The organism is Streptomyces sp. NBC_00568 (assembly GCF_026341855.1).
Classification (GTDB): Bacteria; Actinomycetota; Actinomycetes; order Streptomycetales; family Streptomycetaceae; genus Streptomyces.
Map to the genome: position 1 here is coordinate 4,430,770 of NZ_JAPENW010000001.1, position 115,343 is coordinate 4,546,112.

Here is a 115,343-nt window from a genome sequence, read left to right on the forward strand (position 1 = left end):
GCTGGATGTCCCGCTTCCACAGCGACGAGCGCCAGGCGCCCGCCTATCGCGTGGGCCGCGTCTTCCTCGCGGGCGACGCCGCGCATGTGCACACCCCGGCCGGCGGTCAGGGCATGAACACCGGGCTCCAGGACGCGGCGAACCTCGGCTGGAAGCTGGCGGCCGTCTTCAACGGGCAGGCGGACCCGGCCCTGTTGGACACCTATCAGGCCGAACGCCACCCCGTCGGCGCGTCCGTGGTGCGCAGCAGCGGCGGCATCGTGCGGCTCGCGATGGCCAAGCGCCCCTGGACGCGGGCGCTGCGCGCGGGAATCACCGCGGTCCTCGGCCGTGTCGGCCCCGTGCGCCGCAGGGCGGTCGGCCGGATCACGGGCATCGGGTACGCGTACGGGGCGCCCCGCGGCGCGCACCCGATGGTCGGAACCCGCGCCCCCGACATCGCCCTGAGGAGCGGCCGGCTCTACGAGGCCCTGCGGGGCGGGAGGTTCGTCCTGATCGCCCCGCGGCCGTACGAGGCCGGGGAGATCGGGCGGGCCGCCGGGGAGGCCGGGGAACGCGCCGGCCGTCTCGCCGTGGAGCGCTGGGCGGGTGGGTCGCGTACGACGGTGCTGGTGCGGCCCGACGGATACGTGGCCTGGGCCGCCGGGTCCCCGGACGCCGCCTCGGTCGAGGCCGCCCTTGTCGCCGCTCTGGGTGCGCCGGACAGGTCCTAGGGGGCGGTCGCGGCCAGCAACGGGCGCAGCAGGCCGGCCAGTTGGGTGGCCTGCTCGTTGTCGAGGACCGAGAGCGCGGCCGTCTGGACCTCGAGCCCCGCTCCGACGGCCTCGTCGATCAGCCGCAGGCCCTCGTCCGTCAGGGTGACCTGGAGGCCGCGCCGGTCGTGCGGGTCGGGGGAGCGGCGGAGCAGTCCGGCGCGCTCCAGCTTGTCCAGGCGCCCGGTCATGCCGCCGGTGGTCAGCATGAGCGTGGCCGAGAGCTCGCGCGGCGAGAGCGTGTAGGGGGCGTCGGAGCGGCGCAGGGTCGCCAGAACGTCGAACTCCCCGCGTGAGATCCCGTACCGCGCGTACGCCTTCTCCATCCGGTCGCCCATGGCGCGCGAGAGCCGGAAGACGCGCCCGAAGACCTCCATCGCGGCGGTGTCGAGGTCCGGCCGGACAGCGGCCCACTGCTCGATGATCGCGTCGACGGGGTCCTTGGGGGTGCTCATGGGGGCGAGTATCCGCCGCGTCGCAGGTCGGCCGCAAGAAAGTAGCTCGGAAGGGAGTGGGTCGGGAGGAAGCGGCTCGACAGGAACTGGATCACCGGGAAGCAGGTCACCGATAAGCGGCTTGATTCTAAGTAGATTAGAGCTAAGCTACTTAGTGCCGGCCTGCTTCTGCCGGCCCTGCTCCTGCCGGCCCTGCTCCTGCCGTCTCCTCCGGTGACTGCTTCCGCCGTGTTCCTGCCGCCGACCCTCTCCCTCCGGCCCTCATCCGCCGGGTCTCCTCGAAACCGGGTGTCCCGTGGACGCGAACCGCTCCGCCCTCATAGCCCTCACCGCGCTCGCCCCCGTCTCCTGGGGCAGCACCTATGCCGTCACCACCGAGTTCCTCCCGCCCGACCGGCCGCTGTTCACGGCCGTGCTGCGCGCCCTGCCCGCGGGGCTGCTGCTCCTCGCGCTCGCGCGGGTGCTGCCGCGCGGTGTCTGGTGGGGGAAGGCGGCCGTGCTGGGCGCGCTGAACATCGGCGCGTTCTTCCCGCTGCTGTTCCTCTCGGCCTACCGGCTGCCCGGCGGAATGGCGGCCGTGGTCGGGTCGGCCGGTCCGCTGTTCGTGGTGGGCCTCTCCTTGCTGCTGCTCGGTGACCGGCCGACCCCGCGTACGCTCCTCACCGGCGTCGCGGCGGCCCTCGGCGTCAGCCTCGTCGTCCTGAAGGCGGCGGGCGCGCTCGACCCCGTGGGTGTTCTCGCGGCGGTAGCCTCCACCGCGTCGATGTCCACCGGCACCGTGCTCACCAAACGGTGGGGGCGGCCGGACGGAATCGGCCCACTGGCGCTGACCGCCTGGCAGTTGACCGCCGGCGGGCTGCTGATCGCGCCGGTCGCCCTCGTGGCCGAGGGCGCGCCGCCCGCGCTGGACGGCCGGGCGATCGGCGGTTACCTGTACCTCGCGCTGGCGAACACGGCGGTGGCGTACTGGCTGTGGTTCCGGGGCATCGGCCGGCTCACCGCCACCCAGGTCACGTTCCTCGGCCCGCTCTCGCCACTGACCGCGGCGGTCATCGGCTGGGCGGCGCTGGGGCAGGCGCTGACGCCGGTGCAGGTGGCGGGCATGACACTGGCGTTCGGGGCCACGGTGTTCGGCCAGCTGAGAGTCCGTCCGGCGGCCGTGGTGCCCCTCCCGGCCGCCACCGGCACCGCCCCGCTCGTCCGGGAGCCGGCCGGGGCGCACCGGCCCGAGCGGAATCCCCGGCCCCGGCGCACCCCGTAGCGGGACGGCCCCGCTCTCCTCGTACGGGTACTAGCCCCGTCGTACCTCGTACAGGAAGCAGCCGTACTCCACCGCCCGCACATGGAGCAGTGCCACCTCCGGGTCGGTGAACGCCTCCGTGAAGGCCTCGTCGAACGCGTCCGGCGTGGATACCAGCAGTCCGCCCAGGATGTGGCCCTCGGCCGAGTAGCGGCGCACCGTGCGGTGGGCGTTCGCGAAGGGGAGCTCGTCCCCGTCCGGACCCGCGCACGCGTCCGCGTGGATGAAGACCGGCCCCTGCTCGTCGTACGGGCCCGGTTCGGCCCCGGTCTGCGCGGCCCAGCGGCGCAGCGGAGCGTAGGAGACCAGGGCGATGCGCTCGCCGGGCTCGCTGCGGCGCAGGCAGCAGCGCAGCGGGGCACCGCCCTCCTCGTCGGTCAGCGGGGCGGGCGGACGGCCCGCGTCGTCGCCGTCGCGGAGTTCCTTCAGGACGGCCGGGCCGATGGGGTGTGCGGTGTACGTCGTCATACGTCCAGGCTCGCGCCCGCGCGTGCCCGGCACCGGCGGGAAACGGACATCGCGTTCCGTGCTGGTCCCGTGGAAGGATGGCGCAACCCACACATAACGAGGAGATGACCGCGTGCCTGGCACAAACCTGACCCGCGAAGAGGCGCAGCAGCGCGCGAAGCTGCTCACCGTTGACTCGTACGAGGTCGATCTCGACCTCTCCGGCGCGCAGGAGGGCGGCACCTACCGGTCCGTGACCACGGTGCGCTTCGACTCCGCCGAGACCGGCGCGGAGTCCTTCATCGACCTGGTGGCCCCGGCCGTCCACGAAGTCACCCTCAACGGCGACCCGCTCGACCCGGCCGAGGTCTTCGCGGATTCGCGGATCGCGCTGCCCGGTCTCCTGGAGGGGCGCAACGTCGTCCGCGTCGTGGCGGACTGCGCGTACACCAACACCGGTGAGGGCCTGCACCGGTTCGTCGACCCCGTCGACCAGCAGGCCTACCTGTACACCCAGTTCGAGGTGCCGGACGCGCGCCGCGTCTTCGCGTCCTTCGAGCAGCCCGACCTGAAGGCCACCTTCCAGTTCACCGTGAAGGCGCCGTCCGGCTGGACGGTCATCTCCAACTCGCCGACCCCGGAGCCCAAGGACGACGTCTGGGTCTTCGAGCCGACGCCGCGGATCTCGACGTACATCACGGCGCTGATCGTCGGCCCGTACCACTCCGTGCACAGCGTGTACGAGAAGGACGGGCAGTCGGTGCCGCTGGGCATCTACTGCCGTCCCTCGCTCGCCGAGTTCCTCGACTCGGACGCGATCTTCGAGGTCACCCGGCAGGGCTTCGACTGGTTCCAGGAGAAGTTCGACTACGCGTACCCGTTCGAGAAGTACGACCAGCTCTTCGTGCCCGAGTTCAACGCGGGCGCGATGGAGAACGCGGGCGCGGTCACCATCCGCGACCAGTACGTCTTCCGCTCCAAGGTCACCGACGCCGCGTACGAGCTGCGCGCCGAGACGATCCTGCACGAGCTGGCCCACATGTGGTTCGGCGACCTCGTGACCATGGAGTGGTGGAACGACCTCTGGCTGAACGAGTCGTTCGCCACCTACACCTCCATCGCCTGCCAGGCCTACCACCCCGACAGCCGGTGGCCGCACTCCTGGACCACCTTCGCCAACTCCATGAAGACGTGGGCCTACCGGCAGGACCAGCTGCCGTCCACCCACCCGATCATGGCCGAGATCCGCGACCTCGACGACGTGCTCGTCAACTTCGACGGCATCACGTACGCCAAGGGCGCCTCCGTCCTCAAGCAGCTCGTCGCCTACGTCGGCATGGACGAGTTCTTCAGCGGTGTCCAGGCCTACTTCAAGGCCCACGCCTTCGGCAACACGCGGCTGTCCGACCTGCTCGGCGCCCTGGAGCAGACCTCCGGACGTGACCTCGGGACCTGGTCGCAGAAGTGGCTCCAGACCGCCGGGATCAACATCCTGCGCCCGGAGATCGAGACCGACGCCGACGGCGTCATCACCTCCTTCGCCATCCGCCAGGAGGCCCCGGCCCTGCCCGCCGGAGCCCAGGGTGAGCCGACGCTGCGCCCGCACCGCATCGCGGTCGGCCTGTACGACTTCGACGGCGCCGAGGGCGGCAGCGGCAAGCTGGTGCGTGACGAGCGCGTCGAACTGGACGTGGACGGGGAGCTGACCGCCGTACCGCAGCTCGTCGGCAGGCGCCGCCCCGCCGTGATCCTGCTCAACGACGACGACCTGTCGTACGCCAAGGTCCGCCTCGACGAGGACTCGCTCGCCTTCGTCACCGAGCACCTCGGCGACTTCGAGTCCTCCCTCCCGCGGGCCCTGTGCTGGGCCTCGGCCTGGGACATGACCCGCGACGCCGAGCTCGCCACCCGTGACTACCTGGCACTGGTGCTGTCCGGCATCGGCAAGGAGTCCGACATCGGTGTCGTGCAGTCGCTGCAGCGGCAGTTGAAGCTGGCGATCGAGCTGTACGCCGACCCGACCGCCCGCGAGGCGCTGCTGACCCGCTGGACGGACGCGACCCTCGCCCACCTGCGCTCGGCCGAGGCCGGCGGCGACCACCAGCTGGCCTGGGCGCGCGCCTTCGCGGCGACCGCGCGCACGCCGGAGCAGCTGGACCTCCTGGAGGCGCTGCTCGAAGGCCGCGAGACCATCGAGGGTCTCGCCGTCGACACCGAGCTGCGCTGGGCGTTCGTGCAGCGGCTCGCGGCCGTCGGACGCTTCGACGAGGCGGAGATCGCCGCCGAGTACGAGCGCGACAAGACCGCCGCCGGTGAGCGGCACGCGGCCACGGCCCGTGCGGCCCGCCCCTCGGAGGAGGCCAAGGCGGAGGCGTGGGCCTCGGTCGTCGAGTCCGACAAGCTCCCGAACGCCGTGCAGGAAGCGGTGATCGCGGGCTTCGTCCAGACCGACCAGCGTGAGCTGCTCGCCCCGTACACGGGCAAGTACTTCGCCGTGGTCAAGGAGATCTGGGACACCCGCTCGCACGAGATCGCGCAGCAGGTCGCCACCGGTCTCTACCCGGGCATCCAGGTCGCCCAGGAGACGCTCGCCGAGACGGACGCGTGGCTGGCCTCGGCCGAGCCCAGCGCCGCCCTGCGCCGACTCGTCTCGGAGTCCCGCTCGGGCGTCGAGCGGGCCCTGAAGGCGCAGGCGGCGGACGCGCAGGCGACGACCGCGTAGTCCGTGAGCGTGCGGTCCGTGAGCTTGCGGTGCGTGAGCTTGCGGTGCGTGAGCTTGCGGTGCGTGAGCTTGCGGTCCGCGGACCGCGTGGTCCGTGACCGCGTGGTCCGCGGACGGTTGGTCCGGGACCGGGTGATCCGCGGACGCCGGTCCGGGAACACAGGGGCGCCGACCTGCCGGTCGGCGCCCACGGCGGCGGGCGGGAGACCGGACAGGTCTCCCGCCCGCCGCCGTTCGTCGGCCCGCCGCCGTCTGCCGTGCGGGCGTCCGCCACGCTCCTCGCCCGCCCCGCCGACCCGGCCGACCCCCGGAGTCAGTGGGGGACCATCCCGCCGGTGACGTTCACGAAGGTGCCGGTGATGCCGCCCGCCAGGTCGGAGGCGACGAAGGCGGCGGTGGCGGCGATCTCGGCCAGAGTGGGGTTGCGGCGGGTCATGCGCATGCCCGCGAGGTTCGCGAGCAGCCCCTGAAGGGCCGCGTCGTCGAGGTCCATGCGGCTGTCGACCGCGAGAAGCTTCTCGCGGGTCAGCGTCTCGGGCACCCCGGCCGCCCACAGGCCCACGACCCGCAGTCCGCGCGGTCCCAGCTCCGTCGCCAGGTTCCGCACCAGGGTGTCGATCGCGGCGTCCGCCGGTCCGGTGCCGCCCATCATCGGACTCCCGTGCGCGGAGCCGCTGTTGAGCGTAAGCACCACACCGGAGCCCGCCTCGGCCATGCGCCGGGCGGCGGCGCGGGCGGTGATGAAGGTGGTGCGGAGGCCCGTCTCGACGGGCCGTACGAGGTCCTCGACCGTCATGTCGACCAGGGGGACGCCCTGCACGTCGCCGCGGGTGACGAGGTTGAAGGAGATGTCGAGGGCGTCCAGCGAGGCGATGTGCGCGTCGACCGCCGTCTCGTCCAGGGCGTCGAGCACCGCGGTCTCGGCGTGTCCGCCGGCCGCCGCGATGTCCTTCGCCACCGCGTCCAGCGTCTCGCCCGTGCGCCCCACCAGGTGCACGCGGGCCCCTTCACGGGCGAAGGTACGGGCGACGGCGCCGCCGATGGATCCGCCGGCGCCGTAGACGACCGCGGTCTTGTCGGTGAGCAGCATGATGATCTCCTGAGGTGTCCGCCGTACGAGTCGGTCGTACGTGTCGGTCGTACGTGTCGGTCATGCAGACGTACGCGTCCTCCCGGACTCATCGGTCGCCCGCGGCCCGCGGCCCGCGGCCCGTGCCCGGCAGCCCGTGCGCCTCCCCGGCCCCCGCTCCCCGGCCCCCGCTCCCCGGAGGCGTCCCCGGCCGCCGCCCAGGCCGCAGCCCCGGCCGTCCCTCACACGTCGGCGGGGAGCCGCAGCGGCAGTCCGAACGCCGGGAACAGGTGCGGCTCGAAGGAGGTGATCTCCACGATGCGGTCCCCCTCGACGCGGAGTACGTCGAGGACCTGGGCGCGGTAGACCGTCGTACCCGGGCGTCGCACGTACCCCCCGGCCGCGATCCCGCCGTTGGCGCGGGCGGGAAGGTGGCGCCAGTGCCCGAGGAACAGCGGGGAGGCGGGGTCGAGGCTGATCCGCAGGAACTCGGTGATCGCGGCACGGCCGACGAACCAGTACGGGTTCGGCGGCATGGTGAGCCTGATGTCCTCGCTGAGCAGGTGGGTGAACGCGTCGAGGTCGAGGGCTTCGGCGGCGGCCATGTAGCGCCCGAGGATCTCCCGCTCGCGGGCGTCCGCCTCGGCGGTCCACTCGGTCCGGCGGTCCGGGAGCCGGTCGCGCAGGGTGGGCCGGGCGCGCTGCAGGGCGCTGTTGACCGAGGCGGTCGTCATCTCCAGGGCTTCCGCGGTCTCGGCGGCGGAGAAGCCGAGGACGTCGCGCAGGACCAGGACCGCGCGCTGGCGGGCCGGCAGATGCTGGATGGCGGCCAGGAAGACGAGCTCCAGGGTCTCCCGGGAGACGGCGAGCGCGTCCGGCCGCTCCTCGGCCGAGGGCAGGTCCTCGTCGGGGTACGGCTGGAGCCAGGTGACGCGGGCCGGGGGCTCGGCGGTGCCGTGGTTCATGCCGGGCACCGGCTCGTAGCGCCGGGGGCGGCGGGCGGTGCGCCGCTGGAAGTCCAGACAGGTGTTGGTCGCGATCCGGTACAGCCAGGTCCGCAGGCTCGCCCGCCCCGCGTAACCCTCCCGCGCCCGCCAGGCCCGCAGGAACGTCTCCTGGACGAGGTCCTCCGCGTCGTCGTAGGAGCCCGACATGCGGTAGCAGTGCACGCGCAGCTCACGCCGGTACGGCTCGACGAGCGCGGCGAAGTCGCTTTCGCCGAGGCCGGTGTGCGCGTCGGAGCGCCGCGGCCCCGGGTCGTGGGTCACCGGGCGGTCGTGCGTCACTGAGCCGTGCGTGACGGAACCCGGCTCGGGGGAGTCCTGGCCGGCGGCGGCCCGGGGGACGGCGGTGTGCGGCGCGGCGGGGTCCCCGGTGGCCGATACGCCGGCGGGGGCCGGTGCGCCCGGGGCTTTCGTCACGGCGGCCCGCGTGACGGAATCGTCCTTGGCGGTGTCCCGGGCCACCCGGGCGACGCGGCGCAGCCGTCCCACCGAGGAGGCCAGTTCGCTCACGCCGGAGTAGAAGACGGACGGCGGCTGCGGCACCAGCGCCTCGACCTGCCGTCCGATGTCCTCGATCAGCCCGTGCACGGTGTCGGCCGGCGCCGTCCGGCGGTCCCGGTAGGCCTTCTGCCGGCAGGCCGCCGAGCAGTACACCGAGCTGCGCCCCGTGCGTCCGGCCCGCCCGGCCAGCGGCTTCCCGCAACTGCGGCACACGGTATCGACCACCACGGGGACCTCCGGACTTCCGTCACGCGGGTACGACGTGACGGTATCCGTTGCGCCTCCCGAGACGCCGCGGAAGCGCCGCATCCGGCGGAATCCGCGAGGGGCGGGGCACCGGCCGGTGCCCCGCCCCTCGCGGACGCGTGGTGGATCCCGGTGGGATCCGGAGGTCAGCCCTTGAGCTCGGCCGCCACCAGCTCCGCGATCTGGACCGCGTTCAGCGCGGCGCCCTTGCGGAGGTTGTCGCTGGAGACGAACAGCGCGAGGCCGTGCTCGGCGGTCTCGTCCTGCCGGATGCGGCCGACGTACGAGGCGTCCTTGCCGGCGGCCTGGAGGGGGGTCGGGATGTCGGAGAGGACGACACCCGGGGCACCCGCGAGAAGCTCGGTGGCGCGCTCGACGGAGAGCGGGCGCGCGAAGCGGGCGTTCACCTGGAGGGAGTGGCCGGAGAAGACCGGGACACGGACGCAGGTGCCGGAGACCTTGAGGGCGGGGATCTCCAGGATCTTGCGGGACTCGTTGCGGAGCTTCTGCTCCTCGTCGGTCTCGTTCAGGCCGTCGTCGACGATCGAACCCGCGAGGGGGAGCACGTTGAAGGCGATGGGGCGCTTGTAGACGGCGGGCTCGGGGAAATCGACCGCCTCGCCGTCGTGGGCCAGCTTGTCCGCGTCGGCGACGACCTTCAGGGCCTGGCCGTGCAGCTCCGCCACGCCGGCGACGCCGGAACCGGACACCGCCTGGTAGGTGGCGACGACCAGCGCCTCCAGTCCCGCCTCCTCGTGCAGCGGCTTCAGCACGGGCATCGCGGCCATCGTCGTGCAGTTCGGGTTGGCGATGATGCCCTTGGGGCGGTCGGTGATCGCGTGCGGATTCACCTCGGAGACGACGAGGGGTACCTCGGGGTCCTTGCGCCAGGCGGAGGAGTTGTCGATCACGACCGCGCCCTGGGAGGCGACCTTCTCGCACAGCGCCTTGGAGGTGGCGCCGCCCGCCGAGAAGAGCACGATGTCCAGGCCCGAGTAGTCCGCCGTGGAAGCGTCCTCCACCGTGACACCGTCGACAACCGTCCCGGCCGAACGGGCCGAGGCGAACAGGCGCAGCTCCGTGACGGGGAAGTCCCGCTCGACCAGGATCCTGCGCATGACTGTGCCGACCTGACCGGTGGCTCCGACGATTCCGACCCTCACGGCGACTCCCTCTGCTTACGTTTCACGTGGTCCAGCGCTTCCATCATGCGTCTGACCCGGGTCCGCGTGTCCAATCCTTTCGCCGCGCCGCTCGAGGGATGGGACACCGGGACACGCGCGGATGAGCCCGATCCTGCGGCGGCCGGGCGTCCCCGTACGAAGAAATCGCCCGGCGACGGAAGGGAACCGCAAGCCGTACGGTGTGGGCGCCGTCATGGTTTCGGGCCCGGTGTGACGTACGCCTCGAACCGGGCCGAACGTTTTGGCCCGCACCGGCGTCGTAGAGGAAACGCGGGAGGGGAGGGGTGGCTGTGCTGCGCAGAAAGCCACGCCGCGCACCGGGGGCGGACGATCCCCTGGACGCGGCGCAGGAACGCCGGGTGCGTGCGGTGCTCGCGCTCGGCGGCGTACCGCAGGCGGACCTGCCGGACGGGGTGCAGCAGGTCCGGCTGCGGCTGCTCGAGCGGGCCGCCAAGGGGGACGAGGCGCCGCGGGACGTGTCCGCCTGGGCGGCGGTCGTCGCCTCGAACCTCGCGATGGACTGGCACCGGGCCAGGCGACGGCAGGACCGGCTGGGCGAACGTCTCGCCTCGCTGCGTCAGTTGGAGCAGCCCTCCGACGAGGAATCGAGCGTGCTCTCGCTGGCCGTCGCCCAGGGGCTGGACGAACTGCCCGACGCCCAGCGCCAGGTTCTCGTCCTGCGGTTCTACGCCGACCTGCCCGTGCGGGACATCGCCGACGAACTCGGGATACCCGAGGGCACGGTCAAGAGCAGGCTGCACACGGCGGTCCGCGCGCTGCGCGTCCGCCTGCACGAGGACGAGGTGGTGTGACGTGGCCGAGTACGAAGGTGTGGACGCGCTGCTGGCCGCGATCACGGACGCTTCACTGCCGGAAGGCGCTCGCGACGATGTCGCGTTCATGGCCGAGCACCGGTCGGCACGTGAGGACGTGGACGTGCTCCGGGAGCAGCTGGTCATCATCGGGGACGCGCTGGCGGACTCCGGGAAGGCGGCCGAACCGGGCCGCGCCTCCCAGAGGTCCCAGGGGTTCCGGAGGCCCGGGGGACCACGGAGGTCCGGGGACGGGCGTCCGGGGGGCACCCCGAAGACGCGCTCCCGGCACCGCGGCGCCCTCGCCGTCGGGGTCGGCGCCCTGGCGGCGGCCGCTGTGGCCTCGATGGTCGTCGGGATGGGCTGGCTGGTCGCGCACAACGGGATGGGCGGAGCGGACGACCAGGCCTCCTCCAGTGACGCCAAGACGGACAGCGCCAACTCGTTCAGCGCGCCCGGCTACATCGCCTGCTCCCGGCTCATCGCGGAGGGCACGGTCACCGAGGTGGTCCAGGTCCCCGGCACCGAACAGGACCGGATCACCCTCGACGTGTACCACTCCTACAAGCCGGCCAAGGGGGAGAAGGAGGTCACCTTCCTGATGGACCAGAACGTCGATCCGCGGCTGCACGAGGGCGACGAGGTGCTGGTCGGCATCGGGCAGCACGCCCCGACTCCCGACATCTGGACGACGGGGGAGAAGAACATCGCCCGCGACCGGGCCTGGATCGTCAAGGCGCTGCCCGCGGCCCGGGGCATGAGGTGCGAGCGCTGAGGCGGGGTACGGGCTCCGGAGTCTGAGGCGCGGTACGGGCTCCGGGCTACGAGGCGCGGGTACGGCCGGGCGGCACACGAAAGGCGGGGCCGCACACGAAAGTGCGGGTGGCACTCGAAGGGCCGGGCGGCACGGAAGGCCGGGCGGCACACGAAGGTGCGGGCGGCAATCGAAAAGCCGGGCGGCACGAAAGTGCGGGTGGCACACGAAAGGGCGGGCGCCCGTTTCCGGACGCCCGCCCCGTGCCCCGGGACCGCTCACGCGGCCGGGGGGTCACTCCGTTACGGCGTGACCTTCTCGATCTTCACGCTGCCGAGGCCCGCGACCGTGCCGCGCGCGTTCACCAGCTGGACCTGACCGAAGAACTCGCGTCCCTCGGGAGCCGCCGCGGCGGCGGTGACCGAGCCGGACACCGTGGCCGAGGCTCCGGTCGCGAGCTTCACCGGGGTGGAGTCGTCGACCGTGACCGTGCCGAGCGCGCTCGAGAAGAACACGTCCTGGTAGTCGTACGCGGTCGAGCCCGACGGGACCGAGTAGCCCGCGACCTCGATGGTGTACGTCCCGGCGGCGGGGGAGGCGATGGAGACGGCCTCCTCCGAGTCGCCGTCCGCGGACTGTCCGACGACGGTCCCGGCGGCGTTCTTCACCGTCAGGTCGAGGTCGGCGGCGTTGTCCGAGACATTGCCGATGACCACGTCGAGCGACGCGGCGCCCGCGGGCACCTCGACCGTGCTGATCTGCGTCGCGCCGTCGGCGATGGTCGGCCGCGCGTTCTTCGAGGAACCGAGCGGGCCGCCCTTCAGCTTGCCGTCGAGCGCGGCGAAGTTGTTCGTGACCTTCCAGGAGGCGGTGGCCGGAACGCCGACCTTGGCCTCGGGGACGGTCACGACGGCCGGGTCGAAGGCCGCGCCGAGCACGGCGACATCGAGCTTGTACGGGTTGTCGAGCAGCGGCGACGTACGGCGCGCCTCGACCTCGATCTCCCAGACGCCGGGCTGCGGGTCCGCGTACGAACGCACGCCGGGGGCACAGCCGTTGCCGTCGAGGTAGTTGTTGTAGCAGTACGGGGTACCGGTGTTGTCGACCGGAACGCCGTACGGGTGGATCGCGATGAACCGGGTCTGGCTCTTGTCCTTCAGCCCGCCGATCGCGACCTCCAGGGACTTGGCGCCCTCGGGGACCGTGACGAAGTACGAGGTGCTGCTGTTGCGCTGCACCGAACTCGACGCCGCGTAGGTGTACTTGAGGGGGGCCGAGACCACGACGGTCGACAGGATCTGCTTGTCGACGCCCTCGGTCCGCGGGTCGTCGACCTCGAGGATCGCACTCTTGAGACCGGCCGACTTCGGCGCGGCCTGGACCTTGACGGTCACCGGCTGGTTCAGCGGGAGCCTGACCTCGTCCGAGCCGACGATCCGGAAGGTGTCGGCGGCGTTGTTCTCGAAGTACAGCTCGTGCCGGATCGCCCGGTCCTCGCCCGACGTACGCGTGATGGTGATGTCGTACGTCTTGCGCTCGCCGGCCTTGAGGCCGCCCTCGCGGTCGTACAGGCCGGTGCCGAAGCCCGGCGTCTTCAGCGCGAAGTCGATCGCGGTGTCGACCGGCGCCTTGACCGTGTAGTCGTGGGCGGTGGCGCCGTCCTTGATGGAGTCCCAGGCGTCACCGATGTTGATGAGGCCCGCACCCTCCTCGTACGCCTGAACGCCCTTGGTGTGGTCGGCGGTCGACGTGAGCGCGGTGCGCAGGGTGGCCGGGGTGAGGTCGATCCCCTTCTGCTTCGCCGCGCTGAGGAGCAGCGCCGAGGCGCCCGCGGCCTGCGGGGACGCCATCGAGGTGCCCTGGAGCATCGAGTAGCCGGCCGGCAGGGTGTAGCCCGCCTCGGCGACCGGGGAGCCCGGCAGCCAGGTCTGGGTGGAGTTGATGGAGGCGCCGGGCGCGCTCAGCGTCGGCGTGAAGCCGCCGTCCTCACGCGGGCCGCGCGAGGAGAAGGGCAGCATCGCGTACTTCTTCTCCACCTGGGAGCCGTAGTTGGCGGCCCAGGTCTCCTTGGAGATGGTCGCGCCGACCGAGATGACCTTGTCGGCCAGACCCGGGTCACCGATGGTGTTCGCGCCGGGGCCGGAGTTGCCCGCGGAGATCACCAGCTGGACGCCGTAGGTGTCGATGAGACGCGTGTAGAGCTCGGCGCGCGCGTTGTTGCCGTCGTTGAGCGCGGGCAGGCCGCCGATGGACATGTTGACGATGTCGACGCCGCGGTTGGCGACGAGGTCGATCATGCCCTCGGTGAGCGCGACGTTGGTGCAGCCACCGGTCCAGGTGCAGGCACGGGAGGAGACGATCTTCGCGCCGGGCGCGGCGCCGTTCATCTTCCCGCCGAAGAGGCCGTTCGCCGAGGTGATACCGGCGACGTGGGTGCCGTGCTCGGACTCGATGACGCCGATGTTGACGAAGTCCGCCGTCTTGCCGACCCAGGTCCCGCCGTACGGGTCCATGGGTACGTCCTTGCGGATCTCCACGACGAACGGCTGCCGCTCGACGACGTCCGTCGCCGGGTTGTCGGTACCGAAGTAGCCGATCTGGAAGCCGTTCTTGTACGGCTTCATCGGTGTGTCGTCGGTGAAGTCGCTGTTGTTGTTCAGGTCGACGGTGACCGTGCCCGCCGCCGGGTCGTAGAGCACGCCCCACGCGTCGGTGGTGTCACCGTCGCGGTTCGCGTCGCCCTTGGCGTCGCCGCCCGTCGTCGCCGACTCCCGGAACGTGCTGATCTCGTACGAACCCGCCGGTGCCGTCCACGTCTTCCCGCTGTACGTGAAGGTGGGCCCGGCCACCGGGGTGATCATCGGGCGCCAGGTCGCGTCGCTGTCGAGGATCGGGTCGGTCGAGGTGACCCAGTCGACGATCTTGCGCTCTCCGGTGGTGGTCTTCTGCAGGGCGGGGTGGCCCAGGTCGACGCCGGAGTCCAGGATGCCGATGGTGATGCCCCGGCCGTCCGCCTTCGGGTGATCCTCGACGAAGTCGACGGCACCTGTCTCGAAGGACGGGTTGTACGGGTTCTCGGCGGGAGTCTTCTTGCCGGGACCCGGGTAAGTGGCGGCCGTGGAGGCGTTGCTGCCGTGCTTGGCCGTGTCGGCGCTCGGCGTCGGGTCGTCCAGCGCGATCTCCTGGCGCAGGTCGATCCCGTGCACCGAGGACAGCTTCGCGGCGGCGGCGATGGCCGAGTCCGCCCTGCCCGTCGGGACGGTCGCCCGGACATAGCCGAGCTTGTCGTAGGTGCGGCCCACCGAGCCGCCCTTGACCGCGTCCAGCTCCTTGGCGACCTGCTCGGTCTGGCCGGGAGCCGTGGCGATCATCATGGTGACGTTCTTGTCGCCGTTCGCCTTGGCCTCGGTGAGGAGTTCGGCGTCGGACGAACCGAGCTTGGCGGCGGCGGACTTGGTGCCCGGGTCGGCCGTGGGCGCGTCCGTGTCCGCGGAGAAGGCCATGGGTATCGGCCCGGCCGCGGAGAGCGCGGCCACCAGGCCCGCGGCCACGGCAATGCGGGCCACGCGTCTCGCGCCCGATATCGGAGCGCGCTGAGGGTCGGAGGTCATCTGCATCCCTTGTAGGTAAAGGAACGAGCGTGGAGCGGCCGGTTCCGGCGTTGCTGACGGACCGGTCGTGTCAGTCCGGTATGTGGACCCGGATGACCGCTCAGCTTTACCCAAGGGGCAGTTGTTTGGGGAGAGTTGACCGTGGCGGGATGGAGCCATGGCGCACTTCCGCCATGCGTCATGTCGGCGTTAGCGCCCTATGCGGGGATATCCCGGACAGGGTGGATGTCTCTCTTTGTCGATTCAGCTCTCTTTTGTGCGCGCGTAGTGGCGGGACGCCTTCGCGCGGTTACCGCAGGCCGCCATCGAGCACCAGCGGCGGGTGCCGTTCCGTGAGGTGTCGAAGAAGTGCAGGATGCACGCGTCGTGGGCGCAGCGGCGGATGCGGTCCGGCGCGGTGTCCAGCAGCTCCAGGTAGTTGCGCGCGGCGAGCCAGGCCGGCCCCCAGGAGGGGTCGTCGAACTCGGGTGTCTCGCCCGGTCCCCGGGCGGTGAGCGTCAGCCGGACGCGCCCGTGCGCGAGGAGGGCGTCGACGCGGGCCGCTGCTTGCGCCGGGAGGCGGGGGCCGGTGTCCGCCGGGTCCCCGTCGCTCTCGGTCCCGCCCTGCCCGTCGCCCGGCCCCCGGGGTGCGTCGATCACCGCGCGCAGGGCGTCGCGGGCTTCGAGCGTGTGCCGCAGGACGGTGTCGTCGGCCGGGAAGTCGAGCCCGTTGCCCGCCAGCCACACCGCGAGGCCCTCGGTGCCGGTCAGCAGGTCCAGCACCACGCCCTCGTGGTTCCAGCGGGTGTTGAGGAGGTCGAGCGAGACCGGCTCGCCCGTGAGGGGGCGGGGGTCGGGGCTGGTGGACATGGAGGGTCTCCCTTCACTGCTAACCGCTCAAGGGTAGGTCACCGGTTGACGCTCTCGATCCTAACCTTTAATGTCAATGACAAGGGTTAGCCTCTCCTGGGGGCGGCCGACGACAGAAGGGGACTGTCATGACTCTGCGCAACGGCCACATCGGCCTGAACGTCACGGACCTCGACCGCTCGCTCGCCTTCTACCGCGACGTCCTGGGCTTCGGGGTGCTCGGCGAGGGCAAGGACGGCGACGACGGGGCGCGGCGGTACGCGTTCCTCGGTTCCCCGGCCGGGGACGGCCGCCCGGTGCTCACGCTCTGGCAGCAGGCGCGGGGCGCGTACGACACCGGCCTGGCGGGCCTGCACCACCTCGCCCTCGAAGTCGACTCCGTCGAGCAGGTCAGGGAGTACGAGACGGCCCTGCGCGCCTACGGCGCGACGTTCGTCCACGAGGGCGTGGTCGCCCACCGTGAGGGCGCCGCCTCGGGCGGCATCTTCTTCCACGACCCGGACGGCACCCGTCTGGAGATCTTCGCGGCGAGCGGCGCCGAGGAGGCGCCGGTGCCGAACACCACCGCACCGACCTGCGGCTTCTTCTAGAACGAGGAGCGGTCATGACGTATCACTCGGGCTCGCGGGCGATGCAGGACCGCGTCGGCGTCCGTGATCTCGCCGATCACATGGGCCGGGCCATCGGCCAGGGCATCCGCCCGGTGGCCGCCGCCTTCCTCGAACTGCAACCGATGCTGGTCGTCGGCGCGGCGGCCCCGGAGGGCGGCGCGAAGGCCGGAGGCGGCGGCTCCGGGCTCAGCGCCGATCCCGGAAGGGGCGCCGGCTCGGCGGCCCCGGGCGGGGGCTCCGGCCCGGAGGGCGACGCGGCCCCGGGAGGCGGCATCGGCTCCGGGAGCGGGGCGATCCCGGGAAACGGCGGCGTATGGGCCTCGCTGCTCACCGGGCGGCCCGGATTCGTACGCGCCACCGGGCCTCACCGGATGTCGGTCGCGGGCGGGCTCCGGGCCGGCGATCCGCTCACGGACGCGCTCGCCACCCCGGGTACTCCCGTCGGCACCCTCGCCCTCGACCCGCGCACCCGCCGTCGTATGCGCCTCAACGGCCGGGTCCGGCCGACCCCGCGCGGCTTCGCGATCGAGGCCGACCAGGTCTTCGCCAACTGCCCCAAGTACCTCCAGAAGAGGGAGGCGTACGAGACGGTCGACCGCGCGGCGGGCGTTCCCCGGAGCGGCACGGAACTCACTTCTTCGCAGCGGGAGTTCATCGAGGCCGCCGACACCTTCTTCCTCGCCACGGTCCACCCGCACGGCGCCGACGCGAGCCACCGCGGCGGCAACCCCGGCTTCGTGCGCGTCGACGCGCCCGGCGAACTGAGCTGGCGCGACTACGCCGGAAACTCCATGTTCCTGACCCTCGGCAACCTGGCGGCCGACCCGCGCGCCGGTCTGCTCTTCCTGGACTGGACATCGGGGGCGGTGCTCCAGCTGACCGGAACGGCCCGCACGGAGTTCACCCCCGACGGAGAACGGACCGTCCGGTTCACCCTCACCGGAGCCGTCGAGACGTCCGCCGCCAGCCCCCTGCGCTGGTCCGCCCCCGCGTACTCGCCGGCCAACCCGTGAACGGGGGGCGACAGCCCCGGAATCACCTTCCCTACCCCGGAAGATGAACGCGGAGTGACCGGCCACCGGCCGTTCGGACAGGACTCCGTGGACGGGCAGGGTGCGCCAAGATCCACGTACGGTGATCGGCGCTGCCCGTTGCCGCCCAGTTAACGCGCAGGTCATCCCCGATGCCAACGATCCAGTATGAGCGGGGAGTTCGCCAGTCGAGTGCCCCGCGGCCACTGCCGACGCGTTCGTACTCGGGGAGACCGCGCCATGCCGCGCATACGCTCTGTCGCTGCCGTACCCGCCCTCAACCGCCGCACCCTGCTGGCCGCCACCGGGGCGGTGTCCCTCTCCGCGGGGATCGGACTCGCCCTGCGCCCGGAGTCCCCCGCGCACGCCGCGGTTCCGGAGCAGGCCACCGTCGCCGACTCCGTCGCCCGCTCCAAGGCCCAGGCCGGCGCGGCCGGTCCGCAGGCACCGGCCGCGCCGGCCCCGTACACGCGCGGCACCACGCTGAGCGGCGTCGCCGCTCCGCGCTCCGGCTCCTCCGGGTACCGCCGGCTCGGTGACGGCGCCGGCTGGAAGCGGGTCGTTCGCGACGAACTGGCCGCCGGCAAGAACGGCCGCGCCGACCGGCGCACCGCGCTCGCCGCGTTCGTGCAGCTCACCGACCTGCACCTCACCGACACCCAGCACCCGCTGCGCCTGGAGTTCCTGCGCTCCCAGAACACGAGCGCCTGGCGTCCGCAGGAGACGCTGACCGTCGCGGGCGCGGTCTCGCTGGTGGAACGCGTCAACTCCCTGCGGGGAGCACCCGTCACTGGCTCTCCGCTGCACTTCGTCATGACCACCGGGGACAACACGGACAACAACTCCAGGACGGAGCTGGAGTGGTTCCTCAAGGCCATGAGCGGTGGCCGCATCAGCCCGAACAGCGGCGACCCGCGGCACTACGAGGGCGTCCAGGCCTCCGGCCTCAAGACGTACTGGCAGCCCGACGCGGCCCTGCGGGACGCCGACAAGCAGCGCGGCTTCCCGCGCATCCAGGGCTTCCTGGAAGCGGCGATCCGCGAGCTGCGCAGTCCCGGCCTGAGCCTGCCCTGGTACTCCACCGTCGGCAACCACGACTCTCTCCCGATGGGCTGCTACGCCACACGCGGCGACTCGTTCCTCACCGAATTCGCCGTCGGCGGCAAGAAACTGATGTCGGTCGGCTCGGCGGAGTGCGCCGCGCTAGCCAAGAGCCTGAAGAAGGGCACCAGCCCGAAGGGCAAAGAGGTCCGCGACCTGCTCAGGGCGCACGCGCGGCAGATGCGCTCCGTCACACCCGACGAGAAGCGCGCCCCGTTCACGCCCGCCGAGTACGTCAAGGCGCACCTCGACCCGGCGTACACGGGACCGGGCCCGATCGGACACGGCTACTCCTCCGCGAACCTCGCCGCGGGCACCCAGTACTACACCTTCCGGATCGCCGAGGACGTCATCGGCGTCAGCCTCGACACCACCGACCCCGGCGGCCACTACGAGGGCTCCATCGGCACGGCGCAGCTGCGCTGGCTGGAGAGGACGCTGCGCGAGAACAGGGACAGGTACGTCGTCGTCTTCAGCCACCACACCAGCAAGACGATGCGCAACACCTACGCGGACCCCGCCCGCCCGGCCGAGAAGCGGCACGGCGGCGACGAGGTCGTCGCCCTCCTCGCCAGTTCCGGCAACACCCTCGCCTGGGTGAACGGCCACTCCCACAAGAACCAGATCACCCCGCACGCCGCCCCCGGCAACCGCTCCTTCTGGGAGATCTCCACCGCCTCGCACGTCGACTTCCCCCAACTCGCCCGCGTCATCGAGCTGGTGGACAACAAGGACGGCACGCTCTCCCTGTTCACCACCCTCGTCGAGTCCGCCGCCCCGCACGCCACGGACTTCTCCGACCTCACCCAGACCGGCCTCGCGGCGCTCTACCGGGAGATCTCCTTCAACACGCCCGGAGCCCGCACCGACCTGTCGGGCACCTCCCGTGACCGCAACACCGAGCTGATCCTGAAGAAGGGCTGAAAACGGCTCAACGCGTCCCGGCCGGGCAACCCGTGAGCGCGCCCTCGTGTCCGTCCCGTCGACCAGGTCGAACGGCGAGATGGGGACGGCATGAGGGTACGTACGGGACTGGTGGGGGCGACCGCCGTGGCGATCGCGGCGACACTGGCGGGACCCGCGGTGGCGGCTCCCGCGAAAGGCGACCATGGGAGAGGGCACCACGCGCCGACCCGGCAGGCCGTCGAGGCGGCCGTGCGCGACGGAGTGCCGGGCGTGACCGCGACGGCCGAGGACCGGCACGGCGCATGGTCCGCCACGGCGGGCGTGGGCGACCTGCGGACCGGCGCACCGCGCTCCGCGGCCGACCGCTACCGCGTCGGCAGCATCACCAAGACGTTCGTCTCCACCGTCCTGCTCCAACTGGAGGCGGAGGGACGGCTGTCACTGGACGACACGGTGGACCACTGGCTGCCGGGCGTGGTGCGGGGCAACGGGAACGACGGCACCGGGATCACCCTCCGCCAACTCCTCAACCACACCAGCGGAATCTTCAACTACACGGCCGACGAGGACTTCGGCCGCACGTACTTCCTGAAGGACGGCTTCCTGCGGCACCGCTACGACACGTCGACACCCGGGCAGCTCGTCGCGATCGCCCTGTCCCACAAGCCGGACTTCGCGCCGGGCACGTCCTGGAACTACTCGAACACGAACTACGTCCTGGCCGGCATGGTGATCGAGAAGGCCACCGGCCGGTCCTATGCCGCGCAGATCCGGGAGAGGATCATCGAACCCCTCGGCCTGCACGCCACGTCGGTCCCCGGCACGCGGGTGACCGTCCCGCGGCCCAGCAGCAGGGCGTACTCCAAACTGGCCGAGACGACGAGCGGACCGACGTACGACGTCACCACCCTGAACCCCACCCTCGCCTCCTCCGCGGGGGAGATGATCTCCGACAACGCCGACCTGAACCGCTTCTACACGGCACTCCTGCGGGGCAGGCTCCTGCCGCGCGAGCAGCTCACGGAGATGCGGACGACGGTCGAGGTCGACGGCATCCCGAACGCCCGCTACGGCCTCGGCCTCATCGACCGCGAGCTGAGCTGCGGCGTCCACGTCTGGGGCCACGACGGAGGCATCCACGGCTCGGTCTCCTCGGCCGTCACCACGGCGGACGGCCGCCACTCCCTCGCCCTCAACTTCAACGGGGACTGGTCGGGCGACAGCGACGCCGTGATCGAGGCGGAGTTCTGCGGGAAGTAGACAGCCCCGCCGAGCCGTTCGCGCGGCCGGGCCTCGGCTCCCGGCCCGGCCGCGGACCGACGGCAGGCCCTAGTCGGCGGCGCCCGTCGCGAAGCTGACCTTCGCCGTCTCGACGGTGTCCCCGCGCCGGCCGGGCGCGCTCTGCCACTTCCAGTAGAGGTTGGTGTGCGCGACGACCTCGGCCGGGGTGGGGGCGCCGTACGCCGTGAGGTCCTCCGTGGTGTGGGCGTCACCGACCAGGGTGACGTCGTACCCGCGGGTGAAGGCGCCGTGGAGGGTGGAGCGGACACAGACGTCGGTCTGGGCGCCGGTCACGAGGACATGGCCGACGGCACGCTCGGCGAGCAGGTCCTCCAGGTCGGTGGCCTCGAAGGAGTCGCCGTAGTTCTTGTGGACGACGGGCTCCCCGTCGCGGCGGACCAGCTCCGGCACGTACTGCCAGGCCTCGCTGTCCCGCTTCATCCCGTCGTCCGAGTGCTGCACCCAGATCACCGGCACCGCCTCGGCGCGGGCCCTGGCGACGAGCGTGTTGATGTTCGCGATCACGCTGTCGACGTTGTGAGCGCCGTCCACCGCTCCGTGCTGCATGTCGATCACCAGCACTGCGGTGTTCGGGCGATCGGGCAGGGTCGTCATCAGGCTCTCCTGATCTCTCGTCTTGCTCGTCACGGCGGCCGCGTCCGGCCAGGGAACTCCTGCTCGCCCCACAGTAGATCGGGGCACTGACAACGCCACCGGAACGCGGGAAGGGGCCGGCGGGACCACCTCGCGGACCCTCGCCGACCCCTTCCCTCCCCACCTGGCACCACCCGGTCCGTCACTACCGGGGCAGCACCACGACATACGCCGCCGGATCGCGGTCGTTCGAGGCCATCAGCGCGGTGCGCACGACCGTGGCCTGCTGCTCCATCGCCTCGCAGAGCTTCCTCGGGGTGATGTGGACGACGGTGATGCCGAGCCGCTCCAGGTGCTCGCGCTTGCGGGCGTACTCGGACCACACGGCGTCCGCGGCCTGGCGCGGGGTGCGGGTGTCCAGCTCGACCGCCACCGCCTGCTCGGGCCAGTACGCGTCCAGACCGCCGAGGTGCGGGCCGCCGGGCAGCCGCAGGTCGACGTTCCAGAGAGGGTCGGGCAGCCCGTGCTCGTGGACCATCCGGTACAGGCGGGTCTCCGCGATCGCCCTGCCCTCCGCCTTCAGCGAGTCCACGGCGTCCACCACCTGCGGGCGGCCGAGCAGCCGAGCCGCCGTCAACTCCGCGACGATCGACGCCGGTTCGCAGTGGCCGCCGCGCACCGCCTCCGTGAGCAGCCGGAGCACGGCGCCCGCGTCGGTCAGTTCCGCGACCGCGTCGGCCAGGGCCCGGGGCACGGCGGCGACCGGGACCCCGGTCACGAAGGCGGGGGCCGGCAGCGCGGGCGTGCGGACGATGCGGACGCAGCCGGTCGAGCGCAGCCGGCGCATGCGGGGGACCAGCACGTCGATCGTGTCGAGGGAGAGCAGCGGCGCGGCGGAGGTGAAGCCGTGCAGGGCCAGCGCAGCCGGCCCGGTGATCAGCGCGTCCGCGTAGGGCTGGGCGGCGTGCGGCTCCTCGGAGCCCGGCTGGACGGGGATGTGGACCGCCCGTGCGGGGGCGGGGGAGCGGGCGGCGTACAGCAGCGCCGCGTGCAGCCGCTCCTCGGCGGTGGGCGGGCCGGGGTGCAGGAGGAAGACCCCCGGAAGGATCCGCTGCCAGGGTCCGCCGGGCCGGCAGCGTTCGGTGGCGTCGGCGCCGGTCACGCCCTGGCCGCGCAGCTGGGCCGTGGTCAGGACCCGGCGCCGTACGTGGGACAGGGGGCGGGGGGAGAGCGGGGGGATGTGGGTCATGCCCCGGGGTTTCCCGCCGGGGAGCCGCCCTCTAACCGCTGTTACCCGCCCGTCGGCAAATCGGGACAAGCGCGCCCCGAGGTACGGGCGTTCGAGTGCCGAAAGGCGCTGGTCCGGAGGGTGATTAATAGGGGTTACGGCTCTGAATACCTGCATTTCGTAACCAGTGAGCGCATGTGATCATTTCACCGGAGAGGGCGCCGGACACGGGTGGCGCCGACGCTCTCTCCGGTGTGGTTCGCGCGGAGCGGGTTCAGCCCGCCGCGGAGATGTCGCAGGCCTGTCCCCGCAGCGCCCGCGCCAGATCGTCACGCGCCTCCAGCACCAGCCGGCGCAGCGCGGGCGGCGCGTCCTCGTGCGCCGCGAGCCAGGCGTCCGTCGCCTCCAGGGTCTCCGGGGAGTCCTGGAGCGAGGGGAACAGCCCCCTGACCACGTCCATGCCGATCTGGATGGACCGCTCCTCCCAGACGCGGCCGATCGCGGCGAAGTACTTGGCGGTGTAGGGCGCGAGCAGCTCCCGCCGGGACGGCTGGGCGAAGCCGGAGATCGTCGCCTCGACGAGGGCGTTGGAGAGCGCGTCGGACTCCACGACGGCCGCCCAGGCCTGGGCCTTGACCGCGGCCGAGGGGCGGGCGGCGAGGCAGCGGACCTGGTGCCGCTTGCCGGACGCCGTGTCGTCGCGGGCGAGTTCGGCGGCGAGGACGGACTCGTCGGCGGCCCCCTGCGCGGCCAGCGGCTCCAGGAACGCCCAGCGCAGCTCCTGGTCGACCTCCAGCCCGTCGATCTTGGCGGTCCCCTCCAGCAGGCCCTGGAGCAGCTGGAGATCGGCCTCGCCCGACGCGATGTCGGCGAAGAAGCGGGCCCAGGCGAGCTGGTGCTGGCTGCCCGGCTCGGCGATCCGCAGTTCGTTCAGCGCACCCTCGGCGAGCAACTGCCCGCCCTCCGCGCGCCAGTCGGGCGCCACGTAGTGGACGAGCGCGGAGTTCGCCCAGGCGTGCAGCATCTGGAGCACGCCGATGTCGGACTCGCGGCCCGCGAAACGCAGCACCAGACCGATGAAGTCCCGTGCGGGCATGAGCCCGTCGCGCGTGAGGTTCCACAGCGCCGACCAGCACAGGGCCCGGGCGAGCGGGTCGGTCATCTCGCCGAGTGCGTCCCGCAGCGTGGCCAGTGAGCCCTCGTCGAAGCGGATCTTGCAGTACGTGAGGTCGTCGTCGTTGACCAGGACGAGCTCGGGGGCCTCCGCGCCGACCAGTTCGGTGACGACCGTGCGCGGCCCGTCGACGTCCACCTCGGCGCGCGCGTAGCGGACGAGCGAGCCGTCCCCGCCCTCGCGCAGCGACTGTCGCCGGTAGAGGCCCACGGCGACGCGGTGCGGGCGCAGTCGGGGGTGCGACTCGGGGGCCTCCTGGAGGATCGCCAGCTCGGTGACGCGGCCGTCGGAGCTCAGGATCACCTGCGGGGTGAGGGAGTTGACGCCCGCGGTCTGGAGCCAGGAAGCGGCCCAGGCGGCCATGTCCCGTCCGCTCGTCTCCTCCAGGACCGACAGCAGGTCGCCGAGCCGCGTGTTGCCGTAGGCGTTCCGCTTGAAGTAGCGGCGGGCGCCCTCCAGGAAGGCGTCCTGTCCGACGTACGCCACCAGCTGCTTGAGGACCGAGGCACCCTTGGCGTAGGTGATGCCGTCGAAGTTCAGCTTGGCGTCCTGGAGGTCACGGATGTCGGCCGTGATCGGGTGGGTGGACGGCAGCTGGTCCGCGCGGTACGCCCAGGCCTTGCGGCGGTTGGCGAAGGTGATCCAGGCGTCGGTGAAGCGGGTCGCGCCGACGTTGGCGAACGTGCCCATGAAGTCGGCGAAGGACTCCTTCAGCCACAGGTCGTCCCACCACACCATGGTGACCAGGTCGCCGAACCACATGTGCGCCATCTCGTGCAGGATGACGTTCGCCCGGGCCTCGTACGACGTCTGGGTCACGTTGCCGCGGAAGATGTACTCCTCGCGGAAGGTCACCAGGCCCGGGTTCTCCATCGCGCCGAGGTTGTACTCGGGCACGAACGCCTGGTCGTACTTTCCGAAGGGGTACGGGTAGTCGAAGTGGTCGTGGAAGAAGTCCAGCCCCTGCTTGGTCACCAGGAACACGTCGTCGGCGTCGAAGTGGGGGGCCAGGCCCTTGCGGCACATCGCGCCGAGGGGGATCTCCAGCGTCGTACCGTCGTCGAAGGCGCGGGAGTAGGAGTCCGTCACATAGTGGTACGGGCCGGCCACGACCGCCGTGATGTAGGTCGAGATCGGCTTCGTCTCGGCGAACTTCCACACACCGTCGGCGAGTTCACCGGCGCCGTTGCTCCAGACGGTCCAGCCCTCGGGGGCCCGCACCTCGAAGCGGAACGGTGCCTTGAGGTCCGGCTGCTCGAAGTTGGCGAAGACGCGCCGAGAGTCGGCGGGCTCGTACTGCGTGTACAGATACACCTCGCCGTCCTCGGGGTCGACGAAGCGGTGCATGCCCTCGCCGGTGCGGGAGTAGGCGCACTGGGCGTCCACGACGAGTTCGTTCTCGGCGGCGAGGTCCTCCAGCCGGATACGGGAGCCGTCGAAGACCTCACCCGGGTCGAGGTCCCTGCCGTTGAGTGAGACGGCCGTCACACGCGGAGCGATCAGGTCCGCGAAGCTCGCCGCGCCCGGCTCGGCGCAGCGGAAGCGGAGCGTGGTGACCGAGCGGAAGGTGCGGGGCTCGCCGGACGCCTCTCCGGGCTCCGTCTCCCCGACGGCCGAGCGCAGGTCGAGGGAGACGTCGTAGCTGTCGACGGACAGCAGTGCCGCCCGCTCCTGGGCCTCGTCGCGGGACAGATTCTCACCGGGCACGACTGCACTCCCTCATGGCGTCATAGACATGTGCGAACAGGGCCGATCCTGCCATGTGCTCCTTACGGCGGGCGCTGCGACGGCGCAGACACAGGGGAATCCCTAGGACCCGTCGGAATCGCACAGACACACGGGAATGGCGTGGGCGAGTGCCGGTGTTGCCAAGGGAAACACCGCGTTCCGAGGAGAGCCATGCCCGAGCAGACCGCTCAGACCAGTTCCGGCAAGACCCCCGTCGACTTCTGGTTCGACCCGCTGTGCCCCTGGGCCTGGATGACCTCGCGGTGGGTGCTGGAAGTGGAGAAGGTCCGCGACATCGAGGTCCGCTGGCACATCATGAGCCTCGCCGTGCTGAACGAGCCCAAGCTGGACGAGCTTCCCGACCAGTACCGCGAGATGCTCGCGACCACGGCATGGCAGTCGGTCCGGGTGGTCACCGCCGCCTGGCAGAAGCACGGCGACGACGTCCTCGGCCCGCTGTACACCGCGCTCGGCACCCGCTTCCACAACGACGGCTCGGGCCCGACCAAGGAGGCCATAGCCGGCGCCCTCGAAGAGGTCGGACTCCCCGCCGACCTGATCGACTACGCCGACCAGGCGGACTTCGAGTTCGACGCCGAGCTGCGCGCCTCCCACAAGGAGGGCATCGAGAAGGTCGGCCAGGACGTCGGCACCCCGGTCATCGCCGTCCCCGGCGCCGACGGCGAGCAGCTCGCCTTCTTCGGCCCGGTCGTCACCCCGGCCCCCAAGGGCGAGGAAGCCGCCAAGCTCTGGGACGGCACGCTCATGGTCGCCTCGGTACCGGGCTTCTACGAGATCAAGCGCACGCGCACGGCGGGACCGGACTTCAGCAACCTGTAGGCGGCTCCGGTCCGGCGCCGGACCGGGGTACCGGTCCCGGGGTTCCGCCCTCGGGGGTCCGCGACCGCTGGCGGACTACTTGGCGTCGGGCTCGGGGAAGTTGTCGCCGTCGCGCCAGTTGCTCCAGCGCTGGAAGCGGCGGCAGCCCGGACGGGTGCAGCGGTGGTAGGCGGCCGGGTCGTCCACCTGTTTGATCTTGCGCACCGCCTCTTCCTCGTCCTTGGTGAGCTTGCGGAACTTCTGCAGCGGACCTCCGCAGTTCGGGCAGTGCACGTCCACGGCGACACCTCCGTGTGAGAACGGACGGGAAAGGTCGAGAGGCATCCGGGTGCCGAACGCCGGCCCTGCGAGCGTAAGCGCTGGCGGGTCCGGCGACGGGTCCGGAATCGGTCCGGCCGTGTCCCGGGCCCGTCCACTCGTCTCGTCTCGTGCCGGCTCGTCCCGGTTCGGATACCTCATGCAGGTGAAAAGCTCGGCGCGCGCTGAGACTTCACCGCCCGGAGTGCGTGATAACTGGTGCGGACGGCGTGCGGGGCGATGGTGTGGGAGGTCCGGATTGCGTACGAGGACGACAGCGTGGGAGGTCCGGACCGTGGACGACGGCGACGCGTGGCCGGGGATCGGCGCGCGCCTGGATACTGCGGCGTCATGAGTACTACGAGCCGCAGCACGACTCTCCTCCTGGCCCGGCACGGGCAGACCGTCTGGCACGCGGAGAACCGCTACGCCGGAGTGAGCGACGTCCCCCTCACCGACGAGGGCCGCGCCCAGGCGGAGGCCCTCGGCCGCTGGGCCGCCGCGCACCCGGTCGACGCGATCTGGACCTCGACCGTGTCGCGTGCCGTCGCCACCGCCGAGCCGGCGTGCCGCGCCCTGGGGCTCGTCCCGCAGCGCGAACCCGCCCTGCGGGAGTGCGACTTCGGAGTGGTGGAGGGCCGTACGCTCGCCGAGTTCGAGGCCGAGAACCCGGTCCGGGCCAAGGCGTTCCGGGCCGATCCGGTGTCGTACCCCTTCCCGGAGGCGGAGGACCCGCGCACCGCGGCGGCCCGTGGAACGCGCGCGCTGCGCCACATCGCGGCGGCCCACCCCGGTGAACGGGTGCTGGTCGTCGCCCACAACACCCTGCTGCGTCTGGTGCTGTGCTCCGCCCTGTCCATCCCGCTGGGCGAGTACCGCCGTGTCCTGCCGAGCCTCGGCAACGCGGCGATCACCGAACTCCGGGTGGAGGACGGGTCGGCCGCCCTGCTGTCGCTCAACGTGCCGTGCGCGCCGTGACGGGAGGGCCCCCGCGAGTCACGTCCTCGCTGGGGCCCTCCTTTCTTCCGCCTGCCACGTGAAAGTGAGAAGACGATCACGAGCAGGACGCCTCATGTTCCCCCTCAGGGGGCCAGGAGCAACACGTCCCGGCGGGCCGTGGCCGCTTTGTGACGCCGGGCCACGTCCTGCCAGTTCACGACCTGCCACATCGCCTCGACGAAGTCCGCCTTCTGGTTCTTGTACTGAAGGTAGAAGGCGTGCTCCCAGGCGTCGAAGACGAGGAGAGGCACCGAGCCCTGGCCGACGTTGCCCTGGTGGTCGTAGACCTGCTCGACGACGAGCCGGCCGCTCAGCGGTTCGTGGGCGAGGACGCCCCAGCCGGAACCCTGGGTGGTCGCCGCCGCCTTGGTCAGCTGGGCCTTGAAGCCCGCGTAGGAGCCGAACGACTCGGTGATGGCGTCCGCGAGATCGCCCACCCCGTCGGCGGCCAGGGGTTCGCCGCCGCCGTTCCCGGTCATGTTCGTCCAGTAGATGCTGTGCAGGATGTGGCCGGAGAGATGGAAGGCCAGGTTCTTCTCCAGGCCGTTGACCGACCCCCACGACTCCTTGTCCCGCGCCTCCGCGAGCTGCTCCAGCGTGTCGTTGGCGCCCTTCACATAGGCCGCGTGGTGCTTGTCGTGGTGCAGCTCGATGATCTCGGGGCTGATCACGGGCGCGAGCGCGGAGTAGTCGTACGGCAGTTCAGGGAGTGTGTAGACGGGCATGACGGGTCCCCTCCGACCTCTTATTGCAAGGTACTTGCAACTGCACGCTAGCAGCAAGAAGATGGGAGTGCGTGTCCGGCCCGCACGGGTCCCGGGGGCGCCGCGGCCCGCGTCCGGACACGCGAAAGGGCCCCCGCGCGACACCGTCCTTCGCGCGGGGGCCCCTTCGGTGAGGCGGGTGCACCGGTCAGGCGCGGGCGCGTGCCCTCTGCCGGGCATAGCCGACGGCGGCCAGGAGCAAGGTCATGGCGCCCGTCGAGTACAGCTGCACCCGGGTGTCCGGCTCCCGGGCCATCAGGACGAAGATCGCCACCATGCCCGCCAGTGCGACCCAGGTCAGCGCCGGGAACGCCCACATCCGGACGACCAGCTTCTGCGGGGCCTCCCGGTCCAGACGGCGCCGCAGCCGCAGCTGCGAGACCGCGATGAACATCCAGACGACCAGGATCACCGCGCCGATCATGTTCAGCAGCCAGGGGAAGACGTCGTCCGGACGCCAGTAGCTGAGAACGACACAGCCGAAGCCGAAGACGCAGGACACCAGCACCGCGACTCGCGGCACCCCGGACGAGACCCGCCCCAGCGCCCGCGGGCCCTGGCCGCGCTCGACGAGGGAGTAGGCGATCCGCGAGGAGCCGTAGATGTTGGCGTTCATCGCCGACAGCAGTGCCACGAGCACGACCACGTTCATCAGCTGCCCGGCGCCGGGGATGCCGAGGTGTTCGAGGGCGGCGACGTAGGGGCCCTTCTCGACGACCGCCGCGGAGTCCCACGGGACGAGGGTGACGATGACCGCCATCGAGCCGATGTAGAAGAGCGCGATGCGCCACATGGCGGTGCGGACGGCGCTCGCGACGCCCTTGACCGGGTCCTGCGACTCGGCCGCCGCGATCGTCACGGTCTCCAGGCCGCCGTACGCGAACACCGACGCGAGCAACCCGATGACGAGCCCCTCGCTGCCGTTCGGCAGGAAGCCCCCTTCGCCGGTGAGGTTCGCGGTGCCCGGCGCGTCCGTGCCCGGCAGGACGCCGGCGATGGCCAGCACGCCGAGCACCAGGAACAGCGTGATGGCGCCGACCTTCAGTGCCGCGAACCAGAACTCGAACTCGCCGAAGTTCTTCACGGCCGCGAGGTTGGCCACGCAGAAGACGACCATGAACAGCGCCACCCAGGCCCACTCGGGCGTGCCGGGCAGCCAGCCGGTGACGATCTTCGCGGCGCCGATGCCCTCCAGGCCGACGGCCGTGCAGAGCAGCACCCAGAAGGACCAGCCCGCCGTGAAGCCGGCCCAGGGGCCGATCGCCCGCTCGGCGTGCGCGGAGAAGGAACCGGACGACGGATACGCGGCCGACATCTCGCCGAGCATCCGCATCACCAGCATGACGAGCAGACCGGAGACGGCGTAGGCGATGACGATCGAGGGACCGGCGGCGGCGATGCCCGCGCCGGAGCCGACGAACAGGCCGGCGCCGATGACACCGCCGAGGGCGATCATCGACAGGTGGCGCTGCTTCAGGCCGTGGGAGAGGGGGGCGTCCGCGGCGGCGGTACCGGGCGGCGCGTCGAGGGTGGTGCGGGACATGAGAGTGGGGGGTCCCTTACAGACGAGCGGTAAAAACGCCCACAGTCTGGGCAGCCCCTCCGTCAGGGAGAAGGGGCCGCCCAGCATGCGGACGCGATCCACACGGAGTGTAAGGGTCCGTTTACGCCGGGGTTCCGGGCGTCTTGGGGGCGGTCTGCCCCGTTACGTCATCCGCGTCACACCACCGACGTGTAGTGCGAGGCGTCGCCCGCGATCGAGTGGCTCTCCTTGCCCTCGATGCCGACCGGCACGTCACCGGCGACCGTCACCCGGTGCAGACGGCGCGGGGCGCCGTCGTAGTTGTCGATGGCGTAGTGCTGGGTGATCCGGTTGTCGAACAGGACCAGCTGGTTCGGGGACCAGCGCCAGCGCAGGATGTTCTCGGGCCGGGTGACGTACGCCTGGAGCAGGTCGAGGATCTTGCGGGACTCGCCCACCGACAGCCCCACGATCCGCTGCGCGAACCCGCCGATGAACAGGCCGCGTTCACCGGTCAGCGGGTGGACCCGGACGACCGGGTGCGCGGTGCGGAACTTGATGGACGTGAACTGGGCGCGCTGCGCGGCCTGTTCCTCGTCGATGGTCTCGTCCGGGACCGCGTAGTCGTAGTCGTTGGTGTGCTCGGCCCACAGGGTGTCGGCGAGCGCGCGCAGCGGCTCGGGCAGATCACGGTAGGCGGCCGCGGAGTTGGCGATGAGCGTCTCGCCGCCGTACGGCGGGACGGTGATGCTGCGCAAGGTGCTGGCCTGCGGCGGGTTCAGCACGAAGGTCACGTCGGTGTGCCAGTGGTTGGCGCGGCCCCGCTCGCTGTCCACGGGCAGCACGTTCGGGGCGCCGTCCACGGCGGGCACGGTGGGGTGCGCGGTGGTGAGGTCGCCGAAGTGGCGGGCGAAGGCCTGCTGGCCCTCGTCGTCCAGGTCGACGTCGTCGAAGACCAGCGCCTTGTGCTCGTTGAGGGCGGTGCGCAGGGCGGCGACGGTGATGTCGTCGAGCGGCTTGGAGATGTCGACGCCGGAGACGCGGGCACCGATGTGCGCGGTGACCTTCTGGATCTCGATGTCTGCCATGAGGTGCGGGTCCTTTCGGATCGGCTGATCGGCTGATCGGGTAAGGGCGGTGACGGTCGGGGGCGGGTTCAGGCGAGGGCGGCCGCGGGTGCGGCGGTCGTGGACGGGGCCGCGTACTGGTTGGCCGGGCGCGGCAGGCCGTAGCGCTCCCGCAGGGTCTGCCGGGGCCCGTACTCCCGGCGCAGCAGGCCCCGGTCGCGCAGGATCGGCACCACGTGGTCCACGAAGAGGTCGAGGCCGGAGGGCAGCACGGCGGGCATGATGTTGAAGCCGTCGGCGGCGCCGCCGCGGAACCACTCCTCGATCGCGTCGGCGACCTGCTCGGGCGTGCCGGCGAAGGTCAGATGGCCTCGCCCGCCGCCGAGCCGGCCGATCAGCTCGCGGACGGTGAGCCGCTCGCGCCGGGCCAGCTCCACGACGAGGGTGTAGCGGCTCTTGGCCCCCTCGATCGCGTCCTCCGGCGGCAGGTCGGCGGGCAGCTGCGCGTCGAGACCGAGGGTGCCCGGCTCCAGGTGGAGCAGGTGCTCCAGACGGTTCAGCCCGTGCTCGTACACGATGTGGTCCTCGAGGACGCGTTCGTGGGCGCGCGCCTCGGCCTCGGTCGAGCCGATGACCGGGACGATGCCGGGCAGGATCTTGATGTGGTCCGGGTCCCGTCCGGCCCGTTCGGTACGGGATTTGAGGTCGGCGTAGAAGTCCTGGGCGTCCGCGAGGGTCTGCTGGGCGGTGAACACCGCTTCCGCGTACCGGGCCGCGAACCGCTTGCCGTCCTCCGACGAGCCCGCCTGCACGAGGAGCGGGTAACCCTGCGGCGTGCGGGGCACGTTGAGGGCTCCCTCCACGCTGAAGTACGTCCCCTTGTGGCGCGCGGGATGGATCTTGCCCGTGTCGCCCCAGACGCCGGCCGCCTTGTCCGCGACGACCAGATCGTCCTCCCAGCTGTCCCAGAGTTTGAGCGCCACGTCCAGGAACTCGGCGGCGCGCTCGTAGCGGGTGGCGTGCGAGGGCTCGTCGTCGAGACCGAAGTTGCGGGCGGCCTCCGCACCCGCTGTGGTGACGATGTTCCAGCCCGCGCGGCCACCGCTGATGTGGTCCAGGGAGGCGAATCTGCGGGCCAGGTTGTAGGGGGAGTTGTAGGACGTGGAGGCGGTGGCGATCAGGCCGATGTGCTCGGTGGCCGTGGCCAGCGCGGTGAGCAGGGTGATGGGTTCCAGGGCGCCGGACGGGCGCTGGCCCACGCTGCTGAAGAGAACCGGGCCGTCGGCCAGGAAGAGGGAGTCGAAGGTGCCGCGTTCGGCGATCCGGGCGAGGCGCACGAAGTGGGCCGTCTCGACATGGGCGTACGGGTCGCTCTCCGGGAGCCGCCAGGATGCCTCGTGGTGGCCGGTGTTCATCAGGAACGCGTTGAGATGGAGTCGGCGCGGGCTGGTCACGGGTGCTTCTCCTCCTGGTGCGCGGGCACGCCGTGCCCGGCTGTGTCGTCCGCGGTCGTGTCCCGTCCCGCGACGGGGTGTCCCGCCGGCCCGTCCGGTTCCGCGACCGTGTGATCCGCCGCTGCGTGTTCCGTCGCTCCGCCGTCCGCCCCTTCCGGTCCTCCCGTGACGTCCTCGGTCACCCCGAGGGCGCTCAGCAGGCGTTCGCGGTACTCCCCGAGCCGCGGATCGCGGTACGAGCGGGGGTGCGGGCGGTCGATGGTGAGGTCGACGCCGATACGGCCCCGGTCGAGCACGAGCACCCGGTCGGCCAGCACGATCGCCTCGTCCACGTCGTGCGTGACCAGCAGGACGGACGGCCGGTGGCGCTCCCACAGCTCGCGCAGCAGCACATGCATCCGGATCCGGGTGAGCGCGTCCAGCGCCCCGAACGGCTCGTCGGCGAGAAGCAGTTCGGGCTCCCGTACGAGCGAGCGGGCCAGGGCGGCGCGCTGGGCCTCCCCGCCGGACAGCTCGTTGGGCCAGGCCCGTTCACGGCCCGCGAGTCCCACCTCGGCGAGGGCGGAGCGGCCCTTCTCCGCCGCCTCCTTGCCGTCCGTGCCCAGCAGGACGTTGTCGAGGACGCGGCGCCAGGGCAGCAGCCTCGAGTCCTGGAAGACGACGGACACCCTTTCCGGTGCGGTGAGCTGTCCGCTCCCGGCGACGTTGTGATCGAGGCCGGCGATGGCGCGCAGCAGCGTGCTCTTGCCGGAGCCGCTGTGTCCGAGCAGGGCGGTGAACTGGCCCGCGGGGAGGTCGAGGTCGATGTTGTCGAGGACCGTACGTCCCTCGAACGACCGCGTGAGGCCGCGCAGTTGGACGGTGTGCTGACGGGTCAGCTGCTGAGTGTGCGTCGCCATGACAGCACCTTCCGTTCGATGAGACGAACCGCGCTGTCGGAGACGAGCCCGAAGATGCCGTAGATCAGCAGGCCGACGAGGATGATGTCGGTCCGGCCGTAGTTCTGGGCCTGGAACATCATGTAGCCGAGGCCGCTGGTGGCGTTGATCTGCTCCAGGACCACCAGGGAGAGCCAGGAGCCGGTCACCCCGAGCCGGAGTCCCACGAAGAATCCGGGCAGGGCGCCGGGTATCACGATCTCCCGGACGAAACGGAACCTCGACAGCCCCTGGACCTCGGCGAGTTCGACGTAGCGGTGATCGATGCCGGACAGGGCGGAGTGCAGGTTCAGGTAGATGGGGATGTAGACGACGATGGCGATGATCGCGATCTTGAAGGTCTCGCCGATGCCGAGCCAGAGGATGAACAGCGGGATCAGACCGAGGGTCGGGATCGCCCGGTTGAGCTGCACGGTGCCGTCGATCAGCGCTTCCCCGACGCGGCTGAGCCCGGACGCGAGGGCGAGGACGACCCCGGCGCTCAGGCCGAGCGCGAACCCGTATCCCGCGCGCTCCAGGGAGGTCAGCACATCGGTGGGCAGTGTGCCGTCGGTCCACAGGTGACCGGTGGTCTTCAGCACCGTCCAGGGCGCGGGGATCGCGCCGGGATCGAGCTGCCCGGCGGCGGACGCGAGGGCCCACAGGGCGAAGAACAGTGCCGGCCCGATGAGCCGGGAGGCGGGCAGCCGCTTGCCGGGCGCGAGGCCGCGGCGCCGGGAACGGCGGGGCCGAGGCAGCCGGTGGCTGTCCGCGCCGGCCTCGACCGATGCGGCCGGTGCGACCGGTGCGGAGGTCGGCTCGGTGCCGGTGCCGGTGCCGGTGCCGGTGCCGGTCTCGGTGTCAGTCTTGGTGGTGGCGTCCGGCTCGGTGGTCGCGTCAGCCTCGGTTGTGGCGTCCGGCTCGGTGGTGGCGTCCGTCTCGGCGGGTGAGGCGGAGGTCGAGACAGAGGCGGAGGCGTCGTCGTCCGTGATCGCGGTCGATGGCGTGGAGGAGGAGCGCGTGGTCGTGGTCGTGGACCTGGTCGTCATGGCCGTCACTTCCGGTATTCCGCGGGTACGGCCCTGGCCGCGATGGCCTCGAAGCGCCGGTCGAAGAGCGAGTCGACCTTGAACCCCTTCACGAAGCCGCCCTCCGCCAGCAGATCGGCGGTCTCCTGCTCCCACTTGACGGCCTCGTCCCAACTCGGCGGGAACAGCGGCTTGTTGGCGAGCTCGGTGATCGACTGAGCCTGCGCGAGGGTGAGGTTCTGCGTCTTGACGTAGAACTCCTCGTTCCAGGCGTCGGGGTGCTCGTACGCCCACACCTGGCCCTTCGCCCAGCGCGGGATGAACGCGGCGACCGCGGCCGCCTTGGCGCGGTCGGCCAGCACCGAGGTCGGCGCCCAGAGCAGGTTGAGCAGGTCCACCACCTCGGTGGGGATGGTGTGGGCGCCCTTGGACCCGTACTGCTTGAGATAGGCCGGGGCCTGGCTGTTGGCGAGCGGGGCGATGTCCACCTGGCCGGCCTGGAGCGCGGTGAGGAACTGGTTGCTGGTGAGCGGCACCAGGGTCACGTCGTCGTAGGCGATGCCGGCCTGCTTCAGGGCGCGCAGCAGGACGACACCCTGTGCCTGGCCCTGCGAGAAGGCGAGCTTCTTGCCCTTGAAGTCCCGCACGTCCTTGATGTCGCTGCCGGGCTTGGTGGCGAACAGGTAGTTGGGCTTGCGGGTGATGTTGATCGCGACGATCTTCGCGTCGAAGCCCTGGTAGTGCGCCTGGATCGGCGGGATGCCCGCGTTGTTCCCGACGTCCAGGGACTTGGCGCGGAAGGCGTTGATGACATCGGGACCGGCGCCGATGTTCACCCAGTCGGAGACGGCGAACGGCAGCGAGGACAACCCCGCCAGCTTCAGCTGGAGTTGCTGGACGCCTTGGTACGAGGCGATCTTGAGCTCGGTCCCCTTCGGCACCTTGTCGGACAGGGGCGCGGACGTGTCCGCCTTGGAACCGGTGTCGGCGGCACTGGCGCCGGCGCAACCGGTCAGTCCGGCCGCGGCGGCGACACCGACCAGGGAGGACAGGAACACGCGCCGGTCGACACCGGACCGGGAGACGGCGGACGCGGCGGAGGACAAAGGGGACAGTGGTGGCATGGAAGGACTCCGGGGATTCCAAGTGGCGGGACGGCGAGCGGAGTTCCGGGCAGGGCGAAGCCGGAAGAGCGGAACGCGCGCCGAAAGGGACACACGCCGATGGCGTGCCGATGGGGATGAGCCGATCAGGGTGCGACGGCAGCCGAACCGTCCGCGTCATGACGACGCCGGACCGGATCTCGGGGCGACGACGGCCGAGGAGACCACGGCACGACGACGGGCCGGGTCGGCCTACGGGCGACGACAGTCGGACGGCCTACGGAACGACGACAGCCGGATCAGGCTTCGGGGCGACGGTGGCCGGGCCGATCCTCGGCACGACGGCGGCGGAGTGGCCTTCGGGGTGAAGGCTGCCGAGTGAACCTCAGCGCTTCGGCGCGTCAGCGACCTGTCGGCGACACGGGGTCAGCAACAACGTGTGCGTGCGACCCGCATCAGGTCGACCACACGGCACTTGGTGAGCGGAACCTGCACCCGCGCGCTGCTCATGGACACGATGCTCCTGTCCGGGCACGAGCCCTGTCAACATTCCGAGTTTCTGAATTAATTCGCTCCCGGTGAGGGGCCCGGGGGAGTCCGGAGCGACCCGGCCGGAGTGGCCCGGCCGGCCGGAGTGTCCCGGGGCCGGGAGGCCTTCAACGGGCGGTGAAGCCCGCGGAACCCAGCGGATCGCGGTACAGGACGTCGAGCGCGACCGATCCGCCGGCCACGGCCAGCACCGAATCCGGGAAGCTGGTCGGGGCGACCGCCGACGCTCGCTCCGGGCCCACCGCCTCCCGCAGCGCTCCGAGGCAGTCCTCCCGGTACATGGCACCGATCTCGGTGACGACGACCGTCTCCGGGTTGAGCACGTCGAGCAGCAGCCCCGCCGCCCGCCCGACCATCCGGGACCGCTCCATCAGCAGCCGTACGGCCAGCGGGTCGCCGGCGGCCGCCGCGGAGACCACGTGCATCGGGTTCGAGCCGTCTATGACACCCTGCTCCCGCGCCCGCCGGCACAGGGTCCGTTCGCTCAGCTCGGCCTGGATGCATCCCGTCCGCCCGCACTCGCACCGCTCCGACCCGCCGGCCAGGGGCAGATGGGCGATCGCCCCGGCCTGCGAGCGAGGCCCGTAGTGCACCTGGTCATGGGTGGCGAACGCGGCATCCACGATATTGCCGGCGAAGAGATGCAAGACGCTCCGGCTGCCCCGGGCCCGCCCGAACAGCCGCTCACCGTTGACCAACGCCCGCGCGTGCCCGTCCACATGGACCGGCAGCCCGGTGCGCGCCTCGACGACCTCCCGGACGGCCACGTCGCGCCAGCCCAGCAACGCGTGCTCCACGATCGTGCCGGAGTCCGGGTCGACCCAGCCGCCGGTCGCCACACCGATGCCCAGGGGGGTACGGCCGGGAGCGTCAGCGAGGAGGGCGGTGACTCCGTCGGCGGCGTTCGCCAGAACGACGTGCGGCTCGGTGCGGTCGTGCCGCAGACGCTTCTCGACGACGACGCGTCCGCGCAGGTCCAGCAGCGCGACGGTCGTGTACGGCACGGCCACATGCACCCCGCCGACCACGAACCGGGCGCGGTCCAGATCGATCGGGAGATGCGGCCGCCCGACCCCGCCCGACCGGTGGGGCGCGGCGGCCTCCCGGATCAGGCCCCGCTCGGTGAAGCGGGCGCAGTAGTCGGTGACCGACGCGGGGGAGAGTCCGGTGAGCCGGGCGATGGTGCTGCGCGCGACCGGGCCGTGCTCCAGCACGGACCGCAGGATCACGCTGGCGCTGGTCCGGCGCCGGTCGAGGACGGGGGAGGGCGGGGACGTCGAAGGGGGTGCCACGGTACTGGCCATGGAGTTCTTCCTCAGGGAGCTGGTCCGGCACTGCGCCGTCACGTACGCCTCGTCACATCGGGTGCGACGTGCGACTGGTGTGGTGTGCTCTGGTCTCGTCTCGGCGAGGCCGGATCCGCTCCGCCCCGCCTCAGGACGGGCGGCGACAGACGGCAGTGCCCTGGCGTCGCAGGTCGACATAGCGACGCGACGAGAAATTCAGGGCCTGGGGAACCATGGGGTGAAGGGTAGGGGGCGGCCCGGGAGGCCTGCCAGGTGTGCTCAAGGGCCGGACAGGCCGGGCGCGTTCCCGCTCCGGCCCGCGCCCCGGAACGGCCCGCCCCGGTCGGCGTCCCCCTTTGGTGACTCTCCACAGTCCCGGCGCGAACCGCCCCGTAGCGGAAACGACTTCACCTCAGTGACCAGCATCACCTTCGCGCGGGTGTACCGGGCACTCTTTGTAAGGAGCCCACCAAGGTCCGGATCCGCCCTTTGTCGAGCGCTGACGGTGATCACCCCTATACCCCTGGGATAGCGTCACCGTGTCCCGACCTGTCCTCCCCCGAGCTCCGCATGAGCGAGGGGGTATTCCCCTTCGCCGGAGTCCTCATGAGCACCGCTGCCGCCACGCCCTCCCGACCCGGCGAGGTCATCGCCGACCTTCTTCCGGCCTCCCGCGTCCGTGACGTCGCCCTCGTGCTCGGCGGTGCCGTGCTCACCGGCCTCGCCGCCCAGATCTCGCTGCCCGTCCCGGGTTCCCCGGTGCCGGTGACCGGCCAGACCTTCGCCGCGCTGCTCGTCGGCACGGCGCTCGGCGCGGGCCGCGGCTTCCTGTCGCTCGCGGTGTACGCGCTGGTCGGCATGGCCGGCGTCCCGTGGTTCGCGGGCGGTAGCTCCGGCGCGGCGGCGCCGTCCTTCGGTTACATCCTCGGCATGCTGCTGGCGTCCACCGTCGTGGGCGCCCTGGCCCGCCGCGGCGCCGACCGTTCCGTCCTGCGCATGGCGGGCACGATGCTGCTCGGCGAGGCGATCATCTACGCGGTCGGTGTTCCCTACCTGGGCATGGCCACCGGCATGTCGGCGAGCGCGGCCCTCGCGGCGGGTCTCACCCCGTTCCTGATCGGTGACGCCCTCAAGGCCGCCCTGGCGATGGGCGTGCTGCCCACGGCATGGAAGCTCGTCGACAAGAAGTGACGGCCGCGCCGGTGAACTGACGCGAGAGGCCCGCCGGGTCGGTCTTCGACCTCGACCCGGCGGGCCTCCGCGCGTTCCCGCTCGATGCCGTGCCCGTCCTAGGGGTGACGGCGCCGGGCGGTCAGTGTTCCTGCCGGGGCCTGCGGCCCGCCCACCACAGTCCCGCCGCTCCGGCCGAGAGCAGCGCCGCGCCCGCCATGCCGAGCGGCAGGACCTCGCTTCCGCCCCCGGCCCTCGGCAGCCGGTCGCCGCCGGGTGCCACCGGCTTGTTGTCGGTGCCCAGCAGCAGCGGGGTCGCCGGGGCGTTCGGCGACGGGTTCGTCGTGCCGAACGGAACCGGTCCCTGCTGCCAGTACGTCTTCTTCCCGTCGCTCGTCTGGACCGGGAGACAGATCTTGCCGGTCTTGCTCAGATCGAACGTCGCGTCGACGTCGTACGATTTCGATTTGCCTGCCGCGAGATTTCCGGTGGAACAGATGAAACCGCTGTTCGATCCTTCGGGGAGATCCTTTTTGGCCATGGCGGTGCAGCCTTCGACGTTCTTGACCGTCAGGCCGTCGAAACCGACCACCAGCATCCTGATGTTGCCGCTTTCCTTGGTCCCTTCGTTCTTTACCGTGGCGGTGATCGCCGTCTTCTGCGTACTGTTGTCGACCGAGATCTTCTCCGGCAGCAGCGTGGTCACCTCGACGCCCGTCGGCGCCTTGTCCATCGCCTTTCCGCCCTTGCCGCTCCCCGGTCCCTGGTCGTCCGCCACGGCGGTGTGGGAAAGGATCATCACGGCCGAGAAGCATGCCGTGAGCAGCGATCCCGTAATGGTCGTCGTGCGACGAGAACTCATGTTCGCCCCCCTTGGCTGCGCCTGAATTCGCAGTACTTGAAGAGGTACCACAAGATTTCTCCGCACTATGCTGGTACGGCCTGAAGTGTGACCATTGTGTTTCTGCTGTGACGGGCGATTGTGGCTGATGTTGAGGGGGTGCAGAGATTGTCGGCGAACGTACAGGGTGGTGTTCCGGGACTATTGGTGACCGGGCGTTATCGGCTGGTCGAGATTATTGGTCAGGGGGGAATGGGGCGGGTGTGGCGAGCCGCCGACGAAATACTCGACCGGCAGGTCGCGGTCAAGGAAATGCGGATAGACGGACTCGATCCCGAGGACACCCGCACGCGCCGGGAACGCACCCTGCGCGAAGCGAGGGCCACGGCCCGGATCGACCATCCCCATGTCGTGCGTATCTACGACGTCGTGGACGCGGGCGAGCGGCTGTGGATCGTCATGGAGCTCGTCACCGGCCGCTCGCTCGAGCAGATCGTGGTCGAGGACGGACCGCTGGACTCGCGCGAGGCGGCCCGCGTCGGTCTCGAACTCGTCGGGGCGCTGCGTCAGGTGCACGCCCAGGGAGTGCTGCACCGGGACATCAAGCCGGGCAATGTGCTGGTCGAGCACGCCGGACGGCACCGTGTCGTCCTCACCGACTTCGGCATCGCCGCGCTCCAGGACGCCGAGGCACTCACCATGGCCGGCATGCTGGTCGGTTCCCCCGACTACATGGCCCCCGAGCGGATCTCCGGCCGCCCGCAGGGCCCGCCCTCCGACGTGTGGTCCCTCGGCGCCACGCTCTGCGCGGCCCTCGGCGGCCGCTCCCCGTTCTCCCGCTCCACCACCCTCGCGACCCTGCACGCGGTGCTCTACGAGGAACCGGAACTTCCCGCCGGTGCGGGCGAGTTGCAGGAGATCCTGGCCGCCCTCCTGGAGAAGGACCCGTCCACACGGCCCGGTCTGGAGGAACTGGAGGCGGGACTGAGGGAGATCCTCCGTCCCCCGAGGACGAGCACCGCTCCCTTCGGATCCCCGGCAGAGGGGCCCGACTACGACTTCGCCTCCGGATTCGCGTACGGAACCGCCCACGAGACCCCGCACCGCCCCACACCGGCACACAACCCCGAGCCCGCCCCGGAGCCGGGCCCCGACCACGACCCCGGGCCGGAACGCGCCCCGGGGATCGAGCCCGCTCCAGGGTACGAGGGCACTCCGGGTGGCGATGGTGCGCCGGGGTCGCACGAGGGTGAGCCGGAACGTGGAGGTGCGCCGAGGCGCGAGGGAAAGCCGGGGCGGGAGCCCGCTCAAGCGCGCGCAGGTGAGGCGGCGCACGGGGGTGAGGCAGGGCGCGAAGGTGCGCCGAGATGGCGCGAGCCCGCTCCGGGGCCCGAGCCCGCTCCGGGTGGCGATGGTGCGCCGGGGTCGCACGAGGGTGAGCCGGGACGTGGAGGTGCGCCGAGGCGCGAGGGTGAGGCGGGGCGGGAGTCCGCTCAAGCGCGCGCAGGTGAGGCGGCGCACGGGGGTGAAGCGGGGCTCGACAGTGCGCCAGGGCGGCGCGAAGGTGAACCGGGGAACGAACCCGCTCCGGGGCATGAGGGTAAGGCGGGCCCCCGGGACCGTCCCGAGCCCGCCCCCCGGCCCTACCCCACGCCCCGACCCGCTACCGAGTTCAGCCCCGCACACCAACCCGCCCCTCAGCCCGAGCGCTTGCCGGAACTCACCCCGGATCAGGCCTACGACGCGGATCCCGAGCCGACATCCGGCAGGGCACCCGATCCGGCACCCGAGCCGCCCCCTGGACCCGAGCCGCCCCCGGCGCCCGGGGCACCCCCGGAAGCCGATCGGGACCAGCCGCATCCCGGGCATGACCTGCGGAAGTCGTCCGCGCCGGCCTCCGGGCACGGCCTGACGGATTCGGCCACGCCCGCTCTGCTCGACGCCCAGCTCGTGCGGGCGGCACGACAGCCCCCGGCGGACCTTCCCGGAGCCACTCCGCCGCCGGACGAACGACACATCAACCCAAGTGATCCGCGCAGGCCCCCGACTCGACCCGAAGCCGAAGCGGAAGCCGTGCCTGGACCCGGACCCGGACCTGGGACCGAGCCCGGAACCGAAGCCGGACCTGGGACCGGACCTGGAACTGGACCCGGACCCGAAGCCGGACCTGGGACCGGACCTCGACCCGGCCTCGAAGCGGAAGCCGGACCTGGACCCGGCCCCGAAGCGGAAGCCGGACCCGGACCCGGCCCCGGCCCCGGGCGCGAGCCGGAGTATCACTCCGTGCAGGATGCCGTTCCGATCCAGCGGACTCCGACCCGGAAGAGCGCGCCCGACTTCCGGAAGCGTCCCCAGGCACCTGTCCCGGAGCACTCCGCGGTCCCCGGACCCGAAGCCGTCACCCGGGATCCCGACCTGCCGGCGACGGCCAACGCCTCCACCGAGGTCCCCTCCGGACCTCGTACGGAGCCCAGTTCACAGACCCCCTCGGAACAGCGCTCGGAACAGCGCTCGGAGCACGGCTCGCGCCCTGTCTCCCAACTGCCCACGGCACCCGTGCCCGTGGTGAGGTCACCGGGTGAACTCCCGGGCCCCGCCGTGCCGTCCGGATCCGACGAGGGTCAGGGGTACGGCCCGTACGGCCAGGGTCGTCGCCAGGGCCACGGCGACGACCTCGGCGCCCGGGCGGCCTCGCGACGCGGCGGGCGCCGTATCGGCCTCGCGACCGCGGCCGCGGTCGCGGCGGGAGCCGTCGCCTGGGTCGTCGTCGCCCTGACCGGCGGATCGCCCGGCACGGGCAACGGCGCCTCCCCGCGCTCGTCCGCACCGACGGCTGCCGCCTCCACCGGCGCCTCCTCGTCCCCGGCGCCCACCGTCGAGGGCACCTCACGCCCGCCCGGCCCGCCCCCGGGCGCGCGCCGGGAGGCCGGCGGCTACGCGTGGGTGACGCCCAAGGGCTGGCGGCGCGATCTGAAGACCGGCTCCGAGGTGCACTACACCTCGCCCGACGGCGCACAGGAACTCGCGGCCAAGTCCTCCATCGCCAAGGGGAATCTGATGGACACCTGGCAGACCTCCGAGAAGGACGCCCGCCAGGGACGGGACTACCGGAAGATCCGGCTGGAGGAGACGACGTTCCGGGGCCGGAAGGCGATCGTCTGGGAGTACACCTTCACGCTCGAGGGCGTGAGCTGGCACGCGCGACTGCTCGGCTTCGACGCCGACGGGAAGTCGTACCAGATCAACACCTGGTACCACCGGGACATCGAGGACCAGGCACTCAAGGTCTACAACCAGGTCAAGAACAGCTTCACCGTGCTGTGAGCCGGCGCCCGCCGCCGCGGCCCGGCGCAAGGACCCGAACGGCGACCCGAACGGCGACCCGAACGGCGACGCGAAAGGCGGCGCGACAAGGAGAGAGGCCCGCGGCGATGTGCCGCGGGCCCCACCTCACTCAGGCGTCGGGGGCGGGTCAGGCGCCGACCTTGGCCTGGGTCTCGTCGCGGGACTCGTCCGCGAGCGTCCGCGTGGACGCCGGGGCACCCGCGCCCATCTTCTGCCGGACCAAGGCGACGACCAGCACGATCGCCGCGACGAGCAGCGACAGCAGCACCGTCTCCCGGCCGTCGTGCTCGGTGTCGGTCAGCATGTAGCCGAGCACGAAGACGATCATCGCGGCGGTCGCCCAGGTCAGGTACGGGTAGAGCCACATCCGCACGACGAGCTTCTCCGGCGCCTCGCGCTGGATGATCTTCCGCATCCGCAGCTGCGAGAAGCAGATGACGAGCCACACGAACAGGGCCACCGCACCGGAGGAGTTGACCAGGAAGAGGAAGACCGAGTCCGGGAACTTGTAGTTGAAGAAGACGGCGACGAAGCCGAACACGACCGAGACGACGATGGCCGTCATCGGCACACCGCGCCGCGTGGTCCTGGCGAACGCCTTCGGCGCGTCCCCGCGCTGACCGAGCGAGAAGGCCATGCGGGAGGCGGTGTAGAGGCCGGAGTTGAGGCAGGACAGCACGGAGGTCAGCACGATGAAGTTCATGATCTGACCGGCGTGCGCGATGCCGAGGGAGTCCAGGGCGGCGACGTACGAGCCCTTGTCCCCGATCGCCGGGTCGTTCCACGGCAGCAGGGCGATGACCACGAGGATCGAGCCCAGGTAGAAGACGGCGATGCGCCAGATGATGCTGTTCGTCGACTTGGTGACGGCGCGCTGCGGGTCCTCGGACTCGCCGGCGGCGAGGGTCGCGATCTCGCTGCCCATGAAGGAGAAGACGACCAGCAGAACACCGGTGAGGATCGAGCCCGGGCCGTGCGGCAGGAATCCGCCGTGGTCGGTCAGATTCCCGAACCCGGCCTTCTCGGCGTCGACACCGGGCAGCACACCGAAGATCGCGAGGCCGCCGACGACGATGAACGCGCCGATCGCCACGACCTTGATCCCGGCGAACCAGAACTCGAACTCGCCGTACGAGCCGACGGAGACCAGGTTGGTGGCCGTCAGCACCACCATCACGATGAGCGCCCAGCCCCACTGAGGTACGGCGGGAATCCATCCTTCGAGGATGTCCGCGCCGGCGGTGGCCTCCACGGCCAGCACGACGACCCAGAAGAACCAGTACAGCCAGCCGATGGAGAAGCCGGCCCAGCGGCCGAGCGCGCGGTCGGCGTGCGCGGAGAACGAGCCCGAGGTCGGGTTGGCGGCGGACATCTCACCGAGCATCCGCATCACCAGCACCACGAGCGTGCCGACGAGGGCGTACGAGAGAAGGATGCCGGGGCCCGCGGTGGCGATGCCGGCCTTGGAGCCGACGAAGAGCCCTGCGCCGATGACGCCACCGATGGCGATCATCGACAGATGACGGTTCTTGAGTCCGGCCTGGAGGCCGCCACCGGGTTCTCCGGGGCCTCCGGGGGCCTGTGCGGCCTTCGTGGGGGTCGGCTGCGAGGTCATGAGGGGGATTCCTTTGCGCCGGATGAGCAGATTCCCGTACGGAGTGCCCAACCCGTACGAGCGGTGTACGGGGCGCGCACTCACCCGAGGTGTGGGGTGGTGTACGAGTCGGTCCAGTGAAACGGAGGCAAAGGAATTCGTGAACCTTTGAATCCAGATCGTTACTTGAGGTTTCCTTGAGGTTCTGTAGGCTAGGTCACGTTTTTCCAGGCGCAGCCCCCGGCGAGGCCGATCCGAAACGGGCGTGTCACACTCGGACCATGCGCGTGTATCTCGGCTCCGATCATGCCGGTCTCGAACTGAAGAACCACCTCGTCGAGTGGCTCAAGGCCGCCGGCCACGAGCCCGTCGACTGCGGGCCCCACATCTACGACGCCCTGGACGACTACCCGCCGTTCTGCCTCCGCGCCGCTGAGCGCACGGTGGCGGACCCGGGCGCCCTCGGCATCGTGATCGGCGGCTCCGGCAACGGCGAGCAGATCGCCGCGAACAAGGTCGCCGGCGTACGGGCCGTACTCGCCTGGAGCGAGGAGACGGCGGCGCTGGGCCGCGAGCACAACAACGCCAACGTCATCTCCGTCGGCGCCCGTATGCACACCCAGGAAGAGGCGACGAAGTTCGTCGAGACCTTCCTCGGCACCCCCTTCACCGGCGAAGAGCGCCACGTCCGCCGCATCGAGATGCTCGCGGACTATGAGAAGACCCGGGAGCTCCCGCCGATTCCGGCCCACCACCCGCAGCAGCCGCAGGCGTAGCACCGGCAGGCCGATGGGCCGCAGGACGAGAGACAGCAGGAGGACCGGTGCCCGAGGGGCACACCATTCACCGGCTCGCCGAGGACTACCTCGGCGCGTTCGGTGGCCGCGGCGTCCGCGTCACCAGCCCCCAGGGCAAGTTCAGTGACGCCGCGGCCCTCCTCGACGGCTCGGTCCTGACCGCGGCGGAAGCCCACGGCAAGCACCTCTTCCTCGGCTTCCGCGCGGCGGAGTGGATCCACATCCACCTGGGCCTGTTCGGCAAGGTCGGCTTCGGCGGCACCCCCGCCCCGCCGCCCACGGACACCGTCCGCCTCCGCCTCACGAACGACACGGCGTACGTCGACCTGCGGGGGCCCACCATGTGTGCCCTGATCACGGACGACGAGAAGCACGCGATACACGAGCGCCTCGGCCCGGACCCGCTGCGCCCGGACGCCGACCCCGCGGCCGCCTACCGCCGGGTCTCCCGCAGCCGTACGACGATCGCCGCCCTGCTGATGGACCAGAAGGTCATCGCGGGCGTGGGCAACGTCTACCGCGCGGAGGTCCTCTTCCGGCACGGCATCGATCCGTACCGCGCGGGCAAGGACCTCGGCGCGAGGGAGTGGGACGCGGTCTGGGCCGACCTCGTGGACCTCATGCGCGAGGGCGTCCGCAACAACCGCATCGACACCGTCCGCCCGGAACACACCCCCGAGGCGATGGGCCGCCCGCCGCGCGTGGACGACCACGGGGGCGAGGTCTACGTGTACCGCAGGGCGAACCTGCCCTGTCACATCTGTGGCGGCGAGATCCGCACCGCCGATCTCGCCGCCCGCAACCTGTTCTGGTGCCCGGCCTGCCAGAAGGCCTGACTGTCCTAGAACCCGTGCGGCAGCCAGGGCGCGACCACCGAGGTGAACGCCATCGACGCCTCCGCCAGCGCCCCCTGCCGCAGCTCACGCACCCGTCCACCCGCCGCGAGCGAGGCCAGCGACACCCCGCCGAGGTAAACCGCGGCCAACTCCCTTACGGACAGGGCGAGATCGGGGGTGTCCTCGGTCCGCACGCACGAAGCGCCCTTCGCGTCGCCGGTGAGCCGCCAACGCCCCTCGTTCCAGGGGCAGAAGGAGTCCTCGACCTCGAACACCACGTCCACCGGGGCCTGATAGGTCCTTGCCTCCAGCGCGGCCCCCACATCGACGAGCCGCACATGCAGCGCGTCCTTCATCCGCAGCTGACAGCGGCGGATGTCGGAGACCAGGTGCTGCCAGGCCTCGTCCACGGGGCGGCCCCGGGTCCGCAGCGTGGACGTCAGGTCGATGCCGAAGAGGAACCGCCACAGCGCGGCCCGCACCGCGGGGTCCAGCCCCTCCAGGTCGTCCATCATCACCGTCCCGTTGTGCCCGGACGGTCCCCAGTCCGGCTTCACCCGGAAGCGTGTGTAGCCCACGACCTCGCCGTCCCGCTCGGCGACCACGCACTGCAACGGCGAGGCGCCGTTCCGCTCGCCCTCCGGGTCGAGCACCCCGAGCCGCTGCCAGCCCGGCTGGCGGGCCAGCATCCCGGGACGCTCCGCCACGAGGCGGGCGTACACCGCCTCGCACGCGTCCAGCGCGTCCCTGGGCACCGCGTAGCGCAGCCGTACGTCGTCGGTCCCGGGCGGCACGGACAGTCCTACCCGGCTCGTGTCGATCTCCGCGCTGATCTGCAGCGTCCCGATGTCGTAGCCGAACCGCCCGTAGATCGCCGGCTCCGACGCGGTCAGGACGGCGAGCGGCTCGCTCCCGGCACGGATGTCGTCCAGCTGGCGGCGCATCATCGCGGTGAGCACCCCGCGCCGACGGTGCGTCGCCGCGACGCTCACCATCGTGATCCCGGCCGCCGGTACGGAGGCGCCGCCCGGGACCGTGACACGGAAGGAGAAGGCCCCCGCCGTACCCACACAGCTCTCCCCGTCCCACACGCCCAGCGAACGGTCGTACTCTGTGAGCGCGTTCCACAGTTCGCGCTCCTCGGACGACTCGGCCACACCTCCGAAGGCGCGGATCAGGTTCTCGTACCACTTGTCGAAATCGGCCTGCCGCAGCACCCGAAGGTCAGTCGTCATAGCCCATGCCTACCAGGGCAATGCGGTACGAGCGAGGGAATTTCGCCCGTCCGCCGACGCCCCCAACCGGAACACGCCTGTGCAGTTCTCTGTGAAGTTGAGCGCTCGGAGGGGGGACAAGTGGGACCTCCCGTGCCAAGCACCTGGTCCGATGGATAGGGTCCCGAACTAATGGCAGCAGGACGAGAGCGGCGCGCGGAAGCCGATACGTTCACGGCCCGGTTGAAGAAGCAATGGCACCGGGCCCGCACAGGGCTGCGCAGATCCGCTGTCGACTACTTCCGCGGGGACGGTTCGGACTGGATCGCGCTGGCCGGTCTTCTCATCACGATCCCGATCATCGCCTCCACCACCCTGGTCAACTCGGTGTGGTGCTCACCCGCCGCCCTGGTCCTGCCGATCGTGGCCGGCGGGCTGCTGCTGCGCCCCGCGAGCCTGCTCGGGCTGTACGCGGCCGCCGCCACCGCGCTGATAGTCGAGTCCGTGAAGCTCGGCCCGTACACGGAGGGCCCGTCCCGGGTCACGCCGGGTGTGGTCCTGGTGGTCGCGGCCTGCGGCTTCTTCGGACTGCTCATCGCGCAGTTCCGCAGCCGGGTGGGCGTGCCCTGGCGGCGCGGCGGCACCATGCTCTTCGACCTGCGCGAGCGCATCCGGGTGCAGAGCAAGCTGCCGAAGCTGCCGCTGGGCTGGCACCGCGAGATGGCGCTGCGCCCGGCGGGCGGCCAGTCCTTCTCCGGGGACTTCGTCGTGGCCGCACGGACGAACGGCGGCCGGACCCTCGAAGTCGTCCTCACGGACGTGTCCGGCAAGGGAATGGACGCGGGCTCACGCGCCCTGCTGCTGTCCGGGGCCTTCGGAGGCCTCCTCGGATCGCTGCCGCCGCACGCCTTCCTGCCCGCCGCGAACGGCTATCTGCTGCGCCAGGACTGGGACGAGGGCTTCGCCACCTCGATCCATCTGGTGCTCGATCTCGACTCGGGCGACTACGAACTCTTCTCCGCCGGACACCCGCCGGGCCTGCAGCTCAGCGCGGGCAGCGGCCGCTGGGAGGAGAAGGCGGCGGAAGGCCCCCTGCTGGGTGTGTACGACGGCGCCCAGTTCGACCCGGTGAAGGGCTCGCTGCGGCCCGGGGACGTGCTGATGCTGTTCACGGACGGTCTGGTCGAGACCGCCGACCGGGACATCGTCGAGGGCATCGACCGGCTCACCGGCGAGGCCGACCGCTATGTCGCCGGCGGCTTCCACGGCGCCGCCTGGCACCTCATCGAAGCGGTGGCCAGGGACGTCAACGACGACCGGGCCCTCCTGCTGATCTGCCGCGAGGGCCTGACACCGGTACGCTGACCGCGCCCCACGGATTTCGGCAACGCGGCGGCAGCGGCCCGTACCGAGGAGACACTGATCCCGTGACGCAACCTCTCCTGACCCTGGCCGAAGTCGAAGCGCTCGCCCGCACGGCGCACGCCGCCCAGACCGACAAGGCCGGCCGCCCCTACGCCGAGCATCTCCAGGCGGTGGCGGACGGCGTCCGCGATCGCGGCGGCGACGACGACCAGATAGCGGCCGCCTGGCTGCACGACGCCGTCGAGGACGACGCCCTCTCCGAGGACTGGCTCGGCGAAGCCGCGCTGACCCCTCGTACGAAGGACATCGTGCTGGCGCTCACCAAACAGGACGGCGAGTCCCCGGAGTCGTACGCGCGGCGCATCCGCACCACCCGGGGCGCCCTTCTGGTCAAGGCGTCCGACCTCGCGCACAACGCCGACCCGAACCGGCTCGCGGTCCTCGACGAGCACACCCGGGCCCGCCTGACGAAGAAGTACGCGACGATGCGCGCCCTGCTGGGGCTGCCGCCGGGCTGAACACCGGCGTTCTCCGCGGTTTCCGCGCGCGCGGCGCCCTCGCGCCGTCGCGGCACGTATAAGGGGCGGGTCCGGAGATCCGGACCTGCCCCTCTCGTACGGCCGTCGGCCACACGCCCGTCGGTCACGTGCCCTCGGTCTCATCCGGCCGGTCAAGCGTCGGCCGGTCAAGCGTTGGTCTTCGCCCGCTCCCGTGCGAGGTCGGCCGCGTCCCGTTTGAAGGCCCACGCCATCTTCGGCTCCATCGCGAAGCGGAACACCCGCTGGACGGGCCGCGTGCACAGCACGGTCACGAGCGAGACGGCGGCGAACGTCACGCACACCTCGCCGAGCGGCTTGTGCACCCATCCGTGGTCGAACCAGCCCCAGAAGTCGGACCCCTTGATCACGAAGCCGTGCAGCAGATAGCCGTACAGCGTGCCCGCGCCGAGCGCCGTGAACCACATCTTCCGCCGCGGCACCCAGGCGAAGAAGCACGCGGTGAGCACCAGCGAGCAGCCGTAGAGCGCGAGCGTCATGACGACACCGGCCCACCAGGGAGCGCCCAGCTCCTGCGCGCTGTCGCGGTGGTAGAACCAGGTGGCGTTCATCCGGGGCGCCGCCCAGTAGCCCACGACCAGCGCCGCGGCCAGGATCGGCACCGACAGGACGCGTATCTCGCGACGGCGCACCATCTGGAAGTGCTCGGGCTTCATGAGCAGGCCGAGAACGAAGAACGGCAGGAACTGCAGCACCCGCTGGAGGTCCAGGTCGTCACCGATCTCGGGCGAGACGGCCGCGAGCAGGGCGAGACACAGGGCGATGGGAAGCGGCCAGCGGACCACCTTCCACAGGGGGGTCGTCAGGCGCCAGACGAAGAGCGCGATCAGGAACCAGGTGAGATACCAGGGATCGAGCAGGCTGATCTCCTGGTCCGACACGCCCCCGGCCCAGCGGTTGAAGAGGGAGTACGCGGTCTCGAACAGGACGTACGGGACGACGACGCCGGTGACCAGCCGCTTCAGGCGGTCGGGGCGCATGTCGAAACTGCGCGAGAAGTAGCCGGAGATGATGATGAAGGCCGGCATGTGAAACGTGTACACGACCGTGTACAGCGTCTCCGCGACACGGCTCTGGCTCTTCAGCGGCTCCCACACGTGCCCCATGGCCACGAACGCGATCGCCAGGTACTTGGCGTTGTCGAAGAACGCGTCGCGCTGCCCGGCGGGCTTGCCGCGCGGTGCTGCGCCGGTGGTCGCCGCGGTGACCTGATGCGAGCGCGGGGCGGGCACTCCGCCCGTCAGCTGCTGCGCCGGCGGGAGCGGTGATCTGTGGTGGTCGTGGGGTCGGAGCGAGTTGGTCACAGGCCCTCCCGCCAAGAACTCCGGGAGACGACCCTGGACCTCGCTGCGCGTTCGGGGGACGTGGCGGCGTGGAACATCTGAGGCACCCTAGCCTTGTCTGTGCGTTCTCGTAAAACGCCCGATGTCATTCCTGCTTATCGCCTGCGCCTACCCCGGATTTGGAGATGTGTGCCTACCGGTTCGCAAGTAGTTCCGGATACCGATTCGCTTACCACGATGGGGCGTTCTGTCCTACTTCATGCCGACTAAATAGTGCATAGCACCCGCGGGCGACTCTGGGGTTATGTCCGGTTCAGTAGGCTTTGGTTGCCCGTCCTCGGCGTTCGCGGTGTGCCTGTGGCAACAATTCGAATTACCTGCGAACAAGGTGTGTGGACACAGCAACGGTCGCTCTGAATTCCCTGTGCGGCGCGCCTTCGAATTGCGCTGCGCAGGCGCGCGGTTGACGTGTTCCGGGGGAGTGGGGGAGCGCGGCGCCGGTCCGCGCCGGCGGGTTCCCGGACCGTTCCCGGGTCTGTCCTTGGCCAACGATGCGTCACCTGTCGCATACGAGTGGCCTGTTGGTGGCACGATGGTTCTGGCGGGGGTGTGCGGGGCTGCACCTCCGGGCCGGGAGAGCGGACCGACCGTAGGGTGTGATCAGTTGTGGCCATTTCGCTGTCAGTGGTGCTGCTGTTGGCGATCATCCTCGTGGTGCTGATCCGAGGGGGATCGATCAAGGCGGGACCTGCCATCGTCGCGGTGCTCTTCGGCTTCTTCCTCGCGTCGACCGGCATGGCTCCGTCCATCAACCGGTTCCTCAACTCGATAGCGGAGACCATCAACTCGATCAGCTTCTGAACGGGACCCGACGAAAGGCCCCACCGCCGGCCCGCGGACGTGCGCGGGGCGCGCGGCGCGCCGTGTGCCGACCGATGCCGCCGACTCCACCGGCACCGGCCACGGGCACCTCTGTCCCCGAAGAGGCCACCGGCGCGGACGCTTTCCCGCCCCGGCGGGACGACGGGCAGCTCTGCCCCCGAAGATGCGGTGGTCGTGATGAAGGGGACGAAGGTCCGCCACAACGTCCGCGCGGTCCTGCGCGACGGGGAGCACCTGGTGTTCCTGCGCCGGGAATGGCCGGGCGGCTCTCCCTACTGCACCACCGTCGGCGGCGGCGTCGAACCCCGCGACGCAGACCTGGAGGCGGCCCTGCGCCGCGAGGTCATGGAGGAGATCGGCGCCACCATCGGCCCGGCCGTCGAGTTCCTGACCCTGACCGAACCGGGCGGGCGGACGACCGTCGTACGGCACTACTTCCGCGCCGATGTGCTGGACCTGGATCCGGACCGCCGCGACGGCCCCGAACTCGACGACCCCGACACGGGCGACTTCTCCACGGTCCACGTCGCGCCGGAGGCATCGGCCCTGAGGGCGCTCGAACTCCAGCCGCCCGAACTCGCCGCCTACCTGTGTGAACACGCCGAGGACTGGCGCACGTGACGCCTGACGGGGACGGGGCGGGGCCGCCACGCGGGGGCGGTCAGGGCAGAAGTGCCGTGACGCCCTTCACCAGCAGCGCGACCACCGCCACCACGATCGGTACGGCGAGGATCAGCTCCACGATCCCCGGCGCCGGGACCACGGTCGTTTCACCGGCGTGACCGGCGTCCGACCGTTGCTCGCGCGCCCGCTCCAGTTCTTCGATCACCTTCCTGTGGCGGCCGAAGGAGGGCCAGCGGCTGAACGCCTCGACCGGGATGATCCGGTCCCCGTCCAGCGTGAGACTGAGGCTTCCGCTCCTGGCGTCCCAGTTCAGGCGCCGCACCGCCTGCCACGGAATCTCGTACGTTCGGTAGAGGTTGCGGATCACCACGACGGTCCGGTCGTAGCGCACGAGCGGAACGAGCTGGACTCTCCCCACGAACGCCATGAGGCTCAGCAGGCTGATGAGGCCCGAGACCTTCACGACCGTCACCTCCGGCAGGGAACGGATGGCCAGCGCCATGGCGCCCGCCACGACCACGATGGCCAGCGCGGCCATCGCCTGCCGGTCCCGCCAAGGCCTTATCCGACGCACCGTCGCTTCCTTCGGTCGTGCCGCCTCTCCACTTCGCCGGAGCGGACGCAGAGGGAGACCGTAGGCCACACGGTCACATCAGGAACAGAGGCGCGTGATGCGATGGGCCGGCACGACGGGCTCACCGGGAAGCGGATCGACTCCACGGACCCGTACGGCGACGATGTCCGTGACGATGGGGGATCGGGCCGGAAGTTTCGTCAAGCGCCGGCGGAAGGACTCCGGGACGTCCTTGGCGGGCAACTCCATCGTGGCGAGGCCCTCGCGGGTACGTACCTCCAGCCGAGTGTTAGCGGATATCGGTCACTTGGGTAGCACCTTCGGGTGGACTGGATAACCCCGCTGAGCACCTTGGCCGGAGCTGTGGTCGGTGTGAGTTCTGCGTTGCTCGCTGAGCGCGTCCGATGGCGCCGTGACCAGCACAAGGAAGTGGCTCAGACGCGGAGGGTCGTCTACTCCGACTTCCTCATGGCGTTGAGCCGCGGCCACTCCGACATGCGGACGGCAGTCCTGCAACACGATGGTTCGACCGGTGACCGACTCTACGGGGCCCTTCATCAGGCATTGGACGGCTCGGGCATCTGGCGGCTGCGGCAGACCCTGTCACTCACGACCTCGGCCGAGATCATTCAACTGGCTGTGATGGCGTGTGAGGCGCTGACTCGGATGAGAGACCTCCTTGTCGAGGACCCTGATCTCAAAGGCGACGCGTACTTCAGGGTTCGGGCCGACCTGTGGAGGGAGAACGCTCACCTCCGGGAGGCCATGCGCAAGGACCTGGGGATGGATGGGCCCCCGGATCCCGACGTCGGCCGGTATCGGTACCCGGCTGCATCGTGAGGGGTCGGCGGGGATCGCCGGAAGTCCCCAGCCTCCGTCCATGCCCCGCATGGGCCACAGCCCCGCCCGTGCTGCGCTGAGAAGCCCAACGGGCACGCAGCGGGCACGCAGCGGGCACGGAGGGCTGATCGGAGCCCCCGGAAACGACTAGGGCCAGGCGGAGGAATGAACCTCCGGCCTGGCCCTACGTCATATGGAGCGGGCGACGGGAATCGAACCCGCGTAGCTAGTTTGGAAGACTAGTGCTCTACCATTGAGCTACGCCCGCACAGGGTGCGCCGCAGGTCAGCGACCGCGGCACAGAAAGCATCGTAGCGGGTCGGACGCCCACATCGCACACCCCATTCCCACCCGCGTCGGCGCTCGCGAAATGCGGCAACCGCACTGCCTGCGGGCATGTACCCTACGTGTCGCACCGACGGGGTGTGGCGCAGCTTGGTAGCGCGTCCGCTTTGGGAGCGGAAGGCCGTGGGTTCAAATCCCGCCACCCCGACCACCGGCAGTAACCCGCCAGGGCTCGGCCCGGACAAGATCACCTTTTGGGGCGTGTACCGCCTGCGGTTACTATGCAAGCTGCGTGCCCGTATGTCTGCAGTGTTACGTCTCTCAAGGGCCGCGAATCCGCCCAAGGCTGTGCCCGACCGGCAGCAGCACGCAGCAGAACCCCCCAAGAAGTCAGCCACAAGGAGACCGAACCGTGAAGAGCGCCGTGGAGACCCTGAACCCGACCCGGGTTCGGCTCACTGTCGAGGTGCCCTTCGAGGAGCTCAAGGACAGCCTCGACGCGGCGTACAAGAAGATCAACCAGCAGGTCACGGTGAAGGGGTTCCGGAAGGGCAAGATCCCGGCGCGCATCATCGACCAGCGGTTCGGTCGCGGCGCCGTGCTCGAAGAGGCCGTCAATGACGCGCTCCCGAAGTTCTACACCGAAGCGGTCAACGAGGCTGAGCTGAATGTCCTCGGACAGCCCGAGGTCGACATCACCGAGCTGAAGGACGGCGAGACGCTGAACTTCACCGCCGAGGTCGACATCCGCCCGGCCATCGAGATCCCGGACTACTCCGGCATCGAGGTCGAGGTCGACGCCGTCGAGGTCAGCGACGAGGACATCGAGAAGGCCGTCTCCGACCTGCGCGAGCGCTTCGCCTCGACCTCCCCGGTCGAGCGCGCCGCCCAGGACGACGACGTCGTCACCCTCGACCTCGAGGCCAAGGTCGACGGCGAGGTCCTCGAGGACGGCATCGCCAGCGGTGTCTCGTACACCATCGGCTCGGGCGAGCTGCTCGAAGGCATCGACGACGCCGTGAAGGGCCTGGAGGCCGGTGGCGAGACCACCTTCACCTCCGAGCTCAAGGGCGGCTCCGCCGCCGGCAAGGCTGCCGAGGTCACCGTCAAGGTCACCCAGGTCGCCGCCCGTGAACTGCCCGAGCTGGACGACGAGTTCGCGCAGCTCGCCTCCGAGTTCGACACCCTCGAGGAGCTCAAGGCGGACAGCCGCAAGCGCCTCGAGAACATGAAGCAGTACGACCAGGCCACGCAGGCCCAGGAGCGCGTCCTGGAGAAGCTGCTCGAGCTGGTCGAGGTGCCCGTCCCCGAGAAGCTGCTCGAGGACGAGATCAACACCCGCAAGCACAACCTCGAGCACCACCAGCTCGGCCAGATGGGCCTCGACCTCGCGAAGTACCTGGAGATCCAGGGCAAGACCGAGGAAGAGTTCGACGCCGAGACCAAGGAAGCCGCGGTCAAGGGCATCAAGACGCAGTTCGTCCTGGACGAGCTCGTCAACAAGGAGAAGCTGAACGTCAACCAGGAGGAGCTCACCGAGCACCTCATGCGGCGCGCCGCCTCCTCCGGCATGTCCCCCGACCAGTTCGCCCAGGCCGTCGTCGAGGGCGGCCAGGTTCCGATGCTCGTCGGCGAGGTCGCCCGCGGCAAGGCCCTCGCGGTCGTCGTCGAGGCCGCCACGGTCAAGGACACCAACGGCGAGGTCGTCGACCTCGACGACGAGGAGGACGAGACGGCCGAGACCGTCGAGGCCACCGAGGGTGCCGAGGCCGAGGCCGAGGACAAGCCCGAGGCCTGATCACCTCACAAGCACGCCTTGACGGGCCCCCGGGGACTTCATGTCCCCGGGGGCCCGTCCGCTTTTGGGGGCGCGGGGAACTGCGCGAGCAACCCCCACCGGGCCGGCAGCCGCGTCTCCCGGCCCCAGACGACCCGACGGGTGCGGCTTTCCGGGGGTCGGGCGCCGCCGTCCAGCTCCTCGGACGGCGGCACCCGGGACCCCGGTCGAGCCGGCGCGGCGCATGCGCTCACAGCGAACAGTTCCCTCTGCGGGATTCTCCGGACGGACCCGCGCGTTAGGGTCCATGAATACGAGGGCAGGGGAGTCCCCGGACGCCGTCGGGAGGCGGCGCGGAACCCGGGGTCCCAGGCCCTGCAGAAGACGTGAGACGGCCCGGCGCCGTCGCAAGACGAGCAGGTGGATACGTGACGAATCTGATGCCCACAGCTGCCGGCGACCCTATCGGTGGTGGCCTCGGCGACCAGGTCTACAACCGACTGCTCGGCGAGCGGATCATCTTCCTCGGCCAGGCGGTCGACGATGACATCGCCAACAAGATCACGGCGCAGCTGCTGCTCCTTGCCTCCGACCCGGACAAGGACATCTACCTTTACATCAACAGCCCCGGCGGATCGATCACGGCCGGCATGGCGATCTACGACACCATGCAGTACATCAAGAACGACGTGGTGACGATCGCCATGGGCATGGCGGCCTCGATGGGCCAGTTCCTGCTCAGCGCCGGTACTCCCGGCAAGCGCTTCGCCCTGCCGAACGCCGAGATCCTGATCCACCAGCCCTCCGCGGGCCTCGCGGGCTCCGCGTCGGACATCAAGATCCACGCGGAGCGGCTGCTGCACACCAAGAAGCGGATGGCGGAGCTGACCTCCTTCCACACCGGTCAGACCGTCGAGCAGATCACTCGTGACTCGGACCGCGACCGCTGGTTCGACCCGATCGAGGCCAAGGAGTACGGCCTCATCGACGACATCATGCCCACCGCTGCCGGTATGCCGGGCGGCGGCGGCACCGGGGCGGCGTAAGCCCCTCCAGCGCCCCCGAGGGCGGCGCAGGGCCCTTCCCCGCCCCTGGGCGGCACCGGGCCCCCGCCGCGCCCTCAGCCGACCGCTCAGCCCTTTTCAGGCTTTCAGGAGACACAGTGAACGACTTCCCCGGCAGCGGCCTCTTCGCCCGCACGCAGGCCGAGTACACCGGTCCTCGCGCGGAGTCCCGCTACGTCATCCCGCGCTTCGTCGAGCGCACCTCGCAGGGCGTGCGTGAGTACGACCCCTACGCGAAGCTGTTCGAGGAGCGGGTGATCTTCCTCGGCGTGCAGATCGACGACGCCTCCGCCAACGACGTCATGGCGCAGCTGCTGTGCCTGGAGTCGATGGACCCCGACCGTGACATCTCGGTCTACATCAACAGCCCCGGTGGCTCGTTCACGGCCCTCACGGCCATTTACGACACGATGCAGTTCGTGAAGCCGGACATTCAGACGGTCTGCATGGGACAGGCCGCCTCGGCCGCCGCGATCCTGCTGGCCGCCGGTACGCCGGGCAAGCGCATGGCACTTCCGAACGCCCGTGTACTGATCCACCAGCCCTACAGCGAGACCGGCCGCGGGCAGGTCTCGGACCTCGAGATCGCGGCGAACGAGATCCTCCGGATGCGCGCGCAGCTGGAAGACATGCTGGCCAAGCACTCGACGACGCCGATCGAGAAGATCCGCGAGGACATCGAGCGCGACAAGATCCTCACGGCCGAGGACGCCCTGGCGTACGGCCTGATCGATCAGATCATCTCCACCCGGAAGATGAACAACTCCGCGGTCGTGTGACGTATCGCTGTATCGTCTGCCGCTCCTTGGCGCGGTTCACGACAAAGTGAACCGCGCCAAGGGGGGCCCGAACGAGGGGCTCGGCAAGGTACCGTCGGACATAAGGCAGCACCAGGAGCCGCTGGACCTAGGCGTCTCCCAGGCGAAGGGGAAGCACACCGTGGCACGCATCGGTGACGGCGGCGATCTGCTCAAGTGCTCGTTCTGTGGCAAGAGCCAGAAGCAGGTCAAGAAGCTCATCGCAGGCCCCGGTGTGTACATCTGCGACGAGTGCATCGATCTCTGCAACGAGATCATCGAGGAAGAACTCGCGGAGACGAGCGAGGTGCGCTGGGAGGAACTCCCCAAGCCCCGCGAGATCTACGAGTTCCTCGAGGGGTACGTGGTCGGTCAGGAGTCGGCGAAGAAGGCCCTCTCGGTCGCGGTGTACAACCACTACAAGCGGGTCCAGGCCGGTGAGAACAGCGCGGGCCAGAACCGCGAGGACGCCATCGAGTTGGCGAAGTCCAACATCCTCCTGCTGGGCCCCACGGGTTCCGGCAAGACGCTCCTCGCCCAGACCCTCGCGCGCATGCTGAACGTTCCGTTCGCCATCGCCGACGCGACGGCTCTGACGGAGGCGGGATACGTCGGCGAGGACGTCGAGAACATCCTGCTGAAGCTGATCCAGGCCGCCGACTACGACGTCAAGAAGGCCGAGACCGGGATCATCTACATCGACGAGATCGACAAGGTCGCCCGTAAGAGCGAAAACCCGTCGATCACGCGCGATGTGTCCGGCGAGGGCGTGCAGCAGGCTCTCCTGAAGATCCTCGAGGGCACGACGGCCTCGGTGCCGCCGCAGGGCGGACGCAAGCACCCGCACCAGGAGTTCATCCAGATCGACACGACGAACGTCCTGTTCATCGTGGGCGGTGCCTTCTCGGGCCTGGAGAAGCTCATCGAGTCCCGGGCCGGCGCGAAGGGCATCGGCTTCGGCGCGACGATCCGCTCGAAGCGCGAGCTGGAGTCCAAGGACCAGTTCGAGGACGTCATGCCGGAGGACCTGGTCAAGTTCGGCATGATCCCCGAGTTCATCGGCCGTCTCCCGGTGATCACCTCGGTCCACAACCTGGACCGCGAGGCCCTCCTTCAGATCCTGGTCGAGCCGCGCAACGCCCTGGTGAAGCAGTACCAGCGCCTCTTCGAACTCGACGGCGTGGAGCTGGACTTCGAGCGAGAGGCCCTGGAGGCCATCGCCGACCAGGCCATCCTCCGCCAGACCGGCGCCCGAGGCCTGCGCGCCATCATGGAGGAAGTCCTCCAGGCCGTGATGTACGAGGTTCCGTCCCGCAAGGACGTCGCCCGCGTCGTCATCACCGCCGACGTGGTCCTGAGGAACGTCAACCCGACCCTGATCCCGCGCGACGCGCGGGGCCGGGGCCCGGGGGAGCAGAAGACGGCCTAGTCACCACCCGCACGACGAAGGGGCGCCCGGCGAGCAATCGCCGGGCGCCCCTTGTCATTTGCTGGAAATGCGTCCGTGGAACCGAGGACGGGCGGGTCCGTAGAGCCGGGGACGGGCGGTCCGTGGAACTGGGGACGGGCGGGTCCGTAGAGCCGGGGACGGGCGGTCCGTGGAACCGAGGACGGGCGGGTCCGTAGAGCCGGGGACGGGTGGTCCCTGGAACCGGGGACGGCGGATCGGCGTGGGGGCCCGGCCATCGGCCGGGCCCCCACGTGCCGAGTCCTCCGCGGACGGTCGGCGTCAGATCTTGACGCGGACGTCCTTGCGCAGCTTCGCGGCGATTTCGGCCGCGGCCTCGGGCGTGCTGCCCTTGCCGGCCATCATGCTCGCGTAGTCGATCGGCATCACGAACCCGAGCGTGCTGTGGTCGCCCCAGATGCAGACCGGCATCGTGAACTCGCTGGGGCCGGCGCTGGCACCCGTGTCCGACGAGTCGTTCTTGATCTTGACTTCCTGGCACTTGAGGACGGCACCGTCGAGCGCGCTCGGGCTGTAAGCCTTCGGGCTGCCGACGAGTTCGCCGTCCTTGGTGCCTTCCTTCTGCTGGTTCTTCTTCATCTCGGCGAACATGCTGTCGACGGTCGCCTCAGGGTCGTCGATGGTTCCCCAGACGCCACCGAACGAGAGCTGCTTCATCGCGAGCGGGTTGCTCTCGTCACCCGACTGGTAGGCCGCGCTGACGTCCTTGGGGTTCTTCACACCCCAGCCCTCGGCGTCCTTCAGGTCGTTCTTGGTCATGCCGCCGCTGTCGCTGCTGTTGGTCGACTTCTTGTACTCGCCGCCGAGGACCTTCGCCGGCGTCGTCAGCTTGTGGGCTCCGTCGTCGGCCACGTCCGAGCCGCCGCTGCTGTTCCCCGCGAAGAGGAGGTACCCGCCCACCGCGATCGCCGCCACCACGGCGACGGCGCCGATTATCAGGCCCGTCTTCTTCTTGCCGCCCGACGGCTCGGGAGGCATCGGGACCGTGCCGTAGGGAGGCTGCTGGCCGTACGGGGGCTGCTGGCCGTACGGAGGGGTCGGCGGCTGGGCACCATGGGGAGCCTGCGGGGGGTAGCCGTAGCCGGGCTGCGCGGGGGGAGCCTGCTGCGGGTAACCGTAGCCAGGCTGGGGGGCCTGCGGCTGCTGGCCGTAGGGGCCCGGCTGACCCTGCGGTCCGGGCTGCTGGGGCTGCCCGCCGTACGGGCCCGGCTGGTTGTAGCTCATTTCTGGGTTCCCCTCCGCATGCTTATGTGTTCCGGACATCCTGACGCACAGGTCACGCGCCCAGGCCCGCGGGGGCCCCACCGTTACGAAGTAATCCCGTTTCGGGACAGGGGCGTGACGCCCCTAAACTGACCCCGTGACCGAAAACGCTCAGCAGCAGCCATCAGAGCCCAACACCGAACTGCCGACCCAGTACGCGCCGGCCGATGTAGAGGGGCCGCTGTACGAGCGCTGGGTAGAGCGCGGTTACTTCGAGGCGGACGCGAAGAGCGACAAGCCTCCGTTCACGGTCGTCATCCCGCCGCCGAACGTCACGGGCAGCCTCCACCTCGGACACGCCTTCGAACACACCCTCATCGACGCCCTCACGCGCCGTAAGCGCATGCAGGGTTTCGAGACGCTGTGGCAGCCCGGCATGGACCACGCCGGCATCGCCACGCAGAACGTCGTCGAGCGGGAGCTCGGCAAGGAGGGCAAGTCGCGGCACGACCTCGGCCGGGAGGCGTTCGTCGAGCGCGTCTGGCAGTGGAAGGCCGAGTCCGGCGGGCAGATCTCCGGCCAGATGCGCCGCCTCGGCGACGGCGTCGCCTGGTCGCGTGAGCGCTTCACCATGGACGAGGGGCTGTCCCAGTCCGTCCAGACCATCTTCAAGAAGCTCTACGACGACGAGCTGATCTACCGCGCCGAGCGCATCATCAACTGGTGCCCGCGCTGCCTCACCGCCATCTCGGACATCGAGGTCGAGTACCAGGACGACGACGGCGAGCTGGTCTCCATGAAGTACGGGGAGGGGGACGACGCCATCGTCGTCGCCACCACCCGTGCCGAGACCATGCTCGGTGACACCGCCGTCGCCGTTCACCCGAGCGACGAGCGGTACAAGCACCTCGTCGGCAAGCTCATCAGGCTGCCGCTGACCGAGCGTTACATCCCGGTCGTCGCGGACGAGCACGTCGACCCCGAGTTCGGCACCGGCGCGGTCAAGGTGACGCCCGCCCATGACCCGAACGACTTCGAGATCGGGCAGCGCCACAACCTGCCCAACATCGCCGTCATGGACGAGCACGCGGTCATCACGGTCCCGGGCCCCTTCCAGGGCCTGGACCGTCTGGAGGCCCGTTCCGCGATCGTCGGCGCGCTGCGCGCCGAAGGCCGGATCGTCGCCGAGAAGCGGCCGTACAGCCACTCCGTCGGCCACTGCTCGCGCTGCAAGACCACCATCGAGCCGCGCCTTTCCATGCAGTGGTGGGTCAAGGTCGGTCCGCTGGCGAAGGCCGCGGGCGACGCCGTCCGCGACGGCCGCGTCAAGATCCACCCGCAGGAGATGGAGAAGCGGTACTTCGACTGGGTCGACAACCTCCACGACTGGTGCATCTCGCGGCAGTTGTGGTGGGGCCACCGGATTCCGGTCTGGTACGGGCCGAACGGCGAGATCGTCTGCGTCGGTCCCGACGACGAGGCGCCGACGGGCGACGGCTGGCACCAGGACACCGACGTCCTCGACACCTGGTTCTCCTCCGGCCTGTGGCCGTTCTCCACGCTCGGCTGGCCCGAACAGACCGAGAGCCTCGCGAAGTTCTACCCGAACTCCGTCCTGGTCACCGGTTACGACATCCTCTTCTTCTGGGTCGCCCGGATGATGATGTTCGGCCTGTACGCGATGGACGGCACCCCGCCGTTCCACACCATCGCCCTGCACGGCATGGTCCGCGACCAGTTCGGCAAGAAGATGTCCAAGTCCTTCGGGAACGCGGTCAATCCGCTGGACTGGATGGACAAGTACGGCAGCGACGCACTCCGGTTCACGCTCGCGCGCGGCGCCAACCCCGGTGTCGACGTGCCGATCGGCGAGGACTGGGTCCAGGGCTCGCGCAACTTCGCCAACAAGATCTGGAACGCCACCCGCTTCGCGCTGATGAACGGTGCGACGGTCGAGGGTGAACTCCCGTCCGCCGAGGAGCTGTCGGCCACCGACCGCTGGATCCTGTCCCGGCTGAACGCCACGGTCGCCGAAGTGGACGCCCTGTACGACGACTTCCAGTTCGCCAAGCTGTCGGACGCCCTGTTCCACTTCGCGTGGGACGAGGTCTTCGACTGGTACGTCGAGCTGTCCAAGACGACGTTCATGGCGGGCGGCGAGCCCGCGAAGGTCTCCGGCCGGGTCCTCGGTGAGGTCCTGGACGTGACCCTGCGGCTCCTGCACCCGATCGTCCCGTTCGTGACGGAGACCCTCTGGACCACCCTCACGGGCGGCGAGTCGGTCGTCATCGCGGAGTGGCCGAAGGCCGTGTCCGTTCCCGGTGCCGAGGCGGCGGGCGGGTTCCGCGACATCGCCGCCGAGCAGGAGATCGAGAAGCTCCAGCAGGTCATCACGGAGGTCCGCCGCTTCCGTGCCGACCAGGGCCTCCAGCCGGGCCAGCGGGTCCCGGCCCGGCTGACCCTCGACGGGACCGCGCTGGCCCCGCACGAGGCGGCCATCCGTCAGCTGCTGCGTCTCCAGCCGGAGGGCGAGAGCTTCTCGGCCACGGCGACGCTGCCGGTGGCCGGTGCCACGGTCGCCCTCGACCTGTCGGGCACGATCGACTTCGTCGCGGAGCGCAAGCGGCTCGCCAAGGACCTTGCCGCCGCCGAGAAGGAGAAGGCCCAGGCGAACGGAAAGCTCGGCAACGAGGCGTTCCTCGCCAAGGCCCCGGACAACGTCGTGGAGAAGATCCGCGGACGGCTCGCCAAGGCGGACGAGGACATCGCCCGCATCCAGGAGCAGCTGAACCGCCTGCCCGAGGCGTAGCCGTTCGCCGCTGCCCAAGCGAAGGCGCCCCGGACCGTTCGGTCCCGGGGGGCCTTCCGCCGTACCCGGCCAGACTTTTCTTCGCCCCCGCCGCCCCTTCCCGTGGGCGCTGCCCCCGGACCCCCGCTCCCCAATCGCCGGAGGGGCTGAATTTCTCTCGTCCGGGGCTGGAAAGTCCTAGGCCCGTCCGGCGATTGAGGACGAGGCCGTCAGGCCGAAGCGGGGTCTGGGGGCGAAGCCCCCAGGGACGATGGGGGTCCCCCCTGGTCGAGCGAAGCCGAGACCTTGGGGGAGGGTAGGGGCGGAGGGGGCGAAATACCCCACGCGGCCCCACACGCCCCCACACCCCGCCACCCTCCGTAGACTGGCCCCGTGAGTGACCTCCCCCCGCACGACAGCAGCGCGTCCGACGAGCCGGAACCCCGTGACCCGCACGGTCTCTTCGACGAGATCGTGGCCGCGGAGACCGACCGCGACCCCGACCTCGCGGTGATCGAGGCCGGCAGCCGTACTCTGCGCGCCCAGGGCAGCGGCGGCCCGCAGGCCGATGTACCCGGGCGTCCTTCCGACCCCGAGGTCGACAAGGCGCTGCGCGAGGTGGAGGCCGAGCTCGCCACCCGCTGGGGCGAGACCAAGCTGGAGCCGTCCGTCAGCCGGATCGCGGCACTGATGGACGTCCTGGGGGAGCCGCAGCGCGCGTACCCCTCGATCCACATCACGGGCACGAACGGCAAGACCTCCACCGCCCGCATGATCGAGGCGCTGCTGAGCGCCTTCGACCTGCGTACCGGCCGCTACACCAGCCCTCACGTGCAGTCGATCACCGAGCGGATCAGCCTGGACGGGGCCCCGATCCCCGCCGAGCGGTTCGTCGAGACGTACAACGACATCAAGCCCTACATCGAGATGATCGACGGGCAGCAGGAGTACCGGCTGTCGTTCTTCGAGGTGCTCACCGGCATGGCGTACGCCGCCTTCGCCGACGCGCCCGTGGACGTCGCCGTCGTCGAGGTCGGCATGGGCGGCAGCTGGGACGCCACCAACGTGATCGACGGGGACGTCGCCGTCGTGACCCCCATCGACCTCGACCACACCGACCGGCTCGGTGAGACGCCCGGCGAGATCGCCACCGAGAAGGCGGGCATCGTCAAGCAGGACGCCACCGTCATCCTGGCGCAGCAGCCGGTCGACGCGGCCCAGGTGCTGCTGAAGAAGGCCGTCGAGGTCGACGCGACGGTGGCCCGCGAGGGACTCGAATTCGGTGTCGTCGCACGCCAGGTCGCCGTCGGCGGGCAGCTGCTCACGCTGCGCGGCCTCGGCGGGGAGTACGAAGAGGTCTTCCTGCCGCTGCACGGCGCCTACCAGGCCCACAACGCCGCCGTGGCGCTCGCCGCGGTCGAGGCGTTCTTCGGGGTCGGCTCGGCGCACGCCCAGCGGCTCGACATCGACACCGTGCGCAAGGCGTTCGCCACGGTCACCTCGCCGGGTCGCCTGGAGATCGTGCGGCGGTCGCCGACCGTCGTGCTCGACGCCGCGCACAACCCGGCGGGTGCCCGCGCCACCGCCGAGGCGGTGAGCGAGGTGTTCGATTTCAGCCGGCTGATCGGGGTCGTCGGCGCGAGCGGCGACAAGAACGTACGGGGGCTGCTCGAAGCCTTCGAGCCGATCTTCGCCGAGGTCGTCGTCACGCAGAACTCCAGCCATCGCGCGATGGACGCGGACGAACTGGCCGGGATCGCCGTCGAGGTCTTCGGCGAGGACCGGGTGCAGGTCGAACCGCGGCTCGACGACGCGCTGGAGGCCGCGATCACGCTCGCCGAGGAAGAGGGCGAGTACGCGGGCGGCGGCGTGCTGGTCACCGGATCCGTCATCACGGTCGGCGAGGTCCGACTGCTCCTGGGGAGGGGCTGACTCTCGTGCGTACGCTCTGTGCTTCGACACTGATCGGCGAGTTCTTCGTCATCGGCTTCGCCGGACTCGTCGCCATGAAGGAACCCGATCTGGCCACGGCCACGGTCTGGACGGTCTGCGGAGTCCTGATGGCGCTCAGCGTGTTGCTGTGCGGCATGATCACGCGGCCCGGCGGTGTCCAGCTCGGCTGGGCGCTGCAGGTCCTGCTCATCGCCGGCGGCTTCGTCGTCCCGTCGATGTTCGTCCTGGGCGCGGCCTTCGCCGCCCTGTGGTGGGCGTCGGTTCACTACGGGCGGAAGATCGACGAGGCGAAGGCCAGGTTCGCCGCGCAGGCGCAGGCGCAGGCGCAGACCCAGCCGCATGCCGAGGCGGGCGGCACCCCGGCGTAAGCACGCCGGCGCGGGCGACGCCCGGTGTGACCACGCCGGGTCGGGTGCCCCCTGGCGAAACCGCACCGGGTCGGGGGACCCGGGCGCAACCACGCCGGCGCGCGCGACCCCCGGCGTAACCGCGCAGGGTCCGGCGACGCCCAACGAATCCGCGCCGGGTCGGGCAACGCCCGTGTATCCACGCAGGGTCGGGCAACGCCCGTGTATCCACGCAGGGTCGGGCAACGCCCGTGTATCCACGCCGGCGCGGGCGACCTCCTGCGTAACCGCGTGGGGTCGGGCGACGCCCGGTGTATCAACGCCGGGCACCTCGCTGTGGGCCGCGGTGGCCGTGGTGGCGCGTGCCCGTATCACCTGACGCTGTGTGACAGCCACCCGGACACGCCCTGTAGCCTCGGTCTTCCGCACCAGTGTGACCCGAAGGAGCCATCCCGTGAGCCAGCGCACCCTCGTCCTTCTCAAGCCCGACGCCGTCCGTCGCGGCCTGACCGGCGAGATCATCAGCCGTATCGAGCGCAAGGCCGGCTGGCAGATCACCGCGCTGGAGCTGCGGACGCTGGACCAGGAGACGCTGGAGCAGCACTACGGCGAGCACAAGGGCAAGCCCTTCTACGAGCCGCTGGTGGACTTCATGGCCTCCGGTCCGGTCGTGGCGCTGATCGTCGAGGGCGAGCGGGTCATCGAGGGCGTGCGCGCCCTCGCCGGCCCGACCGACCCGATCGCCGCCGCCCCCGGTTCCATCCGCGGTGACTTCGGCGTGATCGTCCGCGAGAACCTGATCCACGCCTCCGACTCCGAGGAGTCCGCCGAGCGCGAGGTGAAGATCTTCTTCCCCGGCCGCGCCTGAGCGTACGGACGTCGCGTCCGCGTCGTGCACGGAGAGTCACCCTTCGGCGTACGGACGGTCGCGTCGGGGGTGGCGGACGGTCTCGGGGAGGCCATCCGGACGATCTCCCGGGCGCGCCGGGCGCCACGTTTTGAAGAAATTTTCTGAGACTGCGTCAGCGCGGCTCGGACAGCCTGACCAGGGACGGCCGTGAAAAATCCGGCCGTCCCGTGGCATATGCGTGCTGATCGGGGGAACGCGTGACCCCGATGGCCCGTCTCCACAAGCGAGCGGGCTCGTCATCTGCTGACAATGGCGAAGACCCTCGCGCAGTGTTCGTGCAGGCGCGTCTACGATGGAAGCCTTCACGTCACTGCACCCACCTCGCCGTCCTAAAAAGCCGTCAAAGCTCCACTTGGGAAGGCCAGACGAATCCTGATGGGGAACTCAATGTCGTTCATCGGCCGTGACATGGCTGTCGACCTCGGGACCGCCAACACGCTGGTGTACGTCAGGGGTCGCGGGATCGTACTCAACGAGCCGTCCGTCGTCGCGATCAACACCAACACCGGCGGGATCCTCGCGGTCGGCGCGGAAGCGAAGAAGATGATCGGGCGGACGCCGGGCAACATCGTTGCCGTGCGCCCGCTGAAGGACGGCGTCATCGCCGACTTCGAGATCACCGAGCGCATGCTCCGCTACTTCATCCTGAAGATCCACAAGCGGCGCTACCTCGCCCGCCCCCGTGTCGTCGTCTGCGTGCCCTCCGGCATCACGGGCGTCGAGCGCCGTGCCGTCATCGAGGCGTCGTCCCAGGCCGGCGCCCGCCAGGTGCACATCATCGAGGAGCCCATGGCCGCGGCCATCGGCTCCGGCCTGCCGGTCCACGAGGCCACGGGCAACATGGTGGTGGACATCGGCGGCGGCACCACGGAGGTCGCGGTCATCTCGCTCGGCGGCATCGTCACCGCCCAGTCCATCCGCGTCGCGGGTGATGAGCTGGACAACGCGATCATCCAGTACATCAAGAAGGAGTACAGCCTCCTTCTCGGTGAGCGGACGGCCGAGCAGATCAAGATCACGATCGGTTCGGCGTACGACCTCGACACCGAGGAGCACACCGAGATCCGCGGCCGGGACCTGGTCTCCGGACTGCCCAAGACTGTCGTCATCTCGGCGTCGGAGGTCCGCAAGGCGATCGAGGAGCCGGTCAACGCGATCGTCGACGCCGTGAAGACGACGCTCGACAAGTGCCCGCCCGAGCTCTCCGGTGACGTGATGGACCGCGGAATCGTTCTGACCGGCGGCGGAGCCCTGCTGCGCGGCCTCGACGAGCGACTGCGGCGCGAGACCGGCATGCCGATCCACATCGCCGAGGACCCGCTGGACAGTGTGGCGCTCGGTTCCGGTAAGTGTGTCGAGGAGTTCGAGGCGCTCCAGCAGGTTCTGGACGCCCAGCCCCGCAGATGAGGTAACACTTCGATTCCGCCGTACGAGATGATCCCCTCTCGTACGGCGGATCGTTGGTATGGAGGCATAAACTCTCGCGACATAGAGTCATAACCTCTCCCATAACGCCCAGCCCGTCACGCACCCCCACCCCATCCCAGCCTCATCGCACCGTGGGCATCGTTTTCGCCCAGGGTGCGCCCCTGTTGACCCATTACAACGAGGAAGGCACGGCCGCCGCACGTGAGGGACACACGAGAGAGCCGGCTGCTCCTGGTGCTGCTGATCGCCATCGCGTTCGCACTGATCACGGTGGACATCCGCGGCGGGCAGGACTCACCGGTCGACGGTGCCCGCCAGGCCGCCGCGACGGTCTTCGGCCCGATCGAGAACGGGGTGTCGTCCGCGGTCGACCCCGTCGGCAACGCCATCGCCGCGGTCCGCGACTCGAGCACACGCCACGACCGCGTCGCTCAACTGGAGCACGACAACGCGGCGTTGAAGGCGAAGCTCGGCAGCGACGACCGCAACCGCAGCCGCCTCAAGCAGCTCGACAAGATGATCAAGGTGGCGGGCGAGGGCCAGTACGGGATCAAGGGCGCCGAGGTGATCGCCATAGGAGCGGCCCAGGGCTTCTCCTGGACCGTCACCATCGACGTCGGCGCCCACGACGGCATCAAGCGCGACATGACCGTCCTGAACGGCGACGGCCTGGTCGGCCGGGTCACCACCGTCGGCCCGGACACCGCGACCGTACTGCTCGCCAACGACCCCGACTTCACCGTGGGCACCCGCATGGAGTCGACGGACGAACTCGGCTTCGCCTCCGGGCAGGGCGACCGCCCGCTGCGCGTCGAACTCCTCAACGCCAAGGCGAAGATCAAGAAGGGCGACCGGCTGGTCACCTTCGGCTCGCAGGCCGACAAGCCGTTCGTGCCCGGCGTGCCCGTCGGTGCCGTCTCCCGTGTCGACCCGTCCGGCGGCGACCTCACCCGCACGATCTACGTCAGGCCGTACGTCTCGTTCACCAAGCTCGACATCGTCGGCGTCGTCGTCGCGGCTCCCAAGAGCGATCCGCGCGACACGGTACTGCCGCCGAAACCCAGACCCACGCCCACGCCGACCGTGACCGTGACGGTCACCCCCTCGGCGAACGCGCCCGTCGACGGCCAGCAGCAGTAGCAGGAGGAGCCGAATCCCATGCGTTTCAACAGGATGCTGCTCTCCGTCACCCTGGTGGTCGTCGCCCTGGTGATCCAGGTGAGCGTTCTTGCCCGACTTCATCTCCCGGGCGCCGTCCCGGACCTCGTCCTCCTGACCGTGCTCGCGCTCGCCATGGTCTACGGCCATGTCGGCGGCGCGCTCATCGGCTTCGGCGCGGGACTGCTCTCCGACCTCGCCCCGCCCGCCGACCACGCCGCGGGGCGCTACGCCCTCGTGCTCTGCGTCATCGGCTATCTCGCGGGCCTGGTCAAGCCGGAGAACGGCCGGCTCAAGTCGGCCACCGGACCGATGATCGTGGTCGTCGCCGCCGCGATCGGCTCCACCCTGCTGTACGCGAGTGTCGGCGCCCTCGTCGGCGACACCGCCGCCCGCCATGTCGGGCTCGGCAGCCTGCTGTTCACGGCCGCCGTCTACGACCTGCTGCTCGCGCCGTTCGTCGTCCCCGTGCTGATGGCACTGGCCCGGCGCGCCGAGAACGATCCGCTCGCCGAGGGCGGTTCGGCCTCCAAGGCGGCCGACGTCTCCACGGGCTGGCTGTCCTCCGGCACCGGGCTGCGCATCGGCAGCCAGCGCGGCGGACTGCGCGTGAAGGCGGCCAAGGCGCGGGTCGCCCGCGCCGGACGCATCAAGGGGGTCAAGCGGCTGTGACGACAGCGAAGAGGGCCACCCGGCGCACACCGCAAGCGCCGCACGCGTCACGGAACTTGACCGGCCGCGGTACCGCCGCGCACAGGTTCGCCGTGTACTCGTATGTCTCGTACACACACTGAGAGGGGGAGGCAGCAGCAGTGACCAACATCCCCGAGACCGGTCGGACCCCACGGGTCCAGATCCGACTCGTCGTCATCCAGATTCTCGTACTCTCCCTCCTGGGCACTCTCGGCGGACGCCTCTGGTATCTCCAGATCCGCAACGGCGACGAGTACGCCAAGGAAGCCTCCGGCAACCACGTCCAGCAGGTCGTCCAGCCGGCCGTACGGGGCTCGATCCTGGACGCGCGGGGCGTTCCGATCGCCGACAACGAGACCCGCCTGGTGGTCTCCGCCTCGCGCACCGACCTGCTGAAGATGCCGGACGACGGCAAGGCCGTCCTCACCAAGCTCGCCGGTGTGCTGGGCATGAAGCCCGACGACGTCATCCAGAAGGTCCGCCTCTGCGACGCCAAGACCCCGCAGCCCTGCTGGAACGGCTCGCCCTACCAGCCGATCCCGATCACCGACGAGGCCACCGCCCGCCAGGCCCTGCAGATCCGCGAGCGCTCCGAGGACTTCCCCGGCATCACCGCCGAGCCGGAGGCGATGCGCCGCTACGCGGCCCCCGGCAAGGCCAACACCGCGCAAGTGCTCGGCTACCTCTCGCCCGTCACCGACGACGAGATCACCAAGGCCAAGGACACCGACTCGCCCTACCTCCGCTCCGACCAGGTCGGCCGCTCCGGCCTGGAGCGCGAGTACGACAAGGCGCTGCGCGGCAAGGCCGGCGTCACCCGCTACGAGGTCGACAACCTCGGCCGCGTCATCGGCAAGGCCAAGAGCGACAAGGCCGAACCCGGCGCCAACCTCGTCACCAGCATCGACTCCCGCATACAGCGGATCGCCGAGTACGAACTGAACGACGCGATGAAGGTCGCCCGCACCCAGTTCGACAAGAACACGAACGAGAACTACAAGGCGGACTCCGGCGCGGTCGTCGTCATGGAGACCAAGACGGGACGGGTCGTCGCGATGGCATCCAACCCGTCGTACGACCCGAACGCCTGGGTCGGCGGCATCTCCGGCAAGGACTACACCAAGCTCACCGGCAAGAAGTCCAACTACCCGCTGCTGAACCGTGCGATCCAGGGCCAGTCGGCCCCCGGATCGATCTTCAAGGTCATCCCGACGGCCGCCGCGATCAACGCCGGCTACTCCTTCGACGGCCCCTATCAGTGCGCCAGCTCGTACTCGATCGGCGGCCAGGTCTTCAAGAACTTCGAGTCCAAGGGACACGGCCCGATCAGCCTCGGACGTGCGCTGGAGGTCTCCTGCGACACCGTCTTCTACAGCCTTGCGCACGAGCAGTGGAAGAAGGACGGCGGCATCAAGCCGAAGAAGAACGCCAAGGACTGGTTCTACAAGACGGCCCACCAGTTCGGCCTCGGCCAGGAGACCGGCATCGACCTCCCGAACGAGGTCACCGGCCGCGTCCCCGACCGCCAGTGGAAGCAGGACTACTGGAAGGCCAACAAGGACGCCTGGTGCAAGTACGGCAAGAAGGGCGGCTCGTACGCCCAGCAGATCGCGTACGAGAACTGCCTCGAAGGCAACCGCATGCGTGCCGGTGACTCCGTCAACTACTCGATCGGCCAGGGCGACACGCTCGTCACCCCGATCCAGATGGCGACGATCTACGCGGCCATCTCCAACGGCGGCACGCTCTACGAGCCGACCGTCGGCAAGGCCATCGTCAGCGCCGACGGCAAGAGCGTCCAGCAGATCGCGCCCAAGTCGAACGGCAAGCTGCCGATGTCACGCAAGACGCGCGACGAGATAGACGGTGCCCTCGCGGGAGTCGCGACCCGCGGTACGGCCGCCTGGCGGTTCGGCGGCTGGCCGCAGGACAAGATCCCGATGCACGCCAAGACGGGTACGGCCGAGGTCTACGGCAAGCAGACGACCTCATGGTTCGCCACGTACACCAAGGACTACTCGGTCGTCATGACGATCTCCCAGGGTGGTACGGGCTCCGGCGCCTCGGGCCCCGCGGTGCGCAAGATCTACAACGCGCTCTACGGCATCTCCGACGAGGGTGTCATCGACAAGAAGAAGGCCATGCTGCCGACCCCGCAGAAGGGCCTGCCGAAGATCCAGACCGACGGCACGATCGACGCCCCGGCCGTCTCCAAGGACCCCGTCAAGGACCAGAAGGCCAGCGAGGCCCCCAAGGACGGGGTGACCGATCAGGATCTGCCGGCGGGCACCACGGCCTCACCCACCGACCGCAACCGCAACACCCGTAGGCGTACGGCCCGCCCGCGGAAGAGGCGGGGGAAGAGGATCCTGACATGACCGGAGCCAACAACTTCTCCGTCTCCGGGTACGGACCCGAGCGCGCGGGCTGGACACGGCTGCTCGCCCGCGACTCGCTCGCCCGCCGTCTCGACTGGCCGATACTCCTGTCGGCCGTCGCGCTCTCGATGATCGGCTCGGCCCTCGTCTACTCGGCGACCCGCAACCGCACCGAGATCAACCAGGGCGACCCGTACTACTTCCTCATCCGCCACCTGATGAACACCGGCATCGGCTTCGGCCTGATGATCGGCACGATCTGGCTCGGCCACCGCACCCTGCGCACGGCCGTGCCGATCCTGTACGGCCTCTCGGTCTTCCTGATCCTCATGGTGCTGACCCCGCTCGGCGCCACCGTCAACGGCGCCCACGCGTGGATCGTCCTCGGCGGCGGCTTCTCGCTCCAGCCCTCGGAGTTCGTGAAGATCACGATCATCCTGGGCATGGCGATGCTGCTCGCGGCCCGGGTCGACGCCGGCGACAAGCCGTACCCGGACCACCGCACCGTGCTGCAGGCCCTGGGCCTCGCCGCCGTCCCGATCATGATCGTGCTGCTCATGCCCGACCTCGGCTCGGTCATGGTCATGGTGATCATCATCCTCGGCGTGCTGCTCGCCTCCGGCGCCTCCAACCGCTGGGTGTTCGGCCTGATCGGCGCGGGCGCCCTCGGAGCGATCGCCGTCTGGCAGCTCCACATCCTCGACGAGTACCAGATCAACCGCTTCGCGGCCTTCGCCAACCCCGAGCTCGACCCGGCCGGCGTCGGCTACAACACCAACCAGGCCCGGATCGCCATCGGTTCCGGCGGCCTCTTCGGCACCGGCCTCGGCCACGGCTCCCAGACGACCGGCCAGTTCGTGCCCGAGCAGCAGACGGACTTCGTCTTCACGGTCGCCGGCGAGGAACTGGGCTTCGTGGGCGCGGGCCTGATCCTGGTGCTCCTCGGCGTGATCCTGTGGCGCGCCTGCCGCATCGCCCGCGAGACGACCGAGCTGTACGGCACGATCGTCGCCGCCGGGATCATCGCCTGGTTCGCCTTCCAGTCCTTCGAGAACGTCGGCATGACCCTCGGCATCATGCCGGTCGCCGGACTGCCCCTCCCGTTCGTGTCCTACGGCGGATCCTCCATGTTCGCGGTGTGGGTCGCGGTGGGCCTCCTGCAGTCGATCAGGGTGCAGCGCCCGATGTCCGCGTAGCGGGAGCCCGGGTGTCGCCCCGGAGAACATGAGGCGACACCCGGCCCAACGGGAAAAGACGGTCCAAGACCAAGCAGGGGCCGATTGGGTACTGCCCACGACCCGCAATCGCGTCTAGATTCGGTTCATGGCGGACACGAAGCGCGAGATCGAGCGTAAATACGAAGGTCCCGCGGCCGAGGGCGGCACCGACCTGCCAGACCTGACCGGTGTCTCCGGAGTCGCGGGCGTCGTCGACAAGGGCGTCGCCGAACTCGACGCCACCTACTACGACACCCCCGACCAGCGACTCGCCGCCGCCTCCCTCACCCTGCGCCGCCGCACCGGAGGCGACGACGCCGGCTGGCACCTCAAACTCCCCGTCTCCGAGGGCGTACGCGACGAGATCCGCGCCCCGCTCTCCGACACCGTCCCCCGCGCACTGTCCAGCCTTGTGCGCTCCCGCGTGCGCGACGCCGAACTCGTCCCCCTCGTACGTCTGCTGTCCGCCCGCGACATCCGCCACCTCGTCGACGACTCCGGCGCCCTGCTCGCCGAGGTCAGCCTCGACCGCGTCCGCGCCGAGCGGCTCAGCGGGGGCGAGGGCACCGCCGAATGGACCGAGATCGAGGTGGAACTCGCCGACGACGGCGACCCCGCCTTCCTCGACAAGGTCGAGAAGAAGCTCCGCAAGGCGGGTCTGAACCGCTCCGCCTCGTCCTCCAAACTGGCGAAGGCGCTCGGCGAGACCGGCGAGCGCTCCGAGAAACCCGCTCCCGAGAAGGAGCCGGTCACGGCGGGCGACCACGTCCTCGCCTATCTCCGCGCCCAGCACGACGCCATCGTCGAGCTCGACCCGGCCGTCCGCCGCGACGTTTACGACTCCGTGCACAGCATGCGCGTCGCCACCCGCCGGATGCGCAGCACCTTCCGCTCGTACGGGAAGATCCTCGACCGCACGGTCACCGACCCGATCGGCGACGAGCTGAAGTGGCTGGCCGGCGAGCTCGGAGTCGACCGCGACCAGGAAGTCCTCACCGAGCGGCTCACCGAATCCCTCGACCGTCTGCCGCGCACCCTCCTCTCCGGCCCCGTCCGCACCCGGCTGCGCACCTGGGCGCACGCCCGCCACGGCGGTTCCCGGCGCCGCCTGATCGCTGTCCTGGACGGAAAGCGGTACCTCGCGCTGCTGACCGCGCTCGACGCGCTCATGACCGACCCGCCGCTGCTCAAGGCGGCCGCTGGCGACCCCGCGAAGGTGATCGCCAAGGCCGTCCGCAAGGACTTCACCAAGGTCTCCGACCTCGTCTCGGAAGCCCTCGACCGGCCGCCGGGCGCCGACCGCGACACCGCGATGCACGAGGCCCGCAAGAAGGCCAAGCGCACCCGCTACGCAGCGGAGGCCGCCGCCCCGGCCCTGGGCGGAGGGGCCGCAGGCCTGGTCAAGTCGATGAAGTCGCTGCAGAGCCTGCTCGGCGACCACCAGGACAGCGTGATGACCCGCGACGCCCTGCGGGAACTGGCGGCTCTGGCGCACGCGGCGGGGGAGAGCTCGTTCACCTACGGGGTGCTGTACGGGCGCGAGGAGCAGCGCGCGGCGGCGGCCGAGGGGGCCCTGCCGGAGGTCTGGGAGGCGATCGAGGGCCAGACGTCCGTGTGAGGACGGTGTGGCCGGGGGCCGGGGGCCGGGGGCCAGGGCCGGGGTCTCCGGGTGGCTGCCGCCTGCCGCCTGCCGCCTGCCGCCTGCCGCCTGCCGGCAGCCGGAGGTGGGTGGCCGGGTGGCCGTACGGCGGTGCGGCAGGCCGTACGGCCGTGCGGCAGGAGGAGGCCGGGATCGGCGCCCTTCTCGGTGGAGCTGCCAGGGCGGTCGGAGGCCGCCGAGGGCAGACGCCCGTCCGGTTCTGCCGGGGGCCGGGAGGCGGCTGGGGGCGGTGTTCCTCCGGTCGTGCCGGGGCAGGTGGGCGTCCGGCGGTGCGGCGGATCCCTCCGGCCGCGTTACGCTAGATGGTCACCCTCCCCAGCCTCCGGCCGGGGGTATCCCCAGTCAGCTCACGAAGGTTCGCGAAATGCCTGCCGAAACCGCCGTGTCGGTCTTCCCACAGCTCGAAGCTCTGCTCCCGCATGTGCAGAAGCCGATCCAGTACGTCGGCGGAGAGCTCAACTCCACGGTCAAGCCCTGGGACGCCTGTGACGTCCGCTGGGCGCTGATGTACCCCGACGCCTACGAGGTCGGCCTGCCCAACCAGGGCGTCATGATCCTCTACGAGGTACTGAACGAGCGCGAGGGCGTCCTCGCCGAGCGCACGTACAGCGTCTGGCCGGACCTCGAGGAACTGATGCGTGAGCACCGGGTCCCCCAGTTCACGGTCGACAGCCACCGCCCGGTGAAGGCCTTCGACGTGTTCGGCCTGTCCTTCTCCACGGAGCTGGGCTACACGAACATGCTGACCGCCCTCGACCTGGCCGGCATCCCGCTGGAGTCCAAGGACCGCACGCTCGACGACCCGATCGTGCTGGCCGGCGGTCACGCGGCCTTCAACCCGGAGCCGATCGCCGACTTCATCGACGCGGCGATCATCGGCGACGGCGAGCAGGCCGTGCTCGACATGACGGAGATCATCCGCGCCTGGAAGGCGGAGGGCCGACCCGGAGGCCGTGAAGAGGTCCTCTTCCGCCTCGCGAAGACGGGCAACGTCTACATCCCGGCCTTCTACGACGTCGAGTACCTCCCCGACGGCCGGATCGCCCGCGTGGTCCCGAACAAGTCGGGCGTGCCGTGGCGTGTGTCCAAGCACACCGTCATGGACCTCGACGAATGGCCGTACCCGAAGCAGCCCCTCGTCCCGCTCGCGGAGACCGTCCACGAGCGCATGTCGGTGGAGATCTTCCGCGGCTGCACGCGTGGCTGCCGCTTCTGCCAGGCGGGCATGATCACCCGCCCGGTGCGCGAGCGCTCCATCACGGGCATCGGCGAGATGGTCGAGAAGGGCCTCAAGGCGACGGGCTTCGAGGAGGTCGGCCTGCTCTCGCTGTCCTCCGCCGACCACTCGGAGATCGGCGACATCGCCAAGGGCCTGGCCGACCGGTACGAGGAGGACAAGATCGGCCTGTCCCTCCCCTCCACCCGCGTGGACGCCTTCAACGTCGACCTGGCCAACGAGCTGACCCGCAACGGCCGGCGCTCGGGCCTGACCTTCGCCCCCGAGGGCGGCTCCGAGCGCATGCGCAAGGTCATCAACAAGATGGTCTCGGAAGAGGACCTCATCCGGACCGTCTCCACCGCCTACGGCAACGGCTGGCGCCAGGTGAAGCTGTACTTCATGTGCGGCCTGCCGACGGAGACGGACGAGGACGTCATGCAGATCGCCGACATGGCGATGAATGTGATCGCCGAGGGCCGCAAGGTCTCCGGCCAGAACGACATCCGCTGCACGGTCTCCATCGGCGGCTTCGTCCCCAAGCCCCACACCCCCTTCCAGTGGGCGCCGCAGCTCTCCGCCGAGGACACGGACGCCCGCCTCACGAAGCTCCGCGACAAGATCCGCGGCGACAAGAAGTACGGCCGCTCGATCGGCTTCCGCTACCACGACGGCAAGCCGGGCATCGTCGAGGGCCTGCTCTCCCGCGGCGACCGGCGCATCGGCTCCGTCATCCGCGCCGTCTACGAGGACGGCGGCCGCTTCGACGGCTGGCGCGAGCACTTCTCGTACGACCGCTGGATGAGCTGCGCCGACAAGACCCTCCCCGCCTTCGGCGTGGACGTCGACTGGTACACCACCCGCGAGCGCACCTACGAGGAGGTCCTGCCCTGGGACCACCTCGACTCGGGCCTCGACAAGGACTGGCTCTGGGAGGACTGGCAGGACTCCCTCGACGAGACCGAGGTCGAGGACTGCCGCTGGACTCCTTGCTTCGACTGCGGGGTCTGTCCGCAGATGGACACCCAGATCCAGATCGGCCCGACGGGCAAGAAGCTGCTGCCCCTGACGGTCAAGAACGCGGCACCGGCGGCGAGCGGGCACAGCCACTGACGTGGACGAGGTACTCGTTCGGGTGATCGATGCCCTGGCGTGGGCGAGCGAGGACGAGGTGGCGGCTGTGCTGGTTGCGGTGGGCGCTTCGCGTCCTCGCCCTCCTGCCCCGTCCTCCTCGCACCGGACTCCGCTGCCGGGCCCTGGAGGCGCCTCTCGGATCGTCTCCGAGGTGGAGTGGGTCTGAGCCCGGGCCAGGCTCGTGTACGGCCGTATGACCGTTGAGCCCCTTCCCTGTTTGGGAGGGGGCTCATTGATGTCCTGCGGCGTATGAGTCCGGCGGCCTCGTGGTGTGGAGTCTTCCGGCGCGGATCCGGGGTGGTGGCGGGGCGGCGGCTATGTGGCGTGGCCGCCATGAGCGATCTCGACCTGCGGCCCACCCTGACGACGTGCGGGGGGCTCGCGGATGTTGCTGCCGACGCTCTGCCGCCGATTGGTCGGCGCCTGGTGCTTCCTGGATCACTACTGCCCGGACGACATCACCCGGCATCCCGGCATCCCCGTATGCAGGTGCCGCCGCACCCGCATACGGGCCTGCAGACCGTCAGCTGGCTGCTGGACGGATCGAGCATCGGGACAGCTTGGGCAGCCTGCAGCGGGTCCACCCCGGCCGGCTGTCCCTGATGACAGCCGGCCGGGCCATCGCGCATTCGGAGCAGTCTCCGGTGCCGCATCCGCGCACGCCAGGAGTGGGAGGACGGCCCCACAAGCGCACGTGCGACCGACGAGCATGCTGCACAGGCGGACAGCGCCCGTGGCGCTACCAGGACGTACGGGCTCGCCGTGCCGTGCCGGGGTTTGTGGGTGTGAGGGGTAACCGTCGGTCGACGTCGACGGAGAGGTGAGCGGTCAGCTCGTCGTCCTGGAGGAGAACGCGTCGGCTCTGGGGGTGCGGCGGTTCAGGCGTCCTTGATCGCGGAGATCTCGAACTCAAGCACGATCTTCTCGCTGACCAGGACACCGCCGGTTTCGAGCGCGGCGTTCCAGATCACGCCGTAGTCCTTGCGGTTGATGGTCACCGAACCTTCGAGTCCCACACGCAGGTTGCCGAACGGGTCGGTCGCGGTGCCCTCGTACGAGAACGGGATGGTCACCGGATTGGTGACACCCTTGACGGTGAGGTCGCCGGTGACAGCGAAGCTGGTGTCGTCGCTGCGCTGGACGGAAGTGGAGACGAAGCTGATCTCCGGATACTCGTCCATGTTGAGGAAGTCGTTGCTGCGCAGATGCTCGTCGCGCTGGGCGTTGCGGGTGTCGATGCTGGTGGCCTTGATGGTCACTTTCCCGGTCGACTTGGAGGGGTCCGCACCGTCGAAGTACGCGCTGCCGTCGAACTCGTTGAACGCGCCACGGACCTTGGTCACCATCGCGTGCCGGGCCACGAACCCGATCCGGCTGTGCGAGGCGTCGAGGGTGTAGTGGCCGGTCAGGGCGGTCAGGTCGGTCGGAGACGTAGTCACGGGACCTCCCGAGAGAGATGGGGCATTAACGGCATATCCAAACCTAGCAGTCATTATTTGCGTATCGCGCGGTAGGTGATCTTTGGGCGGTGACGGCCGTACGTCAGCGCTGCACGGTTTGTAGGTCAGCCCGGCAGCCAGGTCTGGGCAAACCTAAGTTTCCCGAGCTGAGGGGCTCGGAGAGCCTCGCTGTCCCCTGACGCACCCCTTGCCTTGATCGTCGCTCGTTAGGGTCTTCGGGGCGTGACCTTCCTCCTCGTGCGCTCCCGTGACGTGCGCGCCTGGGAAGCGGCCTGCATCGCCCTCTTCGGGTGCGGCGCTGCAGCACGAGAATGAGGCCCGAGTCCAATCCTGGTGGCTCAAGCCGCGCCTTGACGGAGTCGTCCCCACGTATTTGGGAGAACGCATCATCGAGGCGGGGAGGAGCAGCGGCGGCGTCACTCTCACCACCCGGGACGGTGTCGGGCGCACGCGCGAGATCGAGACCGGGCGCGTCCTGGCGGCCACGGGCTACCGGGTCAATCTGGATGCGCTGGACTTCGTGGCTCCTGAGCCACGGGCCGAGCTGGCGCGCACGGACGGGTTCCCCAGCCTCGATGCCGGGCTGCAGTCGTCCGTTCCGGGTCTGTATTTCACCGGGATTCATGCGGCGGCGACCTTCGGGCCGCCGATGCGCTTCACCTGCGGCACGCAGTTCGCGGCGCCGCGCCTCTCGTCGGCTTTGGCGGCACGCCTCTGAAGTCGGTGGGACAGGGGCGGAACTCCCCTTCATTCCGCGCGCCTTGGCTGCACGCGCGGAATGAAGGGGCCGATCCGCTACTGCTGGGCGCCCGATCGGCGTCGTACCGCGTAACCCACGGCCGCGAGGGCTACCAGGACGGCCGCGCCGATACCGACCCAGGCGCCGGTCGACAGCCCGCTGTCGTCGTCCTTCTTCGCCTCGGTGGTGGGTGAGGCGGAAGACTCCTCGGCCGTCGGTGAAGCGGACTCGGAAGGCGTTTCAGAGACGGTCTCGCTGTGGGAGGGGCTGGCGGGTTTGGCGTCGGCAGCGGCGGCCTTCAGCTTGAGGACGGGCGCCGGCTCTTCACTGCCGTCGCCGAGTTCGATCCAGCGGTCGGTGCGACCGTCGCTGTAGGTCTGCAGCGTCTTGAAGGCCAGTTCCTCGGCGTCGGGAAGCTGGCGCACGACCACCGAGTATTCGGCGTTCTCGCCGGCCTTCACGGCAGGACCCTTGACCGTGTATCCGTCGTCGTTCGTCGTGAACTTCCAGCCCTTGGGGCCTTCGCCGTACGTCACGTCGGAGGGCGCGATGCCCTCGGGCAGCACAACGCGAATTTGGGTGATCCCGGCCGTGGTGGACTCGGCCTCTGCGTCGAAGGAAATCTCTACGTTCTCCGCGAGAGCCTGCGCCTTCTCGGACTCGACCTCCACGTGCGCGAGGGCCTGACCTGCGGAGAGGAAGACGGCGGAGGCGGCTGCGGCGATCGTGAGGGACGCGTAACGGGTGGCGGTGCGCCTGTTCTTGGCACGGAACATGGGTGTCTCCAGGTATGGGGGTAGCGCAGAACGACCGAGTGGCCGCCCCGGCAAGGTCAGATGACGAGAGCGCGCCTCACCTGGGGAGGCCCCCTGCGTACCACCACGTCAGCGAGCACCGCCTCCTTGCACGGAGGCTGATCGAGCCATGCGAGGACGAGCGTCGACCGTCCTGGGGTCACCCGTTCCGGGCGATCACGCAGCAGATCCAAAACCGTGGCGATGCGGGCCCGAACGGCGTCGATCGCCGATGTCAGGCCGCGCGCCAGAGACCAGCACACCGTGTCCGCGCGGTGCAGCAGGATCGCCACCAGGAGGGCGGCGACCGCGTGGACGGCCGTCATCGAAAGCGAGCCGTGGACTCGTTCGTGCCACGCGCCGTCGGCGTCCATGCTGTGGTGGGCGTGATCGGGCATGGCCATCGGCGCTGAGCCCAGCGGGTGCGTGGCCTTCAACCACAAGTGCAGCCCGGCTTGCCCGACAGCGCTCGCCGTCATGACGCTGACCACTGTGCGCGGGCGCCGCGTACCGGCAAGCCCGAGACCGAAGAGTGCGGCGGCCGCCACAAGGCCCTGCCACCACGGCATCGGGCCTTCGGAAACCAGATGGTGCGCGCTCACCCCCAAAACCGTCCCGACGACGGCGAACACTGCGGCCCGAAGGGTCGGCAGCGGCGCTTGGGGCGTCGTCGTATGGAGCTTGGTCATGGCCCGACCATCATCGGGCATGGTCGGCTCCGGTCGGCGGCGGGTTCCGGAAAGAGCTGCCCGAGCGCGCGGCGGCTGGGTCACGGCATCCGAATTCTTGGCATTCGTGCCGTCGATCACTCAGCGCTGAGTCACGATGGCCGGGACATGTCGGCCTTCTCTGTATTCGGCCCAACTGATCGCACCGCAGGCGCTTCCATCAGCCGCGCGGTCGCCGACCGGTGCGCTGACTGCCGTGCTCGGACTAATTCTGATGCGGGAAGCATTCGTCCCGGGCCTGTCGGCCGTCGGGGGCCCGACCCTGCTGCAGTCGGTGTCAGTTCCTGATTCAGGAGTGGCAGCCCGCTGACCGCATCGCCCGGCCGTCAGGGTTGCTTATCAACGTGAAGCCGTCTCCGGCCGGCGAGCGTTCCAGCTTCCTCCTGTCGTCGATCGCCCCGGAAGGTACGCCGTTCGCGTGCATCCCGAGCCCATCCGTAGGTCCTGAGCGTGGCTCCCTCTCCGGCCGTGGTTGAGTCGCCGGTATGACCAAGAGTGACGCCGCGGCTCTTTTCGGCAACCGGTTCCTGACCGTGCCCGCTCCCTCGGAGACCTTCCCCGAGGAAGGCATGGCCGCGACGGATGCCATGAGGCTCGTGGATGTGGATCTCGCCATGGAGGGTGACCCGCAGCGCAACCTCGCCACGTTTGTCACCACGTGGATGGAGCCTGAGGCGCAACGGCTGATCGCCGAGAATCTCCACCGCAATTTCATCGACCACGCGGAGTACCCGATTTCCGCCGAGATCGAGCAGCGTTGCGTGCGCATGCTCGCCGACCTCTTCAACGCGCCGGGCAGGACAACCGGATGCCGGACCCAGGGTTCGTCCGAGGCGATCATGCTCGGTGCGCTGTCGCTGAAGTGGAAGTGGCGGGAGCGCCGCCAGGCGGCCAAGCTGTCGGTCGACCGGCCCAACTTGGTCTTCGGCGGTGACGTCCACGTCGTGTGGGAGAAGTTCTGCCGCTACTTCGACGTCGAACCGCGGATCGTGCCGCTGGCCGAGGGCAAGTACACGATCGGCCCGGAGGACGTGGAACCTCACCTCGACGAGAACACGATCGGCGTCGTCGCCGTCCTCGGCACCACGTTCACCGGCCACAAGGACGACGTCGTCGGGATCGACAAGCTCCTGCGGGACGTCCGCAAGGAGCGGGACCTCGACATCCCGATCCACGTCGACGGAGCCAGCGGCGCATTCGTGTGGCCCTTCCTCTACCCGGACTCGAAATGGGACTTCCGGCTCGAGCAGGTCCGCTCCATCAACGTCTCGGGACACAAGTACGGCCTGGTCTACCCCGGCATCGGCTGGCTGGTCTTCCGCGAGGAGTCCGACCTGCCCAAGGACCTCGTGTTCGAGGAGAACTACCTGGGCAAGACCGACTCGACGTTCACGCTGAACTTCTCCACCGGCGCGTCGATGGTGCTCGCGCAGTACTACAACTTCGTCCGGCTCGGTCGCCAGGGCTACACCTACGTCATGAAGATGATGCAGGAGAACGCTCACGCGCTGGCGGACAACCTGAGGAGCAGCGGCCGCTTCGAAGTGATCGGGAGCGGCCTCGAGCAGCTGCCGCTGGTCGCTTTCCGTCTCGCCGGCAAGCACGCCTACGACGAGTCCGACGTCGCCTGGCAGCTCTCCGCCGAGCGCGGCTGGATGGTGCCGGCGTACACGCTCCCGCCCAACGCGGAGCGGGTGAAGATCATGCGTGCCCTGGTCAAGGAGACCCTGAGCCGCGAGCAGGTCGATCGCCTGAGCCAGGACATCGCCGACGCGTGTCGCACCTTGGACGACAAGGGCGCGACCCATGGGAACGAGCGGGCCAAGGTCAAGCGCGGCACCGGCTACTGAGGCACCTCCGCCCCCGGTTGCAGACACCCGCCGGCTCCCGCGAAGAAGCTCCGGCAGCCGTTCCACGTCGAGCGGTACGCGCCCCACCCGCCGGCGAAGAAGGACCTCTTCTGGCCCTTGAGCCCCTTCCCCCTGGAAGGGGCTCTCGGCGTGGTGGCGTTTGAGCCCGTCGATCTGGCGGTCAGAACCGTCCTGGCTGGGGCGGTCTGCCGCATGACGACGGCGCGCGTGCGGAACGCGGTGGGTCAGGCCGGGGCGTCGGCGTCCTGTACGGAGGCTGCGAACTCCTCGGGGCCCTGTTCCGCCACCGCCGGGTCCATCCACATGACCTGCCAGCCGTGGCCGTCGAGGTCGAAGAAGCTGCGTGAGTACATGAAGCCGTAGTCCTCGGCGCCATCCGCCTCGGAGCCGCCCGCCGCGAGCGCGGCGGCGCTGACGGTATCGACCTCGTCGCGGGATGACACGCTGAAGCAGTACAGCGCCAGCGTGTGCGTGGTGGGATCGGCCATCGGCAGCTTCGCGAACTCCGCGAACTTCTCGCGGCTGAGCAACATGACGAAGGCGTGCTCGCCGACCAGCATGCAGGCGGAGGTCTCGTCGGTGAACTTCGGGTTGAAGCTGAACCCGAGCTCAGCGAAGAACGCCTTGCTGCGCTTGAGGTCCGCCACGGGGATGTTCACGAACAGCATGCGGCCGGGGTGTGCGGGATTGGTCATGGTGGGTCTCCAGTCGGTGGCTCGATGGCGTACGTCCTGGTAGACCGGCGCAGCCGGCGGAACTCATCGGTGGATCTCGACCAAGTCGCGTCGCAGCGTTGATCCAGTCCCCTGCCACAGCCACAGCCACAGCCACAGCCACAGCCATCGGCCACAGCCATCGGCCCGACGGGGCCTCCGCCGATCGTGACCACGCCGGCCCGGAGAAGGGGATTCGGGGCCGGCTGTGGTTCATGGCTGACTGGGCGCGCGCGGGGGTCGGTCAGCCGCGGCGCAGCAGCATGACGACAGCGATGACGACGATGATGAGGACGACGGTACCCAGGCCTATGTACACGGGTTTCTCTTTCCCTCGGGGTTGCGGCACCCGTTGGTGCCGCAACAGCCGAGTGCCCCGGTGGGGGCATTTCAGCCCACCCGGGTGATTCTGTTGCCCCGCCGAGACCCGCACCCGTACCCACACCAGTGCTGAGAGGCGAGCCGCGAGGGTCCTCGCCTTCCGGTCGCCGCTGCGCCGACCGCTGTCGTCGCTTCGCCGTTCATCGGCCGGGACCGGTTCAGCCGCCGCCAGAGCCCGAGCCATAGAGGGCAGCGAGATCCTTGGACGTCGCCCACCGGGTGTAGGTGGGCGACTGAGGCCAGTTCTCGGGCGAGTCCTGCCATTCCTCCTGCCGTCCGTACGGCAGGAGGTCGATCAGCGCGAAGGTGTGACTGAGCTGCTCGGTACCTCGACCGTCGGTGTGCCAGGTGCGATAGACGGTGTCGCCGTCGCGCAGGAACACGTTGACCGCGAATCCTCCTTCGGGCGGTGCGCCGACGTCGGCGCCGAATGAGCTGTCGGCAGTCGAGTACCACGCCATCCGATTGCCGACCCGCTGCTTGTAGGCGAGTGCTTCGTTGATCGGGCCCTGGGTGACGACGACGAATCGCGCGTCGTAGGTGTCCAGGAACTCCAGGCGGGTGTACTGCGAGGTGAACCCCGTGCAGCCCGGGCACTGCCATTCCTTGCCGGCGAACCACATGTGGTTGTAGACGATCAGCTGCCTCTTGCCTTCGAACATGTCCGTCAGCCGTACGGGGCCGTGCTCACCCTCGAGGGTGTAGTCAGGCATCTCGACCATCGGCAGGCGACGACGCTCGGCGGCGATGGCGTCAAGTTCCCGCGTCGCGGCCTTCTCCCGGGCACGCAGTGCCTCGAGCTGGCGCTCCCAGGTTGCGGCGTCGACGACGGGTGGCAGTGCGTGGGCGGTCATGGTCCCCTCACAGAGCTCGTACGCGGCTTGCGCTTGTGCGGAGGTAGACCCCGCTGGGCTCCGGAACTCATCGGTCGCCGGCCCGGGAGGGCAAGGAGGCTTCCGTCAGCGGTCGTGGTCGCCGCCGTCGTGGTCGCCGCCGTCGTGGTCGCCGGCAGGTCGAGTTCATCGGGCGGTGTTCTCCGTCGGTGCAGCCAGACCGGTGAGTTCGTGGTGCGCCGTCCGCACGGCGGCGGGACCGCTCGGGGAGAGTGGCTGTCCATACGCAGGCAGGGCCGCGGGGTCGTACGGCATCGGGTGCGGTCGTACGGCATCGGGCGCGTCCGAGAGGGGATCGTGGACAGGAAGCCGCGCAGTGGACGTCGGGTGGTCGTGCTCACGATGGTGCGGTGCTCGCTTGTCGTGGCCGCCCTGGTCGCCGCCTACTACCTGCTGCCGCTGGACTCGGCCTTCACCGCGAGGTCCGTCCTCGCTCTCGTCGGAGGGCTGGTGGCGGTGGCGCTGCTCATGGGGTGGCAGGTGCGCGTGATCATGAGATCCGAGCGTCCCAGGCTGCGTGCCATGGCTGTTCTTGCGACGATGCTTCCCTTGTTCCTGCTGCTCTTCGCCACGACCGACTACCTGCTGGATCGCAGCGCGCCGGACAGTTTCAGCGAGGCGTTGTCGAGGACCGACGCCCTCTACTTCACGATGACCGTGTTCAGCACGGTCGGATTCGGCGACATCAGCCCGCGCAGCGAGACGGCCCGGCTCCTTGTCACGGGACAGATCACGGCCAACCTTCTGCTGCTCGGTGTGGCCGCCCGGATCCTGGTGCACGCGGTCGAAGAGGGCCAGCGGGCGCAGCGCGAGGCGGACTAGCCGACCTGCCCCCCGTGCCGGGCGTCCGAGGGCCGGTCAGCCGGCCGGGACGTCCTCCGCGGGCAGCCGTCCCTCCCGTACCGCGTCGACGAGTGCCTGATGGTCGCGCTCGTTCTGGTCGGCGTAGGCCTCCGCGAAGGTCACGAGGGCCCGGTCGAAGGAGTCCTTCTTGCCCAGGTAGGAGGCGATCGCGATCCGGTCGCCGGACCGTGCGTGCGCGCGGGCGAGGGTGATGCCGCAGACGCCGCCGAAGGTCTCCAGCTGACTGGGCGACATCGTCTCCGGCATCGCGATGCCCTTCCAGTCGCGCAGTTGCCGTACGTAGAAGTCGCGACGCTTGCCGTCGATGCCGTCCACGCGTTCCCAGCCGAGGAAGATGTCGCTCGCCGCCTGCATCAACCGCTGTCCCGCGACCACGCGTTCGCCCTGGTTGCGGTACCGGCTGGCGCCGAGGTGGTCGGCGAGGACGGAGGTGTCGGCCTCCTTGGCCTGCAGGAACAGCGGGTCGCGGCCGTCCCGTCCGAGGAGCAGGATGATCCAGCACCGGGTGCCGACGCTGCCGACCCCGACCACCTTGCGGGCGACGTCCGCGAGTTGGTAGTCCTCCAGGAGGAAGCGCCGGTCGGACGGCAGCGTGAGTCCGTACCGCTCGATCAGTCCTCGGAACTGGCGCTCCAGCGTGGCGCGTTCGGCGTCCGGCAGCAGGTCGGCGATGGGGACCAGCAGCGGGGGGTCCGGCGCGATCATCGGCCGTCCGTCGACCTGGCGCGTGAGTTTGTCGAAGACCTGCACGGTGTCCCGCGATCGGGCCTTCGCCAGGGCGTGGTCCAGCTTCTTCTGTCCGCTCTTGCGGAGCTGGTCCGTCGTGAGGTCCCTGAGGCGTTCGGCGTCGATCTTGGCGTACCAGACATCGAGGTTGCTCATGCCGGCGAAACGGATCATCGCCTCTCGGTACGAGCGCACGGTGCCGCTCACGATGCGGGCGCGCTCGTCGTCGTCGAAGCCGTTCGCCCGGGCGGCGATGACGAAGCTCGCCGACAGCCGCTTGACGTCCCATTCCCAGGGGCCGGGCAATGTCTCGTCGAAGTCGTTGATGTCGAACATCAACTTCCGCTCCGGCGAGGCCAGCAGCCGGAAGTTGAGCAGATGGGCGTCTCCGCACAGCTGGGCGGTGATTCCCGAGTCGGGACTGCCGGCCAGGTCGGACGCCATGATCGCCGCGGCGCCCCGGTAGAAGCGGAACGGGGACTCCGTCATCCGGCTGTACCGGATCGGCACCAGCTCCTGCACCCGGGCCCCGGACTGCTCCTCCAGAATCGCCAGCGGGTCCCGTCTCTTCGGACCGGGTCTGTACACCGCGTGTCCCGAGCGCGGAGAGCGGCGCCGCGCCTCCTTGCCGAGTGCCGCGCGCTCCTCGGGTGTCGCGTGAGGTGACGTGCGCATCGCCGTGGTCGCGTGCTGGGGCATCGACGGCTCTCCTGCCTGGCCCTGCGGCCCTCGGATCGCCCGGGGACACGGCACTCGGAGCGCTGCCGTGGTCCCCTTCCTCGGGGGCCGCGCCGATCGTCTGGTCTGGTGGCGGCCGGTCTCAGCCCTGGGCCTCGATCTCGGCGTCGGCGACAGCGATCGCGATGCCGAGCGCCGTGGCGATGTTGCCCGCGGCCGTCATGACGCGGGCCGTGCCCACGATCGGTGCGATGGCGACCAGGACGTCCTGCAGCTGGGCGGCGGTGACGCCTGTCCTGATGGCGGGGTCGATATGGGCGGCATAGGAGATCGGCGGGGCGTCCGAGGCGGCGAGGGCCGCGATACGCGTGAGCAGGAGCATGTCCGGGGCCAGGCCGCACCGTTCGATCGAGTCGACGGTCATCGCGGCGAGCGTGTCCAGGACAGGGGTTTCTGACGCAGTGGCCATGTTCGGGTGCCTTCCCGTGTGGTGTCGACGCCGAGGGCGCGAGGGTGGCGGAGCATCGGATGTCCGCGAGCGCCGGCGTCCCCTCAAACCCTAGATCCGTCCTGGGCACCCCGCATGGCAGCGCGGGCCGCACCGGCCTTGAGCAGCGGTGGAGGCCGTCGCGGGCGCCGCGGGGCGCCCGGGATCACGGTCGCGGTCCAGCCGTACGGGCCGACAGGCCCTAGCCCGTACGGCCCGCGTGGGGGTGCCGATCGGTCGCGGAGCGACGGAAATGGAGGAAGGTAGCCGCCCAGGAGCCCCGGAGCAGCCATGACCAGCCCCCACGAGCCGTCCGAGTTCGGAGCACCCCCGGAGAAGAACGCGGGTGACGCGCCGCCGAGCGGGCACCAGGGCGGTTCGACGGCTGCGCGGATCGCCAGGAACACCGCCTCGGCGGTGCTCATCGTCCTCACCTGCATCCTCGTACCGATCGCACTGCTCACCGTGTGGGTGCACGACATCGCGCTGGACACGGACCGGTACGTGGCGACGGTCGCGCCGCTGGCCTCGGACCCCGCGATCGAGGACGCGGCGGTCCGACGCATCACCCATGCCGCCGACGTGCGGGTCGACGGCGACCAGGCCGCCGCGGACATCGCCGCCTGGCTAAGGTCCCAGGGCCTGCCGCCGAAGGCCGCGGACGCGTTGAAGGGGCTCGGCCCGCAGCTCGACTCCGCGGTCGACAGCACGGTGAAGAAGGTGGCCACGCGCTTCGTGCAGGGCGACCGCTTCGAGGAGATCTGGAAGACCGCCAACCGGGAGGCCCACGCCGCGGTCGTCCACGCGCTGACCGGGCAGGGCCGCGGAGCCATCGGAGTGAGCGGCGGGACGGTCACCCTGAACGTCGGCGAAGCCGTCGACGAGGTCAAGCAGGCGCTCGTGGACGCCGGGCTGTCCCCGGCCTCCAAGATCCCCGATGTCGACAAGCAGATGGTGCTGTTCCAGTCGGACCAGCTGGAGAAGATCCGCAAGGGCGCCCACCTGCTGGACGTGATCGGGAACTGGCTTCCCGTGATCGTCGTGCTGATCGGCGCCGCCGGGGTGCTGCTCGCCCACCGGCGCCGCCGGGCCCTGATCCGTACGACTCTCGGCGCGGCCTTCGCCTGTCTGATCATCGCCATCGTCCTGGTCGTCGCCCGCCGCTACTACCTGGACCATCTCCCGCCGCAGGTCCAGTCGGAGGCCGCCGCGGCGGCCGTCTTCGACACGCTGCTGCACTTCCTGAAGGTCAGCCTCCGCACGGCGATCGTGCTCGGCATCGTCATCGCGCTGGGCGCCTATCTGATCGGGCCCGGGCGACTGCCGGTCGCGGTCCGGGGCACGTCCGAGCGCGCCGCGGACTCCGCTGCTCGATGGGCGTACGACCATCAGGTCCGCACCGGTCGGACGGGAACCTGGATCCAGGCCCACCGCCATTGGATCGCCCTGGCCGCATTGCTGATCGTGGCCCTGGTCTTCGCCCTCTGGAACCACCCGACGGTCCTGACGATCCTGCTGCTCGTCCTCATCCTCCTGGCCCTGCTCGCCCTGCTCGCGCTCCTGGCGGCCTCCGGACGCGCCACCGCCGAGGCCGAGAAGACCGCGCCACCACGGCCGGGGAACGGCACATGAAGGGCCTGCCGCCGGGTGGTGGTCCACGGTCGCGGCCTTCCCGCGAGGTGACGCCGAGGCGCCGCGCGGGCCGGAGTCCGATGCCGATGGCGATGGCGATGGCGATGCCGATGCCGAGCCGGGCTCCCGGCGACGGCACGCACGCGTAAGTCGGATGCCGGAGCCGCCGGCCGGCGTTACTGTGGGCAGCGTTCAGGTGCGCAGGTTGCGGCTACTTCTCCTGTAAAGAGAGCGACGCGGGTTCGAATCCCGCCGCCGGCTTCGGCCGGTGTCGTCCAGCGGCCGAGGATGCTTACGTTGCCGCCGCCGACTCCGATCTCTGAACACCCGGGCATGAGCCGTCCACCCGAGCCACACAGGTGGGCGGCTTTCGTCGTACGGAGAGGGCGGCGCCGTCGCGCCGGACGACCGGACCGCCAGGATCTGTCCGGGCCCGGACGCTGTCGCGGTTCCTTCCTGACGGACCGACAGGAGTCCCGTCACCACGGTGTGGTGTACTCATCCGGCGATCATGACGAGACTGCTTGCGGGGGACTTGATGAGCACCGAGGACGACATGCTTGACACGTGGGTGGACGTCGAGGAGCGGCTGCCCTGGCTGCCTCTCGATCCCTATCTCGTGGGCGAGGACCGGCGCGGCCTGCTGGTGGAGGAACTGAAGCAGTCCGGCTTCTCCGTACTGGAGATCGACCTGGGGACGGTGCGCGAGGAGCGGCAGCTCAAGGCCGCGCTGGGCCGGGCGCTGGTCAAGCCGGAGGAGTACGCGGACAACTGGGACGCGCTGCGCGATCTCCTCCAGCAGCGCGGCGAGAGCAGTCCGTGGCTCATCGCCGTCGTGTTCACCGAGGCCCACGCGTTCCTCCGCGCGGACGTCCATGGTTTCGTGCGGTCGGTGTCGGTGCTGAACAGCCTGGCCGAAGAGTTGTCGAGCCTCGACGAACCGTACGGCCAGCTGGAACTGTTCTACGTGGGGGACTGGACCACGGCCTGACCGTGACGGACAGCGCGAAGGGGTGCCCGGGGGTCGTTTGCCGACCTGGCGGGCACCCCTTCCGCGTTGCGGCTGTCCGGCCGGTTCAGGTGCGGGACGTACGGGGAACCGGCGGCGGAGAGACGGCGGTCAGGCGCCGTCGTTGAGGGCGTCGAAGTTGGCGGTGTCGAGCGCCGGCTGCCGGGCGACCAGGAGCCAGGGCTTGGGATGGCCCGTGCGGTCGGCGCAGGTCAGGGTCGCCGGGTGGGTGGTGGTCAGCGCGACGCAGCTGGTCTCCCAGATCTGACCCGTGGTGGTCACGATGTCGAACTTGATGCGGTTCAAGGTGGTCGTCCGGGCGTGCGCGTTGACGGAGACGCCGCAGGGCAGACCTGCCGCGCCGCCGGACGGATAGTCCGGGTGGGTGCTGAGGTTGGTCCACAGGAAGTGCTGTGTCTCGCCGGTCCGCTGGTCACGGATGCCCGCGAAGGTCCTTCCGCCGCTCAGGGCGATACGGACCTCGAAGTCCGGCGATTCCTGCGCGGCGTCGATGCCGGAGCACGGGCCCGTAGCGCCCGTCGCGCCGGTCTGACCTTGAGGGCCGGTGGCTCCCAGGAGGCCCGGCGCCCCCGTGGCACCCGGCTCTCCCTGGGGCCCGGTGGGCCCGGTCGCACCGGGCCGCCCCACCGGGCCCACCGCTCCCGTCGCCCCGGTGACGCCCTTCGGGCCGCGTGGGCCGGTCGGGCCCTTGCACCAGTTCCTTCCGTCGGCCCGCTCGTCCGGGAGGGCCCGGTGCTCGTGGTGCGGGCGGGGCTTGCACTTGTCACCGCCGTTCGGGGCCGGCGTCGCGCGGTCGGCCACGCTGCCGGCCGTCGCCGTCGCGGGGCCGACCACTCCCGACGCCATCACCAGCGCCAGTGAGGCCACTACGCCGGCTCTCTTGAACCGGTCGCGGCCCGGCGGGCCCAGCAGAGGGGTGGTCCTGGACTCAGGATTCATGCGCGGGTGCTCCTTGGATCGATCGGTGGGGAATTCCTCGACGCCGATCGCGAGCTTGACCCGGCGATGCCGGGCAGATCGTCCAACCCCCTCGAAACTCGCCCTATTTATCATCAAATCAGCCCAATTGGGACGACTTGATGAGGTAATTCACCGCCGGTGATTCGCAGTTGTGTCCGCTGCGCCCAATCGGGCGCTGTTCGGCTCCGTGTCCCGCGCGGAGCGGCCCCCGGCGCCCTGTGTGTGTCACATTGGCCGCCGTGAAACCGCAGACCATCTGCCTCTGCATGATCGTCAAGAACGAGTCGCGGGTCATCGAACGGTGCCTCGGTTCCGTCCGCCAACTGATCGACACCTGGGTGATCTCCGACACCGGCTCGACGGACGGCACCCAGGACCTGATCCGCACGGCACTCGCCGGGATCCCGGGCGAACTCCACGAGGAACCCTGGGTCGACTTCGGCCACAACCGCACCCGGAACATCCGGCACGCCCGCGGCAAGGCCGACTTCCTCCTCACCGTCGACGCCGACCATGTCCTGCGCCAGGACGCCCCGCTGCCCCGGCTGACGGCGACCTCGTACATGCTGCGCTACGACACTCCAGGCACCCAGCACCGCTTCAAGCACCTGATGCGGGGCGACCGGACCTGGCGCTACGAGGGCGTCACGCACGAGTACCCGTGCACCGACGAGCCCGACGTCCAGGAGAACCTCGACGCGCTCGTGATCGAGGACCACGCCGACGGCGGCTGCCGCAGCGACAAGTTCGAACGGGACGCCCGCCTGCTGAGAGGCGAGCTGGAGCGCGACCCCGCCAACACCCGCACGGTCTTCTACCTCGCCAACACCGAACGCGACCTCGGGCACGCCGAGGAGGCGATCGCCCTGTACGAGCGGCGCGCAGCGATGGGCGGCTGGGGGGAGGAGGTCTACTGCTCGTTGCTGGAGGCCGGTCTCCTCAAGGCCGAGGAGACAGGGGACTGGCCGGGGGCGATGGACGCGTTCTCCCGTGCCTGGGAGGCGCGTCCGGAGCGGCTCGAAGCCTGCTACGAGCTGGCCTCCCGGCTGCGGGTCCAGGGCCGTCACCACACCGCGCACGCCCTGCTCGGTGCCGCCCTGGACCGGCCCGAACCCGACGACCTGCTCTTCACCCGGAGCTGGGTGTACCGCTGGGGTCTGCTCTTCGAGTACTCGATCACCGCGTACTGGGTGGGTGACCACGCCGGCTCGATCCGGGCCTGCGACCGGCTGCTGGCCCTGCCCGACCTGCCCGAGGCCATCCGGCGCCAGACCGGGATCAACCGCGAGTTCTCGGTCCAGCGCCTCGTCACCGTCCCGCCGCCGGCCTCCACGGCGCGCCGGCCGGAGGCCTCCCGGGCGGGCAGGGCCGCGAAGAGGTAGCCCGGCACAGGGCACGGCAGGGGCAGGGTACGACTGGGGCACGGCACGGCACGGCAGGGCTGGGCTGGGGCGGGGTGGGCCGGAGCGCCTGTACACGCCTCGCCCTCGCCCGCCCGTCGCACCGGCCCGATGCCGCAACCGCCATCACCTCACGGACGTACCAAGCCGACATCTCGGCATGGACGTATCAATCGGTGCCGATGCGCCGCATCCATCGAGGTGGCCCGTGCGTCTACGCAGATATGGATCTGGAGAAGCCGCCTGCCGTGCGACCCGGCGAGCAGGCCGAGGGGTGTCTTGCCGTCGCGATCCGCATTCCGGTGCGGATCGTCGTGCTCGTCCTTGTCGTGCCGGTGCGGATGGTGTGGGACGCGCTCGTCGTCGGCGGGAAGTTCCTCCGGGACACCCTGCTGCGGCCGCTGGGGCGGGCGCTCGGGTGGCTGGCCCGGGCGCTGTTCGTCTGGCCCTGGGTGGCACTGTGGCGGTACGTCGTCCTGCCGGTCGGCCGAGCGCTGGCCTGGCTGGGGCGGGTGCTGTTCGTCGTGCCCGCGGTGTGGCTCTACCGCGCGGTCCTGACCCCGCTCGGCCACGCGATCGCCTGGGCGGCCCGGGGGATCGGCGCCGGGTTCGCCCTGCTGTTCTCGGGCGTCGCGGCCGTGGTCGTCTGGATCGTCGGCGGTCTCCTGACCGTGCTCGACTGGGTCTACGTGAGGCTGCTCACACCCGTCGGGCGATCCGTCACCTGGCTGCTCAAGGGCATCGGGCTGGTTCTCGCGGCCATCGGTGTCGGGGTGTACACCGTCGTGGCCTGGCTGGCGCGGTACCTGCTCGTCGTCCCGGCGCTGTGGCTGTACACCTGGGTCCTCACGCCCATCGGCAGGGTGATCGCCCTGCTGGCCGAGGGGTTCGTGTGGGTCGTACGGATGATCTTCGTGGGCATCGGTGCCGCGCTCTACTGGACGGCGCGCGTCCTGCTCGTACTGCCCGCGCTCGCGGTGTGGCGCTGGGTGCTCGTGCCGGTCGGGCGGGCCCTCGCCGTCGTCGCCAGAGAGGTCGGGGAGGCACTCGGGCACGCCTGGCGGATCGCCGGGCACATCTCGCTCGCCGTCGGACGGTTCTTCGCACGCCTGTTCCGGTGGACGTTCGTGGAACCCGCGCGCTGGGCCTACCGGACCGTGCTGACGCCGGTCGGGCACGCCGTACGCGACCTGGTGCTGAGGCCCGCGGCCGAGGCGGCGCGCAGCGTCGGGCGGGCGACCCGGCAGGCCCTGGCCGCCGCCCGGGACAGCGCCCGGCAGGCCCGGGCCGATTTCCGGCGGATGGTCTTCGGGACTCCCCGGGAACCGCAGCCGGTCGCCCGGCGGGAACCACCGGCCGCCGACACACGTACTCTAGGTAGCAGTACGACCGCACTCACGAAGGACTGAACGACACTGGGCAAGCGACAGCCCGAAGGCCCGCCGCCCGCACCCGCGGTGCAGCGCATCCGACTGCGCTACACCAAGCGCGGCCGCCTCCGGTTCACCAGCCACCGTGACTTCCAGCGCGCCTTCGAGCGTGCCCTGCGCCGTGCCGCCGTACCGATGGCGTACTCCGCGGGGTTCACACCGCATCCGAAGGTGTCGTACGCCAATGCCGCACCCACCGGCACCGGCAGCGAGGCGGAGTACCTGGAGATCGCGCTCACCGCGCAGCGCGACCCCGAGAAGCTGCGCGAGCTCCTCGACGAGTCGATGCCCCTCGGGCTCGACATCATCGAGGCGGTCGAGGCCAGCGTCTCGGGTCTCGCCGACCGGCTCACCGCTTCCGTGTGGGAGCTGCGTCTCGACGGCGTGGACCCGGCCGAGGCGGAGCGCGCGGTGGAGGCCTTCAACGCGGCCGAGACCGTCGAGGTCAGCCGCAAGACCAAGAACGGCATGCGGACGTTCGACGCCCGCGGTGCCGTGGCGAGCCTCGAGACGACCACCGAGACGCACAGTCCACAGGCTGATAGGCCTACCGACCAGGCCTGTGCGATACTGCGGCTGGTTGTTCGGCACGTGACGCCTGCCGTTCGACCCGACGACGTCCTGTCCGGTCTTCGCGCCGTGGCCGACCTGGCGCCGCCGGTCGCCGCTGCGGTGACCAGGCTGGCGCAGGGGCTGTTCGATGAAGAGACCGGCACGGTGACCGACCCGCTCGCGCCCGACCGCGAGGCAGTCGCAGCCGCCCCAGCCGATCGCACAGGGGCCGCCGAAACTGCCGCCGCGAAGGCGTCGGCGTAAGGAAGGTCCCGCGTAAGGACGGATGTCGTAACGCCGCCCTCGTATCCGGGAGCCACCTGGGTCGGGCAGCGCACCGACCAGAAGACTTTCGCCAGGCCGTACGCACACATGGCGTACGGAACCGGCGAGACAGGACACAGAGAGCTCCCGTGCGGCGCCCGCGCCCCGGACGGCGGCACCGCGCATCGCGCGAGCCGCGGACGTCACCGGTACTGCCGGACCAGGCGCGGCGCCCGGGAGCCTGACGGGAGATCCACCCGCATGCTCGAGCCGACCGAACCCACCGAGGGTTCCGAGACCAACACCACTCCCAGCGACACCCTGCCGCCGCGGCGCCGCCGCCGTGCGGCGTCGCGCCCCGCCGGTCCGCCGACCGCCGCCTCCGAGGCCGCGGCCGAGACCACCGCGCCGGCCATACCGGCCGTGGCATCCGCCGACCTCATGGCGGAGGAAGCCTCCGCGCAGGCCCCGGCCTCCGTGAACGCCGAGGCCGAAGAGCCGGACGAGGCCGAAGAGGCTGTCGAGACGGCCGCGGCCGAGGTCACCACCGACACCGACGACGCCGCACCGCGCCGTACGCGTCGCCGTGCCACCCGTCGTGTCTCCGCCCCCGCCGGTACGCCCACGGCTGCCGGGACCGCCGAGGTCGCCGAGACGGTCGTGCCCGCAGCCGCGGTCGCCGAGCCCGAGGGCAGGCCCGCCGAGGAGGCCCCGGCCGCCGTCGAGGAGACCGCGCCCGCCGGCCGTACCCGCCGTCGCGCCACCCGCCGGGTCACCGCGCCCACCGGTACGCCCGGCACCGCCGAGGCCGCCGAGGTCGTCACGACCCCCGCCGAGCCGGTGTCCGCCCCCGCCACCGCGGAGGCCGAAGCCGAGGCCGAGGCGCCCGCCGCCGAGCCCGCCGCCGAAGAGGCCGCCCCCCGCCGCAGCACCCGTCGTCGTGCCACCCGGCGCGCCTCCGCGCCCGTCGGCGCGCCCGAGGGCGACGCCGCCGACGAGCGTGTGGAGGCGCCCGTGACCAGCGAGAACCAGCCCGAGGAGGCCGCGCAGCCGGAGGCCGAGGAAGGCGCCCCGCGCCGTGGCCGCCGCCGCGCCACCCGCAAGGCCGCCGTCGGTTTCTCGGCGCCCGCGCCGAAGTCCGAGGAGTCCTCGCGGCGCCCCGGACGTCCGGCCGTCGCCGTTTTCCAGGCGCCGGTGTTCACCGAGCCGATGTTCCAGACGCCCGAGCGGGCCGCCGCCGCTGCCGCGGCCGAGGCCGCCGAGGAAGCCGCCGAGGTGGCTGAGGCCCCCGAGCCGGTCGAGGTCGTCGAGGAGCCGACCGGTGGCCGTCGCCGCCGCCGTCGCCGGGGCGTCGAGGACGAGCCGGTGACCGTGGCCGCCGAGGAGCCGCAGGAGCCCGAGGAGTCCGCCGAGGAAGCCGAAGAGGCCGAGGAGGCCGAAGAGGCCGAGGACGCCGTCGAGGGTGACGAGGGCGAGGAGGAGTCCGCGGGCTCGCGTCGCCGTCGCCGTCGTGGTGGCCGTCGTCGCCGCCGCGGCGAGTCCGCCGAGTCGGACAGCGAGGCCGGCGAGGACGAGTACGCCGCCGAGCAGGTTGCTCAGGACGCCGAGGACACCGCCGAGCAGGTCGAGGAGGACGCCGAGGAGGCCGACGAGCGCGAGGAGTCGGGCGGCTCCAGCAGCTCCCGTCGCCGTCGTCGCCGTCGTCGTCGTGCCGGTGACTCCGGTGGCGACGCCGAGCCCAGCGAGAACGACCCCGAGCGCACCGTCGTCAAGGTCCGCGAGCCGCGTGCCAAGAAGGAAGAGCAGCCCTCGGACGAGGTGCAGTCCATCAAGGGCTCGACCCGTCTGGAGGCCAAGAAGCAGCGCCGTCGCGAGGGCCGCGAGCAGGGCCGTCGCCGCGTGCCGATCATCACGGAGGCCGAGTTCCTGGCCCGCCGCGAGGCCGTCGAGCGCGTGATGGTCGTCCGCCAGAGCGGCGAGCGCACCCAGATCGGCGTCCTCGAGGACAACGTGCTCGTCGAGCACTACGTCAACAAGGAGCAGGCCACCTCGTACGTCGGCAACGTCTACCTGGGCAAGGTCCAGAACGTGCTGCCGTCGATGGAGGCCGCCTTCATCGACATCGGCAAGGGCCGCAACGCGGTCCTCTACGCCGGTGAGGTCAACTTCGAGGCGCTCGGCATGGCCCACGGGCCGCGCCGTATCGAGTCCGCCCTCAAGTCCGGCCAGTCGGTCCTCGTGCAGGTCACCAAGGACCCGATCGGTCACAAGGGCGCGCGCCTGACCAGCCAGGTCTCCCTTCCGGGCCGCTACCTCGTGTACGTCCCCGAGGGCTCGATGACCGGCATCAGCCGCAAGCTGCCCGACACCGAGCGCGCGCGTCTGAAGACCATCCTCAAGAAGATCGTCCCCGAGGACGCGGGCGTCATCGTGCGCACCGCCGCCGAGGGCGCGAGCGAGGACGAGCTGCGCCGCGACGTCGAGCGTCTGCAGGCGCAGTGGGAGGACATCGAGAAGAAGGCGAAGAGCGGTAACGCTCCGACCCTGCTCTACGGCGAGCCGGACATGACCGTCCGTGTCGTCCGCGACATCTTCAACGAGGACTTCTCCAAGGTCATCGTCAGCGGCGACGAGGCGTGGGAGACCATCCACGGCTACGTCTCGCACGTGGCGCCCGACCTGACCGACCGGCTGTCGAAGTGGACCTCCGAGGTCGATGTCTTCGCGACGTACCGGATCGACGAGCAGCTGATGAAGGCGCTGGACCGCAAGGTCTGGCTGCCCAGCGGCGGTTCCCTGGTGATCGACAAGACCGAGGCCATGATCGTGGTCGACGTCAACACCGGAAAGTTCACCGGCCAGGGCGGCAACCTCGAGGAGACCGTCACCAGGAACAACCTGGAGGCGGCCGAGGAGATCGTGCGCCAGCTGCGGCTGCGCGACCTGGGCGGCATCGTCGTCATCGACTTCATCGACATGGTCCTGGAGTCCAACCGGGACCTGGTGCTGCGGCGCCTGCTCGAATGCCTGGGACGCGACCGTACGAAGCACCAGGTCGCCGAGGTGACCTCGCTGGGCCTCGTGCAGATGACCCGCAAGCGGGTGGGCCAGGGCCTGCTGGAGTCCTTCTCCGAGACCTGCGTCCACTGCAACGGCCGCGGTGTCATCGTGCACATGGAGCAGCCGACCTCCATCGGCGGCGGCGGCAAGCGCAAGAAGCGCGGCCGTGGCGGTGCCGAGCAGGTCCACGAGCACGACCACGAGTTCACGCACGAGACGGCCGAGGAGCCGGAGGCGGTCGAGAGCGAGGCCGAGGTGGCCGCCGAGGTCGCCGCGCCCGTCGCGCTCGTCGACACCGAGTTCCAGCCCGACGAGGAGTTCTACGGCAGCGCCGCCGAGGCGGAGGCCGCGGCCACCCGTGGCCGTTCGCGGCGCCGGGCCACCCGGCGCGCGTCCGCTCCGGCGGGTGCGCCGAAGGCGGAGGAGCGCGCTCCCCGGAGCAGGCGCGAGGAGCGGGCCGAGCGGGCCGCGGCCAGGTCCCGTGAGGCCGCCGAGGCCGAGCCGGTCGCGGTCGAGGACCCGGTGGTCGAGGCTCCGGTCGTCGAGCAGCCGGTGGTCGAGGCTCCGGCCGAGGCGGCTCCGGCCGCCGTGGCCGAGGACGAGGCCGCTCCCCGGGGCCGTACGCGTCGTCGTGCGACCCGGAAGGTGTCGGCGCCCGCCGGTTCGCCCAAGGCGGCGGAGGAGGCCGTGGTGACGGTCACGGAGCCCGCTCCGGCGCCCGTCGCCGAGGCCGCCGCGCAGACCGCCCCCGAGGCCGAGCCGACGCCCGAGCCGGTGGCCGAGAGCGCCGCGCCGGCCCGTCCGCGCCGTCGTGCCGTGCGCAAGGCCACCGCGCCCACCGCGTCCGCGGAGGCGGCCGTCACGGTCGTCCCGTCGGCCGCAGCGGAGCCGGTCGCCGAGCCTGCCGAGCCGGAGGCCGCCGAGGCCGACGCCGAGGCTCCGGCCGCCAAGAAGGCGGCCGCGCGCAAGACGGCCAAGAAGGCGACCGCGAAGAAGGCCGCCGTCAAGAAGACGGTGGCGGCCAAGAAGACGGTCGCCAAGAAGACCACGGCCAAGAAGGCCACGGCCACGAAGGCGACGGCGAAGAAGGCCGCCGTCAAGAAGACGACGGTGGCCGCCGAGCAGTCGTCGCCGTCCGTCTCGGCGACGACGGAGGACTGACCGGTCCTTCGCCCCTCGGGGCACGACGAACACAGAAGCGCGGGACACCGGTTCGCACCGGTGTCCCGCGCTTCTTTTCACCGTCCTGGGGCGATCAGGAGGGCGGGCCCTCGAGAACGCCCCGCCGCGGGCCGGTCAGCTCGGGAGCTTCGTGCCGAGCGTGACCGTGTTGTCCGGGATCTGCGAGTAGATGACGGGCTTCCAGGCGGTGACGTTGAAGGTCCCCCACGTTTTGGTCGAAGTACGGCCATCGGTGTGGTGGTAGGTCGTCTGGTACATCGTCAGCACACCGCCGGGTGAGAGGCCGTTGCGCTGGCCCTTCTTCACCTGCCATGTGTTCTGGATGGTCTGGGTGTCCGATCTCATCTTCGAGTCGATGTCGGTCCAGGCCCAGGACCCGTTGAGCCCGACCGAGACGCTGACCTTGCCTTCGGCGACCAGGGGAATCTTGCCCTTGATCTCCGAGCTCACGGTGACACTGGCACCGTACGTCTGGGAATACTGCTCCGTGGTGGTTATCTGCTCGCTGGCGGAGTAGGTGTAGCCGATCGTCTCGTCCATGTCCGCGAGGTGGTAGTTCGCGCTGATGTTCAGATCGGTGTAGTCGCTCACGTCGAGCGTCACATGATCCATCCAGATCACGTCGTTCCCTCCGCTCGGGACACTCACGCCCTTCGGCAGCTTCGGCAGCAGCGGGCGGCAGCCGTCGCAGTAGTGGGACCCCGACGAACCGCCCGACGAACCGGAGGAGTTGCCGCCCCCGCCACTGCTCGGCGGTGTCACCGTTCCCGTCTTCTTGTCGTAGCCGACCGACTTCTGGACGTCCGAGGAGCAATACTTCAGGTCGTACAGGCACGAGTTCGGCGGGGAGCCGATCTCGGTGCCGGCCGGGTCCGTGAGGCTGACCGGGTTGTTGTTGCTGTAGACGTACGCGTTGTGCTGGCGCGGGTCGTCCGTCACGAACAGCGGGTCCACCGAGACGAAGCGGCCCAGCCGGGCGTCGTACTCGCGGGCCCCGAGGTGGACCAGGCCGGTCGCCGTGTCGTTCGTGCCGCCGACGAAGCCCTTGTCGCCGGCCCACGCGGAGGGCAAGGTCGTGCGCTCGGCGCCGAAGATCGTGCTCTTGCGCCGGGTGACGGCCTGGGACGCGTCGGCGGTGATCTGGGTGGTGTCGGTGTTGTGGTGGTCGGAGAGGATGAAGGTGAGCTTGCTCCCGGTCCGCATCGCGATGATCTTCGACCCGGCCGAGTAGTAGCGGGTACCCGTGAGCACACCCGCCTTGCTCAGGTGGAGTTCGTTGCCTCCGGAGAGGTAGAGCGTGGTGCCCTTGGCGTCGCGGCGGATCAACTGCTGTCCCTCGGTGTCGTAGAGGTAGCTGCTGATCTCCGTGGTTCCTTGGAGCACCCGGGCCAGATGGCCCTCGTCGTCCCACTTCAGGGTCTGCGCCACCGCGCTGCCGGTCTTGCGGGTCTCGGTGTTGCCGGCCGCGTCGTAGGTGAAGACCTCCTCATGGGCGTCGGTGCCGGTCTGGCTCACCTTGGGCAGGCTGTGCTTGCCGGCGTCCGGCTCCTGGTAGGCGCGCAGGGTGTCGGCGCTCGGACCCGAGGCCGTCTTGTGCCCGGTCTCCGTCTTCCGGTTGCCGAGGGCGTCGTAGGTGTACGACGTCCAGTAGGCGTCCGTGCCGCCGACGACCGACGCCGAGGGGGCCGAGGCGCACTCCTCGCCGGTGTTGGTCCAGGCTTCGGTGACCCGGCCCAGGGCGTCCGGGGTGAAGCACTGGGTGTCCGTGGTGCGGGCCGCGTCCTGGCCGTACGCGGCGGCGACGGAGGTGACGTTGCCGGACAGGTCGTAGCCGTACTCGGTGTCCTCGACCCGCTGCGGGGCGACGTCACGGTCGGTGTACGTACGGCTCAGCGCGCCGGTGTGCTCGTCGAACTCGTTGCTGACCCACACGTGCCGGCCGAAGGCGCCGAGCTCCTGGCGGACGGCGCGTCCGTAGTGGTCGTAGGTCATGGCGGAGACGAGCGGGTCCGATCCGGCGCCGACCGTGTTCAGAAGGCCGGCGACCGGGCTGTAGGTGTTGGTGACCTTCTCTGAGGGCAGGCCGCCCACCGCCGGCTGCTGGGTCCACATCACCTGGCCGGTGTTGAGGTTGTAGGACGTCGTCCACTTGTAGACGTTCGACAGCGCGCCCTCGCCGTCCGGGACGGTGAGCTGGGTGCCGACCGGCTTGTAGAGGCTGTTGTACGACGTGACCGCCGACTCGTAGGCCTTTCCGTCCACCCAGCGGGTCGACTTGTTCAACTGCCCCTTGGCGACCTTGTCGTACTCCCACGAGGTGAGCGTCTTGGTGCCGTTCTTCAGTGCCAGCTTGCGGCCCAGTTCGTCGTAGTCGGTGTGCAGCGTGATGCCACGGCCGACGCTGGTCACGTCGGTGGCGCGGTTCCCCTTGTCGTAGACGGTCTTGGTGGTGCCCTTGTCCGGGTCGTCTAGCTGGATCTGGCGGCCGCGGACGTCGTAGCCGTACGTCCACTTCGCGCCGGACGGGTCGGTGATCCGGTCCATCCGGCCGAGGCCGTCGTAGTGGTACAGCGTGGACTGCGTCGAGGTACGGGCCGCGTCGGTGTACTGCTTGCGCTCGACGGTGCGGCCGAGGGCGTCGACGACCACGGTGGTGGCGGTGCCGCCCTTCGGCGGGACCGTGGTCGTGGTGTCGCCGGTGTAGGTGGTGGCCGTGCGCCTCGTCTCGTCGCCGTAGCGCTTCGAGATCACCGCGGTGACCCGGCCCGCGCCGTCGTACTCGGTGTCGGTGGACGCCGGGTAGTTCAGCTCCTGCCCGGTCACCAGGACGGCCTCGGGGGCGCCGGTGGCGTAGTAGGTGCCCGAGGTCCGCCACGCCTGACCCCGGGTGTCGTAGAACGTCTCCGTCACGAGCCGGCCGGCGCGGTCGGGGGATTCCGCCTGGGTCTGGCGGTCGCGCAGCATGCCGTCGAGGAAGGCGTGACTGACGCTGTACTTGGAGTCCTGGGTCAGAGTCCTGGTGGTGACGACGATCGGACCGTCGTTGCGGACGAGGTAATCGAAGGCCTGGTTCGGCGAGTCCGGGTACGTTGTCGCCGAACGGGTCGGCAGCCACACCTTCGTCGTCCGGCCCAGCGCGTCGTACTGCGTTGTGGTGATCTTGTCGTTGGCGTCCTTCACCTGGGTGGGCAGTCCGCGCCGCGGGTCCATGGTGGTGGTGGCGGTGTGGTCGAGGGAGTTGGTGACCAGCACGCTGGTCGGCGCCTCGCCCGTGGCCGGGGTGTAGACGGTCCTGGTGACCTGGCCGTAGGCGTCCGCGGCCGACAGCCCCCGTCCGTAGAGGTCGAAGTCCGCGGCCGGGGTGCTGGAGACGGACTCGTAGCCGTCGCCCTTGCCGTTGATCCGGTCGGTCTTGGTGACATCGCCCTTCGTCGGGGCGGCGCCGAGGGCTCCGCCGTCGTAGTAGGTGCGGACGTCGTCGACGACGTCCGCGGGGCGCTGCATCGTGGCTCCGCAGGCCTTCGCGACCGTCTCGACGCGGCTGACCTTGTCCAGGATCCAGCTGCCGGTGTTGCGCGCGTAGGACGTGGTGGTGCACTTCTCGTCGCCGGACTTGGCCGCGTCACCCGTCTCGGAGACCGTATCGGCCATGCCGTACGAGTCGAAGTGCCGTGTCAGCTCGGTGCTGCGGACACCTCCGGTCACCGTGGTGCGGGTGATCTCCTTCTCCGTGCCCGTCCGGTAGGCCTCCAGGTCGGGCAGGCCGGTGCGGGCGCGGGAGGCGACCAGCGTCGAGCGCCAGGGTGTGTACGAGGTGGCGGAGACGGGCTTGTCCGTGTCGTCACCGTTGTACGTGATCTTCTCGCGGGGCATGCCGGCGAACTGCTCGCGGTCCTCGACGGACGCGCCGGTGGAGTCCTTGACGTCCTTGCCGTCGAAGCCGCGGAAGAAGCGGCTCTCGGTGAGCGTCCTCGGGTCGGAGGCGGCACCGGTGCGGGTCTGGACCCGCCCGTAGCCGCGGGCGACGGAGTAGGTGCGGTCGTCGGCCTTGGTGAACTCGTCCGTGCTCTTGGCCCAGCCGGCGCCGCCCAGGTAGGAGTAGGTGCTCACCTTGTCCGGGGACTCGGCCAGGTTGTCGCCCTCGACCACCTGGGTCGCGACGTAGGAGTTGAACCAGTCCAGCTTCGCGTCGTAGCCCTCGTACGCCCACTTCACCGGATAGCAACGGGTGGTGTTGCCGCCGTCGGCCGACGGCAGCGTCGAGACGGTGCAGTCCGGCTGGGAGTACGTGACGCCGATGGTGCCGCCGGTCTCCGTGGTGACCTGGTACAGGCGCAGCCGGACGAACGGGGCCAGGCCGTCACCGGTCTTGTCCACCCGGTTGGGGCGCTGCTCACCCGCGAAGGTGACGGGCGGGAGCTGTGCCGTGCCGCCCGCCTTCCCGGTGCGCTGGATCGACTTCAGCCACATCGGGGTGGAGACTCCGTCGCCCGAGGCCGGGAAGTCCTGCGCCAGCGTCCAGGTGTCGACCTCCTTGTACGCGCCGCCCGTGAGCACCTTCGTGGTGATGCCGGTCAGGCGCTTGCGCGTCCAGAAGGTGGGGGAGTAGTTGTCCTTGCACTCGGCGCCGTCCTTGCAGTGCAGGTCGAACGGGACGTCGGGCCAGTTCTTGGCGTTGTCCTCGTCGAAGGTCCCGCAGGTGCTCAGGCAGCGCTCGGCGACGTCGAACGACACCTGGCCCATGGCCTTGCCCGAGTAGACCGCGTTCGACCGCAGACCGTAGTCGATGTGGTCCAGGTAGCCGCCCCGGATGTACGGGGTGGCGGTCGAGTCGCCTGTGGTGTCGGACACGTTGCGTCCGTAGTTGTTGCTCTCGGTCTTCCAGTAGTACGACATCGCGTTGCCGTGCGGGTCGACGACGTGGTCGAGCTGCCAGCGCCAGGCCTGCTGGCACCAGCCGCTCGCGAACGATGCGTCGTAGCAGGGCTCGCCCGACTGGTTGCCGAAGACGGGCATGGTCCACGTCGAGTTCGTCACCGGGTCGTCGGCCGCGGTGCCGTTGTCGCTCCACCCGGGAAGCCGGTTGAGCCCGAAGAAGTACTGGGTGCCGTCGGAGGTCGTGACCTTCCAGTGCTCGCCCTTGCCGTCGACGCCGGTGGTGCCCTGGTCACCGTTGGTGGCGCCGGTCAGCTTCTCGATGCGGGCGCCCGAGTCGTCCGTGGCGTACCAGCCCTTGTCCTTCTGGTACAGCAGCTCGGTCGACCTGCCGCCCAGCGAGAGGACGGCGTTGTCGTTGTACCAGCACATGTCGCCGACTCGGCCAGTGTTCGTCGCGTCGGTCTTGTCGTCGTTGCAGGACTTGTAGCGGCGCTGGATGAATCCCGGTTCCCAGGACCAGCCGTCACCGATCCAGGACGGCTGGGTGTTCGAGGCGGCTGTCAGCCCGTCCACCGACTGGGAGGAATAGTCGAGCGAGATCTTCGGCTGGATGCCGCCCGGCACCTTCGGCACGTCGACCGGGTAGGACCAGGCGAAGCCGCCCGTCGACTCGCCGGCGCTCCAGGAGCCGGACGACTTCAGCGAGGTGGCCTTGTAGTCGCCGCTCGAACTCTCGTTGCCCGCGGTCGCGGCCAGCACGGTCGCACGCGTCACACCCACCGAGGCGGCTAGTGTCCTGGACATGACATTGTTCTGAGTCGCAAGTGGCTTCTGCTTGCGGCACGGCGCCTTCTGCGGCGTCGTCAACGCGCACGCGGGGAGCTGAACCAGCCGCAGCCGTGAGGCCCAGTCGCCTCCGTACGCCTTCCGGAACGACGAGTAGTCCACCTGGATCCGGGCTCTGCCCGCCTTCGCCGTGCCGTCGGTGCGGCCGACCGACAGCAGGACACCCTCGACGCCTGCCCTGCGCGTCGTGTCGCGGCCGGCGATCTGCACCTTCACCCGCGCCGGATCGCCGGACGTCCGGCCGACGGCCGGCGCGACGTACACGGGCAGCTTCCCCGCCTGTCTGGGACTGGGCGCGACCACTGTTTCGCGCGCCGTCGAAGCCGCCGTACTCCTGCTGGCGGACAGGTCGACATCCGCCGTTCCCGCGCCGGGCCAGACGACCTTCGGAGACCCTTTCCAGGCATTCCTCGCGGCCGCGTCGGGCTTCTTGGAGCCACCTGTCCGCGCTTTCTCCACCGGAACGGCCTTCGGTTGCTTCAATCCAGGAAGTGGAGTTCTTCCATCCGAATAAGCGGCCGCAACATCCGCAGGCAGAACTCCTGCCACTACTACGGCGGCCAGGACCGCCGTCAGTCTTCGTGCACCGGCAATTCTCACGCTCGCCCTCTCGGCCAGATGAAATGAACGCCGCACGCTAACAGCCAACTCGCGGTAACAGCAGGGAACTTGAGGTGAAATTGAGCTAAGGCAATTGAATGTTGAAACGGCGCAGGTGAGGGCTATGCAGTCGGAGGAAGTGGGCGCTAGAGTCCCGCCGACCGTCGAATGGCGAGAGGATTCTTGTGCCACAGAAAAGACCCCGCTACGGTAGACCGAGAAATAGCTGGCTGAGTCGGCCGTTTTCCGTCATCCTGATATGCGGTATTACTTCCACGGGCCTGATCGGCCTTCCCGCCGCGGCCACGGCCGCGGCACCGGCCGCCGCGACCGCGGATCCCGTCGCGGACGGCTCGAAGAGCGAAGAGGAGTACGCCCTCGAACAGGCCGCGGCCACCGGCCGGGCCTACGAGCTGGTGTCCGCGCGGACAGAGTCGACCGACACCTGGGCACAGCCCGACGGAACCTGGTCGGTCAAGCGCTACGGCACACCGGTCCGGCTGCTGCGCGACGGTGCCTGGGTGCCGACCGATCCAGGCCTGGCGTTCGCGGCGGACGGCGCCGTCGTCCCGAAGGCGTCCACGGTCGACGTGACCTTCTCCGGCGGCGGAACCGGCCCCCTCCTCACCGGTGTCAAGGACGGGCGGGCACTCTCGCTGACCTGGACCAAGGCGCTGCCCAAGCCGACGCTCGCGGAGAACGTCGCCACCTACAGCGAGGTGCTGCCCGGTGTGGACCTCCAGCTCAAGGCGGAGGTCGAGGGCTTCTCGCAGCTGCTCGTGGTCAAGACGGCGGCGGCCGCCGAGAACCCCGAACTGGCCTCGCTCAAATACAAGCTGGACACGGTCGGTCTGGACGTGTCCACCGACACGGACACCGGCAGCGTCAGTGCCGTGAACCCGGCGGGGCAGACGGTGTTCAGCAGCCCGTCCCCGCTGATGTGGGACTCGTCGTCGATCTCGTCGGGCACCGCCTCGACCGCTTCCAGCAGTTCCACCGTCCGCACGGCGGCGTTCACGGCCGCGGGGGCCGCGGAGGACGACGGGTCCGCGGACGACAGCTTCGACCCCCCGCCGGGTACCCAGGACGCCCAGATGCCCACCACGGTCTCCGGCGACACGCTGGAGATCAAGCCCGACCAGGACCTGCTGACCGGTGACGACACCACCTACCCGGTCTTCATCGACCCGTCCTGGGCCTGGGGCGAGAAGCAGAACTGGACCCGGGTCTACAAGCACTACCCGAGCACGTCGTTCTGGAACACCAAGGACCCCGTCCGTGTCGGCTACGAGGCGGAGACGGGCGGCTCGGACCGCGTCTCCCGGTCCTTCCTCCAGCTCGACACCAGCGACACCAGGTACGCCCAGATCAAGGGCTCTGTCCTGCGGGTCCGAAACACCTGGTCGTGGTCCTGCCAGAGCCGGCCGGTGGAGCTGTGGCTCACCTCCGGCATCACCAAGAAGACGACCTGGAACCACCAGCCCGCGAAGAAGACGAAGCTGGACACGGTCAACGACTCCAAGGGCTGGAGCAAGGACTGCGCCGCCGGGAACCTGGAGTTCGACACCACCGCCCAGATGAAGGAAGCGGCCGCCAAGGGCTGGTCGAACATCACCCTCGGCCTCTACGCCTCGGACGAGAGCGACACCTTCGGCTGGAAGAAGTTCGACCCGAAGACCGCGGTCCTGGAGACCAAGTACAACAACCCGCCGAAGACTCCGACGAGCCTCGGCACCAACCCGCGCACGGACTGCAAGGCCGGCGGACTGATCGGCAACACCCGCGTCAGCCTGTACGCGAAGTTCGACGACAAGGACGCAGGCAACCTCACCGCCGAGTTCCAGGTGTTCAAGTCGGGGGCCACCACCCCCTCCGCGACCATGTCGCTGCCCGCCAACAAGGGCAGGATCACCACGTGGGCGGTTCCCGACGCGAACCTGCCGACCGGTGACTGGACCTGGAAGACCCGGGCGAAGGACCAGGACGGCGCGTACTCCGCCTGGTCGGCGACGTGCAAGTTCACCCTCGACCGCACCCGACCGAGCAAGCCGCCGGTGATCAGCTCCCAGGACGGTGTGTTCCCGTCCGGCGAGAACGGCTGGCCCAGCAGCACCGGGAAGGCTCGCGACACCGGCAAGTTCGCCTTCGCGGCCAACGGCGTGACGGACGTGGACCACTACGTGTGGTGGACCGACTACGACCCGGAGCCCAGTGACGCCCTGCCGGGCATCCCGGCAACCGTGCGCCCGCCCGGCTACGGCCCGCACTTCGTCTACGCCTACAGCGTCGACAAGACCGGCAACCGCTCCGACACGGCGACCTATGTGTACTACGCCGGCCGTTCCCAGGACCGTGACGGCCCGACCGACCTCAACGGCGACGCCAACAGCGACATCTGGAGCACGGACTCCAACGGCACGCTTCTCACGTACGCAGGCCAGGGCAACGGTGACTTCGCCGCGGCCACGAATGGCGGCAAGTTCTTCGACGGAGCCGACGTCGACTCGCGCGGCGACTGGGGCCAGGACGGATACAACGACCTCGTCGCCCTGGAGTACGACAGCGTCGAGAAGAAGAAGCGGCTGTGGACCTACCCCAACAACGGCAGCGGGGTCATCGGCGACGACTACACCGAACTGACCGTCTCCTGCCCGGTGGTGAACGAGGACCTCGGCTGCATCGGCGACGACAAGTGGACCGGTGACGACCACTGGCACAACGCCGAGCAGATCGTCGCCGCCGGTGACCTCAACGGCGACACCGCCCCGGACCTCCTGGTCAAGCAGGGCAAGTTCCTCTGGGCCTACTACGGCAACCGGGCCGCCTACTCCCTGGACGTCCGCGAGCCGGTGCTCGTCGGTGCCGCCGACTGGGACAAGTTCACCGTGATCGCGCCCGGCGACCTCAACGGCGACAAGATCGCCGACCTGTGGCTGCGCGAGGACGCCACCGGCGACATCTACCGCTCCTACGGCAAGAAGGGCGCCAACGGCTACCTCGACCCCACCACCTGGGGCAACACCGCCGCCCGCGTGAAGATCGCTGTCGGCTACCAGGCGAGCGCCTATCCGTCCATCGGCTCGGTCGGCGACGTCACCGGCGACGGTCTGGCGGACCTGTGGGCCCGCAAGAACGACAACACGATGCTCGGCTGGCCCGGCAAGGTGCCCGGCTCCGACAACAAGTCCTTCGGCACGGTCTTCGTCATCGACGGGATCACCGGCGGCTCCCGCATCCCGGCGGGCACCACGCTGGCCGCCGGCCAGTCGCTGAGCTCGCGCTCGGCGAAGCTCACGATGCAGGACGACGGCAACCTCGTCATCGCCTCCAACGCCGGAAAGGCGCTCTGGTCCTCCAAGACCTCCGGCAACGCGGGCGCCAAGGCCGTGATGCGCGGCGACGGCAACCTGGTGGTCTACAAGGCCGACGGCACGACCGTCGCCTGGGAGTCGAAGACGAACGCCGCCGAGGGCTATGCCATGCTCCAGGACCGCGGCGACCTGGTGGTCTTCAACATCAAGAGCCAGTCGCTGTGGTCCAGCGGCAGTTCGCTCCGCCACGACTACAACGCCGACGGCCGCAGCGACATGGCCGACTGGTACGACTACGCCGACGGCCACGACTCGGTCCACAGCTTCGCCACCAACTCGGACGGCACCTTCGCCTCGCCGAAGACCGGGTGGACCGTGGGCGCGGACAACTACGCGGCCGACCACATGAAGCGGCTCACCGGCGACTTCAACGGCGACGGCATCGGCGACGTGGCCGCCGTCTACGGCTACGACTCGGGCGCGGTAGCGCTGTTCACCTGGACGGGCAAGGGCGACGGCACGTTCAACGCGCCGTTCAAGTCTTGGAACGTCCCCGCCGGCTCCTGGACCTTCGGCCGGATGACGCCCTACAGCGGCGACTTCAACGGCGACGGCCGGGACGATGTGGCCGTCTGGTACGACTACGCAGACAAGCACGACACCGTCTGGACCTTCACCAGCACGGTCAGGGGCGGATTCAACTCCCCGGTCAGCTACTGGACCTCGGCCAACAGCTGGGAGCAGTCACGGGCGAAGACCGTCACCGGCGACTTCAACGGCGACGGCCGCGACGACCTCGCCGCCTTCTACGGGTACGCGGACGGCAGCGAGAAGATCTGGACGTTCAGTTCCACCGCCGCCGGAAAGTTCGTCCCCGTCTCCTCGTGGTCCGCCACCACCTGGGGCGACTGGGCCCGGACCACCCTGCACGCCGGTGACTTCAACGGCGACGGGCGGGACGACGTGGCCGCCTGGTACGACTACGCCGACGGTCACGACGGCATCGTCGCCTTCCCGAGCACGGCCACCGGCACGTTCACCTCGACGTACACCGCGTGGAGCGTGGCCGCCGGCAGCATGTGGCGGGATCACATGAAGATCGTCACCGGTGACTTCAACGGCGACGGACGGGACGACTTCGGTGCCTTCTACGGGTACGACGACGGCAGTGTCCGTATGTTCACCATGACGGCCAAGACCGACGGCACGCTGAACGCGGCGGTGGGCAGCTGGTCGGCCCCCGCCGGAAACTGGACCAGGGACCGCGCCCACTTCCTGGAACAGCAGAACTGACCCCGACCGGTCGCCGCACGGCGACCCGGCCCGTCCCGGCGCCACCGGGACGGGCCGTTCGCGTCGGGTCCGGAATCCCCCGAGCGGCCGGTGGCGGCAGCGCGACGCCTTTCCGTCGGCTCCTGGCCGACAGCCCTCCCGGGGCCCGGTTTGACCCCTCAAGTCAGGCCCCGTAACCTTGACCGTCGGCGTGTCCCCTGACGCGCCGCACCCCCGTAAACCTCTTCCTCCTGGTGTTGCGAGCCTCGTGCTCCGCGCTCCGGGAGAGGCTGCTCGCGCAAGTCGGCGGCTGGACTGCGGGGTCCGTTCCGAGCGAAAGAGAGATCCGCGTGTACGCCATCGTGCGCAGCGGTGGTCGCCAGCACAAGGTTGCTGTCGGCGACATCGTTGAGGTTGACAAGATTCCCACCGCCAAGGTTGGCGACACGGTCGAGCTCTCGACCCTGCTCGTTGTCGACGGCGAAGCCGTGACGAGCGACCCCTGGGTCCTGGCCGGCATCAAGGTGCAGGCCGAGATCGTGGACCACCACAAGGGTGTCAAGATCGACATCCTTCGCTACAAGAACAAGACCGGCTACCGCCGTCGTCAGGGCCACCGCCAGCAGTACACGGCGATCAAGGTCACTGAGATCCCCGCGGCTGCGAAGTAAGGGTAGGGACTGAGACATGGCACACAAGAAGGGCGCATCGTCCACTCGGAACGGTCGCGACTCCAATGCTCAGCGGCTCGGTGTGAAGCGCTTCGGCGGTCAGACCGTCAACGCCGGTGAGATCCTGGTCCGCCAGCGTGGCACCCACTTCCACCCCGGCGTCAGTGTCGGCCGTGGCAAGGACGACACGCTGTTCGCGCTGGCCGCCGGCGCGGTCGAGTTCGGCACGCACCGTGGCCGCAAGGTCGTGAACATCGTTCCGGTCGCCTGATCCAGTCCCGTCGAGGCTGATCCGGTCCCTGTGGACCTGATCGATTGCCTCGGGGCCCAGGCTCCGTAGAACAGAGTTCTTCGCGAGGCGGACCTCACTTCCCCCACGGGAAGCGGGTCCGCCTTTCGCGTGTTACGTAAGAGACATTCCGTACGTACAGAAGTAACCGAAGTGCTGGAGGCACCCCACATGACCACCTTCGTGGACCGCGTCGAGCTGCACGTCGCCGCGGGTAGCGGAGGTCACGGCTGTGCCTCCGTACACCGGGAGAAGTTCAAGCCGCTCGGCGGCCCGGACGGCGGCAACGGTGGCCGTGGCGGTGACGTGATCCTGGTCGTGGACCAGTCCGTCACCACGCTGCTCGACTATCACCACTCACCGCACCGCAAGGCGACCAGCGGCAAGCCCGGCGAGGGCGGCAACCGTTCCGGCAAGGACGGCCAGGACCTGATCCTGCCGGTGCCGGACGGCACGGTCGTGCTCGACAAGGCGGGCAACGTCCTCGCGGACCTCGTCGGACACGGCACCTCGTACGTCGCCGGTGAGGGCGGCCGCGGCGGCCTCGGCAACGCGGCCCTGTCCTCGGCCCGCCGCAAGGCGCCCGGTTTCGCGCTGCTCGGTGTGCCCGGTGGCTTCCAGGACATCGTCCTGGAGCTGAAGACCGTCGCCGACGTCGCCCTGGTGGGCTACCCGAGCGCCGGCAAGTCCTCGCTCATCTCGGTCCTGTCCGCCGCCAAGCCGAAGATCGCGGACTACCCGTTCACGACCCTCGTCCCGAACCTGGGCGTGGTGACCGCGGGCGAGAACGTCTACACCATCGCGGACGTGCCCGGCCTCATCCCCGGCGCGAGCCAGGGCAAGGGCCTCGGCCTGGAGTTCCTGCGCCACGTGGAGCGGTGCAGCGTGCTCGTCCACGTCCTGGACACGGCGACCCTCGAATCCGAGCGCGACCCGATCTCCGACCTCGACATCATCGAGGAGGAGCTGAAGCAGTACGGCGGCCTGGGCAACCGTCCGCGCATGGTCGTCCTCAACAAGATCGACGTGCCGGACGGCAAGGACCTGGCGGAGATGGTCCGTCCCGACCTGGAGCGCCGCGGCTACCGCGTCTTCGAGGTGTCCGCCGTCGCCCACATGGGCCTGAAGGAGCTGTCCTTCGCGCTCGCCGAGGTGGTCGCCGAGGCACGTGCCGCGAAGCCCAAGGAGGAGGCGACCCGCATCGTCATCCGTCCGAAGGCGGTCGACGACGCCGGTTTCACCGTGGTGCAGGAGGAGGACGGCCTCTTCCGCGTGCGCGGCGAGAAGCCCGAGCGCTGGGTGCGCCAGACCGACTTCAGCAACGACGAGGCCGTCGGCTACCTCGCCGACCGGCTCGCGCGCCTCGGTGTCGAGGAGAAGCTGATGAAGGTGGGTGCCCACTCCGGCGACGGCGTCGCCATCGGCCCCGAGGAGAACGCGGTCGTCTTCGACTGGGAGCCCACCTCCATGGCCGGTGCGGAGATGCTGGGCCGCCGTGGTGAGGACCACCGCTTCGAGGCTCCGCGCCCCGCCACCCAGCGCCGCCGGGACAAGCAGGCCGAGCGGGACGAGTCGCAGAAGGAGTACGACGACTTCGAGCCGTTCTAGGCAACACGAGCGTCAGCAGTGCGGGCCCGACCTCTCCGGAGGCCGGGCCCGCACTGCTGTGTGGCGTCCGATCCGGAGGAAGGGTCTGCACCCGCTGTGCGGCTGGTCGATCTCTTCGGAGGCAGGGCCTGCACTTTGTTGTACGGCGGGCCGGCCGATCCGTCCGGAGGCAGGCCCGCACTTCCTGTGCGGGTCGGTGGATCTCCCCGGAGCCGGGGTCCGTACTCGCTGTGCGGCCGGGCGGCGCGGGGACGGATTCGCGCCCGGTGTCGACGGCTGCGGAGGTGTGGAAAACCCCAGGGGCCGGATCGCGTGGATCCGGCCCCTGGGGTTCTGTCCGGCCGCCGGCGAGGCGGCCGAAGCACTACGCGTTGACCGAGTCCTCGGCCCCGCTGTCCTCCGAGTCGGAGTCCGGTCCCAGGCCCTGGTCGGACTCGTGGGCCGTCTCCTCGGCCGCCCCGCGCTGTGAGGGGATCTCCGCGGCGAGGCGGGAGTTCATGCGCACCCGGCGCTCGTCCGCCTTCGTGCACAGGTCCGCGATCGCCGCGTCGAAGCGGGCCAGGGACGGCGGGTCCGAGGGGCCCAGCAGGTGTTCCTTGAGCTCCGCGCGGGCCGCCGTGAACGTGTCGCGCTCCGGGTGGCGGACGGCCTCCAGGAGGGCCGGGACACCGTCCGCGGCGGGCGTGAGGATCGCGCCCGCGGACACCGTGGGGAACCCGGCGCGGAAGGCCGCCTCCGGCAGACCCGAGGTGTTCGCGACCGCGTAGGGCTTCTCGCTGGACAGCCAGTCCGAGACGACCGACGAGACGTCGCTGATCAGCAGGTCGGCCCGGTTGAAGCAGGCGAAGATCGCCGGACGCGCGGCCGTGATGATCTGGTGCTCCCACTCCGGGAAGGACGCCCAGAACGCGGACTCCCATGCCGTCGTCGCCAGGGCGATCTCCGCCTCGCGGTCACCGCGCGGCGCGCCCTGCAGCAGCATCCGCTCCATCTCGTCCGCGCTGTTGCGGAAGGAGGTGGAGGTCAGCGTGTCCAGCTCGGCCGTACGGCGGGCCAGTTCGGCCGCGGCCTCCGGGCCGGGACGGGCGCCGGAACGCCGGGTGTTGGCCTCGCGGATCATCGCCATGATGCGCTCGTTGGCCCGGCCCGCGCGCGGGTCTACGGAGCCGGTCATCGGGTGCGGCTTGTACAGCAGGCGCACACCTTCGTCGGCGAGCAGGTGGCGCACTATGTTCTCGCCGGCCAGGACCACGGACGTGTTGCCCGGGTTGCCGTCCCAGCCCTCCCAGGTGGGGGCGTACAGGACGGTCGTGTACGTGCCCGTCGGCGGGCCGGAGAAGAGGCGTATCGGCGTCAGCTGCGGCCGGCCGACCTCGACGATGTTCTTGTCCTCGACGCCGACCTCGGCGAGCGCGTACCGCTCACGGGCGGCGGGACCGGCGACCCACACCTCGTCGTACGCCTTCGCGTACGGGTTGCAGGAGGAGAGCTTGTCGCTCTCGCCGTGGTTGATGAAGGCGTGCTTGATCGTGGGGATGCGCAGCACCTGCGAGGTCTTCGCGGCGTTGGCCGGGTGCAGCATCATCTTCAGCGTCGAGTTCTCCAGCGAGAACATCGTGGAGACCTTCGGGAAGCAGATGATCGGGACGTCGGTCGCGTCGATCTTCTGCACCATGAAGCGCTCACGCAGCACGATCAGCGGCTTGGCGTCGATCTGCGAGAGCGTGGAGAGCCACATGTTCGCCTGGTACGCGGACGTGCTGCCGCCCGAGAAGTACATGGCCACCGTCGGCTGGTAGTCCGCCAGCCACTGGTCGACCCACTCCATGACCTTCGCCTCGCTCTTGGCGCGCTTCTTGGGAAGCAGCCAGGTGCCGAGGTAGACGGTGCCGCCGAGGGCCAGCACGAGCGCGATGCCCTCGCCCACGGCGCCCCAGACAGCGTTCGTGGTGGCGGCGGTGACCAGCAGACCGGCCGTCGTGGGGAGGGAGAAGGCCAGCAGCCGGTGGCCCTGGCGACGGGCCAGGATGCGCGGCGGCGCGGCGGTCAGACGCAGCGCGGACGCGTCGATGTTCCGGGTGACGATCGGCAGCGAGCGGGTGCGGCGCACCAGGACCGAGACGGCGTGGCAGGAGAAGTGCAGCGCGTAGAAGGCGCAGATCCCGACCAGCAGGGGTGCCTGCTCGTGCGTCGGGTTGATGCCGTCGATCCGCAGCAGCCCCACCAGGACCAGCATGTCGCGCAGCAGCTGGCGGACGGTGACGTCGAAGCGCACCTTTCCGAGGACCGACACCAGACCGGGGTCGCGATACTGCAGGTACAGGTCCAGAAGGAGTCCCGCCGCGCTGGCGGCGACGAACACCTGGACGTTCGGCAGCAGCGCGGAAGCGATCTGGGCCGTGAAGAAGGCGAGCATCGCGAACAGCGCGGAGAGCTGCACGATGCGGCGGGGGGCGAGGCCTGCGGAAGGCACGGGCTGGGCTCCTGCGAGGGGGATGCAGCGGATGGGAAATCGGGTGCGGCCGGTTGTCACCAACGGAGGCCGAAGACTCACCGTATGACCTGAAGACCCGGCTAACAATCTTCCGTGGGGACAATCACTGCATAGCGCACATATTGCCTGCGGACTCCGTGCGCGGGCCGTGTGCGGGCGCTCCCGGGAGTGGGCTCCGCCACACGCGAACCCCGGTCGTCGTCCTACGGGAACCGCGGTCGTACCCGGGTCGTCCGCCCGTCGAAACAGGGAGACGCCCGGCGCCCCCGCTCGCGTAGATTGCACACACCGGGCTCGTCGGAACATTGGGGAATCGCGTGTCAGCGGCAAGGAAAGCGGAGCGAGCGGGCGTTTCCGAGGCCCACAGGATCGTCGTCAAGGTGGGCTCCTCGTCGCTCACCACCGCCTCGGGCGGCCTCGACGCGGACCGGGTCGACGCCCTCGTGGACGTCCTCGCCAAGGCCCGCAGCGGAGGCGAGAGGGAGATCGTCCTCGTCTCGTCCGGCGCCATCGCCGCCGGGCTCGCGCCGCTCGGACTGCGCCGCCGTCCCAAGGATCTCGCCCGCCAGCAGGCCGCCGCCAGTGTCGGCCAGGGCCTCCTGATGGCCCGCTACACCGCCTCCTTCGCCCGCTACGGCATCCGCGTCGGACAAGTGCTCCTCACCTCCGACGACACCAGCCGGCGCGCTCACCACCGCAACGCCTCACGCACCCTCGACAAGCTCCTCGCGATGGGCGCCCTGCCGGTCGTCAACGAGAACGACACGGTGGCCACGGACGAGATCCGCTTCGGCGACAACGACCGTCTCGCCGCCCTCGTCGCCCATCTCGTACGCGCCGATCTGCTGGTCCTGCTCTCCGACGTGGACGGGGTCTACGACGGCGACCCCAGCAAGCCCGGCACCTCGCGGATCGCGCAGGTGCGGGAGCCCGCGGACCTCGCCGG

Annotated in this window: 84 protein-coding genes, 3 tRNA genes and 2 pseudogenes (2 of these 89 only partly in view); 53 read left to right on the plus strand and 36 right to left on the minus strand. The window is 70.2% G+C overall.

Features of this window, described 5'->3' with window-relative positions; translation table 11 throughout:
- On the plus strand, positions 1 to 713 hold the 3' portion of the coding sequence (locus tag OOK38_RS19290; protein WP_266758803.1) for an FAD-dependent monooxygenase. Its footprint begins 811 nt before the window's first position; only the last 713 of its 1,524 coding nucleotides appear in the window; its start codon lies beyond the left edge, outside the window; its stop codon occupies positions 711 to 713.
- Here OOK38_RS19290 and OOK38_RS19295 read toward each other — a convergent pair.
- Complete coding sequence (locus OOK38_RS19295) at positions 710 to 1,207, minus strand: MarR family winged helix-turn-helix transcriptional regulator (protein ID WP_266758801.1); 498 nt, start codon at positions 1,205 to 1,207, stop codon at positions 710 to 712. The two genes, OOK38_RS19290 and OOK38_RS19295, sit on opposite strands and share 4 nt — an antisense overlap.
- Positions 1,208 to 1,502: 295 nt before the next feature.
- Here OOK38_RS19295 and OOK38_RS19300 point away from each other — a divergent pair, with 295 nt between their 5' ends.
- Positions 1,503 to 2,468 (plus strand): EamA family transporter, encoded by a 966-nt coding sequence (locus tag OOK38_RS19300; RefSeq protein ID WP_266758799.1) that lies wholly within the window; start codon positions 1,503 to 1,505, stop codon positions 2,466 to 2,468.
- Between the two features lie 30 nt (positions 2,469 to 2,498).
- On the opposite strand, the gene OOK38_RS19305 is transcribed toward OOK38_RS19300, so the two are convergent.
- On the minus strand, positions 2,499 to 2,975 hold the full coding sequence (locus tag OOK38_RS19305; RefSeq protein ID WP_266758797.1) for a DUF1203 domain-containing protein: 477 nt from the start codon (positions 2,973 to 2,975) through the stop codon (positions 2,499 to 2,501).
- Between the two features lie 112 nt (positions 2,976 to 3,087).
- On the opposite strand from OOK38_RS19305, the gene pepN (OOK38_RS19310) reads away from it, so the two are divergent.
- A complete protein-coding gene (gene pepN / locus OOK38_RS19310; protein ID WP_266758795.1) occupies positions 3,088 to 5,676 on the plus strand; it encodes an aminopeptidase N in 2,589 nt (862 codons plus the stop codon).
- 313 nt (positions 5,677 to 5,989) lie between these two features.
- On the opposite strand, the gene OOK38_RS19315 is transcribed toward pepN (OOK38_RS19310), so the two are convergent.
- The 3 genes from OOK38_RS19315 to OOK38_RS19325 all read right to left on the minus strand — a co-directional run bounded on the left by OOK38_RS19315 (position 5,990) and on the right by OOK38_RS19325 (position 9,659).
- A complete protein-coding gene (locus OOK38_RS19315; protein WP_266758794.1) occupies positions 5,990 to 6,766 on the minus strand; it encodes an SDR family NAD(P)-dependent oxidoreductase in 777 nt (258 codons plus the stop codon).
- 221 nt (positions 6,767 to 6,987) lie between these two features.
- Positions 6,988 to 8,475 carry an RNA polymerase subunit sigma-70 gene (locus OOK38_RS19320; RefSeq protein ID WP_266765687.1) on the minus strand — a complete coding sequence of 496 codons (1,488 nt, stop codon included), beginning with the start codon at positions 8,473 to 8,475 and terminating at the stop codon, positions 6,988 to 6,990.
- Positions 8,476 to 8,642: 167 nt separating this feature from the next.
- Positions 8,643 to 9,659 (minus strand): aspartate-semialdehyde dehydrogenase, encoded by a 1,017-nt coding sequence (locus OOK38_RS19325; RefSeq protein ID WP_266758792.1) that lies wholly within the window; start codon positions 9,657 to 9,659, stop codon positions 8,643 to 8,645.
- 305 nt (positions 9,660 to 9,964) lie between these two features.
- Between OOK38_RS19325 and OOK38_RS19330 the strand changes: the two genes are divergently transcribed.
- Together OOK38_RS19330 and OOK38_RS19335 are read left to right on the plus strand one after the other, a co-directional pair.
- The gene (locus OOK38_RS19330; protein ID WP_266758790.1) at positions 9,965 to 10,492 is read left to right on the plus strand and encodes a sigma-70 family RNA polymerase sigma factor; all 528 of its coding nucleotides are present in this window, start codon (positions 9,965 to 9,967) and stop codon (positions 10,490 to 10,492) included.
- A 1-nt stretch (position 10,493) separates the two neighbouring features.
- Positions 10,494 to 11,267 (plus strand): hypothetical protein, encoded by a 774-nt coding sequence (locus OOK38_RS19335; RefSeq protein ID WP_266758788.1) that lies wholly within the window; start codon positions 10,494 to 10,496, stop codon positions 11,265 to 11,267.
- A 281-nt stretch (positions 11,268 to 11,548) separates the two neighbouring features.
- Here OOK38_RS19335 and OOK38_RS19340 read toward each other — a convergent pair whose 3' ends face one another.
- The gene (locus OOK38_RS19340; protein WP_266758786.1) at positions 11,549 to 14,857 is read right to left on the minus strand and encodes a S8 family serine peptidase; all 3,309 of its coding nucleotides are present in this window, start codon (positions 14,855 to 14,857) and stop codon (positions 11,549 to 11,551) included.
- Positions 14,858 to 15,100: 243 nt separating this feature from the next.
- Positions 15,101 to 15,706, minus strand: a complete 606-nt coding sequence (locus OOK38_RS19345; protein ID WP_266758785.1) for a CGNR zinc finger domain-containing protein — start codon at positions 15,704 to 15,706, stop codon at positions 15,101 to 15,103.
- Between the two features lie 128 nt (positions 15,707 to 15,834).
- On the opposite strand from OOK38_RS19345, the gene OOK38_RS19350 reads away from it, so the two are divergent.
- The 4 genes from OOK38_RS19350 (at position 15,835) to OOK38_RS19365 (ending at position 20,615) form a co-directional block, all read left to right on the plus strand.
- On the plus strand, positions 15,835 to 16,296 hold the full coding sequence (locus tag OOK38_RS19350; protein WP_266758784.1) for a VOC family protein: 462 nt from the start codon (positions 15,835 to 15,837) through the stop codon (positions 16,294 to 16,296).
- Positions 16,297 to 16,310: 14 nt separating this feature from the next.
- Entirely contained in the window at positions 16,311 to 17,330 is a 1,020-nt protein-coding gene (locus OOK38_RS19355; RefSeq protein ID WP_266758782.1) for a pyridoxamine 5'-phosphate oxidase family protein, read from the plus strand.
- A 258-nt stretch (positions 17,331 to 17,588) separates the two neighbouring features.
- Positions 17,589 to 19,373: a TIGR03767 family metallophosphoesterase gene (locus tag OOK38_RS19360; protein WP_266758780.1), complete on the plus strand. Its 1,785-nt coding sequence runs from the start codon at positions 17,589 to 17,591 to the stop codon at positions 19,371 to 19,373.
- Positions 19,374 to 19,463: 90 nt separating this feature from the next.
- Positions 19,464 to 20,615, plus strand: a complete 1,152-nt coding sequence (locus OOK38_RS19365; protein ID WP_266758779.1) for a serine hydrolase — start codon at positions 19,464 to 19,466, stop codon at positions 20,613 to 20,615.
- Between the two features lie 69 nt (positions 20,616 to 20,684).
- Here OOK38_RS19365 and OOK38_RS19370 read toward each other — a convergent pair whose 3' ends face one another.
- The 3 genes from OOK38_RS19370 to pepN (OOK38_RS19380) all read right to left on the minus strand — a co-directional run bounded on the left by OOK38_RS19370 (position 20,685) and on the right by pepN (OOK38_RS19380) (position 25,339).
- The gene (locus OOK38_RS19370) at positions 20,685 to 21,251 is read right to left on the minus strand and encodes an isochorismatase family protein (RefSeq protein ID WP_266758778.1); all 567 of its coding nucleotides are present in this window, start codon (positions 21,249 to 21,251) and stop codon (positions 20,685 to 20,687) included.
- Between the two features lie 184 nt (positions 21,252 to 21,435).
- Positions 21,436 to 22,479, minus strand: coding sequence for a hypothetical protein (locus tag OOK38_RS19375; RefSeq protein WP_266758776.1), 1,044 nt, complete (start codon positions 22,477 to 22,479; stop codon positions 21,436 to 21,438).
- 253 nt (positions 22,480 to 22,732) lie between these two features.
- Complete coding sequence (pepN, locus tag OOK38_RS19380) at positions 22,733 to 25,339, minus strand: aminopeptidase N (protein WP_266758774.1); 2,607 nt, start codon at positions 25,337 to 25,339, stop codon at positions 22,733 to 22,735.
- A 192-nt stretch (positions 25,340 to 25,531) separates the two neighbouring features.
- Here pepN (OOK38_RS19380) and OOK38_RS19385 point away from each other — a divergent pair, with 192 nt between their 5' ends.
- The gene (locus OOK38_RS19385; RefSeq protein WP_266758772.1) at positions 25,532 to 26,200 is read left to right on the plus strand and encodes a DsbA family protein; all 669 of its coding nucleotides are present in this window, start codon (positions 25,532 to 25,534) and stop codon (positions 26,198 to 26,200) included.
- Positions 26,201 to 26,275: 75 nt separating this feature from the next.
- On the opposite strand, the gene OOK38_RS19390 is transcribed toward OOK38_RS19385, so the two are convergent.
- Positions 26,276 to 26,479: a hypothetical protein gene (locus OOK38_RS19390; protein WP_266758770.1), complete on the minus strand. Its 204-nt coding sequence runs from the start codon at positions 26,477 to 26,479 to the stop codon at positions 26,276 to 26,278.
- Positions 26,480 to 26,848: 369 nt separating this feature from the next.
- Here OOK38_RS19390 and OOK38_RS19395 point away from each other — a divergent pair, with 369 nt between their 5' ends.
- Positions 26,849 to 27,475 (plus strand): histidine phosphatase family protein, encoded by a 627-nt coding sequence (locus tag OOK38_RS19395; protein ID WP_266758768.1) that lies wholly within the window; start codon positions 26,849 to 26,851, stop codon positions 27,473 to 27,475.
- Between the two features lie 104 nt (positions 27,476 to 27,579).
- On the opposite strand, the gene OOK38_RS19400 is transcribed toward OOK38_RS19395, so the two are convergent.
- From OOK38_RS19400 to OOK38_RS19435, 8 genes are all read right to left on the minus strand, one after another.
- Positions 27,580 to 28,221 carry a superoxide dismutase gene (locus OOK38_RS19400; protein ID WP_266758767.1) on the minus strand — a complete coding sequence of 214 codons (642 nt, stop codon included), beginning with the start codon at positions 28,219 to 28,221 and terminating at the stop codon, positions 27,580 to 27,582.
- 187 nt (positions 28,222 to 28,408) lie between these two features.
- Entirely contained in the window at positions 28,409 to 29,803 is a 1,395-nt protein-coding gene (locus OOK38_RS19405; protein ID WP_266758766.1) for an amino acid permease, read from the minus strand.
- Between the two features lie 176 nt (positions 29,804 to 29,979).
- Positions 29,980 to 30,870, minus strand: a complete 891-nt coding sequence (locus tag OOK38_RS19410) for a TauD/TfdA family dioxygenase (protein WP_266758764.1) — start codon at positions 30,868 to 30,870, stop codon at positions 29,980 to 29,982.
- Positions 30,871 to 30,938: 68 nt separating this feature from the next.
- A complete protein-coding gene (locus OOK38_RS19415) occupies positions 30,939 to 32,303 on the minus strand; it encodes an LLM class flavin-dependent oxidoreductase (RefSeq protein ID WP_266758762.1) in 1,365 nt (454 codons plus the stop codon).
- A complete protein-coding gene (locus OOK38_RS19420) occupies positions 32,300 to 33,202 on the minus strand; it encodes an ABC transporter ATP-binding protein (RefSeq protein WP_266758761.1) in 903 nt (300 codons plus the stop codon). The genes OOK38_RS19415 and OOK38_RS19420 overlap by 4 nt, the downstream gene beginning before the upstream one ends.
- Complete coding sequence (locus tag OOK38_RS19425) at positions 33,178 to 33,978, minus strand: ABC transporter permease (protein WP_266765686.1); 801 nt, start codon at positions 33,976 to 33,978, stop codon at positions 33,178 to 33,180. The genes OOK38_RS19420 and OOK38_RS19425 overlap by 25 nt, the downstream gene beginning before the upstream one ends.
- A 296-nt stretch (positions 33,979 to 34,274) precedes the next feature.
- Complete coding sequence (locus OOK38_RS19430) at positions 34,275 to 35,372, minus strand: ABC transporter substrate-binding protein (protein WP_266758759.1); 1,098 nt, start codon at positions 35,370 to 35,372, stop codon at positions 34,275 to 34,277.
- Positions 35,373 to 36,007: 635 nt separating this feature from the next.
- Positions 36,008 to 37,204, minus strand: a complete 1,197-nt coding sequence (locus OOK38_RS19435) for an ROK family transcriptional regulator (RefSeq protein WP_266758758.1) — start codon at positions 37,202 to 37,204, stop codon at positions 36,008 to 36,010.
- 588 nt (positions 37,205 to 37,792) lie between these two features.
- Here OOK38_RS19435 and OOK38_RS19440 point away from each other — a divergent pair.
- Positions 37,793 to 38,377, plus strand: coding sequence for a biotin transporter BioY (locus OOK38_RS19440; RefSeq protein ID WP_266758755.1), 585 nt, complete (start codon positions 37,793 to 37,795; stop codon positions 38,375 to 38,377).
- Between the two features lie 121 nt (positions 38,378 to 38,498).
- Here the strand turns inward: OOK38_RS19440 and OOK38_RS19445 are convergent, their stop codons facing one another.
- A complete protein-coding gene (locus OOK38_RS19445; protein ID WP_266848614.1) occupies positions 38,499 to 39,218 on the minus strand; it encodes a hypothetical protein in 720 nt (239 codons plus the stop codon).
- 231 nt (positions 39,219 to 39,449) lie between these two features.
- Between OOK38_RS19445 and OOK38_RS34530 the strand changes: the two are divergent.
- Together OOK38_RS34530 and OOK38_RS19455 are read left to right on the plus strand one after the other, a co-directional pair.
- Positions 39,450 to 40,175, plus strand: a pseudogene (locus OOK38_RS34530) (serine/threonine-protein kinase); the annotation flags it as partial.
- 1,305 nt (positions 40,176 to 41,480) lie between these two features.
- Entirely contained in the window at positions 41,481 to 42,521 is a 1,041-nt protein-coding gene (locus OOK38_RS19455; protein ID WP_266848615.1) for a hypothetical protein, read from the plus strand.
- Between the two features lie 148 nt (positions 42,522 to 42,669).
- On the opposite strand, the gene OOK38_RS19460 is transcribed toward OOK38_RS19455, so the two are convergent.
- On the minus strand, positions 42,670 to 44,157 hold the full coding sequence (locus tag OOK38_RS19460) for an amino acid permease (RefSeq protein WP_266758751.1): 1,488 nt from the start codon (positions 44,155 to 44,157) through the stop codon (positions 42,670 to 42,672).
- Positions 44,158 to 44,417: 260 nt separating this feature from the next.
- On the opposite strand from OOK38_RS19460, the gene OOK38_RS19465 reads away from it, so the two are divergent.
- Both OOK38_RS19465 and OOK38_RS19470 read left to right on the plus strand, forming a co-directional pair.
- A complete protein-coding gene (locus OOK38_RS19465; RefSeq protein ID WP_266758750.1) occupies positions 44,418 to 44,912 on the plus strand; it encodes a ribose-5-phosphate isomerase in 495 nt (164 codons plus the stop codon).
- Positions 44,913 to 44,959: 47 nt separating this feature from the next.
- On the plus strand, positions 44,960 to 45,769 hold the full coding sequence (locus OOK38_RS19470; protein WP_266758748.1) for an Fpg/Nei family DNA glycosylase: 810 nt from the start codon (positions 44,960 to 44,962) through the stop codon (positions 45,767 to 45,769).
- Positions 45,770 to 45,774: 5 nt separating this feature from the next.
- Here OOK38_RS19470 and OOK38_RS19475 read toward each other — a convergent pair whose 3' ends face one another.
- On the minus strand, positions 45,775 to 47,004 hold the full coding sequence (locus tag OOK38_RS19475) for a GNAT family N-acetyltransferase (protein WP_266758746.1): 1,230 nt from the start codon (positions 47,002 to 47,004) through the stop codon (positions 45,775 to 45,777).
- Between the two features lie 171 nt (positions 47,005 to 47,175).
- On the opposite strand from OOK38_RS19475, the gene OOK38_RS19480 reads away from it, so the two are divergent.
- Together OOK38_RS19480 and OOK38_RS19485 are read left to right on the plus strand one after the other, a co-directional pair.
- Positions 47,176 to 48,348, plus strand: a complete 1,173-nt coding sequence (locus OOK38_RS19480; RefSeq protein ID WP_266758744.1) for a PP2C family protein-serine/threonine phosphatase — start codon at positions 47,176 to 47,178, stop codon at positions 48,346 to 48,348.
- Positions 48,349 to 48,410: 62 nt separating this feature from the next.
- Complete coding sequence (locus tag OOK38_RS19485; RefSeq protein ID WP_266758742.1) at positions 48,411 to 48,866, plus strand: HD domain-containing protein; 456 nt, start codon at positions 48,411 to 48,413, stop codon at positions 48,864 to 48,866.
- A 167-nt stretch (positions 48,867 to 49,033) separates the two neighbouring features.
- Here OOK38_RS19485 and OOK38_RS19490 read toward each other — a convergent pair whose 3' ends face one another.
- Positions 49,034 to 50,209: an acyltransferase family protein gene (locus tag OOK38_RS19490; RefSeq protein ID WP_266758740.1), complete on the minus strand. Its 1,176-nt coding sequence runs from the start codon at positions 50,207 to 50,209 to the stop codon at positions 49,034 to 49,036.
- Positions 50,210 to 50,854: 645 nt separating this feature from the next.
- Here OOK38_RS19490 and OOK38_RS19495 point away from each other — a divergent pair.
- Both OOK38_RS19495 and OOK38_RS19500 read left to right on the plus strand, forming a co-directional pair.
- Positions 50,855 to 51,049 (plus strand): hypothetical protein, encoded by a 195-nt coding sequence (locus OOK38_RS19495; RefSeq protein ID WP_016435177.1) that lies wholly within the window; start codon positions 50,855 to 50,857, stop codon positions 51,047 to 51,049.
- A gap of 198 nt (positions 51,050 to 51,247) precedes the next feature.
- Positions 51,248 to 51,691 carry an NUDIX domain-containing protein gene (locus OOK38_RS19500; RefSeq protein WP_266758738.1) on the plus strand — a complete coding sequence of 148 codons (444 nt, stop codon included), beginning with the start codon at positions 51,248 to 51,250 and terminating at the stop codon, positions 51,689 to 51,691.
- A gap of 40 nt (positions 51,692 to 51,731) precedes the next feature.
- Here the strand turns inward: OOK38_RS19500 and OOK38_RS19505 are convergent, their stop codons facing one another.
- Entirely contained in the window at positions 51,732 to 52,268 is a 537-nt protein-coding gene (locus tag OOK38_RS19505) for a hypothetical protein (protein WP_266758736.1), read from the minus strand.
- A gap of 324 nt (positions 52,269 to 52,592) precedes the next feature.
- Between OOK38_RS19505 and OOK38_RS19510 the strand changes: the two genes are divergently transcribed.
- Positions 52,593 to 53,108 (plus strand): hypothetical protein, encoded by a 516-nt coding sequence (locus tag OOK38_RS19510; protein WP_266758734.1) that lies wholly within the window; start codon positions 52,593 to 52,595, stop codon positions 53,106 to 53,108.
- A gap of 194 nt (positions 53,109 to 53,302) precedes the next feature.
- On the opposite strand, the gene OOK38_RS19515 is transcribed toward OOK38_RS19510, so the two are convergent.
- A tRNA-Gly gene (locus tag OOK38_RS19515) sits at positions 53,303 to 53,376 on the minus strand.
- Between the two features lie 151 nt (positions 53,377 to 53,527).
- On the opposite strand from OOK38_RS19515, the gene OOK38_RS19520 reads away from it, so the two are divergent.
- The 5 genes from OOK38_RS19520 to clpX all read left to right on the plus strand — a co-directional run bounded on the left by OOK38_RS19520 (position 53,528) and on the right by clpX (position 58,460).
- Positions 53,528 to 53,604: transfer RNA gene (locus OOK38_RS19520), tRNA-Pro, on the plus strand.
- A gap of 201 nt (positions 53,605 to 53,805) precedes the next feature.
- Positions 53,806 to 55,191: a trigger factor gene (tig, locus tag OOK38_RS19525; protein WP_266758732.1), complete on the plus strand. Its 1,386-nt coding sequence runs from the start codon at positions 53,806 to 53,808 to the stop codon at positions 55,189 to 55,191.
- 419 nt (positions 55,192 to 55,610) lie between these two features.
- A complete protein-coding gene (locus OOK38_RS19530) occupies positions 55,611 to 56,216 on the plus strand; it encodes an ATP-dependent Clp protease proteolytic subunit (RefSeq protein ID WP_060897745.1) in 606 nt (201 codons plus the stop codon).
- Between the two features lie 116 nt (positions 56,217 to 56,332).
- Positions 56,333 to 57,013: an ATP-dependent Clp protease proteolytic subunit gene (locus OOK38_RS19535; RefSeq protein ID WP_266758730.1), complete on the plus strand. Its 681-nt coding sequence runs from the start codon at positions 56,333 to 56,335 to the stop codon at positions 57,011 to 57,013.
- 160 nt (positions 57,014 to 57,173) lie between these two features.
- Positions 57,174 to 58,460: an ATP-dependent Clp protease ATP-binding subunit ClpX gene (gene clpX / locus OOK38_RS19540; protein ID WP_266758728.1), complete on the plus strand. Its 1,287-nt coding sequence runs from the start codon at positions 57,174 to 57,176 to the stop codon at positions 58,458 to 58,460.
- Positions 58,461 to 58,760: 300 nt separating this feature from the next.
- Here the strand turns inward: clpX and OOK38_RS19545 are convergent, their stop codons facing one another.
- Positions 58,761 to 59,723, minus strand: a complete 963-nt coding sequence (locus tag OOK38_RS19545; RefSeq protein ID WP_266758726.1) for a hypothetical protein — start codon at positions 59,721 to 59,723, stop codon at positions 58,761 to 58,763.
- A 136-nt stretch (positions 59,724 to 59,859) separates the two neighbouring features.
- On the opposite strand from OOK38_RS19545, the gene OOK38_RS19550 reads away from it, so the two are divergent.
- The 12 genes and pseudogenes from OOK38_RS19550 to OOK38_RS19605 form a co-directional block, all read left to right on the plus strand.
- Positions 59,860 to 62,511, plus strand: coding sequence for a valine--tRNA ligase (locus tag OOK38_RS19550; protein ID WP_266758724.1), 2,652 nt, complete (start codon positions 59,860 to 59,862; stop codon positions 62,509 to 62,511).
- Between the two features lie 372 nt (positions 62,512 to 62,883).
- Entirely contained in the window at positions 62,884 to 64,422 is a 1,539-nt protein-coding gene (locus tag OOK38_RS19555; RefSeq protein WP_266758722.1) for a folylpolyglutamate synthase/dihydrofolate synthase family protein, read from the plus strand.
- 5 nt (positions 64,423 to 64,427) lie between these two features.
- Entirely contained in the window at positions 64,428 to 64,811 is a 384-nt protein-coding gene (locus OOK38_RS19560; protein ID WP_266758720.1) for a DUF4233 domain-containing protein, read from the plus strand.
- Between the two features lie 433 nt (positions 64,812 to 65,244).
- Positions 65,245 to 65,658, plus strand: a complete 414-nt coding sequence (ndk, locus tag OOK38_RS19565; RefSeq protein ID WP_266758718.1) for a nucleoside-diphosphate kinase — start codon at positions 65,245 to 65,247, stop codon at positions 65,656 to 65,658.
- Between the two features lie 429 nt (positions 65,659 to 66,087).
- Entirely contained in the window at positions 66,088 to 67,107 is a 1,020-nt protein-coding gene (locus tag OOK38_RS19570) for a rod shape-determining protein (protein WP_266758716.1), read from the plus strand.
- A gap of 222 nt (positions 67,108 to 67,329) precedes the next feature.
- Positions 67,330 to 68,268, plus strand: a complete 939-nt coding sequence (gene mreC, locus OOK38_RS19575; protein WP_266758714.1) for a rod shape-determining protein MreC — start codon at positions 67,330 to 67,332, stop codon at positions 68,266 to 68,268.
- Between the two features lie 18 nt (positions 68,269 to 68,286).
- The gene (mreD, locus tag OOK38_RS19580) at positions 68,287 to 68,958 is read left to right on the plus strand and encodes a rod shape-determining protein MreD (protein ID WP_266758712.1); all 672 of its coding nucleotides are present in this window, start codon (positions 68,287 to 68,289) and stop codon (positions 68,956 to 68,958) included.
- 140 nt (positions 68,959 to 69,098) lie between these two features.
- Entirely contained in the window at positions 69,099 to 71,357 is a 2,259-nt protein-coding gene (mrdA, locus tag OOK38_RS19585; protein WP_266758710.1) for a penicillin-binding protein 2, read from the plus strand.
- The gene (rodA, locus tag OOK38_RS19590) at positions 71,354 to 72,553 is read left to right on the plus strand and encodes a rod shape-determining protein RodA (protein WP_266758708.1); all 1,200 of its coding nucleotides are present in this window, start codon (positions 71,354 to 71,356) and stop codon (positions 72,551 to 72,553) included. The genes mrdA and rodA overlap by 4 nt, the downstream gene beginning before the upstream one ends.
- Before the next feature lie 127 nt (positions 72,554 to 72,680).
- A complete protein-coding gene (locus tag OOK38_RS19595; protein WP_266758706.1) occupies positions 72,681 to 74,192 on the plus strand; it encodes a CYTH and CHAD domain-containing protein in 1,512 nt (503 codons plus the stop codon).
- 406 nt (positions 74,193 to 74,598) lie between these two features.
- Positions 74,599 to 76,563, plus strand: a complete 1,965-nt coding sequence (locus tag OOK38_RS19600) for a TIGR03960 family B12-binding radical SAM protein (RefSeq protein WP_266758704.1) — start codon at positions 74,599 to 74,601, stop codon at positions 76,561 to 76,563.
- 354 nt (positions 76,564 to 76,917) lie between these two features.
- Positions 76,918 to 77,228, plus strand: a pseudogene (locus tag OOK38_RS19605) (pirin family protein); the annotation flags it as partial.
- A 234-nt stretch (positions 77,229 to 77,462) separates the two neighbouring features.
- On the opposite strand, the gene OOK38_RS19610 reads toward OOK38_RS19605, so the two are convergent.
- Complete coding sequence (locus OOK38_RS19610) at positions 77,463 to 78,023, minus strand: YceI family protein (RefSeq protein WP_266758703.1); 561 nt, start codon at positions 78,021 to 78,023, stop codon at positions 77,463 to 77,465.
- 394 nt (positions 78,024 to 78,417) lie between these two features.
- Between OOK38_RS19610 and OOK38_RS19615 the strand changes: the two genes are divergently transcribed.
- On the plus strand, positions 78,418 to 78,762 hold the full coding sequence (locus OOK38_RS19615; protein WP_266758701.1) for a hypothetical protein: 345 nt from the start codon (positions 78,418 to 78,420) through the stop codon (positions 78,760 to 78,762).
- Between the two features lie 77 nt (positions 78,763 to 78,839).
- On the opposite strand, the gene OOK38_RS19620 is transcribed toward OOK38_RS19615, so the two are convergent.
- Both OOK38_RS19620 and OOK38_RS19625 read right to left on the minus strand, forming a co-directional pair.
- Positions 78,840 to 79,559, minus strand: coding sequence for a DUF1775 domain-containing protein (locus OOK38_RS19620; RefSeq protein ID WP_266758699.1), 720 nt, complete (start codon positions 79,557 to 79,559; stop codon positions 78,840 to 78,842).
- A gap of 56 nt (positions 79,560 to 79,615) precedes the next feature.
- A complete protein-coding gene (locus OOK38_RS19625; RefSeq protein WP_266758697.1) occupies positions 79,616 to 80,266 on the minus strand; it encodes a hypothetical protein in 651 nt (216 codons plus the stop codon).
- A gap of 524 nt (positions 80,267 to 80,790) precedes the next feature.
- Here OOK38_RS19625 and OOK38_RS19630 point away from each other — a divergent pair.
- Positions 80,791 to 82,155, plus strand: a complete 1,365-nt coding sequence (locus OOK38_RS19630) for a glutamate decarboxylase (RefSeq protein WP_266758696.1) — start codon at positions 80,791 to 80,793, stop codon at positions 82,153 to 82,155.
- 245 nt (positions 82,156 to 82,400) lie between these two features.
- On the opposite strand, the gene OOK38_RS19635 is transcribed toward OOK38_RS19630, so the two are convergent.
- Together OOK38_RS19635 and OOK38_RS19640 are read right to left on the minus strand one after the other, a co-directional pair.
- Complete coding sequence (locus OOK38_RS19635) at positions 82,401 to 82,871, minus strand: VOC family protein (RefSeq protein WP_266758694.1); 471 nt, start codon at positions 82,869 to 82,871, stop codon at positions 82,401 to 82,403.
- Between the two features lie 557 nt (positions 82,872 to 83,428).
- On the minus strand, positions 83,429 to 84,124 hold the full coding sequence (locus OOK38_RS19640) for a DUF899 family protein (RefSeq protein ID WP_266758692.1): 696 nt from the start codon (positions 84,122 to 84,124) through the stop codon (positions 83,429 to 83,431).
- Positions 84,125 to 84,238: 114 nt separating this feature from the next.
- On the opposite strand from OOK38_RS19640, the gene OOK38_RS34535 reads away from it, so the two are divergent.
- Positions 84,239 to 84,985, plus strand: coding sequence for an ion channel (locus OOK38_RS34535; RefSeq protein WP_323178812.1), 747 nt, complete (start codon positions 84,239 to 84,241; stop codon positions 84,983 to 84,985).
- A 36-nt stretch (positions 84,986 to 85,021) separates the two neighbouring features.
- On the opposite strand, the gene OOK38_RS19650 is transcribed toward OOK38_RS34535, so the two are convergent.
- On the minus strand, positions 85,022 to 86,452 hold the full coding sequence (locus OOK38_RS19650) for a DUF2252 domain-containing protein (RefSeq protein WP_266758690.1): 1,431 nt from the start codon (positions 86,450 to 86,452) through the stop codon (positions 85,022 to 85,024).
- Positions 86,453 to 86,573: 121 nt separating this feature from the next.
- A complete protein-coding gene (locus tag OOK38_RS19655; RefSeq protein ID WP_266758689.1) occupies positions 86,574 to 86,900 on the minus strand; it encodes a carboxymuconolactone decarboxylase family protein in 327 nt (108 codons plus the stop codon).
- 309 nt (positions 86,901 to 87,209) lie between these two features.
- Between OOK38_RS19655 and OOK38_RS19660 the strand changes: the two genes are divergently transcribed.
- The 3 genes from OOK38_RS19660 (at position 87,210) to OOK38_RS19670 (ending at position 89,541) form a co-directional block, all read left to right on the plus strand.
- On the plus strand, positions 87,210 to 88,550 hold the full coding sequence (locus OOK38_RS19660; RefSeq protein WP_266758688.1) for a hypothetical protein: 1,341 nt from the start codon (positions 87,210 to 87,212) through the stop codon (positions 88,548 to 88,550).
- Between the two features lie 169 nt (positions 88,551 to 88,719).
- Positions 88,720 to 88,811, plus strand: a tRNA-OTHER gene (locus tag OOK38_RS19665).
- A 250-nt stretch (positions 88,812 to 89,061) separates the two neighbouring features.
- Positions 89,062 to 89,541 (plus strand): barstar family protein, encoded by a 480-nt coding sequence (locus tag OOK38_RS19670; RefSeq protein ID WP_266758687.1) that lies wholly within the window; start codon positions 89,062 to 89,064, stop codon positions 89,539 to 89,541.
- A gap of 129 nt (positions 89,542 to 89,670) precedes the next feature.
- On the opposite strand, the gene OOK38_RS34540 is transcribed toward OOK38_RS19670, so the two are convergent.
- Positions 89,671 to 90,519 (minus strand): hypothetical protein, encoded by an 849-nt coding sequence (locus OOK38_RS34540; RefSeq protein WP_323178813.1) that lies wholly within the window; start codon positions 90,517 to 90,519, stop codon positions 89,671 to 89,673.
- Positions 90,520 to 90,779: 260 nt separating this feature from the next.
- On the opposite strand from OOK38_RS34540, the gene OOK38_RS19680 reads away from it, so the two are divergent.
- The 4 genes from OOK38_RS19680 to OOK38_RS19695 all read left to right on the plus strand — a co-directional run bounded on the left by OOK38_RS19680 (position 90,780) and on the right by OOK38_RS19695 (position 98,407).
- Complete coding sequence (locus tag OOK38_RS19680) at positions 90,780 to 91,922, plus strand: glycosyltransferase (RefSeq protein ID WP_266758686.1); 1,143 nt, start codon at positions 90,780 to 90,782, stop codon at positions 91,920 to 91,922.
- Between the two features lie 242 nt (positions 91,923 to 92,164).
- Positions 92,165 to 93,349, plus strand: coding sequence for a hypothetical protein (locus OOK38_RS19685; protein WP_266758685.1), 1,185 nt, complete (start codon positions 92,165 to 92,167; stop codon positions 93,347 to 93,349).
- A gap of 48 nt (positions 93,350 to 93,397) precedes the next feature.
- Positions 93,398 to 94,186, plus strand: a complete 789-nt coding sequence (locus OOK38_RS19690) for a TIGR03936 family radical SAM-associated protein (protein ID WP_266758684.1) — start codon at positions 93,398 to 93,400, stop codon at positions 94,184 to 94,186.
- A gap of 261 nt (positions 94,187 to 94,447) precedes the next feature.
- Entirely contained in the window at positions 94,448 to 98,407 is a 3,960-nt protein-coding gene (locus OOK38_RS19695; protein ID WP_266758682.1) for an Rne/Rng family ribonuclease, read from the plus strand.
- Between the two features lie 135 nt (positions 98,408 to 98,542).
- Here the strand turns inward: OOK38_RS19695 and OOK38_RS19700 are convergent, their stop codons facing one another.
- Positions 98,543 to 104,416 carry an RHS repeat-associated core domain-containing protein gene (locus tag OOK38_RS19700; protein WP_266758679.1) on the minus strand — a complete coding sequence of 1,958 codons (5,874 nt, stop codon included), beginning with the start codon at positions 104,414 to 104,416 and terminating at the stop codon, positions 98,543 to 98,545.
- A gap of 521 nt (positions 104,417 to 104,937) precedes the next feature.
- On the opposite strand from OOK38_RS19700, the gene OOK38_RS19705 reads away from it, so the two are divergent.
- The 4 genes from OOK38_RS19705 to obgE all read left to right on the plus strand — a co-directional run bounded on the left by OOK38_RS19705 (position 104,938) and on the right by obgE (position 111,903).
- On the plus strand, positions 104,938 to 109,356 hold the full coding sequence (locus OOK38_RS19705; protein WP_266758677.1) for an FG-GAP-like repeat-containing protein: 4,419 nt from the start codon (positions 104,938 to 104,940) through the stop codon (positions 109,354 to 109,356).
- Between the two features lie 329 nt (positions 109,357 to 109,685).
- A complete protein-coding gene (rplU, locus tag OOK38_RS19710) occupies positions 109,686 to 110,006 on the plus strand; it encodes a 50S ribosomal protein L21 (protein ID WP_164320786.1) in 321 nt (106 codons plus the stop codon).
- A gap of 16 nt (positions 110,007 to 110,022) precedes the next feature.
- The gene (gene rpmA, locus OOK38_RS19715) at positions 110,023 to 110,277 is read left to right on the plus strand and encodes a 50S ribosomal protein L27 (RefSeq protein ID WP_037618784.1); all 255 of its coding nucleotides are present in this window, start codon (positions 110,023 to 110,025) and stop codon (positions 110,275 to 110,277) included.
- A gap of 189 nt (positions 110,278 to 110,466) precedes the next feature.
- The gene (gene obgE / locus OOK38_RS19720; RefSeq protein ID WP_266758675.1) at positions 110,467 to 111,903 is read left to right on the plus strand and encodes a GTPase ObgE; all 1,437 of its coding nucleotides are present in this window, start codon (positions 110,467 to 110,469) and stop codon (positions 111,901 to 111,903) included.
- Between the two features lie 364 nt (positions 111,904 to 112,267).
- Here the strand turns inward: obgE and OOK38_RS19725 are convergent, their stop codons facing one another.
- Positions 112,268 to 114,376, minus strand: a complete 2,109-nt coding sequence (locus tag OOK38_RS19725; protein ID WP_266758673.1) for a hypothetical protein — start codon at positions 114,374 to 114,376, stop codon at positions 112,268 to 112,270.
- Between the two features lie 338 nt (positions 114,377 to 114,714).
- On the opposite strand from OOK38_RS19725, the gene proB reads away from it, so the two are divergent.
- A protein-coding gene (gene proB, locus OOK38_RS19730; protein WP_266758671.1) for a glutamate 5-kinase crosses the window boundary here: on the plus strand, positions 114,715 to 115,343 show its 5' portion. It continues 511 nt past the right edge of the window; 629 of the gene's 1,140 nt are visible here — the first part of the coding sequence; it begins with the start codon at positions 114,715 to 114,717; its stop codon lies off the right edge, out of view.

Coding starts and splice junctions, on each gene's coding strand:
- OOK38_RS19650 (WP_266758690.1), bottom strand. CDS start 86,452: ATGCCCCAGCACGCGACCACGGCGATGCGCACGTCACCTCACGCGACA.
- OOK38_RS19545 (WP_266758726.1), bottom strand. CDS start 59,723: ATGAGCTACAACCAGCCGGGCCCGTACGGCGGGCAGCCCCAGCAGCCC.
- OOK38_RS19530 (WP_060897745.1), top strand. CDS start 55,611: ATGCCCACAGCTGCCGGCGACCCTATCGGTGGTGGCCTCGGCGACCAG.
- OOK38_RS19655 (WP_266758689.1), bottom strand. CDS start 86,900: ATGGCCACTGCGTCAGAAACCCCTGTCCTGGACACGCTCGCCGCGATG.
- OOK38_RS19475 (WP_266758746.1), bottom strand. CDS start 47,004: ATGACGACTGACCTTCGGGTGCTGCGGCAGGCCGATTTCGACAAGTGG.
- OOK38_RS19695 (WP_266758682.1), top strand. CDS start 94,448: ATGCTCGAGCCGACCGAACCCACCGAGGGTTCCGAGACCAACACCACT.
- obgE (WP_266758675.1), top strand. CDS start 110,467: ATGACCACCTTCGTGGACCGCGTCGAGCTGCACGTCGCCGCGGGTAGC.
- OOK38_RS19355 (WP_266758782.1), top strand. CDS start 16,311: ATGACGTATCACTCGGGCTCGCGGGCGATGCAGGACCGCGTCGGCGTC.
- OOK38_RS19385 (WP_266758772.1), top strand. CDS start 25,532: ATGCCCGAGCAGACCGCTCAGACCAGTTCCGGCAAGACCCCCGTCGAC.
- OOK38_RS19600 (WP_266758704.1), top strand. CDS start 74,599: ATGCCTGCCGAAACCGCCGTGTCGGTCTTCCCACAGCTCGAAGCTCTG.
- OOK38_RS19435 (WP_266758758.1), bottom strand. CDS start 37,204: ATGGCCAGTACCGTGGCACCCCCTTCGACGTCCCCGCCCTCCCCCGTC.
- OOK38_RS19595 (WP_266758706.1), top strand. CDS start 72,681: ATGGCGGACACGAAGCGCGAGATCGAGCGTAAATACGAAGGTCCCGCG.
- OOK38_RS19420 (WP_266758761.1), bottom strand. CDS start 33,202: ATGGCGACGCACACTCAGCAGCTGACCCGTCAGCACACCGTCCAACTG.
- OOK38_RS19465 (WP_266758750.1), top strand. CDS start 44,418: ATGCGCGTGTATCTCGGCTCCGATCATGCCGGTCTCGAACTGAAGAAC.
- OOK38_RS19370 (WP_266758778.1), bottom strand. CDS start 21,251: ATGACGACCCTGCCCGATCGCCCGAACACCGCAGTGCTGGTGATCGAC.
- OOK38_RS19630 (WP_266758696.1), top strand. CDS start 80,791: ATGACCAAGAGTGACGCCGCGGCTCTTTTCGGCAACCGGTTCCTGACC.
- OOK38_RS19635 (WP_266758694.1), bottom strand. CDS start 82,871: ATGACCAATCCCGCACACCCCGGCCGCATGCTGTTCGTGAACATCCCC.
- OOK38_RS19400 (WP_266758767.1), bottom strand. CDS start 28,221: ATGCCCGTCTACACACTCCCTGAACTGCCGTACGACTACTCCGCGCTC.
- OOK38_RS19395 (WP_266758768.1), top strand. CDS start 26,849: ATGAGTACTACGAGCCGCAGCACGACTCTCCTCCTGGCCCGGCACGGG.
- OOK38_RS19625 (WP_266758697.1), bottom strand. CDS start 80,266: ATGACCAAGCTCCATACGACGACGCCCCAAGCGCCGCTGCCGACCCTT.
- OOK38_RS19350 (WP_266758784.1), top strand. CDS start 15,835: ATGACTCTGCGCAACGGCCACATCGGCCTGAACGTCACGGACCTCGAC.
- OOK38_RS19445 (WP_266848614.1), bottom strand. CDS start 39,218: ATGAGTTCTCGTCGCACGACGACCATTACGGGATCGCTGCTCACGGCA.
- OOK38_RS19405 (WP_266758766.1), bottom strand. CDS start 29,803: ATGTCCCGCACCACCCTCGACGCGCCGCCCGGTACCGCCGCCGCGGAC.
- OOK38_RS19440 (WP_266758755.1), top strand. CDS start 37,793: ATGAGCACCGCTGCCGCCACGCCCTCCCGACCCGGCGAGGTCATCGCC.
- OOK38_RS19430 (WP_266758759.1), bottom strand. CDS start 35,372: ATGCCACCACTGTCCCCTTTGTCCTCCGCCGCGTCCGCCGTCTCCCGG.
- OOK38_RS19460 (WP_266758751.1), bottom strand. CDS start 44,157: ATGACCTCGCAGCCGACCCCCACGAAGGCCGCACAGGCCCCCGGAGGC.
- mreD (WP_266758712.1), top strand. CDS start 68,287: ATGCGTTTCAACAGGATGCTGCTCTCCGTCACCCTGGTGGTCGTCGCC.
- OOK38_RS19620 (WP_266758699.1), bottom strand. CDS start 79,559: ATGTTCCGTGCCAAGAACAGGCGCACCGCCACCCGTTACGCGTCCCTC.
- OOK38_RS19365 (WP_266758779.1), top strand. CDS start 19,464: ATGAGGGTACGTACGGGACTGGTGGGGGCGACCGCCGTGGCGATCGCG.
- OOK38_RS19295 (WP_266758801.1), bottom strand. CDS start 1,207: ATGAGCACCCCCAAGGACCCCGTCGACGCGATCATCGAGCAGTGGGCC.
- OOK38_RS19305 (WP_266758797.1), bottom strand. CDS start 2,975: ATGACGACGTACACCGCACACCCCATCGGCCCGGCCGTCCTGAAGGAA.
- OOK38_RS19375 (WP_266758776.1), bottom strand. CDS start 22,479: ATGACCCACATCCCCCCGCTCTCCCCCCGCCCCCTGTCCCACGTACGG.
- OOK38_RS19410 (WP_266758764.1), bottom strand. CDS start 30,870: ATGGCAGACATCGAGATCCAGAAGGTCACCGCGCACATCGGTGCCCGC.
- OOK38_RS19500 (WP_266758738.1), top strand. CDS start 51,248: ATGAAGGGGACGAAGGTCCGCCACAACGTCCGCGCGGTCCTGCGCGAC.
- rpmA (WP_037618784.1), top strand. CDS start 110,023: ATGGCACACAAGAAGGGCGCATCGTCCACTCGGAACGGTCGCGACTCC.
- OOK38_RS19570 (WP_266758716.1), top strand. CDS start 66,088: ATGTCGTTCATCGGCCGTGACATGGCTGTCGACCTCGGGACCGCCAAC.
- OOK38_RS19360 (WP_266758780.1), top strand. CDS start 17,589: ATGCCGCGCATACGCTCTGTCGCTGCCGTACCCGCCCTCAACCGCCGC.
- OOK38_RS19340 (WP_266758786.1), bottom strand. CDS start 14,857: ATGACCTCCGACCCTCAGCGCGCTCCGATATCGGGCGCGAGACGCGTG.
- OOK38_RS19480 (WP_266758744.1), top strand. CDS start 47,176: ATGGCAGCAGGACGAGAGCGGCGCGCGGAAGCCGATACGTTCACGGCC.
- OOK38_RS19670 (WP_266758687.1), top strand. CDS start 89,062: ATGACGAGACTGCTTGCGGGGGACTTGATGAGCACCGAGGACGACATG.
- OOK38_RS19345 (WP_266758785.1), bottom strand. CDS start 15,706: ATGTCCACCAGCCCCGACCCCCGCCCCCTCACGGGCGAGCCGGTCTCG.
- OOK38_RS19685 (WP_266758685.1), top strand. CDS start 92,165: ATGGATCTGGAGAAGCCGCCTGCCGTGCGACCCGGCGAGCAGGCCGAG.
- OOK38_RS19640 (WP_266758692.1), bottom strand. CDS start 84,124: ATGACCGCCCACGCACTGCCACCCGTCGTCGACGCCGCAACCTGGGAG.
- rodA (WP_266758708.1), top strand. CDS start 71,354: ATGACCGGAGCCAACAACTTCTCCGTCTCCGGGTACGGACCCGAGCGC.
- OOK38_RS19315 (WP_266758794.1), bottom strand. CDS start 6,766: ATGCTGCTCACCGACAAGACCGCGGTCGTCTACGGCGCCGGCGGATCC.
- OOK38_RS19660 (WP_266758688.1), top strand. CDS start 87,210: ATGACCAGCCCCCACGAGCCGTCCGAGTTCGGAGCACCCCCGGAGAAG.
- OOK38_RS34540 (WP_323178813.1), bottom strand. CDS start 90,519: ATGAATCCTGAGTCCAGGACCACCCCTCTGCTGGGCCCGCCGGGCCGC.